We start from the raw sequence: 113,589 nt of genomic DNA on the forward strand, positions 1-113,589 counted from the left end.
GGTGGGCCGGTCGAAGAGGGCGCGGGCGGACAGCTCGATGCCGAAGGTCTTACGGACCCGGGAGATCACCTGGATGCTGAGGATGGAGTTGCCGCCCAGCTCGAAGAAGTTGTCCGTCACGCCGACGCCGTCCAGCTTCAGCACCTGCATCCAGATGCCGGCCAGCGTCTCCTCCAGGGCGGTGCGGGGCGCGACGCGGGCGGCGGCGGAGGCGAAGAGGGCGGGGTCGGGGGCGGGCAGGGCCTTGCGGTCGACCTTGCGGCTGCTGGTCATCGGCAGCGCGTCGAGGGCGACGACGACGGTGGGCACCATGTAGTCGGGCAGGGTGCGGGAGAGCAGCTCGCGCAGCTGCGCCGTGTCCGGGGCCTCGGCGCCCGGCTGCGGTACGACGTACCCGACCAGCTGCTTGCCGCCGGCGCGGCCCTCGCGCGCCACCACCACGGACTGCGCCACGTCCGGGTGCGCGGCCAGCGCCGACTCGATCTCGCCCAGTTCGATGCGGAAGCCGCGCACCTTGACCTGGTCGTCGGCGCGGCCGAGGTATTCGATGACGCCGTCGGCGGTCCAGCGCACCAGGTCGCCGGTGCGGTACATCCGCGCACCGGGCCCGCCGTAGGGATCGGCGACGAACCGCTCGGCGGTCAGCCCCGCGCGGCCCAGATAGCCGCGGGCCAACTGGGGTCCGCAGAGGTGGAGTTCACCGGCGACGCCGACCGGAACCGGGCGCAGCAGCCGGTCCAGGACGCGGATGCCGGTGTTGTGCACGGGGCGGCCCACGACCGGGCGGGGGCTGTCGGCGAGCTTGCACCACAGGGTGTCGACGGTGGCCTCGGTCGGCCCGTAGAAGTTGTAGCCGGTGGTGGTGCCGGTGCCCGCCGTGCCCTCGGCGGACCGCAGCTGCTGCCACAGCGCCTCGCCCACCGCCTCGCCGCCGAGCATCAGCACGGCCGGCCGGTGTTCGTCGCCGGTCAGCAGCCCGGCGGCGAGGACCTGTTCGGCGTAGGTCGGGGTGAGGTCGAGCAGATCGATGCGCTCCTTGCGGACGTATCCGACGATCGCCTCGGGGTCGCGCCGGACCTCGTCGTCGATGACGTGCAGCTGATGGCCCGCGACCATCCACAGCAGGCCCTCCCACGAGGTGTCGAAGGAGAACACGGCGGTCAGCGCGGCCCGGAAGCGACGCCCCCCGGCCGCCTCGACCGCCGGGCGGATGAACTCCGCCTCGTGGTTGCGGTAGAGGTTGAGCAGCCCGGCGTGGTCGGTGAGGACGCCCTTGGGACGGCCGGTGGAGCCGGAGGTGTAGATGAGGTGGGCGGGGTTGGCCGGACGCAGCGGAGCGCGGCGGTCGGCGTCCGTGGGCGCGGTTCCCGGGCAGCGGGCCAGCAGCGCGCGGGCCGCCGCATCCGCCAGGTCCAGGGTGGGCACGGACGAGGGCGCCGCGAGCCGGGCGACGGCGTCCTGCCCGGAGACCAGGACCAGCGCCGGTGCGGCATCGTCCAGCATGAACGCGATGCGGTCGCGCGGCAGGTCGGGGTCGACGGGCACATAGGCCGCGCCCGCCTTGAGCACCGCCAGGATGCCGATGACCATGTCCTCGGTACGGGGCAGCGCCAGGGCCACGAGGTCCTCGGGGCCGACCGACCGGGAGACGAGGTGGTGCGCCAGCCGGTTGGCCCGCTCCTCCAGCTCGCCGAAGGTCAGCGAGACGGCGTTGCAGACCAGGGCCGTCTCGTCGGGCGTAAGGGCGGCCTGCGCCTCGTACACCGCGGGGAGGGTGGTGTCGGGCAGCGGATGCCGGGCGCCGCTCCAGCCCGCCAGCAGCCGGTGCTCCTCCTCGGCGGTGAGCATCGCGATGCGGCCCATGGGACGGCCGGGCTCGGCGGTCAGCCGGTCGGCGAGGATCCGGAGATGCCCGCAGAGCCGTTCCACCGTGCTCGCGTCGAAGAGATCGGGGTTGTACTGCACGGCGCCGAGGAGGCCGCCGTCGCGCTCCCAGAAGTCGAAGTCGATGTCGAAGAGCGACTGTTCGCGGGCGAAGACGTAGTCCTCCAGGGTCAGCCCGCTCAGCCGCAGCGGCTCGGCGGGGGTGTTCTGGAGGGAGACCATGGCCTGGACGAGCGGCGGGCGGCTCAGATCGCGGTCGGTGATCACCGCGTCCACCACCCGTTCGAACGGCACCTCGGCGTGCGCGAACGCCTCCAGCACGGTCTCCCGTACGGAGTCCAGGAAGTCGGCGAACGGCTTGCGCTCATCGACCTCTTCGCGCAGCACCAGGGTGTTGACGAAGAAGCCGACCAGGCCCTCCACCTCGCCCCGGTCGCGGCCGGAGACGGAGGTGCCCACGGCGATGTCGCTCTGCCCCGCGTAACGGGAGAGCACCAGCTGGCTGAGCGCGGTGACGGCCATGAACAGGGTCGCTCCGCGGTCCCTGGCCGCCTTGGTGAGCCGCTCGGTGGTCTCCGGCGGCAGGGAGAACAGGTACTGGGCGCCGGCGGAGGTGCGGACGGCCGGGCGCGGCCGGTCGGTGGGCAGCTCCAGCGGCGTGACGGCGTCCAGCTTGCCGGTCCAGTAGGCGAGCTGGCGGTCGAGCTCCGCGCCGGAGAGCCGGTCGCGCTGCCAGACGGCGAAGTCGGCGTACTGGACGGTCTGCGGGGGCAGCCCCGCGCGCTCCAGCAGCGCCGCCGCGGCGCGCGGCGCGGTACCGGGCCGCAGCGCCGCGTCGTACAGGGCGCTCAGCTCCCGGCCGATGATCCCCATCGACCAGCCGTCCGTGACGATGTGATGAATCGTCAGGGCGAGAATGTGCTCCCGCTCGTCCAGCTTCAGCAGCAGGGCGCGCAGCAGCGGCCCGGTGCGCAGGTCGAAGGGGCGCGCCACCTCCGCCCGCAGCAGACTCCGTACGATCGCGTCCCGGTCGTCCCGCGGCGCCCGGGGCACCTGAGCGACCGGTACCGGCACCGGGAAGGGGTCGCCGACGATCTGCACGCCCCGCCCGTCCACCGCGTCGAACGTCGTCCGCAGCGACTCATGGCGCGCCACCAGCGCCGACAGGGCCAGCGCCAGGGCCGGGACGTTCAGCTCGCCGGTCAGCCGCAGCGAGGTGCAGGAGTTGTACTCCGCGCTGCCCGGCTCGAACTCGTCAAGGAACCACAGCCGTTGCTGGGCGAAGGACAGCGGAAGTTCCCGGTCGCGGCCCACCGGGGTGATCCGGCCCGGCCGCCCTTCCCCGGCGTCGCCGGCCAGGCGGGAGCGCATCCGGTCCCGGAGGTGCTCGGGAAGGGACTGTATCCAGCTCTCGCGTGATGCCGCGGCGTCCATTGTGTCTCCTTCAGGGGTGGTTCACGTGAGGTCGGGGGTGTGGCGCGGCCGGGCCCGGTCCGCCGGGTGGTCCGCCCGGCGGACCACCCGCGCGGACCACCGGACGGGGCCTAGTCCTGGTCCAGTTCCGAGAGCAGGCGCTCCTCGACCGCCGCCGCCAGAGCGGCCACCGTCGGGTTGTCGAAGAGGGCACGGGCCGGCAGATCGATCACGAAGACGTCGCGGATGCGGGAGATGACCTGGATGCTGAGGATGGAGTCGCCGCCCAGGTCGAAGAAGTTGTCCTCGACGCTCACCTGGTCGCGTCCCAGCACATCGCCCCAGATCCCGGCGAGGATCTCCTCGCCCGGGTTGCGCGGCGCGACATGCTGCGTCCGCTCCTCCGCCGCTTCCTCGGGCGAGGGCAGCGCCCGCCGGTCGACCTTGCCGTTCGGGGTGAGCGGGAAGGTGTCCAGGACGACCACCGCCGCCGGAACCATATGGGCGGGCAGCGAGCGGGCCATGAACTCCTTCAGCTCGTCGGGTCCGGGGCCCCGGCCCGGTACGGGCACGGCGTAGGCCACCAGGCGCTTGCTGCCCGGTATGTCCTCGCGGGCCAGCACCAGCGCTTGGGCGACACCCGGGTGGGCGGCGGCCGCGGCCTCGATCTCGCCCAGCTCGATCCGCAGCCCGCGGATCTTGACCTGGAAGTCCGTACGGGAGACGAAGTCGAGGTTGCCGTCGGGCAGCCAGCGCACCAGGTCACCCGAGCGGTACATCCGCGCCCCCGGCGCACCGAAGGGGTCGGCGACGAACCGTTCGGCGGTGATCCCCGGCCGGTTCACATAGCCGCGGCCCATGCCGTCCCCGGTCAGATACAGCTCACCCGGCACACCCGGCGCCACCGGCCGGAGCGCGGGGTCCAGGACGTAGACGCGGGTGCCGGCGATCGGGGTGCCGATGGGCAGCGGACCGGCCTGCGGGGCCGCGCCGTGGCCGTTGACGACGTACAGCGAGGTGAACACGGTGCCTTCGGTGGGCCCGTAACCATTGATCATGCGGACGCCGGGCAGCTGCTCGACGGCCTTGGCGGCGTGCGCCGGCGAGAGCGTGTCACCGCCGGACATGATCAGCCGCAGTCCGGAGAAGACCTGGACGTCGCTGTCCACCATCTCGTGGAAGAGCCCCGCGGTGATCCAGATGGCGCTCACCCCGCGCGAGCGCAGGAATTCCCCGGTCTCGGCCGCCGACATCACCCGGCTCGGACTGACGGCCAGCGCCGCACCGTTGAGCCAGGCGCTCCAGATCTCCAGCGTCCCGGCGTCGAACGACACCGTCGCCAGCTGGCCCACCACATCGCGCTCGCTCATCGCCAGCTTGGGGTCGCGGGCCACCCGCAGCACCCCTCGGTGCGGCAGGACCGCGCCCTTGGGACGACCGGTGGAGCCGGAGGTGTAGATGACATGGGCGAGGTTGTCGGGGTGCAGCGGCACCTCGGGGGCCACGTCCGGGTAGCCGTCGGTCGCGTCCTCGTCCAGCAGGAGGTGGCGGGCGTCGCCGGGCGGCAGCGCTCCCGCCGATTCGGTGTCCGTGACGACCAGCTCCGCACCGGAGTCGGTGACCATGAACGCCAGCCGGTCGGCCGGGTACTCCGGGTCGAGCGGCACGTACGCGCCGCCGGCCTTGAGCACCGCCAGCAGCGCCACGAACAGCTCGGCGCGCCGTCCCAGGCACACGCCGACGCGGGTGTCGGGGGCCACCCCGAGCGCGATCAGCCGATGGGCGAGCCGGTTGGCGCGGGCGTCGACCTCGGCGTAGCTCAGCTCCTCCCCGCCGACGATCAGCGCGGTGCGGCCCGGGGCGCGGGCTACCTGCCGTGCGAACACCTCGGTGAGGGTGGTGCCTTCGTCGCCGGGGGCGCCGCGGCCCCAGTCCTCGAGGATGCGGTGGCGCCGCTCGGCGTCGACCAGGTCGAGGGTGCCCAGCTTGCGGTCCGCCTCGTCGAGACCGGCCACCGTCCGCGCGTACAGGGTGAGGTCGTCGCGCAGCGCCTCGGCGGTGGCCGGGTCGAAGACCTCCGGGTCGTAGAGCAGCGTGAGGGAGAGCGAGTCGCCCGTGTACGCGGCCAGGTTGAGGGGGTAGTTGGTGGCCTCCACGGCGCTGATGTCGCCGACCTTCAGCCCGTGCTCGGCGGCCGCGTCGGTGTCCACCGGGTAGTTGGCGAAGACGACGAGGCTGTCGAACAGCGGCTGGTCGGCCGGAAGCTGGCCGAGTGCCTGGATACGGGTCAGCGGGAGGTGGTCGTAGCGGCGGGCCTCGACCTGTTCGGCCTGGAGGCGCTGCAGCCACTCCACCACGCCCAGCTCCGGATCCAGCCTGGTGCGGACGGGCAGGGAGTTGATGAAGAGCCCCACCATCTCGTCGGCACCGGTGAGTTCGGTGGGCCGGCCGGAGGTCGTCGCGCCGAAGACCACGTCGCGCTGTCCGCTGCGCCCGGCGAGCAGCAGCGCCCACAGGCCCTGCACCACGGCGTTGACGGTCAGCCGGTGGCGCCGCGCGAAGGCGTACAGCCGCTCGGTCAGCTCCGGTGTCAGCTCCACACCGACCCGGGCGGAGGACCGCGACTGCCCGGAACGGACCGCCGGACGGTCGTAGGGCAGCGCCACCGGGGTGTCGAACCCGGCCAGCACCCCGCGCCAGAACTCCTCCGCCTCCGGTATGTCCCGCCCCCGCATCCAGCGGGCCTGGTCGGCCAGCCGCCGGCCGCCGGCGACGGCGGGCAGCGGCCTGCGGTCCCGGCGCGCGGTGTAGTCGTCGAAGACGAGGGACAGGACGCGGGACAGGCTCCAGCCGTCGAGCAGGACGTGGTGGAAGGTGAACAGGGCGCGGATGCTGTCGTCGGTGAGGCGGGCGAGGGCCAGCCGGGCCAGCGGCACCTGCCGCAGGTCCAGCCCCCGCTCGCGGTCGGCGGCGACCCACTCCTCCCAACGGGCCGACTGCTCCTCCTCGGCCACGCCCCGCCAGTCCACGATCTCGACGGGCAGCGCGGCCTCCCGGTGCACGACCTGTACGGGCTCCGCGACGCCCTCCCAGGCCACGCCGATCCGCAACGCCTGGACCTCGTCGACCACGTGCTGCCAGGAGTCGGCGAATTCGGCCGGGTCGGTGACGCCGTCGACCGCGAACATCAGCTGCTCGAAGTAGGCGGGCGAGCCCGACTCCATCAGCGCGTGGAAGAGCATGCCGGACTGCATCGGCATCAGCGGCAGTACGTCCTCCACGCCGCGGCCGTCGCCCACCACCCGGTCCACACCGGCCTGGTCGAGCCCGGAGAGCGGGAAGTCGGAGGGGGTGCAGCCGCCCGCCTCCGGGGTCTCGCAGTGCGCGAGGAATTCCTCGAGGGCGGACATGAACCCGGACGCCAGCCGGTCCACCGTCTCCTCGGCGAAGACGCCGTCGGCCCAGCCCCACTCCATCACCAGCCGGCCGTCGGCCACCCGGCCCACCACGTCCAGCCCATACGCCCGCCCGTCCAGCGGGCTGGTGTCGCCGTCCTGGACGAACCCGGTCTCGCGGAAGAGCGCGCCCTCGGAGTCGGCTGAACCGCCCGCGGTGTCGAACTGGCCGAGGTAGTTGAAGCTGACCTGCGGGGAGCGGGCCGGGAGCGCACCGGTGAGATGCCGCAGGGCACCGTGGCCCAGGCCGCGGTCGGGGACGGAACGCAGGTTCTCCTTCACGGACTTGACCAGCACGTCCCAGCCCGCGGCCGCCTCCCCCGGCAGCTCCACCGGGAAGACGGTGGTGAACCAGCCGACCGTCCGCGACAGATCCACCCCCTCGAAGATCTCCTCCCGGCCGTGCCCCTCCACATCCACCAGCACCCGCTGCTGACCGGTCCACTCCCCCAGCACCCGGCCCAGCACCGCCAGCAGCACCTCGTTCACCCGCGTCCGGTACGCCGCCGGAACCCGCTGAAGGAGCTTGCGCGTCGCCTCCGCCGACAGCTCGGCGGACCGGATCCGCAGTTCGCCCGGCGTCCCCTCCTGGACCGGCAGCGCGGTCGGGACGTCCTCCCCCACCGCCGACCAGTACGCCAGCTCCTCGTCGAAGCCACCGCCCTCGGCGTGCTCCCGCAGCCGCGACGCCCATTCCAGGAACGGCGTCGTCTTCGGGCCGAGGTCCACCGGCGCACCCGACGACACCTGCCCGTACGCCGTCACCAGGTCCTCCAGCAGCACCCGCCACGACACCGCGTCCACCACCAAGTGGTGGGTGACCAGGACCAGTTGGCTGCCGTCGGCGGCGCCGAGCGCGAAGGACAGGGCGCGCAGCAGCGGGCCCTCGGTGAGGTTCAGGCCGCGCTGGGCCTCGGCGACCAGCCGGTCCCGCTCGGCCGGGCGGGCCGTGGAGGGGAGGCCGGTGAGGTCGGTGTGGTGTACGGCTACGGGGGCGGCGTCCTCGGGCACGGACTGGGTCCAGGTGCCGTCCGCGCCGCGTACGAAGCGCAGCCGCAGCGCGTCGTGGTGGGTCACCACGGCGGCCACCGCGTCCGCCAGAACGTCGAGGTCCACGCCGTCGTCCAGGGTCATGGCCATCGACATGCCGAAGTGGTGCGGGGCCTCGGGATGCGAGGCGAAGAACCACTCCTGGATGGGCGTCGGCCCCACCGGGCCGTCGACCGCGAGTCGCTCCTGTGCCGGCCCGGACCCGTCGGCCCGGCCCGCGTGCTCGGCCAGGGCCCGTACCGTCTGCCGGTCGAAGACGTCCTTCGGCGCGAGCGACAGGCCCGCGGCCCGCGCCCGGGAGACGACCTGGATGCTGAGGATGGAGTCGCCGCCCAGGTCGAAGAAGTTGTCCTCGACGCCGACCGCCTCCAGGCCCAGCACCTCCGCCCAGATGGCGGCGAGGGTCTCCTCCACCGGGGTGCGCGGAGCGATCCGCGCAACGTCACCGGCCGCCGCCGCCTCGGGAGCGGGCAGCGCGCGGCGGTCCACCTTGCCGTTCGGCGTGAGCGGCAGCGCCTCCAGCGTGACGAAGACCGAGGGGATCATGTAGTCCGGCAGCCCGTCGGCGAGGAACGCGCGCAGCGCGGCGGCGTCCGCCGCCCGGGCATCGGCCCCCGCCGCGGGCGACACATAGCCGACCAGGCGGGCGCCCGGCCCGTCCGTACGGAACAGCACCGCCACCTGGCCGACGGCCGGGTGCCCGGCCAGCGCGGTCTCCACCTCGCCCAGCTCGACGCGATGGCCGCGCACCTTGACCTGGGCGTCCGTCCGGCCCACGAAGTGCAGCTGGCCGTCCTCGCCCCAGCGCACCACGTCCCCGGACCGGTACATCCGCGCGCCGGGCGCCCCGTAGGGGTCGGCGACGAACCGTTCGGCGGTGATCCCCGGCCGGTTGACATAGCCCAGGGTGACCCCCTCGCCGCCGATGTACAGCTCCCCGGCGACGCCCGGCGCCACCGGCCGCAGCCAGGCGTCGAGGACATAGGTGCGGACGTTGGCGTACGGGCGGCCGATGGGCGGGGCGCCCGCGCTCGCGGGGGACAGCGGGTCGCTGAAGGTGGTGGCGATGGTGGCCTCGGTCGGGCCGTAGCCATTGATCATCCGCCGGCCGTCCGCCCACCGGGCGACGAGATCGGCGCTGACCGCCTCCGCACCGACCAACAGCGTGCGCAGATCCGGGAGTTCGGTACGGGGCAGGGTGGCGAGCATCGCGGGCAGGATCAGCGCATGGCTGACCCGGTGGCGGCGCAGCAGATCCACCAGCTGCTCGGCGGAGAGGGTCTCCGGCGGCGACAGGACGAGCGTGCCGCCCACGCCGAGCGCCATCAGCACCTCGATCAGCGAGGCGTCGAAGCTGGGGGACGCCGATTGCAGCACCCGGCAGCCCTCGGCCGCCTCCAGGTTCTCCACGACGGCGGTGAGCAGGGCGCTGAAGCCGGTGCCCGGGACCTCGACGCCCTTGGGGATGCCGGTCGACCCGGAGGTGTAGATGACGTACGCGGGCGCATGCGGGTCGACGCGGACGTCCGGGAGGGCGGTCGGCAGCTGCGCGAGCTCGGCGCCGAGGGTGTCCACCTCCACCACGGGGACGGCACCGGCGTCCGGCACGCCGGGCGGCCCGTCGCCGAGGCGCTTCTCGGTCAGCAGCAGCGTGGCGCCCGAGTCGGCGGCCATGTGGGCGATCCGCTCGGCCGGGTACTTCGGGTCGACGGGTACGTAGACGGCGCCCGCGTGGAAGACCGCCTGCATGGCGACCAGCCAGTCGATGCCGCGCTCCAGGGCGACGCCGATGCGGTCGCCGGGGCGTACCCCGCGGGAGATCAGGAAGTGCGCCAACTGGGCTGCCCTGCCGTGGAGTTCGGCATAGGTCAGCGTGGTCTCGCCGCAGACGACGGCGGGCAGGCCGGGCGTCCGGTCCAGCTGCGTCCGGAAGATCTCGCCGAGCGGCCGATGCTCCAGCTGCCGGTCGTCGCGGCCCCACTCCTCCAGGATGCGCCGCCGCTGCCCGGCCTCGACGAGGTCGAGCCCGCCGAGCCTGCGGCCGGTGGAGGTGGCCACGGTCCGGGCGTGCCGGGCGAGTTCGTCGCACAGCTCGCCCACCGTCGACCGGTCGAAGACCTCCGGGTCGTAGGCGAGGATGAATTCCAGGCGCTCGCCGCCGTAGGCGAGGAGGTTGAGCGGGTAGTTGGTGGCCTCGACGGCGCTGATCTCGCCGACCTTCAGCCCGTGCTCGGCGGCCGCGTCGGTGTCCACCGGGTAGTTCTCGAAGACGACGAGGCTGTCGAACAGCGGCTGGTCGGCGGAGAGTTCCGCCAGCGCCTGGATACGGGTCAGCGGGAGGTGGTCGTAGCGGCGGGCCTCGACCTGCTCGGCCTGGAGGCGCTGCAGCCACTCCACCACGCCCAGCTCCGGATCCAGCCGTACCCGTACCGGCAGCGAGTTGATGAACAGGCCGACCATTTCGTCGGCGCCGGGCAGATCGGTGGGCCGGCCGGAGGTCGTCGCGCCGAAGACCACGTCGTGCTGTCCGCTGCGCCCGGCGAGCAGCAGCGCCCACAGGCCCTGCACCACGGCGTTGACGGTCAGCCGGTGGCGGCGTGCGAAGGCATAGAGCTGCTCGGTGAGGTCCGGTGTCAGCTGCACGCCGACCCGGGCGGAGGACCGCGACTGTCCGGAACGGACCGCCGCACGGTCGTAGGGCAGCGCCACCGGGGTGTCGAACCCGGCCAGCATTCCGCGCCAGAACTCCTCGGCGGCGGGCAGATCGCGGCCGGCCAGCCACCGCACATGGTCGGCCAGCCGCCGCCCGCCTGCGACGGCGCCGGGCGCCACGCCCGCGTAGCCGTCGAAGACCGCCGACAGCACCCTGGCCAGGCTCCAGCCGTCCAGCAGCATGTGGTGGAAGGTGAACAGGACGCGGACGCTGTCGTCGGTGAGGCGGGCGAGGGTCAGCCGGGCCAGCGGCACCTGCCGCAGGTCCAGCCCCCGCTCGCGGTCGGCGGCGACCCACTCCTCCCAACGGGCCGACTGCTCCTCCTCGGGCACGCCCCGCCAGTCCACGATCTCGACGGGCAGCGTCACCTGCCGGTGCACCACCTGCACCGGCTCCGCGACGCCCTCCCAGACGACGCCGACCCGCAGCGCCTGCACCTCGTCGACCACCCGTTGCCAGGCCGCGCCGAAGGCGGTGGCGTCCGTGACGCCGTCGATCGCGAACATCAGCTGCTCGAAGTAGGCGGGCGAGGCCGTCTCCATCAGGGCGTGGAAGAGCATGCCGGACTGCATCGGCATCAGCGGCAGTACGTCCTCCACGCCGCGGCCGTCGCCCACCACCCGGTCCACACCGGCCTGGTCGAGCCCGGAGAGCGGGAAGTCGGAGGGGGTGCAGCCGCCCGCCTCCGGCGTCTCGCAGTGCGCCACGAACTCCTCCAGCGCCGCGATGAACCGGGACGCCAGCCGGTCCACGGTGTCCTCCGCGAGGACGCCGTCCGACCAGCCCCACTCCATCACCAGCCGGCCCTCGGCCACCCGGCCCACCACGTCCAGGGCATACGCCCGCCCGTCCAGCGGGCTGTGCTCGCCCCGGGGGTTGGGCAGCAGGGTCCGGTAGAGGCCGCTGTCGGCGGTCATGCCGTCGAACTGGCCGAGGTAGTTGAAGCTGACCTGAGGCCGGACCGTACGGCCGAGTTCCCCCGCCGCGGAGTCGGGGTCGCCCAGGTAGCGCAGGGCGCCATGGCCCAGGCCGCGGTGGGGGACGGAACGCAGGTTCTCCTTCACGGACTTGACCAGCACGTCCCAGCCGACGGCCGCATCCCCCGGCAGCTCGACCGGGAAGACGGTGGTGAACCAGCCCACCGTCCGCGACAGATCCACCCCCTCGAAGATCTCCTCCCGGCCGTGCCCCTCCACATCCACCAGCACCCGGTCCCCGCCGGTCCACTCCCCCAGCACCCGGCCCAGCACCGCCAGCAGCACCTCGTTCACCCGCGTCCGGTACGCCGCCGGAACCCGCTGAAGAAGCCTGCGCGTCGCCTCCGCCGACAGCTCCGCGGACCGCACCCGCAGCTCACCGGGCGTCACCTCATGGACCGGCAGCGCCGTCGAGACGCCCTGACCCACCCCCGACCAGTACGCCAGCTCCCCGTCGAAGCCGCCCGCCTCGACATGCGACCGCAGCCGCGACGCCCACTCCTGGAACGACGTCGTCTTCGGGCCGAGGTCCACCGGCGCACCCGACGACACCTGCCCGTACGCCACCTCCAGGTCCTCCAGCAGCACCCGCCACGACACCCCGTCCATCACCAGGTGATGGGCGATCACGACCAACTGGGCTTGTTCCGCGGGCAGTTCAAAGAGCGCGAAGCGGATCAGCGGGCCCGCGGAGAGGTCGAAGCCCGTCTGGAGGGCGTCGGTGACCTCCGCCATGGCGGTCTCGTGGGCCTCGGCGGGGAGGGCGGACAGATCGTGCCGGTCGAGGGTGACCGTCTTGTCCTCGGCGAGGTTGCGCTGCCGCCAGCCCGCGCCGGTGCGCTCGTAGCGCAGCCGCAGCGCGTCGTGGTGCGCGACCACCGCGGCCACCGCGCCGGCCAGGGCCTCGGGGTCGGTGCCGGGCGTCAGTTCGAGGTGGAGCGCCTGGTTGAAGTGGTGCGGCGCCTTGCGGTGGGTGCGGAAGAACCAGCGCTGGATGGGGGTCAGTACCACGGGGCCCTCCACGGGGGGCTCGTCGAAGCCATCGGTGTCGTCGGCCGCGCTCTGCAGTCCGGCGGCGAGTTCCGCGACGGTCTGCCGTACGAAGATGTCCTGCGAGGCGAGCACCAGGCCGGCCCGGCGGGCGCGGGAGACGACCTGGATGCTGAGGATGGAGTCGCCGCCCAGGTCGAAGAAGTTGTCCTCGACGCCGACCGCCTCCAGGCCCAGCACCTCCGCCCAGATGGCGGCGAGGGTCTCCTCCACCGGGGTGCGCGGAGCGATCCGCGCAACGTCACCGGCCGCCGCCGCCTCGGGAGCGGGCAGCGCGCGGCGGTCCACCTTGCCGTTCGGCGTGAGCGGCAGCGCGTCCAGGACCGCGTAGCGGGACGGCACCATGTGGTCGGGCAGGGTGGCGGACAGGTGGGCGCGCAGCCCGGCGGCCTCCACGGTGGCGCCGGGCCGCGGCACGGCGTAGCCGGCCAGCTGCTTGGCGCCGTTGCGGCCCGCGGTCGCCACGACCACGGCGCGTGCCACGTCCGGGTGGGCGGCCAGCGCCGCCTCGATCTCGCCCGGCTCGATACGGAAGCCGCGCACCTTGACCTGGTCGTCGCCGCGGCCGAGGAACTCCAGCATCCCGGCGGCGGTCCAGCGCACCAGGTCTCCGGTGCGGTACATCCGCGTGCCCGGGGCGCCGAAGGGGTCGGCGACGAACCGTTCCGCGCTCAGGCCGGGCCGGCCCGCGTACCCCTGGGCCAGGCCCTCGCCGGCGATGTGGAGTTCGCCGACGATGCCCTGGCCGACGGGGCGCAGCCGGTCGTCGAGCACGTACAGCCGGGTGTCCGCGATCGGGCGGCCGATGGGCACGGCGTCGTGGGTGAGGTGTTCGGGCAGCAGGCGTCCGGCGGCGGCGAAGGTGGTGGTCTCGGTGGGGCCGTAGCCGTTGATGAGGGCGATACCGGGCAGGCGCTCCAGTACGGCCTTGCAGTGGCGGGCGGAGAGGGCGTCGCCGCCGGCCAGCAGATGCCGCAGTCCGGCCAGGACCTCGATGTCCGCGTCGACGACCTCGTGGAACAGGCCGGCGGTCAGCCACAGCGTGGTCACCCCGTACGAGGACAGGAACGCGCCCAGCTCGGGGGCGGCGAGCACGCCGGGCGGGGCGATGGCCAGGGTGGCGCCGTTGAGCAGCGCACCCCAGATCTCGAAGGTGGCGGCGTCGAAGGACACCGAGGCCAGCTGGGCGACGACATCGCCTTCGGTGAGGGTGAGGTAGGGCGTGTGGCGCACCACCCGGTCGATGGCCCGGTGGGGGGTGAGGGTGCCCTTGGGGGTGCCGGTGGAGCCGGAGGTGTAGATGACGTAGGCGCCGCTGTCGGGGGTGATGCGGACGGACAGGGGCCGCTGCGGCTCGGCGTCGATGGCCGCGCGGTCGTCGTCGACGAGGACCTGGGCCGGGCCGCTCGCATCCCGGTGCGCCCGGTCGGTGACCAGCAGCGCCACGCCCGCGTCCTCGGTCATGAACTGCCGTCGCGCGGCCGGGTACTTCGGATCCAACGGCACATACGCCGCGCCGGCCTTGAGGATGCCGAGCACGGCGGTGATCAGTTCGGGGCCGCGCTCCAGGCAGACGGCCACCCGGTCGCCGGGCCGCACGCCGCGGGTGGCGAGGTGGTGGGCGAACCGGTTGGTGCGGGCGTCGAGTTGGCCGTACGTCAGCCGGGTGTCGCCGTGCAGAAGGGCGACGGCGTCCGGTGTGCGGGCGGCCTGGGCGGCGAAGAGCGCGGGGAGGGTGGCGGGGGCGATCCCGCGCTCGGTGGCGTTCCAGTCCTCCAGTACCCGCCGGGTCTCGGCCGCGTCGAGCATCCGCGCCTGCGCCATCGGGCGGTCGGGGGCTTCGGCCAGCTCGCCGAGCAGGGTGCGCAGATGGCCGGCGAACCGTTCGACGGTGGCGGCGTCGAAGAGGTCGGTGCTGTATTCGACGGAGCCGCGCAGGGTGCCGTCCGGGCGCTGCCAGAACTCCATGGTGAGGTCGAAGAGCGCCGCCTCGCGGGGCAGTTCGTGTTCGGCGGCGTCGATGCCGGGCAGTTCCGGGAGCCCCACGGGCGCGTTCTGCAGGACCAGGACGGCCTGGATGAGCGGCGGGCGGCTCGGGTCGCGCTCGGGGAGTACGGCGTCGACGATGCGGTCGAACGGCACGGCGGCGTGGTCGAGCGCCGCCCGCACGGTGTCGCGGGTGCGCGCGACGAACCGCTCGAACGTCAGCGATTCGTCGACGTCGGCGCGGAGCACCAGGGTGTTGACGAAGAAGCCGACGAGATCGGCGAGTTCGGCGCGGTCGCGGCCGGCGTCGACGGTGCCCAGCGCGATGTCCCGCTGCCCGGACCAGCGGGCGAGCAGCAGCTGCGTGGCCGCGGCGAGCGGCGCGAAGAGAGTGCCGCCCTGTTCGTGGCCGAGCGCGGTCAGCGCCTGGACGGTGCCGACGGGGAGGTCGAAGAGGTGGCGGGCGCCGGCGGAGGTACGGACCGCCGGGCGGGGCCGGTCGGTGGGCAGCTCCAGGGGCGCCACGCCCGCCAGCGTCTGCTGCCAGTAGGCGAGTTGGGCCGCCACGTCCGGCGCCTCGAGGCGGTCGTTGTGCCAGGCGGCGAAGTCGGCGTACTGGACCGGCAGCGGGGGCAGGTCCGCCGCGGCGAGGAGGCGCTCGGGGCCGGCGTCCGGGGAGCCCAGGGCGGCGGCGTACAGCGCGCCCAGCTCGCGGGCGATGACGTCCATCGACCAGGCGTCGGCGGCGATGTGGTGCGCGGTGAGCAGCAGCAGGTGCTCGTCCGGGGCCGTGTGCAGCAGCAGGGCGCGCAGGACGGGGCCGGTGCGCAGGTCGAAGGGGGCCGAGACCTCGGCGCGCAGCGCCCCGTCCAGGCGGCGGTCGCGGTCGGCGGCGGGGGCGCCGGTGAGGTCGGTGACGGGCAGCGGGACCTCGGTGGGCTCCCCGATGATCTGCAGGACCCGGCCGTCCGCCTCGGTGAAGGTGGTGCGCAGCGGCTCGTGCCGGGCGACCAGCGCGGTGAGCGCGGCGGCGAGCGCGGGGTGCGCCAGTTCTCCGGTGAGCCGCAGGCCGGTGGCGCAGTTGTAGGCGGCGCCGCCGGGGTCGTAGGTGTCCAGGAACCACAGCCGCCGCTGGGCGGAGGAGGCCGCCAGCGCGGCGTGCCGGTTCACGGGTTCGAGCGGCGCGGCGGTCTCCGGACGGCCGGTGTCGGCGAGGTGGGCGGCGAACCCGGCGATCGTCGGGTGGTCGAAGAGTGCGGTGGTGGCGGGCGTCAGCCCGAGCCTGCGGGTCACCTGGAAGGCCATCCGCAGGACGGAGATGGAGTCGCCGCCGGCCAGGAAGAAGTCGTCCTCGATGCCGATCCGGTCCACGCCCAGCACCTCGGCCCAGATCTCCGCGAGGGCGGTCTCCAGGTCGGTGCGCGGGGCGACGTACGCGGCCCGCTCGCCGGGGGCGGGCGCGGGCAGCGCGGCGCGGTCCACCTTGCCGTTGGGGGTGAGCGGCAGCCGGTCCATGGCGACGAAGGCGACCGGGACCATATGGGCGGGCAGCCGGCCGCAGAGGTGTGCCCGCAGGTCGGCGGCGGCCGGGGAGGCTTCGGGGCGCAGCGGGACGTAGTGCGCGAGCAGCTGCGGGGCGCCACCGGCCGCGGCGGCGAGGGTGACGACGGACTGGAGCACCTGCCCGTGCTCGGTGAGCGCGGCCTCGATCTCGCCGAGCTCCACCCGCAGACCGCGGATCTTCACCTGGTGGTCGGCCCGGCCGAGGAACTCGTAGCTGTCGTCCGGCAGCCGCCGTACCAGGTCGCCGGTGCGGTACATCCGGGATCCGGCGGGTCCGTGCGGGTCGGCGACGAAGCGCTCGGCGGTGAGCCCGGCGCGGCCCTCGTAGCCGCGGGCCAGGCCGTCCCCGGCGATGCACAGTTCGCCGATGCCGCCTTCCGGCACCGGCCGCAGGCGCTCGTCCAGGGCGGTCACCCGTACCCCGTCGACGGCCCGGCCGATGTGCGGCGGTCCGGTCGGATCGGTGGGCAGCGGCCCGTGCAGGGTGACGGTGACGGTGGCCTCGGTCGGTCCGTACGCGTTGAACATCCGCCGGCCACGGGCCCAGCGGGCGACCAGCTCGGGCGGGCAGGGCTCGCCGCCGGTGGCCAGGCCGCGCAGCTGCGGCAGTTCGACCGGGGGGATGGTCGCCAGCACCGACGGCGGAATCATGGCGTGGGTGACGGCCGCGCCGCCGAGCAGATCGGCCATCGCCTCGCCGACGGCCTGCGCGGGGTCGGCGGGCAGCACCAGGGTGGCGCCCGCGTACCACGTCTGCACCATGTCGGCGATGGAGACATCGAAGTTGGGCGAGGCGAACTGGAGCACCCGGCTGCCCTCGTCGATGTCCAGGGCGGCGACGTGCGCGGCGCCCAGCACCTCGATGCCCCGGTGGGTGACGGCCACGCCCTTGGGGGTACCGGTGGAGCCGGAGGTGAACAGGACGTAGGCGGTGGTGTCGAGGTGCCCGGCGGCCCCGTCGGCGGCGGGCAGGGTATCCGGGGTGCGCTCCTGATGGGGGGCGTCGAGAAGCAGGGTGCCGGGCGCGTCGTGCGGGCGGGCGTCGATGTCCGACGTGCTGATCACCAGGGCGATGCCGGCGTCGGCCACCATGAACGCCAGCCGCTCGGCGGGATAGTTGGGGTCCAGCGGTACGTAGGCGCCGCCGGCCTTGAGGACGGCCAGCAGGGCGACGATCAGGTCCGGGCCGCGTCTGAGGCAGACACCCACCCGGGTCTCGGGACCTACGCCCCGCGCGACGAGGCGGTGCGCGAGCCGGTTGGCCCGCCGGTCGACCTCGCCGTAGCCGAGCCGGACCGGCCCGCATTCGACGGCCGGATGGGCGGGCCGCCGGGCGGCCTGGGCCTCGAAGAGTCCGTGCAGGGTCGTGCCGCCCGCCGCGGGGCGGCCGTGGGTGAGGGAGCCGTTGTCAGAGTTCATGCCGAGACCCCATAGAGCGCCGTTGGTGTGGGTGAGGTGAGCTGACCGCCGTCGGGGGTCAGTGCGACCGTGCGCGGCGGGACTCTCCCGCTTCCCGCAGGAGGGTGCGTCCGCTGTACTGGAGGGCGTGGACGGCGTCCGTGCGCGCGTCGGTGACGAAACGCCCGAGAAAGGCGCCGGCCCCCCGCGAGGAGAAGGTCCGCCGGGCGAGCGGGTTCGCCAACTCCTTTGCGCCGCCCGGGAGTTCCAGCACGAGGTGCGGTGCGTCGATGCCGACCGTCACCGCCAGGTCGCCGTTGCGGTAGGTGCCCGTACAGTCCGCGAAGGCCGCCGCGCCGGTGGCGGGCGGGGGTGTGGGCCGGTGTACGCCGATGGCGATGCCGGCGTCCCGCAGGGCGCCGACCACGGAGTCCCACAGGGCCTGTCCGGTCGGGGAGTTGGTGGTCAGCGCGACGACGGTGCCGCGCCCGGGGTGGATGCGCAGATGGCAGGTGGCGCCGTCCAGCGTGCCGTCGTGGCCGAGCCAGCGGTTGTCCGCGGGCCCGAACCGGCCCAGGCCCGGTCCCCAGCCGTCCGCCAGCCCGAAGGGTTCGGCGCCCGCGGTGGGCCGGGCCATCTCGCGCAGGGCGGCCGGATCGACGAGGTCGCCCCGGTCCGGGCCGCCGGGCTCGTCCAGATGCAGCCGGCCCAGCCGCACCAGGTCGGCGGCACTGCCCGCGAGTCCGCCCGCGGGCAGCGAGCCGGGCTCGACGGGCAGCACGGTGATGGCGGTGCCCAGCGGGCGCAGCAGGAAGTCGCGTACCGCCTCGGACCACGTCAGTCCGGTGACGGACTCCACGACGCGGCCCGCGATGCCGTAGCCGACGTTGGAGTAGGAGAAGGTGCCGGGGGCGGGCCAGGGGCCGGCCGGTGCCGCCAGGAATCCGGTCAGCCAGCGGCGCAGCGAGGAGGCGTCCTCGTCGTCGTGGTCGGACGGGAGTCCGGCGGTGTGGCTGAGGAGTTGACGGAGGGTGGCGGCGAGGGCCGGGTGGCCGCCGCCGTCCCGGGCCTCGGTACCGGCCTGGGCCCCGGCCTCCGGAAGCAGTTCCCGTACGGGGCGGTCGAGGTCCAGGTCCCCGTCACCGGCCAGTTGCAGAACGGCGGTGGCGGTGAACACCTTGGTCGCCGACCCGTACGGGAACAACGACCCGGCGTGCACCGGCCGCCCGCCGTCGGGCTGCTCCTCGCCGAACTCCCAGGTGGTCAGCGTGCCTTGGTGGTGGACCGCCAGCTGCCCGCCGACGACCTCGCAGTCACGGGCGAGGCGGTCCAGGTCGAGGCTGATGGGGGTGCCGTCACCGGCGCCGCAACCCGCTGGATCCGCATAGTCCCCGTGCACCGCGTCGACCTTCCTCTCCCCTGACCACGACCGGGCCGCGGGGTGCGGCCGGTGCGGCGGCCGGCCGCATCACCCGCCTGTGGCCGGCCGCTCGAGAAGAAGTCTTCAGCAGGGCGAAAGGTTCGAACAGGGCTTTAAGTGCAGTGGTAAAGATGCAGCTCAGAGGGGCGAAAATGGGGATCGGGCGGGGATCGGGCGGGGCCGCGGAGCGGGGTCAGCGCTCCCTTGCGGGCAGGACCGCGACGGCGATCAACAGAACCAGTACGCCCCCGAAGGCGTTCCGCAGACCGGGCTCGATCGCGGTCCAGTCGAAGGCGATCGGCGCGATGTCCCGTATCTGCTGCACCAGCCAGAGCACACAGGTGGCCAGGCCGACCAGCGCGGCCAGCGCCAGCACCACCTTGGAGCGGGCCGCCAGCGCGATCAGCGCCAGCAGCCCGGCCGCCGCCAGCGGCAGCAGCATCGACGTGGCGGTCATCGCCCCGCCCTCGCCCGTCAGCCCCGTGAACAGCTCCCCCACGGAAACGGACCGGGGATCGCGCCCCTGGTACCAGGGCTGGAAGGCGCTCAGGACGAGCGCCGCCGCCCCGATGAGCGTCAGTAAGATCGCCACCGTCAGTCGGGCCATGGGTTCCGTCTCCTCGTCTCTCGGGTGCGGCGGCCGCGCGGTCAGCCGCGGCCCGGTCCGGCCGGATGCCGCGTGCGCAGCGCCGACCGGGCGGGCAGCAGATACCCGGCCGCGGCCGTCACCACCACTGTCAGGACGATCAATCCTGCCTGGGCGGGCGGGATATAGGGCAGTGAACCGGTCAAGGAGAAGCTGAACGCCGCCAGCGGGATCGCCGCGGCCAGCCCGCCGACCACCACGCCGACCGTGACGACGATGGCCGCTTCGGTGCGCAGCATCCGCCGCAGCTGCCGGCGGCTCGCGCCGACCAGACGCAGCAGGACCAGTTCGTTGCGGCGGCCCACCATGATCAGGGTCAGGGTGCTGAGGACGGCGATGGCCGTGAAGCCGCCGATCACGCTCACCGCGACGTTGGTGATCACCTGGCCGATGCCCCGGTCCTCGGCCTGGAGATGTTCGGTCCTGGGCCGGTCCACCACCTCGGTGTCCAGGGCGGCGGACGCCAGCGGGCCGGCCAGCGCCTTGCGTACGGCGGCGGGGTCGGCGCCCGGCTTCAGGCTCAGCAGGATGCGGGAGTTGAGCGGGGCAGCCAGATGCGGGGCCAGCTCCTGGGAGGCGAAGAGGAAGTCGCCGAGCGCCAGGGAGTTGTCGTAGATCGCGGCCACCTTCAGCGGCACCGCGGCGCCGTCGCCGTAGCGGATGGTCACCCGCGAGCCGATGTCCAGGTCCAGCGAGCGGGCCCGGCTCTCCCCGACCGCGACCGTGCCCTTGCCCAGGTTCTTCAGCGTGCCGGCGGTGACGGAGGGGTCTAGGGTGCCGGGCAGCGCCGCGGGGGTGACGCCCATGACCGGCAGCCGGTCCAGCTTCGGCTCGCCGGTCTCGCGGCGGGCCAGGACGACGGTGGTGTGCAGGACGCCGGTGGCCGCGGCCACACCGTCCACCTTCGCGGCGCGGCGCACCGCCTCTTCCGGGATGCCGGGCCCGTCCGTGGTGACGGCGAGCCGGGCGTGCAGGGACCGGTCCGCCTGGGTGCCGCCCTGCCGGTCGAGGGTGGCGCCGGCCGAGAGCTGCACGCCGATGAAGGCCACCACCAGCACGATGGGGGTGATCGCGGCGCCCAGGCGGCGGGAGTGGGAGCGGGCGGCGGCGGCCGCGAGGTAGCCGCCCGGCCCGCCCAGCCGCCGCGCCGGTACGGACAGCAGCCGCATCGAGCCGCGGGCGATCCAGGGGCCGAGCAGCGCACAGGCGATGACCAGCGCCAGCGCCGCCGTACTGGCGGCCGCCGCGGCCAGTTCCCCGTACTGCAGCGCCGCCGTACCGGCCGAGCTCATCCCGAGGAAGAGCACCACCAGCCCGGTGACGGTGCGCCCGCGCCCCGGCTGCGCCGGCTCGCGCTGCGCCTCGCCCATCGCCTCCGCGGGGCGGACCTTGGCGATCCGGCCGCAGGCGAGCGCGGCGGACATCCGGGCCACCAGCAGGGTCAGCCCGGCGGTGAGCACCGGGACCGCGAACATCCATACCGGCGTGGGCAGTTCGAGCCCCATCGGCACCGCCCCGCGCCGCTGGAGCAGCGCGATCAGCTGGAGGAACACCGGCACCGCGCCGACCGCGCCGAGCAGCGCGGCGGCCACCGCCACCCCGTTGATCTCGCGGCCCACGGTGACCCGCAGCTGCCGTGGCGTGGCGCCGACCGCGCGCAGCAGCGCCATTTCGCGGGAGCGCTGGTGGACGGCCTGGGCCACGGTGCTGGAGACCACCAGGACGGCGATCATGATGACGGTGGCACAGACCGTCGCGAGCAGCATCAGCAGACCCATCCGGCTGGGCGCCGACTCCAGGAACTCCGGCTCGCCGCGGCCGGTGCCGGTCAGCACCCGCAGCGTCGTGGAGTCCTCCTTGTAGCGGGTGCCGGCCGAGGCGTCCCGGGCGGGATGGCGGCCGTCCAGGGCCTGGCGCAGCCGGGGGTAGAGCTGCTGGACGCTCACCCCGGGGTCGGCGAGGACGCCGATGGCGTCGGTGGTGCCGGGGTGCCCGGCCAGCCGCCGGGCGGTTCGGTCGCCGAAGAAGACGGCGCCCTGGTGGCCGAGCCCGGTGGCGTCGCCCTGCGCCTTGGGGGCGGCGATGCCCGAGATTTCGTACGAGGCGGGGGCGCCCAGCGTCTGGAGCGTGATGCGGTCGCCCGCGCGGACCCCGGCGCGGGCGGCCAGGTCGCCGTCCAGGACGACCTGTCGGGGGCCGGTGGGGGCGTGTCCGGAGCGGAGCGTGAAGGGGGCGAGGGCGGCGGCGGACCAGGGATGCCCGAAGACGGGGGCGTTCCCGGAGTCGCTGCTGGGGCCGGGCACCGCCGCGCCGTTCCGGCCGGCGAGGGCGACGGGGACCGCATCGTCGCCGACGGCCGCCTTCACCCCGGGGACCGCCGCGAGCCGCGACAGCACCGCGCGCGGCACCCGTACCCGTTCGGTGAGCGACTGGCTCTCCGTCATGGGCGGGTCGCCCCAGGGCTTGGCGGTGTAGCGGGTGGTCTGGTCGCCGGTGACCACCGCGGTGGTGGCGGCGTAGCGCTCCACCCGGGCGTGGCCGATGAACGCCGACAGGGTCGCCAGCGCAAAGCTGCCCAGCAGCAACGAAGTCAGCACCAGGGCGGCGAACACCGCGGCCCAGGCCTTGCGGTGCCGCCGCAGCGAACGGGTGGCGAGGAAGCGGGCGGTGCGCAGGGTGCGGGCCGGGGAGTCGGCGCGCACGGTTTCGGCGTCGGTACGGCCGGGGCGCGATCCGGTGGCGAGGGACATGGCGTTCACCGCTCCCCGAGCCCGGCCAGCGTCCGTGCCACCGCGTCCGGTTCGGGGCGCTCCATCCGGCTGACGATCCGTCCGGCCTCGATGAACAGCGCCTCGTCGGTCCAGGACGCGGCCACCGGGTCGTGGGTGACCATCACCACGGTGTGCCCCTCGCGGTCCACCGCATCGCGCAGCAGCGTCAGCACATCGCGGGCGGTGACCGGGTCGAGGGCGCCGGTCGGCTCGTCCGCGAAGATCACGGCGGGGTCGGTGACCAGCGCGCGGGCGATCGCCACCCGCTGCTGCTGGCCGCCGGAGAGCGTCAGCGGCGAGTCATCGGCCCGGTCGGCCAGCCCCACCGCGGCCAGGACGCCCAGCGCCCGCTCCCGTACGCCCGGGTCCTCGGGCCGGTCGCCGCCGAGCAGCAGCGGCAGCGCGGTGTTCTCCGCAACGGTCAGCGACGGCACCAGGTTCAGCGCCTGGAAGACGAAGCCGATCCGGTCCCGGCGCAGCCGCGTCAGGCCCGCCTCGCCGAGCTTGGACAGATCGGTCTCGCCGATCCGTACGGTGCCCGAGGTGGGCCGGTCGAGCCCGGCGGCACACTGCAGGAAGGTGGTCTTGCCGGAGCCGGAGCGGCCCATGACCGCCAGGAACCGGCCGCGCCGCAGGGTGAGGCTGACGTCGTCCAGCGCATTGACCGAGCGGCCGCCGCGGCGATAGCGGCGGGTGACCGATTCCAAGGTCAGCGCGGCCGCCGGGCCGGGGGGCGCGGCCGTCTGTCCGCCGGCCGCCGCCGTGGCACGTTTCGCCGTGCGAAGCCTGACCATGTGTGCCCTCCGGGCCTTGTCCGACCGGCTCTTCCCGGTCTCGTCCGCGCCACCCGACCGCTGTCGTCCACGATGGCTTCCTGCCTGTTGTGAACGGTATGGATCACGGCCCGCGGACGCGATGGAGCGCACACCCGTCCCGGGGTTCAGCCAGCTCCACCATCGCCCGGGGTGACCGGGCCACCGCGCGGTCGCTCCTGCGCCGTTAGCGTGATCCGTATCCTCACCATGCGCCGGGACCGGCCGTGCGTCCCGCCCCCCGAGGGAGCCCACGATGGACGACTTCACCACCCAATTACGCAACTCCTGGCACGCCGGTTACTACCTCTACTTCGGTATTCCGGTGGCCTGGCTGTGCTTTCTGACCGCCTTCCTGGTGCCGATCGGCCTGCTGTTCACGCTGTTCCTGATCGGCGCCCCGGCGATGCCGGAGATCGTCCGGCTGCTGCGCAGACTGGCCGGATACGAGCGGGTGCGCGCCGGAAGCTGGCTGGGCACGCCGGTCCCCGAGGAGTACCTCCCGCTCGACGGCGCCACCGTCGACCGGCTGCGTCTGGCGCTGACCGACCCCGGCACCTGGCGCGACACCCTGTGGCTGCCGATGGCAACCTTGACCCACCTCCTCTTCAGCGTGCTGACCCTGCCGTTGTGGCTGACCGGGCTGCTGGTGGACGGCCTGGGGATGGGCCTGGGCGGCGTCCTCGCCCGGCGCCGCGAGGCCGCGTACGGCGTGCCCGCGGCCCCCCGCCGGTCGCTGCTGCTGCGCCACATCGTGAGCCTGGCCGACACCCAGGCCCGGTGGACCGCGGCGCTGCTGCGCCCCTCGGCCTCGGCGCGGCTGGCCGAACGGGTCGCCGAGCTGTCCGAGAGCCGGGCCGGTGCGGTGGAGGCGCACAGCGCCGAACTGCGCCGTATCGAACGGGACTTGCACGACGGCGTACAGGCGCAGCTGGTCGCGCTGTCGGTCCGTATCGGTCTGGCCAAGCAGCAGGTGCGCAGCGACCCGGACGCCACGCTGGCGCGCCTCGACGAGGCCCAGGCGGGCGTCGAGGGTGCCCTGGCGGATCTGCGGCACGTGGTCCGTACGGTCCATCCGCCGGTCCTGACCGACCGCGGGCTGGCCGGTGCGGTGCGGGCCCTGGCGGCCTCCTCCGACATCCCGGTGGAAATGAGCCTGAATCCGGTGGAGAACGGCCGCCGGCTGCCCGCATCGGTCGAGGCCGCGGCGTACTTCGTGGTGGCCGAGGGGCTGACCAATATTCGCAAACACTCCCAGGCCACCCAGGCGTCGGTACGATTCACCCGGGGCAACGGACTGTTGAAGGTGACCGTGACCGACGACGGTCGCGGCGGCGCCGATGAATACGGCGGCAGCGGCCTGGTCGGCATCCGCCGACGGGTCGCCGCACTCGACGGCACGACCAGCCTCACCAGCCCCAAAGGCGGGCCGACCAAGCTGAAAGTGGAGCTGCCGTGCGGATCGTGATCGCGGAGGACAATGCGCTGCTACGGGAGGGCATGGTCCTGCTGCTGACCAGCAACGGCCATGAAGTGGTGGCCACTTGCGCGGCCGGTCCCGAGGTGATGCCGGCGCTGCGCGAACACCGCCCCGACGCCGCGGTCCTGGACGTACGGCTGCCGCCGAGCTTCCGCGACGAGGGCCTGCGCGCCGCCGTACAGGCCCGGCAGGAACTGCCCGACCTGCCGATTCTCGTGCTGTCCCAGTACGTCGAACAGGCCTATGCCGCCGAGCTGCTGGCGCAGGGCGCCCGCGGGATCGGCTATCTGCTCAAGGACCGGGTCGGCCGCGTCGAGCAGTTCCTGGAGGCGCTGGAGCGCATCACCAGCGGCGGCACCGCGCTCGACCCCGAGGTCGTCACCGAGATCGTCAGCCAGAAGGCCGCCGCGCGGCCGCTGCAGGGCCTGACCCCGCGCGAGCACGAAGTGCTGGAAATGATGGCGCAGGGCCTGGCCAATGCCGCCATCGCGGAGAAACTCGTAATTACCGAACGCGCGGTGAGCAAACACATCCGCGGCGTCTTCGACAAACTCGGGCTGCCCCCGGAAGGCGGCAGTGTGCACCGCCGGGTGCTGGCCGTACTGGCGTATCTGGGGAACAACGCGCCGGAAAGCCCGGCGATCTGAGAAAGCCCCGCGTGCCGAGAACACAGAAATCCGAGCCGAAGACGAGGCCGTAAACGAAGCGGCGGACCGGGCAGCAGACCAAGCGGGGCACAGAGCGCGAAAAAACCCGGGTGTCCGGAGACGGGGGGCTCCGAACACCCGGGTGCGGGAATTCCCGCGCGGCCCCAACGGGGGATGGCTGACCGCGCCGGCAATCCCGGTTCGTGGGACGGCTTCCTACAGATAGTCGCCGACGGATGTGCAGGTGCTGCGCAGCTTCTTCAGCCGCTTGTTCTGGTCCGCGACATAGTCCGCGACGGAACCGGGCGTCCGCTCCGCGGGCGTCGTCCGGCGCAGTGCCTTCGCGGTGTCCTGCGCGGCCTGACGGATCTTCTCGTCGTCCGTCTTCTTCGCCAGCGCGTCCAGCTTGTCGGCGCGGTCCTTGACGTCCTTTTCCGCGGCCGCCGCGTCCTTGGGATGCGGATCGAACAGCGCCACGTCCAGGATCTTCAAGCAGGTATCCCCTCGGTCGAGGGCCTTTTGCGGCGAATTCTCGCAGGCGACCATGCCGAATACCGTCGGGACCACGATGAGGGCCGCGACCGCCGCCCTGGTGGCGGTCTCCCACTTTCCGCGCAGAGGGCCCTTGCGGGCCAGGGACGCATTCATGCTGCTGTTCTCCTCGGAAGGTCTGTCCGGAAGTCTGTGGGGTGTGGCCCGGTGCGATGCCGGTGGTGCGGCCTCGGTGCGAGCGGCTCAGTCGTCGGCACTGCCGGCCCGCTGCCAGCGCACCACTCCCCAGAGGAGTGCAAGGGCATCCAGGGTGAAGCCCGCGATCATCACGGCGGTGTGCGTGCCACCGGTGACCGCGTGCGAAATCACCGACGTCAGCATGGCGCCCGCGAAGAAAACGAACAGCGGGGGAACGATCCAGCCGGCGCCGCTCTTGCGGTTCGTACGTGCCATGAGAAGTCTCCAGTCGTACCGTCGTCTCGCACGGCCCGGGGCCGCGCTGTCTGCCATCAATGGTGTCCGAGCGGCCGGCGCCGGTCAGTACACCGCACCCCCGAACCGGGGTGGAGCCTGCACCACCATCACGGGTTCAGCGAGCGGGGCGCTCCCGCGATCACCCTCCCCACCAGGGCAGTTCCGCTCAGGCTTAAACACCTGCCGCGCCCGGAACGCCGATGACAGCATGCGCCCATGACCGTCCCGCTGCGCCGCAATAGCAACTACCACCTGCTGTGGGCCAGCCAGGCGCTCTCCGAACTCGGCGCGCAGATCTCGGTGTTCGCGCTGCCGCTGCTGATCCTGATGCTCACCGACTCGGCCGTCAATGCGGGCGCGGCGGGCGCCGTCAGCGCCCTCACCCGGCTGGTCGTCCTCATTCCGGCCGGTGCGCTGATCGACCGCTGGCGCCGCAAACGCATCATGCTGCTGTGCGAACTGGCCCGGGTCCCGATGATGGCCGGGCTGGCGCTGGCGCTGCTCGGCGACGGGGTCTCCTTCGCGTACATCGTGGCCGTCGCGGTGGTCGACGGTGCGGCCGCCGCGATGTTCGCCCCCGCCGAGGAGGCCGCGCTCCCCCAGGTCGTCACCCGGGACCAGCTGCCGACGGCCGTCTCGGTCAGCGCGGCCCGCAGCTATATCGCCACCCTGGCGGGCCCGGGCATCGGCGGCTTCCTCTTCACCGCCCACAAGGCCCTGCCGTTCCTGGTCAACGCGGTGACCTATGCGGGCTCGTTCGTGATGCTCCTCTTCCTGCGGCTCAAGGAACCGGGACCGACCGCGTCCGGCACCGGCACCGGACGGGGCTCCCTGGGACGGGAGATCCGCGAGGGCATCGGCTGGATCTGGCACCGTCCCGTGATCCGGGCGAGCATGCTGGTCGCGGTCGGCGTGAGCGTCTGCTTCAACGCGCTCTACCTCATCGTTCTGACGGTCGCGGAGCGCGCGGACATCTCCGCCGCCGAGATCGGCGCCATCGGCGTGCTGGTCGGCGCCGGCGGCCTGGCCGGCGCCCTGCTGGCGCCCCGTATGCACCGGCTCCTCACACCCCGCGCCGCGATCATCCTGCTGGGATGGCTGGGCGCCGCCCTCACCCCGCTCCTCCTCGTGCGGACCAACGGCTACCTCTTCGGTGCCGTACTGGCCGCCATCGCCTTCCTGGCGCCCACCGTCCAGACCGCGGTGGTGACCTACCAGATGTCCCGCACGCCCGACCGGCTGCGCGGCCGGGTCAGCGCGGCGCTGGGGCTGGCCGGTGGCGCCGCGGGCGCCGCGGGGCCGCTGCTCGGCGGGCTCCTGGTGGATGCGACCGGCCGCACCACGGCCGTCCTGGCCTGCAGCGGCGTTCTGCTGCTGGCCGCGCTGGCCGCGGGCCTGAGCCCCGCACTGCGCACGTTCACCTCCGTCAGCGGCGAACCGGCCCCGGAGGACGGCGAGTTGATCGCCGTAACTGCCTCGGACACTTCGGAACCCTCGGAACCCTCGGAAAGGTGACCATGCCCGTCAACCCACGCCTCGCCACACCGCGCTGGGCGGTCGCCCGCCCGGCGCGGCCCGCGGCGGCCGTCCGGCTGTTCTGCTTCCCCTACGCCGGCGGCGGCTCCAGCATCTTCACCTCGTGGAGCCGCTTCCTGCCCGAGACCATCGAGGTCTGCCCCGTACTGCTGCCGGGCCGCGAGGAACGCTTCGGCGAACCGCCCCGGACCCGGGTCGAGGAACTCGTACCGCAACTCGCGGAGAACCTGGCGGGCTGGTTCGACAAGCCCTTCGCCTTCTTCGGCCACAGCATGGGCGGCGAGATCGCCTTCTCCCTCGCCCGGCACCTGTGCCGGAGCGGCCCCGCCCGCCCCGCGCATGTCTTCGTCTCCGGCTGCGTCCCGCACCCCAGCCCGGTCCTGCGGCACACCCTGCCCGACGATGAACTGCTGGCGGAGATACGGAAGATGAACGGCGCCCCGCCCGAGTTCCTGGACAACCCCGAGCTGATCGAGTTGCTGCTCCCGATGCTGCGCGCCGACTTCGCCCTCGCGGAGAACTGCGTACCGGCCCCGAACGCCGTGATCCCCGTGGACCTCACCGCCTTGGCCGGATCCACCGACCCGGAGGCCACCCACCAGCAGGTCCAGGACTGGGCCCGGCACACCGGCGGCCGCTTCACCTCGCACGAACTGACCGGCGATCACTTCTTCCTGCGGGAGGCCGCCCCGTTGCTGGAGATCGTCGGCCGGACGCTCGGCCGACAGGCCACCGGCCGCTAGCTCCCCGGCTGCCGGCCCCCAGCGGCCGGCAGCTCAGCGGCCGGCAGCTCAGCGGCCGGCAGCTCAGCGAGCGGCGCCGAAGCCGCCGGCCCGCTCCAGGCACTCCCTGATCTTCTGCGGGCCGGCGTCGGCGACCATGTCGACCACCGCCCCGTCGTTCAGGAACACGACGGCATCGGCCCGCGCCGCCGCGGCCGGTGCCGTCGTCGCCATGACCACCGCAACACCCCGGTCCGCCACGGCACGCCGCAGCGCCGCGCCGCACTCCTCCGACGCCTCATCGGCGAGCAGCAGCGCGGGACGGCGGGCGAGCGCGGCCTCCAGCGACGAGGGGTCCCCCGGCGCCGGACAGGACACCACGACGTCGCCCTCGGACCCGGCGCGGCGGCTCAGGGACCCGGACGTCGGCTGCGTCTCCCCGGAAAGACACTTCAGGAGAGTCGTCTTTCCCGACTTCTCCTTGCCCATTACGGCAAGGAACACCCCGGCCCTTACCGCGAGGTTCACACCGCGCAGCCCGTACACCGGACCGGCGGCCGAGTCATAGATTTTCGTTACGTTATCGAGCGTGACGAGGTCGGGCGCGCGGTCGATAAATTCACTCGACTTCACGTAGCTCATCGATGCCTTCTCCTATACCGCGGCGAAATGTTCCGCCCCCGCGCCCTGCCTGACGTATCAGATGCGCCCAACATACCTATTCCGAGCAACACCGAACAGGGGGTTCACAAGTGGGTCGCTGGTACAGGTAGCTCACCCAAGACCGTAGTGCGAGCACCCTCTCCCGCCCCGGCGCGTCCTTGCTCACCAGCGCCGAAACCGCCGGACCTGGCACCGTATCAAACCCGCGGCCGGGCCTCGCCCCCCTCCGCCGTTACTCCCGTTTACCCGGCACACGGGTCTCTTGTCTCGGCTGCACCCGTTGGCCGGGAGTGTCTGTTTGACGGCACATCACCCCCTTACGGATTCCACCCCAGGAGGCCCGGAAGAACGTCGAAGGCCCCAGGATGCAATTTCGGCCGCACCGTGGCGAGAAAGGAGCCGGAATATACAGACGGCCCGGACGCCACTTCACAAACCCCTCACATATCTCTGCGCGCGTCGCCCGCTATCGCCGCGGGTATCGTGCCCCTATCGACTCGCGTTTCGGCCGTGTTTCGGGTTGCCCGCGGCCGGCGCACCGGTCGATATACGCCGCACCGGTGATATCCGGCCGTAACTCGGCCTTCCGGGACTCCATTGACCACATTGCGAGACGCGGCGCGAATTTCGGCCTCCGGGGCCGGATTCGATCGCGCCCTAAGGGCTGTCCCGTAATGCCTGGTGGATCAGCGCACGGCGTCAGATGCGGTGCATCGCAAGGCGGAGGGACGTCCGGATACTGGGCGTATCCGGATGTTCCGACAACGCGGCGAGGCGCCGTAGCTGTCGTCGTGCGCCCGCCAGGGATTACGGGACAGCCCCTAACGGCCCGCCGCAAAACCGCATCGGGGGAACGCCGCGCGGCGTGTCCTCCGCCACACCACCGGCGCGGTCACCCGGCTCCTTTGAAACGGCGGTATCCCCCGACCGCCCGACCCAACTCCCGTTCCCCCACCGCCTCCTTTCCGCTCTTCTCCTCCGTCGGCCGGAAGCCGAGCCCCAAAGAGAAAGCCTCCGGGCCGTCCCCTGGGTGCCAGGTGACGGTAAAGCGGGTGCCGCCACCACGGCGGACCTCGGCGTCCACGGACTCGACCGCGAAACGGCCGTAGCCGCGGCCCTGTTCATCGGCCGCGATAGCGAGGCGCCACATGCCGGAGCGGATATCGGTACCTTTGCCGTCGCCGGCGACGTCGGGGTGCGCATACGCCTCGGCGAGGGATTTCACGACCGGAGCGACCAGGTGCTCTGAGTCACTCCGCACCCTCAGGCCGAGCGCGGCGGCAACCGCGCGGCCTCCGCCCGTTCGCCACGTCCCCCGCTCGGGACCCGCCGGGCGCCGTCGCCGTGCCCACCCGAGCACGGATGTCCCGACCGCCTAGACTCGGCGGATGGCGAAGTATTTCGACGTGCACCCAGAGAATCCTCAGCGGCGCACCATCAGCGGCGTGGCTGACAGTATCCGCTCCGGCGCGCTCGTCGTGTACCCGACGGACTCCTGTTTCGCACTGGGATGCCAGCTGGGCAGTCGCGACGGCATCGACCGGATCCGATCGATCCGGAACCTCGACGATCGTCACCACTTCACCCTCGTGTGCCAGAACTTCGCGCAGCTGGGCCAGTTCGTGCACATCGACAACGACGTGTTCCGCGCGATCAAGGCAGCGACGCCCGGCAGTTACACCTTCATCCTCCCCGCGACGAAAGAGGTGCCGCGCCAGCTGCTGCACCCGAAGAAGAAGACGGTCGGAGTGCGGATCCCGGACCATGTCGTCGCCCAGGCCCTGCTCGCCGACCTCGGTGAGCCGCTGCTCTCCAGCACGCTGCTCCTGCCCGACGAGGACGAGCCGATGACACAGGGCTGGGAAATCAAGGAACGGCTCGACCACGTGGTGGACGCCGTGATCGACTCGGGCGACTGCGGCACCGAGCCGACCACGGTGATCGACTTCTCCGGTGGCGAACCCGAGATCGTACGCCGGGGAGCAGGCGACACCGCCCGGTTCGAGTAGCCGCGCCGCGGGCCGCGCCGCGTAGCGGGCACGGACGGGTGCCCGGTGCCGATGGCGTCACGGCCCGGGGCCCGCCGGGGTTGTGGTGGGACGGTCCGTGGCCCCCGTGCCGGTGAGCCGGCCCGGTGGGCGCCACAAGATCATTGGGCCGATTCCGGGACGACGGCCGGGCTCGTGACGAGCCAGGACGTCATCGGGGACGGCGGTCAGGAACGCGGGCCGCGCGCCTGTCCGCCGCGCTCCGCCTTCTTCTCCACGTTCTTCTTCTCCGCGCTCTCCCCCGCGGCCTTCTCCTTCTGCTTCTCCTTGATGCGCGCCGTTTCCTTCCGGACCTCGGCCTGGGTGGCGCGTTCCTTCTGCAGCCACTCGGGCTGGTCGTTCTTCAGCGCGTCGATCTGCTCGGTCGTGAGGGCCTCGGTGATACCGCCACGCGCGAGACCCGAGATGGAGATGCCCAGCTTCGCCGCGACCACGGGGCGGGGGTGCGGGCCGTTGCGCCGCAGTTCCACCAGCCACTCGGGCGGATCGGCCTGCAGCGCGTTCAGCTCGCTGCGCGAGATGACACCCTCCTGGAACTCGGCGGGGGTGGCCTCGAGGTACACACCCAGCTTCTTCGCCGCGGTTGCGGGCTTCATTGTCTGGGTGGTCTGGTGCGACGTCATGGTGTCAAGAGTAACGAGCGTGTGCGATGCCCCCGAACACGACCGGTAACCTGGCGGAGTGACAGGCTCCGACACACCTCCTTCGTTCCGGCTCGCATACGTCCCGGGCGTGATGCCGACCAAGTGGGTGCGGATCTGGCACGAGCGGCTGCCCGACGTGCCCCTGACCCTCGTCCCGGTCGCCTCCGGCGAGGCGTCCGACCTGCTGCGGGACGGCGGCGCCGACGCGGGTTTCGTGCGGTTGCCGGTCGACCGGACGTTCTTCAGCGCGATCCCCCTGTACACCGAGACGACGGTGGTCGTGGTCCCGAAGGACCACCTCGTGGCGGCGGTCGACGAGGTGTCCGCCGAGGATCTGGCCGACGACATCGTGCTGCATCCCCTCGACGACACCCTCGAGTGGCAGCACCTGCCGGGACGGCCCGCGTACGAGCGCCCCGCCACGACCGCGGACGCCATCGAACTGGTGGCAGCGGGGGTGGGGCTCCTCGTCGTCCCGCAGTCGCTCGCCCGACTGCACCACCGCAGGGACCTCACCTACCGGCCGGTCACGGACGCCCCCCAGTCGAGCGTCGCGCTGTCGTGGCCGGAGGAGGCGACCACCGACAGGGTCGAGGACCTGATCGGTATCGTCCGGGGGCGGACGGTCAACAGCACCCGGGGACGCGCCGCCGCCCCGGCACAGCCGAAGCAGCGCAAGCGCCCCGACACGGGCGGCGCGCGGCAGAAGCCCGCGGCCGGCAGGTCGACCGGCAAGAGCCCTCGGGGCGGTTCCGGCGGCCCGAAGAGCGGCAAGCGCGGCAAGCCCCGCCGCCGGTCGTAGCCGGTACGGCGTCCCGGCCACGCACGCCGGGTGCCGAGCGGTCCGTCCGGCGCGCTTCGCGCCCACCCGGGCGCCATCCCTGCGGACCCGCTGCCGCACCGGTGTCATTGCACCTGCGCAGCGAACGCCGCATACGCCCGCTCGTCGAAGAGGACGAACCGCACCTCTTCCACGGCCGTCTCCGTGGCCCGCACCGTCTCGACCGCGATCCGGGCGGCGTCCTCCATCGGCCAGCTGTAGACGCCGGTGGAGACGGCCGGGAAGGCGACCGTCCGTGCGCCCAGTTCGTCGGCGACCCGCAGCGCCTCGCGGTAGCAGGAGGCCAGCAGGTCGCTGCGGTCCTCGGAAGCCGAGAACACCGGGCCGACGGTGTGGATCACCCAGCGGGCGGGCAGCCGGCCCGCGGTGGTGGCGACCGCCGCGCCGGTGGGCAGGCCCCGGCCGTACCGAGAGGCGCGCAGGTCGCGGCACTCGGCGAGGATCTCCGGGCCGCCGCGGCGATGGATCGCGCCGTCCACTCCCCCGCCTCCCAGGAGGGAGGAGTTGGCCGCGTTGACGACGGCGTCCACCGGCTGCTCGGTGATGTCACCCCGGACGAGGGTGAGGGAGGTACTCATGGTGCCCGAGCGTAGACAGGGGTGTAGCGGACGGCCAGTCAGTTGAGGGGTCAGCGGCGGCGTTCGCGCAGGCGGCGCCAGACGGTCTTGGCGGCGTAGTGGCCGGACATGCCGTGGACGCCGGGGCCGGGCGGGGTGGACTGGGAGCAGAGGAAGACGGCGGGGTGCGCCGTTTCGTACGGGACCCGGGCGAGCTTGGGGCGGATGAGCAGGCGCAGCCCGGCCGCCGAGCCGCTGGCGGTGTCGCCGCCGACGTAGTTGGCGTTGCGGGCGGCGATCTGGGGCGGGCCGGCGACCGCGCGGGCCAGGACGAGGTCGCGGAAGCCGGGCGCGAAGCGCTCGATCTGCCGCTCGACGACGTCGGTGGCGTCGCCCTCCCAGCCGTTGGGGACATGGCCGTACGCCCAGAAGGTGTGCTTGCCGTCGGGGGCGCGGCTGTCGTCGATCAGGCTGGGCTGGGCGGTGATCAGGAAGGGGACGGAGGGGTCCTGGCCGGTCACGGCGGCGTCCAGGGCGGCGCCGATCTCGCCGCTGGTGGGGCCGATGTGGACGGTCCCGGCCCGCCGGGCCTCCTCGGCGGTCCAGGGCACCGGCTCCGCCATCGCGTAGTCGATCTTGAAGACGCTGGGGCCGTACTGCACATCCCGGTAGGCGTTGCCCAGGCCCGCGATGCGGGCGAGCGCGGTCGGTGAGGTGTCGAAGATGTACGCGCGGGCCGGCGGCAGGTCGTCCAGCCGCTTGACCTCGAAGTCGGTGTGCACCGCGCCGCCGTGGGCGAGCAGCAGTCCGGCGAGGGCGTCGGAGATGGCCTGGGAGCCGCCGCGCGGCACCGGCCAGCCGACCGCGTGCGCGGCGAGCGCGAACATCAGGGCGATGCCGGTGGTCCCGAAGGAGCCGAGCGGCGCGATGGCGTGCGCCGCGAGGCCGGCCATCAGGGCGCGGGCCTTTTCGTCCTCGAAGCGGCGGTTGAAGAGGCTGACCGGCTGCATGGCCGACAACCCGAAGCGGGCGTAGGTCACCGGGTCCATGGGCAGGCCCAGCCACTGGGTGCGCAGGAAGTCATGCGCCATGGATTCCCACTTGCCGATGAACGGCGCCATCAGCCTGCGGTACGTGCCGGCGTCGCGCGGCCCGAAGGACATCGCGGTCTGGCCCACGGAGCGGGCCAGCACACCGGCCGTGCCGTCCGGGAACGGATGGGCCAGCGGCAGGTCCGGGTGCAGCCACTCGAGTCCGTACCGCTCCAGGGGCATCGCGGTGAAGGCGGGCGAGCCGACGGCGAGCGGGTGCACCGCCGAGCAGGGGTCGTGGCGGAAGCCGGGGAGGGTCAGCTCCTCCGTACGCGCTCCCCCACCGATGGTGTCGCGGGCCTCGAAGACCTCGACGGACATTCCGCGGCGGGCCAGTTCGACCGCCGCCGTCAGGCCGTTGGGTCCCGCCCCGATCACGACGGCATCGAGCATCCTCGGCACCTGCGCCACTCCCCTCAAGTCCGACCCTCGTCGGTGAGGATCAGTTGGCGGCTGCCAGCAGTCCGAGGATACGCCGGGCCGTTTCGGCGTCCCGTGCCGCGGTGAACGGCAGCGCATTGCCGCCTTCGATCCTGAACGGCTGCCCGGCGACCGTACCGCTGGCGCCGCCGGCCTCGTGGACCAGCAGCAGCCCGGCGGCGTGGTCCCAGGAGTTTTCCCAGCTGAAGGCCGTGGCGTCGAGGTCGCCGCGGGCTATGTACAGATACTCCAGCCCCGCCGAGCCGCACGGGCGCGGCGCGATACCGCCGGTGTCCAGCGCCGCGAGCACCCGCTTCTGATCGTCGTCGGTGAAGTCGAAGTGGGAGGTGGCGACGTCGAGGACGGCGCCGGGGTCCGGGGATCCGGCCCGCAGCGGTATGCCGTTCAGCTCGGCGCCGGCGCCGCGGCGGGCGATCGCCATCAGGCCGAGGGCGGGCGCGTACGTCCAGGAGGCGAGCACCTCACCGCGGTGGGCGAGCGCGACGAGGGTGCAGAAGCCGGGGTCGCCGTGGACGAACTGGCGGGTGCCGTCGACCGGGTCGACTATCCAGACCGGGGCGTCGCCGCGCAGCGCGTCCAGTACGGAGGGGTCGGCGTGCACCGCCTCCTCACCGACCACCCGGGAGCCGGGCAGCAGGGCCGTGAGCGAGGCGGTGAGGTGTTCCTCGGCGAGCCGGTCGGCGACCGTGACGAGGTCGTGCGGGCCGTTCTTCTCGACGATGTCCTCGGCGGCGAGCTGCCGGAAGCGCGGCATGATCTCGTCGGCCGCGGCCTGGCGGACGGCGGCCTCGACGGCGGCCAGGTCCAGGGCGGAGAGATCGGGCGCGCAGACGTCCGGCGCGGTGCCGGGCGCGGTGGTCAGGGTGGCCGGGACCGTCGCGACGGCATCGGTGATATTCGTGATATCTCCCGAATCGTGGGTACGAAGTGCTTCGATCATGTGTCCATGGAACCACGCGGCACTGACACAACGACTGGACCGCAAGTGAACTCCCGGTGCCGCCGAGGGCACGGGACGGGGTCAGCGGCCGACCGCGTACCCCTGCATCCCCCGCGGGTTCGCCGCCGACGACAGCACACCGGTCTCCGGGTCGCGCGCGACCGCACACAGCCGCCCCTCCGACCAGGCATCGCCCACCGTGACCAGATGGCCACGCCGCCGCAGCCCGTCGATGACCGGGGCATTGATCCGGGACTCCACCGTCACGCTCCCCGGCCGCATCCGACGAGGGAAGAAGGATCCCGGGAAGGAGTCGTGGTGCCAGTTCGGGGCGTCGATGGCGCCCTGCAGGTCGAGGCCGCCGCGGACCGCCGGGCGCAGCGCCACGGCGAGGAAGAAGTGCAGCTGCCACTGGTCCTGCTGGTCGCCACCTGGCGTGCCGAAGGCCATCACCGGGACGCCGTCTTGGAGCGCGAGGGACGGGGTGAGGGTGGTCCGGGGGCGGCGTCCGGGGGTGAGCGTGTTGGGCAGGCCCTCCTCCAGCCAGGCCATCTGCAGCCGGGTGCCGAGCGGGAAGCCGAGGGCCGGGACGACGGGGTTGGACTGCAGCCAGCCGCCCGACGGCGTGGCGGAGACCAGGTTGCCCCAGCGGTCGACGACGTCGATATGGCAGGTGTCGCCCCTGGTGGCGCCGTTGCGGTCGGTCTCGGGCGCGACGGCCGCGGCGCCAGGGGCATCCGCCGCATCCGGGGCCGGCCCGCTCCCGACCGTCGGCTCGCCCGCCCCGGCCCCGGAGACGCCCGCGGCGAAGAGGCCCTCGTCCCCGGAGGCGGCCGCCGCGGCGTGCTTGCTCAGCCGCGGGGTACGGCCGTCCGGGCTGCCGGGCCGCAGCTCGTACGAGGCGCCCTCGCCGATCAGCGTGCGGCGGGCGGCGTTGTAGTCCGCGCCGAGCAGCGTGGCGAGCGGCACCTCACCGGCGCCCCCGTCCCAGGCATCGCCGTACCAGGCCTCGCGGTCGGCCATCGCCAGCTTGCCGCCCTCGATCAGCAGATGGACGTAGTCCGGGCTGCCGTAGTCGGGCAACTCCGGCGGCAGCAGGGCCAGTTGCTGAAGGAACGCCGGGCCCTGGGACCAGCCGCCCGCCTTGGCGACCGTCCAGCCGTGCCAGTCGTAGGTGACCGGGGCCTCGTACGTGGCGGAGAAGGCGGCCAGGTCGTCCCCGGTGAGCGTGCCCGCATGGCGCTCTCCTGAGGTGTCCATGGCCGGACGGGACGCGAAGTCGGCGAGCGCCTCCCCGATGAAGCCCTCGCGCCACACCTTGCGGGCGGCGTCGATGACCGCCTCGCGACCGGCCGCGGCGGCCTCCGCCTCCGCGACCAGACGTCGCCAAGTGGCCGCCAGCGGACGGTTCCTGAGGAGCCCGCCCGGAGCGACGGACCTGCCGCCGGGCAGGTAGATCTCGGCGGACGTGGTCCACTCCGTCTCGAAGAGCTCGCGGACCGTCTCCACCGTCGCGCCGATCCGCTCCACGGCCGGGTGGCCGTGCTCCGCGTACCCGATGGCGTAGCGCAGCACCTCGGCGAGGGGCTTGGTGCCGTGGTCGCGCAGCAGCAGCATCCAGGCGTCGAAGGCACCCGGCACGGCGGCGGCGAGCGGCCCGGTGCCGGGCACCAGGTCGAGGCCGAGCGCGGTGTAGTGCGCCACGCTCGCGCCGCCCGGCGCCGGGCCCTGCCCGCACAGCACCTGCACCGGGCCGCCGGCCGGGGCCAGCAGGATCGGCACCTCGCCCGCCGGGCCGTTCAGATGCGGCTCCACCACATGCAGCACGAAGCCGGCGGCGACGGCGGCGTCATAGGCGTTGCCACCGTCCTCCAGGACGGCCATCGCGGACTGCGACGCCAGCCAATGCGTGGTGGAGGCCATTCCGAAGGTGCCTTGGAGGGTGGGGCGGGTGGTGAACACGGGGTGGCTCCTTCGTTCCGTGACGGCGGGGTCCGGGGCGAGCGATACGCCCGGAGAGGTGCCCTTCGGCGGTCCCCTACCCTTCCCGTATGGCCATGCACCGCACGTCGCTGCCCCGCTCCGCCGAAGGAGTCCCGTGGGAGGGCCTGGCGCTGGCCGTGGACGGCCCGGCCCGCCCGCCGCTGCGCTTCGAGGTCGCGGACGGCCGGCGGATGGTGTTGTTCCAGGGCGAGCAGGTCGTGCTGCTGGCCCGGCAGCGCGTCACGCACTTCGGCGTGCACTACGCCCGCACCGGGCGGTACGCGTCGCCGTTGCCCCCACTGCGCGCCGGCCTCGCCCGCACGTACCGGGAAGCCTGCCCCGACGATGACGGCGCCTGGTTCGCGAGGTGGGCCCACCATTTCGCCGGCGAGCTGCGAGGAAGTCTCAACGGACCGCTGCACGAGGGGAGTTGGAACCTGCGCCCCGGCATGTCCGCGTACGCGATCGACGCCTTCTGGGAATCGCTGTGGCACGACCCGGACCGCGGCCACATCGCCTGGTTCTCCGGAAGCCCCCCGGAGGACAGCCGCGACGTCCTCCCGCTGCGCCCGCTGTCCGACCCGGACGCGGCGCGGGTGAAGGCCTATCGCCGCCAGTACCGCGAGGGCGTACTGCCGCCCGTGCTGCTCTGGGGCAACAGCGCGCTGGACTGCTCCGTGGTGCTGGACGGCCACGACCGGCTCCTGGCCGCGCTCGCCGAGGGCGGACGCCCGCCCGTGCTGCGCCTGAACCGGGAGCATCAGGTCGAGCAGCCCACGGCCTCCGCCCAGCGGCCGATCCGGGCGTACGAGGAACGCATCGCCCACCTCCAGCGGCAGCGGTCCGCCGGCGAGCCGCTCGCATCCTCCAGGATCGCGAACGAGGGCCGGCGCCTGGCGAAGGAGCTGCACGAGCTGTTCTCCGTCGCCCACCTCACCCGCTCCTGGCCCGTGCCCGGCGGAGCGGACGCCTGGGACGCGCTCGTCGCCGAGCACGCCCCCGGCTGGCACCCCGACACCGAAAACTGACGGGACGGCAGCGCGCCGACTGCGTACGCTCGCCCCATGACCGGCACCGACCCCTCGATCCCCGAGCCGCCGCCCCGCCGCCCCCTCGTCGCGATCCTGAGCGGGGCCGGAATCTCCACCGACTCCGGGATTCCCGACTACCGCGGCCCGAACGGGCTGTGGCGGCGCGACCCGGAGGCCGAGAAGCTGGTCACCTACGACACCTACATGGCCGATCCGGAGATCCGGCGGCGGTCGTGGCGGATGCGGCTGGAGAGCCCGGCGTTCCGCGCCCGGCCCAATGCCGCGCACGAGGCGGTGACGCGGCTGGATCGGTCCGGGACGCCGGTGCGGGTGATCACCCAGAACGTCGACGGGCTGCATCAGCTCGCCGGGATGCCCGAACGCAAGGTCCTGGAGCTGCACGGCACGGCGCGCGCCGTCGCCTGCACCCGCTGCCACGCCCGGTCCTCGATGGCGGAGGCGCTGGAACGGGTGACCGCGGGCGATCCGGACCCGGCGTGCCTGGTGTGCGGCGGGATCCTGAAGTCGGCGACGGTGATGTTCGGGGAGCGGCTGGACCCGGAGGTGCTGGGTGCGGCGCTGGCCGTGGCGAAGGCCGCCGAGATCTTCCTCGCCGTCGGTACCACGCTCCAGGTGCAGCCCGCCGCCTCGCTCGCGGGGGTGGCCGCCGACCACGGCGCCCGCCTGATCATCGTCAACGCCGAGCCGACGCCGTACGACGAACTCGCCGACGAGGTGATCCGCGAACCGATCGGCAGCGCGCTGCCCCGGTTGCTGGAGGGCCTGGGCTGACGGCCGCGACCCGGGCCGACGGCCCGTGACACAGCCGGCGAGGCCCCGGTCCGAAGACGCCGCTGCGGGGCCTTCGGACCGGTCCCGCGTCAGGCGTTGACGCAGGTGTTGCCGGAGGCCGCGTTCAACAGGGTGATGATGTCGATGCTGTTGCCGCAGAGGTTGATCGGGACGTGGAGCGGGGCCTGGATCACGTTGCCGGAGACGATGCCGGGCGAGCCCGCCGCTACGCCGGAGGCACCGGCATCGGCGGAGGCGGCTCCCGCGCCTGCGAGGACGGCGGCTGCGGTCAGGGCGGTGGCGGCGAGGACAGTACGGATACGCATGTGCACTCCCATGGGACGTGGATCCGGACCGGCGGTGCTCCTCGGCAGGACGGCCGGGGAGCGCCGGACCAGGGGAGGTTCTCCGGCACGATCCCGCGCAAAACGGCGGATGTCCCGAATTCCATCGAACCGGTGAGGCCTCCAACTCATGCCGAATGAAGGGCAGTTGGATCGCGAAGTCGGGTCACCGGCCAACTCTCCGGGCACTCCATGGGACCGGCGGGCGGGGAGTTACGGATGCTCGCCTCACTCACCGCACCCGACTCTGCTTTCCCGCCCCGCCCGGCGCCTCCTGCACCCCGGAATTCCTGGCATCCAATTACCGTTGGACGGGACAAGGACGTCATTTTGGGCGGGCGCGCCCGGTAGGCACGGAGGGCGCACGATGCACGGCGAGTACAAGGTCCCCGGCGGCAAGCTGGTGGTCGTCGACCTCGATGTGGAGAACGGGCTTCTGAAGAACGTCCGGGTCTCCGGAGACTTCTTTCTGGAGCCCGACGAAGCCCTTGCGCTGATGGACGCGGCCCTGGAGGGCGCCCCCGCCGATACGGACACCGCCTCACTGGCGGGCCGTATCGATGCCGCACTGCCCGAGTCGGCCGTCCTGTTCGGTCTCAGCACCCAGAGCGTGGCCGTCGCGGTCCGCCGCGCGCTGGCCCGGGCCACCGACTGGCGCGACTACGACTGGCAGCTCATCCGCGAACCGCCCCAGCCCCCGGCCCTCCACATGGCGCTCGACGAGGTGATCACCGCGGAGGTGGCGGCCGGTCGGCGCCCGCCGACCCTGCGGGTGTGGGAGTGGGACGCGCCGGCCGTGATCATCGGCAGCTTCCAGTCGCTGCGCAACGAGGTCGACCCCGACGGGGTCGCGCGCCACGGCGTCGCGGTGGTCCGTCGGATCTCCGGTGGCGGCGCGATGTTCGCGGAGCCCCGGAGCACCATCACGTACTCCCTCGCCGTCCCCGAGTCCCTCGTCTCCGGCCTGTCCTTCGCCGACAGTTACGCCTACCTCGACGACTGGGTCCTCGTCGCCCTCGGCGACATGGGCATCAAGGCGTGGTACCAGCCCCTCAACGACATCGCCACGGAATACGGCAAGGTCGCCGGCGCCGCCCAGAAGCGCATGGTCGCGCCGGACGGCGGCCCCGGTGCGGTCCTGCACCACGTGACCATGTCGTACGACATCGACGCCGACAAGATGCTCGATGTCCTGCGCATCGGCAAGGAGAAGCTCTCCGACAAGGGCACCAGGAGCGCCAAGAAACGCGTCGACCCACTGCGGCGCCAGACGGGCCTGCCGCGCGCCACGGTCATCGACCGGATGATCGCCTCGTTCCGCGGCCGCTACGGACTCACCGAAGGCGGCGTCACGGACGAGGAGCTGGCCCGCGCCCGGGACCTGGTGCGGACCAAGTTCGCGACCGACGCGTGGACCGCGCGCATCCCCTGACCGCACGCCGGCAGCCCGCTCGCCCACCGGCCAGGCGTTCACCGCGGGAACGACGTCCCTTCCGTACGCGTCGATCACCGCCTCCTTCGCGTCGTGCATCGCGTACACCGCGAACTGGTCCACTCCCAGGTCCCGTAGCCTCCGCAGCTTTTCGACATGGGCGGACGCCGGGCCGAGCAGGCAGAAGCGGTCGACGACGGCGTCCGGCACGACTGGCAATGAACTCGACGGCTGCGTCGAACAGCTCGGCCGATTGCCAGGGTGAACGCGCTCAGCAGGGCAAACGCCAGGATGAACGCAGTCGGAGCCGCAGCCCGTGGGCCGATGAGGGCGACCGTTGCGGCTTCGGCCATTACCACGGCCCAGGCTGCGGCCTTCGGGGGCAGCCCTGGTGCCAGGTCACCCACGGCTTCAACGAAGTCGGCGTACCGCGCCCGGGTACGAACTTTGCCGATGACCGAGGCGAGGAAGATGATGCCGATGTACACCTGGCACCCGAGGAGAACGTCGGCTGCTGTCATCGGGCCACATCCCGGTGGGCGAAGACGAGGGCCAACAAAGGCGCCGGCAGCACCGACAGCCAGCCCTGATGGATCTCGTCCCACCGAGGGCCGGCGGGGTAGGGCCAGACGTATTCCATGTAGGGGAGCGTGCTCACCGCTACGGCGAGGAGAGCTGCGGCCCCGATCACCGCGGCCATCCGTTCGGGCCGTTGCCGCACGGCGACGGCGGTGCAGGCCAGGCCGACGAGCAGGCTGACGGCCGCCTCGGTCACCAGCCCGGGAGTCTGCATTTCCGTGCCGTCGGCCAGTCGAGCCGTCAGGGCGAGGAAGGTTCCGGCCCAGGCGATGGCAGCCGCACCCACAACAAGCAGCGTGCGGATCCATTGCCGCAGCCACCGGGGCACCGGGGTCACCGCGGTGGTCACCGCCGCGGCGTCCACCAGGGCGAATCCGGCCGCAGCGCCGAGGAGAACGCCGGCCATTCGTAAGGTGATCGTGGCGTTTGCCGGTTCCACGGTGGAGCCGGGCGTTGTCGCCATTGCCAGACCGAGCGACACCACGGCCGCGGCGATGAGGGGTACCCAGTCGATGGCCCGGAGCAGGGGTAGGAGGAGGGCACCGGGAAGGCTGACTACTCGCATGGGGTCCTCTTGGGTGCCTCGGGGGCGACTGCGCGCTCCAGATGCAGGAGCGGCAGGGCCTGATCGATGGTGGTGGCGGGGGCCGTGAGTACAGACCAGTTCGACCAGATGCGCTCGCGGGCTCCAGGTTGCCCCAAAAGCCGGTGTGCATACGCCAGTTCGGCCGACCCGTAGTCCACCGCGCCGAGATCGGAGGCAGGTACCTCACGGTCCGACTGCTCGCCGTTGTCCGTACTGACGGAACTGTGGGTGGCCGTGGCGGGCAGCGGCTCCTCGGTCCGGCCGATCAGCCACAGTGCCACGACAGTCCTGGCCTGCCCGTGGGCATCGCAACCCGACGGCCCTGCGCCGCGTTGGGTTCCCCAGGGGAAGCCGGTTGCCGCCGCGGCCATCTGGCCTGCCAGGGCCCTTCGAGAGTCCCGCTCGGCTCCGTTACGCCCCCAGGACGTCGTGGTGAGGATGTTGTGGCTGGTGACCGTTGGATCGAACATGCCGGTACCGGCTCGCTGAGTGACGCCGGGCAGACGATGGCGGAACGCCGTCGGCACCGCGGCCACCACTGGCTCGACCGCGTCCCGCCAGAGCGGAATCCACCCGGCGTACGAGGGGAACGCGCAGTACCTGGTGCTCTGCAATGTTTCGCAGTGATCGGCACCAGCACTGACGGAGCGCGTCGACTTCCGCAGGTCTTCGGTGCGCGCCGCAGCGGTCGCGGCCGGCGAGTTCAGGGTCAGGGTGATGGCCACCACCACGGCCGCCGCGCTCCCCGCCGAGGGGAGGACAAGCCCAAGATGCCTGCCGTGCCGGAGCAGCGCCGCGGTCCCGATGGCCAGGGTCAGTGCGGCGACGTAGACGAGGTGCCAGGTGGGCGGCCGGACGGGGGCGATGGCGAGCTTCAGGTAGGGCACCATCGGGAGCAGCCAGGACTGGGGGAACTGGACCAGGGTCCAGAAGAACAGCAGGATGCACACGGGGGCCGCAAACAGGTTCGGGATCCATCGTCCGAGGGCTGCTCCCAGCGCCGCCATCAAGGCGACCAGCAGTACGCCGGCGAGCAGTTCACGCACGTCGAAGTGCCCGACCGGGCGGCTGTCGATCAGCAGTCCGGCCATCTGCATCCCCATGGCGATCGCGGCGTACGCCATGGCCACCAGTGGATACGCGACCAGTACGGCGAGAGTGCGGGTCTGTGCCCGAACCGGAAGCGGGTCCGTCAGCTCCAGGGCGTCCGACCGCCGGTCCCGCAGGATCGCCAGGTTGGCCGCCAGCATCGCGCCGGCACCGATCACGAGCGCCGAAGTGGCCGTGTCCACCGTCTCCACAGACCAGTTCGGCATCTCGTGCCAGGTGGAGACCGTCCGTCCGGTCACCGTCAGTAGTGTCAGCAGCCACAGCAGCGGGCTCCGCAAAGCGGTGCGCATCTCAGCCACGACGAGCGCGATGAGCGGCCGGCTCATGCCCCGGCCCTCGCTCCCGAGTCCAGGAACTGCAGGTACCCGTCCTCCACAGTGGGGGCGACCGCAGTGCCGCCCGGCGGGCGCTCGCCGACCACGCGGTACCGCCCGTCGGCCGTACGCCAGAAGACTTGGGCCGCCGCGGGCTTCGTGTCCGAGGCCCAGACCCGGCCGCTCGCCGCGTCGGCGAGCTCCGGCGCAGTGCCGTCGAACACCACCTTGCCCTTGCTGAAGACGATGACCCTGTCGCACAGTGCAGCGATGTCCTCCGTCTGGTGGGTGGAGAGCAGCACCGTACGGTCGTGGCCCAGGCGCGAGGTCAACGTGCGGAAGCGCATTCGCTGTTCGGGGTCGAGGCCCACCGTCGGTTCGTCGAGAATGAGGAATTTCGGGTCGCCGATGAGCGCCTGCGCGATACCCAGTCTCTGCCGCATACCGCCGGAGAGTTTGCGGACCCTGGTGCCGGCGGATTCGGTCAGATCCACCTCTGCCAAGACGCGCCGGACCTCGCCCTTGCGCATGCGCCGATCGGTGATTTCTTTGAGACGCGCGATGTAGTCCACCATCGCCGCCACAGTGAAATGCGGATAGAGTCCCGGGCTCTGCGGCAGGTAGCCGATGAGCTTGCGTAATTCGGTACGCTGCGAACGGTGCAACGGGTCGAGCCCAAGGATTTCCATCCGCCCGGAGTTCGGAGTCAGGGCGGTGGCCAGACAGCGCAGCAGCGTTGTCTTCCCCGCCCCGTTGGGGCCGAGCAGACCGATAACTCCCGCTCCGAGCTCGAGATTCAGCCCCTCGATAACTACCTTGGAGCCATACCTCTTGCCCAATTCACGTACCTTGACATGTGTGTTCATATCGAACTTTTCGGTAGACAGTCATCCCGCTGCAGCGATACCGGCAACGTGGGCACATTCAGGATGAAGAGCATCCCCAACAACGCTGAGCTGCCAGCCCTGTTGGAGGCGAAAAGGCCAGCACCCTGCGGCCCGTACGGCACGGCGCAGGACACTTGGCCGGCAACAGCCTTGCTGCCGTAGCGCTTGACGAGTTCGCGGACTTCGATCACGGTGTCGAGCCTGCCGGGCGTGGCCGTGTGCGGCATCAGCCCGTCGGCGGCAATCCCGGAGGCTCCATTGGTCCGTGGGCGTAATCCCGGGGGCCAATGCCTCCTGGGCGGAGACTGGTTAGTCTCGCGGTATGAATGCCCACTCCGCCCGCACCGCTGTCACTGGGCACTTCGCATGGTAGCTCCGGAATTAGAGGGGGCATCAGCGATGACGGCTGCAAAGGCCCGTTCCTGGTCTGGGTGTGTCCTTTACCCCGTCGCTCTGTTCCTCCTGCTGGGAGGCGCGCCGCATGCCCCTCACACTGTCCATGCCATCGGTGCACTGCTGGCCACGAGCCTGCTCGTCGGCGTACTGCGACACGCACCACTGATCGCCCTGGCCCTGACGCTCGTGGGGTCCACCATGGTGGTGGTGTTCACCTACGGATACCCTCAAAGTGCGTCCGTCTCCTACCAGAGCCGGTTCCTGTCGTATCTGGCGGTGGACCTCGTCCTGGGCGTCATCATCGCCTCCAGGACACGGCGAACCTCACTCATTGCCGCGGCCGTAACGTTCGTCGTGCAGTTCACGGCCATCACCGGTCTCTCGCACGGGCCGTTTGCCCTGATCGGCACCAGCGTGATCGCACTCTTGGCGATGGTCACCTCCTGCACCGTCGGCCTGCTGATCCGCGAGCGCCGGGAGCACGCGGTGGCGTGGCGTTCGCAGGCGCTGGCGGATGCTGTGACCGCCGAACGGCTCCGGATTGCCCGCGAACTGCACGACATGGTCGCGCACAGCATCGGCATCATCGCGATCCAGGCCGGCGTGGGCAAACGAGTCATCGAGACGCAGCCCGCCGAAGCCCGCAACGCGCTGGACGCCATTGAGGCCACCAGCAGAGAAACGTTGTCGGGACTCCGGCGCACGCTGGTAGCGCTACGCCGGACGCACCCTGGCGAAGACGCGGAGGAGACGCCGCTCGCTCCCTCGCCGTGCCTCACGGACATCGACCGACTGGCCGCGACAACCACAGAAGCGGGGGTCCGTGTCGATGTGCACTGGAGCGGAGAACGACGGCAACTGCCACCCGAGCTCGAACTGTCGGCCTATCGCATCGTGCAGGAAGCAGTGACCAACGTGGTCCGTCATGCGAGCGCCGGGCACTGCCAGGTGACCATCGCCTACAAGGAGGACGAACTGTCCATAGAGATCGTCGACAACGGCCGCGGTACGCCGGTCAGTACGACAGGCCGGGGCTTCGGCATCACCGGCATGCGAGAGCGCGTCCGTCTGCTGCACGGCTGCTTCAGCGCCGGGCCACAGCCCGAAGGCGGCTTCCGAGTAGCGGCCGAACTGCCGACGCCCGAGCGCGTCACGGATGTGGCGGCGGCCCGGTGACCATCCGTGTCCTGCTCGCCGACGATCAGCCGCTGGTACGGTCCGGCCTGCGCGTGCTCATCGACGGCACCCCCGACCTGGATGCCGTCGGCGAAGCCGCGACGGGCGCCGAGGCCGTGGCATTGGCCAAGGACGTGCGCCCCGACGTGGTCGTGATGGACATCCGGATGCCCGGCATGGACGGGATCGAAGCCACCCGACTGATCACGGCCGGCGCCGAGGCACCGAGCGTGCTGATTCTCACCACTTTCGACGAGGACGAGTGCATCTACGGCGCGCTCCGCGCCGGCGCGAGCGGATTCGCCGTCAAGGACATGGCGCTGGACGACATCCTCTCGGCGGTCCGTATCGTCGCCGCCGGCGACGCCCTGATTGCGCCCGGCGTCACCCGCCGCCTGATCGCGGATTTCCTTGACCGCCCTGCACCCGAACCGAAACGCGCTCCACGCCCGATAGAAGGCATCACCGAACGGGAACGCGAAGTACTGACGCTGGTCGGCCTCGGCCGCTCCAATGGCGAGATCGCAAATGATCTCTTCATCACAGCGGCCACGGCCAAGTCCCACGTGGCACGACTGCTCAGCAAACTGAACGCGCGGGATCGGGTGCAACTCGTGATTATCGCCTATGAGAGGGGACTGGTCGCGCCGCCCCACTAAGCCGTGTCCTACATGGTCTCAGTGGAAGCCCAGCATTCCGGGCGAATCGATGTCGACGGTGACCACACCGGGCGGGTAGGCGTCCTCGTTGCCGGTCAGCAGGATCGGCATCCCCGTGAACTCGGGGCGCGGCAGTGCGCAGTACAGGGCGTGGCAGGTGTCGGGGCCGCCGTATCCGTCGCGGATCATGGTGCCGACGCTGACGGCGGCCATGGTGTCGAGGCTGTCGACAACAACGGAGGAGAAGGAAAGCACGCGGCGGGAGAGGTTCTCCTCGGCGGCTTCGGCTTGCACCAGGCACAGGGCAGGGATGCCGAGGCGTTCGCCAGGGGTCTTCGCCATGTTGCCTGCCAGCAGGTTCAGCGTCTTGTGACCGCCGGCGAGCGCTTTGACGGCGCTGGTGTCGAGGATGATCACGCGACGGTGCCTCGAGCGGCCCGGACCTTCTCGGCAGCGATCTTGTAGATGTTGCCGAGAACATCGGGCGCCTGCTCGAACTCCTCATCGCCGATGCCCACGCCCATCACGCGGCGCACGACCTCCCGGTCAGCGGCCAGCCGTTCGGCCCGCTGCGCGGCGGTCGGCTGCTCCGCGGCCAGTGCCTCGACCAGCTGGCCGATGCTGATTCCGCGCTCCTTCGCCAGCTCAGCAAGGTGGTCGCGGGTCTCCCGCGGAACCTGAATCGTCGTCGAAGCCATAGCGCCACCATAGACCCTCTGTAGCATCTGGCCCCGATCGCCGCCTCAGGCCCCGCCAGACGAAGTTTCCGCAGTTCATGAGCGTCCCGTGTGCGGCCGGCCCGCCTGGCGCGAAGCCGCGGGCAGCAGCGGCATCTCCCCCTTCCGCCGGGCCGACCAGCGGGAAATCGCCGATCACAGCGGTTCGGCTGTCCGGGGCCTGGTGGACCGTGGGCTAGGTCGCAGAGCTGCGGCGACCTCCTCGGCGATCGGAGCCGCGGCCGCCGGTGCCGGCAGCGCTGCCCGCGGATCCGCCGGCCGCCGTCCGTCGGCCGGATCCGCGGACAACCTTGCCGGTCGCCGCACCGGCCGCGGCCCGGCGGTGGGAACTGCGGCCGCCCGCGCCGTCGGCACCCCCCGTGGCCTGGCCGGCTCCCGCCCGGCGGGCAGAGCCGCGCCCGCCGGTTGCGGACGTGCCACCGGCCGCTGCCGCCCCGGCCGCGGTCCGGCGGTCCGCACCCCGGCCCCCCGCCCCGGTAGCAGCAGCTGTCGCCGCTCCGGCCCCGCCGTCGTTTCGGCGTCGGCGGCCGGACCGCCTACCGGGCTCGGTGCCGGTCTTCCGGTTCGGGCGGGATGCCGATGGTGTCGCCGGCTGGGTGACCTCGACGGTGACGGCCACGCCGGAAGGCTCGCGGGCGCCGGTGACGGTGACCAGTTCCGCGTCGCTCGACTTGACGCGGGCCGTCCGGGGGCGGATGCCCGCGTCCGACACGAGCCGGGTGACGTCCCGTTTCTGGGCGGGCAGGACCAGCGTGACCACGCTGCCGGAGCCGCCGCCGCGGGCCGTGCGGCCGCCCCGGTGGACGTAGTCCTTGTGGTCGGTGGGGGGATCGACGTTCACCACGAGGTCGAGGTCGTCGATATGTATGCCCCGGGCCGCGACGTTCGTCGCCACCAGCGCGGTGACCTGGCCGTTCTTGAACTGTTCCAGGGTGCGGTTCCGCTGCGGCTGGGAGCGGCCTCCGTGCAGTGCCGCCGCACGGACGCCGACGGCCAGGAGCCGCTTGGTGAGCCGGTCGGCAGACCTCTTGGTATCGAGGAAGAGGATGACCCGGCCGTCACGGGCCGCGATGCGCGTGGTGATGGCCTGCTTGTCGGTCTCATCCTGGACATGGAACACGTGGTGCTCCATGGTGGTCACCGCTCCCGCCGACGGGTCCACGGAGTGCACCACGGGATCGTTCAGGAACCGCTGCACCAGACGGTCGATGTTGCGGTCCAAGGTGGCCGAGAAAAGCATGCGCTGTCCGTCGGGCCGTACTTGCTGGATCAGCTTGGTGATCTGCGGCAGGAAGCCCATGTCGGTCATCTGGTCGGCTTCGTCCAGCACCGTGATGCGGACGCCGTCGAGCACGCAGTCCCCGCGTTCCACGAGGTCATTGAGCCTGCCGGGAGTCGCCACGACCACCTCGGCGCCGCGCCGGAGCACACCGGCCTGCTTGGCGATGGACAGCCCGCCGACCACGGTGGCCAGGCGGAGGTTCACCGCCGTCGCGTAGGGGGACAGCGCGTCCGCTACCTGCTGGGCGAGTTCACGGGTGGGCACCAGCACGAGGGCGAGGGGAGCCTTGGACTCCGCGCGCAGTCCGGCCGTGCGGGCCAGGAGCGCCAGACCGAACGCGAGGGTCTTGCCGGAGCCGGTGCGGCCGCGTCCCAGCAGGTCACGGCCGGCGAGCGAATTGGGCAGCGTGGCGGCCTGGATGGGGAAAGGGGTGGTCACGCCCTGGGCGGTGAGGGTCTTCAGCAGCCCCGGAGGCATATCCAGACCGGCGAAGTCCTCGACAGCGGGAAGTGCGGGTGTCGTGCTTTCCGGCAGCCGGAATTCCATCGGCGACGACGCGGACGGCGGGGGTGACGAGACGCGCCGGTTCGACTTCGTGGGCCTACGGGACATGCAGTTTTTTACCTTCCTGGAAACAGCACAAACCGGGGTCCGCACCGTGACGGTGCGGACCCCGGTGAGCAGATACGCGTCCGGCGATCAGGCGGGGACGATGTTCTCCGCCTGCGGGCCCTTCTGGCCCTGCGTGACGTCGAACGAGACCCGCTGACCCTCCTGGAGCTCACGGAAGCCCTGGGTCGCAATGTTCGAGTAGTGGGCGAAGACGTCGGGGCCGCCGCCGTCCTGCTCGATGAAGCCGAAACCCTTTTCGGCGTTGAACCACTTCACGGTTCCCTGTGCCATGACCTTCTCCTTCTGTGGGCAGAGGCCCCATCCGGAGATGCCGGAAAACAAATAATGCGCCTGAAGGAGGAACATTCCCGTCAGGCGCACATACGTTCATGGGTACCACAACTGCAACCTCAAAACCGTAACACGACTCGACGGCCTGTGGTGGATCATCGAGTGGCACGCGGGGATTCCCCCTGCCAGGTCACGTGCCGGCGGCTACCCTCGCCCGCTCTCCGGCCATCAGAGCCCCATAGACGATGAGCGACGCCGCGAGTCCGATGGCCCACCCGTAGTCCGCGAGCGGCTTGAGGAACGGGATCAGTCCGTCGACCGGGAACGGCCCGGCCTTGTCCCCCTTCGCATCGAGCGTCGAGTAGGACCCGCCGACGGCCAGCACGCCCCCGACCACGAACGCGACGAGGGCCCGCCAGTTCCATCCGCCGCCGTACCAGTACCTTCCATCCGCCACGTACAGGTCGGCGAGATGCAGCACGGTCCGCCGGATGATCCAGTAGTCGGCGATCAGGATGCCGGCCACCGTGCCGAGCAGCCCGCCGACGACGCCGAGCCACGTGAAGATGTACAGCTCGGGCGTGGACGTCAGCTTCCACGGCATGACCAGCACACCGACGACGCCCGTGATGATCGCGCCCGTCCGGAAGCTGATGACCTTCGGCGCGAGATTCGCGAGGTCGTAGGCAGGAGAGACGACATTGGCCGCAATGTTCACGGAGATCGTCGCCACGAAGACGGTGACGAGTGCGAAGAGCAGGCCGAACACGTTGTCCGTCTTGCCGGCCAGCTCGACCGGGTCCCAGATCGCGGCCCCGTACACCTTCTCCGAACCGGCCGTCACCAGGGCCGACATCAGAGCGAAAGCAGTCATGGTGGTCGGCAGGCCGAGGGTCTGGCCCCAGAGCTGCGCCCGTTGGCCCTTCCCGAAGCGCGTGAAGTCAGGAATGTTCAACGACAAGGTCGACCAGAAGCCGATCATGCCCATGAGCCCCGGGAAGAACACCTTCCAGAAGTCCGCACCCCAGCCCACCTTCGACGGCTCTTGCAGCAACGGACCGAACCCACCTGCCTTGTCCGCGATCCAGATCAGCAGCACGACGGCACCCACGAGCACGAACGGCGCCGCCCAGTTCTCGAAGCGGCGCAGGGTGTCCATCCCCCGGTAGATGATGGCCAGTTCCAGCGCCCAGAAGATGACGAAGCACAGCCAGAGCGTCCACGGGTAGCCGCCGATCTTCCCCGTGTCGGCCCATCCCCCGAAGATCTTCCCCAGCAGAACGAAGATGCCCTGGCCGCCGATCCACGTCTGAATGCCGAACCAACAGCAGGCCACCGCGGCCCGCACCATGGCGGGCAGGTTCGCACCGCGGATGCCGAACGAAGCCCGGGCCAGGACCGGGAAGGGTATGCCGTACTTCGGTCCGGCATGGCCCGTGAGCAGCATCGGCAGCAGCACGATCACGTTGGCCAGGGCGATCGTAAGGACCGCCTGCTTCCAGTCCATGCCGAGCGCCACCAGGCCGGAGGCCAGGGTCCAGGACGGGATGCAGTGGGCCATGCCGATCCACAGGGCAACGAAGTTGTACGTGGTCCAACGGCGCTCGGCGAGCGGGACGGGCCGCAGGTCCTCATTGGCGTAGCGGCTGCCGGCCGGGTAAGCGTCAGCGGTCAGCTCGATGCCGACGCCCTCGGCCGGCGGTATCGGAGACGAAGGCGGGGACGGGATGGCGTTCGTCATGGGCAGTCCGTTCAATGAGGGGCCGATGAGGAGGCCCTACGGGGGACGCGGGAACTGGGCCATGCGGGGTCCGTGAACTGCTCTGCGGGATGGACCGGATGAAGAGGGTGCCGAGGGGGCCGGTAACTCGCCGGTCATGAGGTCAGTGCGGGGATGATGGTCTGGCCGTACTGGTCGATGACGTTCTCCTTCGCGTCGTGCATCGCGTACAGCGCGAACTGGTCGACGCCCAATGCCTTCAGCGCGCGCAGCTTTTCGACATGGGCGGACGCCGGGCCGAGCAGGCAGAAGCGGTCGACGATGGCGTCCGGCACGAACGCGGTGTCCGGGTTGTCGGCGCGTCCGTGGTGGGAGTAGTCGTAGCCCTCGCGGGCCTTGATGTAGTCGGTGAGTTCGTCGGGGACCAGGCCGGAGTGTTCGCCGTAGCGGGCGACGAGGTCGGCCACGTGGTTGCCGACCATGCCGCCGAACCAGCGGCACTGTGCGCGGGCGTGGTCGAGGTCGTCGCCCACGTACGCGGGCGCGGCGACGCAGATGGTGACGTCGGACGGGTCGCGTCCGGCGGCCACGGCGGCATCGCGTACGGCCTTGATCATCCACTCGGTGAGGAAGGGATCCGCGAGCTGGAGGATGAAGCCGTCGGCCAACCGCCCGGCCATCTCCAGGGCTTTGGGGCCATAGGCGCCCATCCACACGGGCAGCTTGCCGTTCCTGACCCAGGAGATCTTCACCCGGTGTCCGCCGACGTCCGCTTCCCGCCCCTCGGCCAGATCCCGGATGACGCCGATGGCATCGCCGAGCCGGGCCAGGGTGTTGGGCGGCCGGCCGGCCACCCGCATCGCGGAGTCGCCGCGACCGATGCCGCAGACGGTGCGGTTGCCGTACATCTCGTTGAGGGTGGCGAAGGTGGAGGCGGTGACCTCCGGGGTGCGGGTGGAGGGGTTGGTGACCATCGGGCCGACGATCAGGCGGTCGGTGTGTTCCAGGATCCGGCTGTAGATGACGAACGGCTCCTGCCACAGGACGGCCGAATCGAAGGTCCAGCCGTAGCGGAAACCGTTGCGCTCGGCGCGGCGCATCAGGGACACGACGGCGGATGCGGGCGGGTCGGCCTGCAGGACGAGTCCGAAGTCCACGGCTGCGCTCCTTAGACGAGGTACTGGCAGGTGCCGCGCGGGATGTACTGGCCGTGGCCCGCGTGTCCGGTGAACGCGCCCTGGTCGATGACGAGTTCACCCCGCGAGAAGACCGTTTCGACCCGCCCGGTGAGCCGTTTGCCCTCGTACGCCGAGTAGTCGACGTTCATGTGGTGGGTCGCCGCGGAGACGGTCTGTTCGGCGGTGGGGTCGTAGATGACGATGTCGGCGTCGGCGCCGGGGGCGATGGTGCCCTTCTTCGGATACAGGCCGAACATCCGGGCCGGGGTGGCGCAGGCGATCTCGATCCAGCGGCGGCGGCTGATCCGGCCCTCCACCACGCCCTGATGGAGGAGGTCCATCCGGTTCTCCACCCCGGGCATACCGTTGGGGATCTTGGAGAAGTCGCCGCGGCCCAGCTCCTTCTGACCCTGGAAGCAGAACGGACAGTGGTCGGTGGAGACCACCTGGAGGTCGTTGGTTCGCAGTCCGCGCCACAGCGCCGCCTGGTGCTCGCGCGGTCGCAGCGGCGTGGAGCACACGTACTTGGCGCCCTCGAAGTCCGGCTCGGCGAGGTTGTCGGTGGACAGGAACAGATACTGCGGGCAGGTCTCGCCGAAGACGTTCAGTCCCATCCGGCGGGCCCGGGAGATCTCGGCGACGGCCTCCTCGGCGGAGACATGGACGACGTAGAGGGGCGCACCGGCGACCCGCGCCAGCTGGATGGTGCGGTGGGTGGCCTCGGCCTCGAGCAGGACGTGCCGGACCTCGCCGTGGTAGCGGGGGTCGGTCCGGCCCTCGGCCAGCGCCTGCTCGACGAGGACGTCGATGGCGATGCCGTTCTCGGCGTGCATCATGATCAACCCGCCGTTGCCCGCGGCCCGTTGCATCGCCCGCAGGATCTGGCCGTCGTCGCTGTAGAACACGCCCGGGTAGGCGGTGAACAGCTTGAACGAGGTGACGCCCTCGGCCACCAGGAGGTCCATCTCCTTGAGGGTGCCCTCGTTGACGTCCGAGAGGATCATGTGGAACGCGTAGTCGATGGCGCACTGGGCGTCGGACTTGGCGTACCAGGCGTCCAGTCCCTGACGGAGCGCCTGGCCGCGGCTCTGGACGGCGAAGTCGATGATGGTGGTGGTGCCGCCCCAGGCGGCGGCGCGGGTGCCGGTCTCGAAGGTGTCCGACGCGAAGGTGCCGCCGAACGGCAGCTCCATATGGGTGTGCGCGTCGACGCCGCCCGGGATGACGTATTTGCCGGTGGCGTCGACGGTGCGGTCCGCGGACCGGCTCCAGGTCTCGGCGTGCGAACTGCCGTGCGCGGCCAGGGCGGCGACCCGGCCCTCCTCCACCAGGACATCGGTGTGCATCTCGTCGGCGGCGGTGATGACAAGTCCGCCCCGGATGACCGTACGGCTCACAATCCCTGCTCCCTCCACACCAGCAACCTCGGCGGCACCGGAAGGCGGAGCGCGACGTGCGCCGTCTCCTCGGCATGCCTGCTCCGCTGACGCCATGCCACAACCGGTCTACACCCGTAGATTCCGGTCGAGAAGGAGACCGTAGAAGCATGTCACCCACCGTGGCAATACCGTGACCGTTAATCAGCGGGGGCGTTCGTGTTGCGCCGACGATCAGCTGGACGGTTGAACGCCCGACGCGATCGGAGCCCGGCCCACCGGTTGTGGGAGACCGGCCCCGGAGGGATGCGGGGGCGCCGCGGCGGGCAGAACGAGGACGCCGGAAACGGGCGGGGACACGAGCAAGCCGGAACACGAACAGGCAGGAAACCGGACAGGCAGGAAACCGTACGGCAGAAAGGCGACACGTCATGGAGCAGAGCACGCCGTGGGAGTTCTCCGACGACCGCGGGCGCCTGGCGGTGGCCGGGGACCGACCACTGAGGATCGTTTCCTACATACAGGCGGGAGCCACGCTGTGGGACCACGGCATCCGCCCCGTGGGACTCTTCGGGTCCCAGCACGACGGCGCCGCCCCCGACGCGGCCAAGGCCGGCGAGCTGCCGCTGGCGGAGATCCGGTACCTCGGTTCGGGCCGTGCGCTGCACCCGGACGCCCTGCTGGAGGCCGAGCCGGATCTCGTCGTGGCCGTCACTTATGACGGCGAGCAGGTCTACGGGCTCGAGCCGAAGACCGCGCTGGAACTGGAGGCGCATGTCCCGGTGGCGGCCATCGCGGTGGGGCCGGGGCGGGGACTGGCCGAGGTACGGGAGCGGTTCGCGGCGCTCGCCGGATCGCTGGGGAAGGGCGAACCCCTCGGTACGGCGCGGGAGTTGGACGCCGCGGAGGATGTGCTGCGGCAGGCGGCAAGGGGACCGGTGCGGCCCCGGGTGCTCGCGCTGTCGCCCGGCGACCGCGAGCGGGTGCATCTGGCCCGGCCCGGCGCCTGGCCGGATCTGCGGGCGCTGGCCGAGCACGGCGTCGAGCTGCTGGAGCCGGCCGCCGGATCCGGCGCGAACTGGTCCACGGTCGGCTGGGCGGAGGCCGCCGGGATGTACCCCGACATCGTGCTGTCGGACGAACGGGTCAACGCCGCCCGGCCTTCGGAGCTACGGGCCGATGCACACTGGCGCGCGCTGGAGGCCGGGGCGCGGCTGCTGCCGTGGAACCCGGAGGCGCCGTGCAGCCGTCGCGCGCACACCCGCTTCTTCACCCTGGTGGCCGACACCGTACGGAAGGTGGTGACGGGCGGTTAGGGCGCTTCCGACGGATCTCCGCGGCGCCGCGACGCCTGGCTGCGCCGGAAGAACGTCCGAGGCGCAACGGCTCCATTGCCGCTAAGGGTTCGGCAATGGAGCGTTTGTATTGCGCAAAGAGCCGTTCGGAATCCGTCAACGGCTTCCCATTTTCCGCCAACGCCGAGGTCATCGAACGTTTCCGGATCCTTTTCGCCCCAATCGCCGCGCGTAGCTTGGCGTGCGTTCTGCGCCCTCGGGCGCACCGCACATCGGGGATGGGAAGACTCATGCACACGGGGTACGGCGTTCACACGGACGCCTTGCATACGTACGCCTCGAAGATCGATGCGGCGTCGGACCGGGTCACCCAGATCATGAGCGGTCTCGGCTCCCTCCAGGTCCCCGCCGACGCCTTCGGCAAGGTTCCCGGCGCACAGGGGCTGCACAGCTCCTACACGGAACACCACGATGCGGACATCCAGGACTGCCGCGACCTCGCCGACATCCTCAAGGACACCTCGGACGGCCTGGCGGGCACCGCGGACAACTACCGCAACAGCGAGATCATGACCGTCTCCGGCATGGAAGACATCCAGCGGTGACCGCGGCCACGCTCGCATCGGGCGGCGCCGGCAACGCGTACGCCTGGGCCCACAAGCCCGATCACCGGGCCTTTCCCGAGGTCCCCAAGGCCGAGAGCCCGGATCGCAGCGGCATCAGCGGCGCCGTGGACGAGGCCGTGGAGTGGACGCTGGAGAAGACCGGCGCGCTCGAGTGGCTGGAGAAGGTGACCGGCGCGCCGGAGGCGCTGTCCCAGGCCGCCGAGGCGTGGCACTCCCGGGCCAAGGACATGCGGCAGGTCGGCGACGAGCTGCGGTCCGGTGCGGTGACGCTGTCGGAGCACTGGCACGGTCGGGCGTCCGACCATTTCGGCGCGCACATGGGCCATATCGTCGGGGCCATCGACGACACCGCGGTCGACATGGCCGAGACCGCGAAGATCCTCGGCGAGGCGGCGAAGGAATGCGCGCTGGCCGAGGAGACGGTGATCCATCTGATCACCGAGCTGATCGAGATGTTGATCGCGGAGCTGGCCACCAGCTTCATCCTGGACCTGTTCACCGCCGGCCTGGCCACCGTCGTCGACGCGCTGATCAGCGACGCCGAGGTCACCGTCTACATCGAGCGGATCGCCAAGGTCTCCGAAGAACTCGCCGATGTGCTCACCAAGCTGCAGAAGGCGATCAAGGAGATGAAGGAGGCCGTGCGCGCCGGGAAGGGCGTCAAGGAGATCATGAGCAAGGCGCGGCAGGTCCGCCGGCTCTCCAGGACGTTCCGGGAAACCACCGAGGGGCTGAGCGGCGAACGCGGAATCCAGGAGGGCCTGAGCGACGGTCAGCGCAGGGCGATCGGCGCGACGAACAAGCTCACCGAGAAGGCGCTGAAGGAAGGCGAGAAGGCGGTCGGGTTCGAGCACGACTGGAAGGCGCCGCTGAAGGAGTACGCCAAGAGCGAGGGGCGCACCCTCCTGGAGGGCGACGAGCCGCCCAAGCCCTATGAAGTCGACCGCAACAGCATCGAGGGGACCTTCGGATGAGCGGCTACGGCGCGGTGCCGGGCGGCGCCCCGGCAGGGTACGGCACGGGTGTGGTGGGCCCGGCGTGGCTTCACCCCGTGGCGGCCGCCCATCTGCGGCAGGGCGAGCAGCTGAGGGCGGTGTTCCCCACCGAGGTGGACGATCTGCTGCCGCCGCGACTCCCCCGGCGGTACCGCATCAGGACGCCCCGGCAAGGGCGCATCCGGCTCTGGCCGGTGGTGCGGTTCGTGCTGGAGTGGATCGTGCCCGAGTCGTGGGTGTGGGTCATCCAGGGCAACACCAGCGGCAACCCCGTCGAACGCGGAGCGAGCCGGGGGTACCGCGCGATCCGGCGGCGTTTCCACGGCGGTTCGTGGTCGGGCGGCTACCGCAGTGCCGCCGGGGCGCTGCTCATCGCCGTACGCAACTCGCCGGACGCCTTCTTCCGGGGCCAGCACTCGGAATGCGTACTGGCCGTCACCACGCACCGGCTGCTCGTGCTCAGCGAACCGACGTCGGCGGTCCATGAACGGCCCTACCCCGCGCATCTCCTCGCCGAGTACCCGCGGGGCGAGTTCGGCAGACGCCGCGCGGAACACCCCGCGCGGCAGCTCTTCCGCGCCGATGTGGAGTTCCGCGACGCGTCCTGGATCGCGCTGCGCCTGGACGAGCGCGCGCAGGTTGCCGAGCTGACGTCCGTACTGGGCTGACCCACCGGATGCCGACGGCGGGCGGGACAACGGCAGTTGCCCCGCCCGCCGTCGGTGCCCGCGGCTACGTCCCCGCCGGGCCGCCCTGCGCCACCGCCAGCGCCTCCGCGAGCAGTTCCGCCCCCTCCTCCGCCTCGGCGACGGTCAGCGTCATCGGGGGTGCGATGCGCAGCGAGGCGCCGCCCTGACCGCCCTTGCCGACCAGGAGGCCCCGCTCGCGGGCGGCCTCGACCACCAGCGAAGCGGCCTCCGGCGAGCGCTCGTCGGTGCCGGGGCGGACCAGTTCGACGCCGATCATCAGGCCGCGGCCGCGCACCTCCCGTACGACATCGAGCCCGGCCGTGATCGCCCGCAGCCGCTCGATGAGCAGGCCGCCGACCCGCCGGGCGTTGCCCTGGAGGTCGTGTTCGAGGAGGTAGGTGAGGTTGGCGAGGCCGGCGGCCATGGTGACGGGGCTGCCGCCGAAGGTGGAGATGGAGTTGGCGGAGAGGGAGTTCATCACCTCCGCGCGGGCGACGACACCGCCGATGGACATGCCGTTGCCGATGCCCTTGGCGAAGGTGAGCAGGTCCGGCGGGCCGTTCTCCGCATGCGCCTGCCAGCCCCAGAAGTGGTCTCCGGTACGGCCCCAGCCGGTCTGCACCTCGTCGCTGATCCACAGGATGCCGTGCCGGGCGAGCACCTCGCGGAACGCCGCGTACAGGCCGTCCGGGGGCGCGGTGAAGCCGCCGACGCCCTGCACCGGTTCGGCGATCAGCGCGGCGACGCCGCCCGCGGTCTGCTGGAGCATGTCCTCGAGGTCGGCGACGCAGGCCCGGATGTACGCGGCGTCGCTCAGCTTCGCGTACGGGCCACGGCTGCGCACCCCGCCGTGCACGTACAGCGTCTGGAGCGGCGAGAGGCTGGTGGGCGACCAGCTCTGGTTGCCGGTGATGCCGACCGCGGAGAAGGAGCGGCCGTGGTAGCTGTTGCGCATCGCCAGGATCTGGTTGGAGCGGCGGTAGGACGTGGCCAGCAGCAGGGCCGTGTCGTTGGCCTCCGTACCGGAGGTGGTGAAGAAGACCCGGGCGTCGGGGATGCCGGAGAGCGCGGCGATCCGCTCCGCCAGCTCGACCATGGGGCGGGAGAGATAGAGCGTGGAGGTGTGGATGATGCGGCCGGCCTGCTCGCTGACCGCCTTGGTCACCTCGGGCAGGGCGTGCGCCGTCATGGTGGTGAGGATGCCGCCGAAGAAGTCGAGGTAGCGGTTGCCCTCGGCGTCCCAGACGTGGCGGCCCTCGCCGTGGGTGAGTTCGAGCGGCCGCTCGTAGTAGAGGCTCAGCCAGGACGGCAGGACGGCCCGGTGGCGGGCGTGGAGGCCCGAGGAGTCGTGGGTCACGGCTGCACCAGCCCGCCGTACGCGTCGGGGCGGCGATCGCGGTAGAACGCCCATTGCTGCCGGACCTCGTCGATCAGCCCGAAGTCGAGATCGCGGATGAGGAGTTCTTCCTTGGAGTCGCTGGCGACCTCGCCGACGAACTGACCGCGCGGGTCGACGAAGTAGCTGGTGCCGTAGAAGTCGTTGTCGCCGTACTCCTCCACGCCGACCCGGTTGATCGCCGCGATGAAGTACTCGTTGGCGACGGCGGCCGCGGGCTGTTCCAGCTGCCAGAGGTAGGCGGACAGTCCGCGGGAGGTGGCGGAGGGGTTGTAGACCAGCTGGGCGCCGTTGAGCCCCAACTGCCGCCAGCCTTCGGGGAAGTGGCGGTCGTAGCAGATGTAGACGCCGACCTTGCCGACGGCCGTGTCGAAGACCGGCCAGCCCATGTTCCCCGGCTTGAAGTAGTACTTCTCCCAGAAGCCCTTGACCTGCGGGATGTGGTGTTTGCGGTAGATGCCCAGGAGGGTGCCGTCGGCGTCGATGACGGCCGCGGTGTTGTAGTAGAAGCCGGACTGCTCGATCTCGAAGACCGGCACGACGATGACCATGCCGGTCTCGCGGGCCAGCGCCTGCATCCGGCGTACGGTCGGGCCGTCGGGCACGGGCTCGGCCCAGCGGTAGTGCTCCGGCTCCTGGACCTGGCAGAAGTACGGGGCGTTGAAGACCTCTTGGAAGCCGATGACCTTGGCACCCTGCGCGGCCGCCGCTCTGGCGTGCTCCTCGTGCTTCGCGATCATCGATTCGGTGTCGCCGGTCCAGGTCGCCTGGACCAGTGCGGCACGCACAACATCGGCCATGAGCTGCTCCTTTGTCGATGCGTCAGCCTGCAGCCCACGCGGGATCTCCGGCGGGATCTACGCGTGTGGAGGTGACCGTAAGCCCCGTTACGCACCGTGGCAAGACCATCTCTCAGCGCGGCGCGCCCTTGTGGGGGATCGCAGGCGGAGGGATCACGGGTGGGCGGCGCGCAGGGCGTGGGCGATGTCGCTGTGCCGGTGCGGTGAGACGCTCCCGGCCGCCTCCAGCAGCAGCGGCCCGAGCGTGCCCGGCGCCAGGGCGGCCGCCGCGGCCGCCTCCTCCGGCGCGCGGGAGCGTACGAGCGCGGCCAGCAGCTCCAGCGCCTGCGCGGCGCGGTCCCGCCCGAGCAGTTCCAGCGCGGCCTGCGCCACCTCCGCGACGGGGCGGGCCACGGCCTGCCGCAGCAGGCAGGCGCCGTCCGCGGCGCGGCCCGCGGCGGCCAGCGCATCGGCGGCCGCGGCGAGCCCGGCGGGCGGCAGGCAGGCCGCTTCCCAGAGCAGGGTGGGGACGTCGGAGGCGAGTCCGGCGCGCTCCAACTCCTCGATGAGTAAGGGGATTTCCGGTGCCGGGCGGTTTGCGGCGGCGCAGAGTTCGGCGTGCGCGAGGCCGCCGTCGGCGGTGGCGCGGAGGTGGGCCAGGCGGGAGACGGCGGTGGCGGCGGCGCGCCGGGCCTCGGCGGTGGCCGGGGCCGCCGCGGGGCGACCCGTCGGCCGGTCGCCGTCCGTCGGCTCCTGGCCGTACGCCCCGGCGAAGCGGGCGCCGCGCGGGGCGGCTGCCGGGGCGGGGGCGCTCGCGTACTCCTCCGCTTCCGCCAATGCGGCCTCCTCCGGCGTCTCCAGCCCGGCGAAGCGGGCGCCGCGCGGGCGGGCGGGAGGCTTGCCCCTGGCTCCGCCCCCGGCCTTGGCCCTGCCCTTGGCCCGCCGCCCGGCCTCGACCTCGGCCTCCTCCAGCGCCTCCAGCCGTGCGCGGAGCTCGCCGACCCGGGCGCCGGCGCGGGCGTGGTCGTCCCGTGCCCAGGCCAGTTCCTCGGCCGGCCGGTCCGCCTGGCCGGGACCCGCCGCCCGTGCGGCCGCCTCCAGGTCGCGCACGCGCAGCGCCATACGCCGCTCCTCGCGCACCCTCACCGCCAGCCGCTCCCGCAACGCGGGGCGGCCGCCCGGCCGGGCGTCGTGCTCGGCCAGCGCCTGCGCATGCAGCCGTCGGGCCCGCGCGCCGGCGGTGCTCACCGCATGCTCGCCCGGCAGCTGCGAAAGGTCGTACAGCAGCGACTCCACCACGTCCCACGGCGGCAGGTCCCGCCCCTCCAGACAGGCCCGCAGCCCGTCGGGATCGCGCCGGACGAAGACGCCGTACCACCCGGCCGACGGATCGAGCCGCTGCGTGAGACCGGCCAGAAAGCGCGCGAACTGCCCGATGGAATCGTGGAGTTGAGCTTCCGACATGGGCTGAGCAGCTCCCCCCTCGGCCGGACTTCTCCCCTTTGGCCGCATGGCACACCGCAAATGTTTCGACGGTGACGACGACGCGCTACGGGCGGGTTACGGACCGCGCACACGAGCCGTCCGCCATCCCAACAAGACAGGCAAACTTGCAAGTTTTCCTGTCGATTGCCTACGCTCGGCCCATGCCGGACAAGAACCAGGAACGCCTCGCGACGGATCTGGGTGCGGTCATGGGCCTGCTGATGCGCCACCTGCGCGCCGCGTCCCCGCAGGGCGAGCTCAGCCCCACCCAGCGCGCCGTCATCGGCCGGATCGACACCGACGGGCCGGCCACCATCGCGGCGCTGGCCCGCGCCGAGCTGGTCCGCCCGCAGTCCATGCGGATGACGCTGAGCGCGCTGGAAGAGCGCGGCGTCCTCGCCCGCAGCCCGCATCCGACCGACGGGCGGCAGGTCGTCTTCTCCCTCACCGAGGAGGGGCGCCGGACGCTCGGCTCCGTACGGCAGGCCAAGCAGAACTGGCTCGCCGTGGCCATCGCGGAGCGGCTGACCGAGGACGAACAGCGCACCCTCGCGACGGCGACCGAGCTGATGCGTCGGCTGACGCAGGAATGAGCGCGCCGAGGCGTCCGCCCGCGCCCGCCGGTCCCGCCTCCACGCCCCCACCCGACCGACCGCGCCCCGGCACGAAGACGACCGCCAACCGACCACCCGACCACGTCCGTTCCCCCGATCGCCGCCAAGGAGCACCCGTCTCATGCCCGTCACCACACTCGACCCCACCACCGCCCTGGTCCTGATCGATCTGCAGAAGGGGATCGCCGGTCTGCCCACCGCTCCGCACCCTGCCGCGGAGGTCATCGCGCGCGGTGCCCGCCTGGCCGCCGCGTTCCGCGCGCGCGAGCTGCCCGTCGTCCTGGTGAACGTCACCGGCGGCGCCCCGGGCCGTACGGAAACCGCGCCGCACGGCGCCACCCCGCCCGCCGACTGGGCCGAGCTGGTTCCCGAACTCGACCGGCAGCCCGCCGACATCACCGTCACCAAGCAGCAGTGGGGCGCCTTCCACGGCACCGGCCTGGACCTCGAACTCCGCCGCCGCGGCGTCACCCAGATCGTCCTCGCCGGCATCGCCACCAGCATCGGCGTCGAATCCACCGCCCGCGCCGCGCACGAGCACGGCTACCACGTCACCCTCGCCACCGACGCGGTCACCGACCTGGACGAGGCGGCGCACCGCCACAGCCTGGAGAAGATCTTCCCGCGCCTGGGCGAGACCGGCACGACCGAGGCGATCCTCGCGCTGCTGGGCTGAGCGCGGCTGTCACGTCCGTCGCATGTGCCGTGCCGGAATTCCGGCACGGCACACGCGACGGCGTCGACGTACGCCGCTCGGTCAGCGGCGTCAGGCCGTGGTGGCCGGCCGCCTCTCGTGCCACCGCAGGTCGTCCTGGAGCTGGGCCGCCAGCGAGATCAGCCGGGGCTCGCCATGGGCCGGGCCGAGGAGCTGGGCGCCCAGGGGCAGGCCGTCCGCGCTGAAGCCGGCGGGGACGCTGACGCCGGGCCAGCCGAGGACGTTCCAGGGCCAGGCGTAGGGGCAGGCGGCGATCATGGCCTGGTCGGTGCGCCAGCCGTTGAGCCTGGCGAGGGTGCCGATGCGTGGTGGCGGGGTGGCAGTGGTGGGGGTCAGGAGGATGTCGTAGGGGCCGAAGAGGGCGCCGATGCGGCGTTGTTGGCGCTCTTCGGCGGCGCGGGCGCGGCGCAGGACGGGCCCGCCGAGGATGCGTCCCATGCGGACGGATCCGCGGGTGCGGGGGTCGAGGAGGGTGCGGTCGGGGACGCGGGCGGCCCATTCGCCTACGCCGGCGGTGGCGCGGGGGACGAAGGAGAGGCCGACCAGTCCGTAGTCGGGTTCGGCCTCCTCCACGAAGTGGCCGAGGCGGGCGAGGGTGCGGGCCACGCCGGTGACGGCGGCGCGGACTTCGGGGTGCAGGGGCTTGCGGGTGAAGGTGATGGGCGGTTTCCAGGAGAGGGCGATACGGAGGCGTCCGGGATCGCGGCCGGCGGCGTCGCGGGCGGCGATGGTGGGCGGACGGTGCAGATCGCCCTCGTGGTTGCCGCTGGCGATGTCCAGGAGGAGCGCCGCGTCCTCGACGGTGCGGGCCAGCGGGCCGATGCCGGTGATGCCCTGGAAGGACTCGGCGTCCGGCCAGGTGGAGATGCGGCCGCGCTGCGGCTTGATGCCGACGAGGTGGGACCAGGCGGCGGGGATCCGGACCGAGCCGGCGCCGTCGGTGCCGAGGGCGGCGGGGACCAGGCCCGCGGCCACCGCGGCGGCCGAGCCGCCGGAGGAGCCGCCGGGGGTGTGGTCGAGGTTCCAGGGGTTGCGGGTGTCGCCGAAGGCCGGGCCTTCGGTGAACGGCCACTGGCCCAGTTCGCAGGCGTTGGTCTTGCCGACGATGATCGCGCCGGCCGCGCGCAGCCGCCGCACGACCTCGGCGTCGTGTTCCTTGGGCGGGAACTCTCCGGCGCAGCCGAACGCCGTGGGCTCGCCCGCCACGTCGGTGTCGTCCTTGACGGCGACGGGCACGCCGAGCAGCGGCAGCCGCTCGCCGGCGGCCAGTTTGCGGTCGGCTTCGGCGGCCTCGGCCAGGGCCGCCTCGGCCCGTACCCGCCGGAAGGCGTTGACGGTGCCCTGGGTCGCCTCGATGCGTTCCAGGCAGCGCCGTACCAGCGCGGTGGAGGTCACCCGCCCGTCGGCCAGTGCCCGTGCCTGCTCGGCGAGGCCTTCGAGTTCTCCGGCCGTCGGGCGGGCACGGCCCGACGGGCCGGGTCCGCTTCCCCTTCCGGTTCCGGTGTCACGGGTCTCGTCAACGCTCACGGTGCGCGCCCTCCCTGGGACCGTTCTTGCGAACGGACCGCTCCTGCCAGTGAACGGTTCCTGCCGGTGAGTGGTCCTTGCCGGTGAACGGTCCAACGAACGGTGCAAGGAGGCTAGTCGTCACCGCTGTGGCCAGCAATGACGCCACACGTAGGCCACATGGACGTCACACGGACGGCACAGCGGCCCGGGCGGCGCGATCCCGGGGATCACGGCCGGACCACCTTCGGGGCGCACCTTGCGCTCGGCGCCGGGGCGGACCGGCGGCGTGCGGACCGTGCGTACCACGTCCCGGCCCGGGTCGCCGTCGTCGAGCGCGCCGACGCCGTCGGCCGCCAACTCCCCGTACGCGCAGGCCGGATCGGGGTTCTTTTCGGTGAGCCGAGGGCGGCGGCGGTGGCGACCGCGGCGTCGACGGCGTTGCCTGCGTTGCCTGCGTTGCCGCAGTAAGGGGGTATACCGCCCGGCGCGGGCAGAGCCGAGAGCGAGGGTGAGGCAGCCGGGGGGAGGCAGCGGGGGCATAGCGGGGCAAGCCGCCCCAGCCGCCCGCCCCGCCCTCGAACACGCACCCGGGCAGCCGCTACGCTCGCCCGCCATGGATGACACCCTGCTGCTCCTGACCGTGGCGGTCGCGGCCCTCGTTGTGGGTCTGGCTGCCGGCTGGGCCGTGCAATCGGCGGCGGCCCGCCGGAAGCTGGCGCGCGAACAGGCCTTCTTCGGGCTGCCGGAGGGCTCGGAGTGCGTGCTGGTCACTCACCGGGACAGCTCCTCGGCGCACTGGAGCATCCCGCGCCATGACGCGCTGGCGCTGCTCGGGCTGGCCGCGGTGGTCGAGAACTGCGGGGCGCACCCGGAGATCGCCCCGCACGACACCGGGCTCCAGGGCTTCGGGGCACGCACCGAGTTCTGTGTCGGCGATCCGACCGCGCACCGCCGGCTGGCGGCCCATCTGACCAATCTCCTGCCGGGCGTCGCGGTGCACCCGGGCGACGAGTCCGGCGCCGGCCGCGGCACGTTCACCATCGGCGGCACGGCGTACCGGATGGAGCCGGGCGCGGTGGAGTACGTCCTGCTGGCCCGTCTGACGGCCGGCGAGGGCGACCGGCCGGTGTTCCTTGCGGCCGGTCAGCGCCCGGTCACCCATCGGGCCGCGGTGCGCCATCTCGTCCGCAACCGGGCGCGGCTGGCCCGTAAGCACGGTGCCGGGGGCCAGTTCGCGCTGCTGCTGAAGGTGGTGAACTCGCAGGCGTACGGGCCCGATGTCGTCGAGCTGGTCGCGGACGTCACCAAGGCGGCGACCTCGCCCGCCGAGCCGAAGGGGCACCGGGCGGCGGCCTGACGCTCGGCGGGCGGCCGCCCGGGGGATCTGCGAAGCTCGGACGCATGATCGCCAGCCTGCGCGCCGCCGTCCTGCGCTGGACCGGTGTGCTGCCGGTCCTGGCGGTCGTGCTGCTGGCCCTGACCTGGGGGCGGTCGCTGCCGGTCGCCCTGGTCGCGCTGGTCTCGTGCTTTCTGGCCGGGGCGGTGCTGGCCGCGGTGCATCACGCCGAGGTGATCGCGCACCGGGTGGGCGAGCCGTTCGGGTCCCTCGTACTGGCGGTCGCGGTCACGATCATCGAGGTGGCGCTGATCGTCACGCTGATGGCCGACGGCGGCAGCAAGAGCGCCACGCTCGCCCGGGACACCGTCTTCGCGGCGGTGATGATCACCTGCAACGGCATCGTCGGCCTGTGCCTGCTGGTGGGCGCCCTGAAGCGCAAGGTGGCCGTCTTCAACGCCGAGGGCACCGGCGCGGCGCTGGCGACCGTCGCCACGCTGGCCGGTCTGAGCCTGGTCCTGCCGGCGTTCACCACCAGCACGCCGGGGCCCCGGTTCTCCACCCCGCAGCTGGTCTTCGCCTCGCTCGCCGCGCTGGTGCTCTACGGCATGTTCGTCACCACCCAGACGCTCCGGCACCGGGACTACTTCCTGCCGGTGACCGCGGCGGGCGAGGTGATCGACACCGAGGACCACGCCGATCCGCCGTCCCGGAAGGTGGCGCTGGTGAGCCTCGGGCTGCTGGCGCTGGCCCTGATCGCCGTGGTCGGGCTCGCCAAGGGGGTGTCGCCGACGATCGAGACCGGGGTGGCCGCGGCGGGTCTGCCGTCCTCCGTCGTCGGCATCGTGATCGCGCTGCTGGTGCTGCTGCCGGAAACCATCGCCGCCGTACGGGCCGCCCGCCGGGACCGCGTCCAGACCAGCCTCAATCTGGGCCTCGGCTCGGCGATGGCCAGCATCGGCCTCACCATCCCCGCGGTCGCCGTTGCCTCGGTGTGGCTGCCGGGCCCGCTCCACCTGGGCCTCGGCGCGACCCATATGGTGCTGCTCGCCCTCACCGTCATGGTGGGCACCCTGACGGTGGTCCCCGGCCGCGCCACCCCTTTGCAGGGCGGTGTCCATCTCGCCCTGCTGGCCGCGTACATCGTGCTGGCGGTCAGCCCCTGACGCCCTCGGCCACAGCTCGGCCGAACGGGGTGCGGAACCCGTCGCCCCTGGTGTGGCTGCGGCCCGGAGCGGTGGCCGCATGAGAGCACGGAAACGTGCGAGCCGACGAAAACGACCCTCGGACACCTACCCGGCGGCTGTTCCTGCGGGGCGGCCTCGCGGTCGGCCTGCTCGGCGTCGGGCGCCTGCTGACCGCGTCGGATGCGCAGCCACCGCAGGCCGCCCCGTGGGACGCGGCGGAACTGCCGAAGCCGCACCCGACGGCCGGGGCGCCGCCGCCGCGGATCCAGGGCGCGCTCGCCCAGCGCTACCGGCTGCGCCCGATGGCCGGCGAGACCTCGCTCTCCGGGCCCGGCGCCTCGCCCGTGCACCCCGACGTCGCGTTCCGGCTGCCCACGCAGGGCCGCGAGGTCGCCCTGACCTTCGACGACGGGCCCGATCCCCGCTGCACCCCAAAGATCCTGCGGACGCTGCGCCGGCACGACATCCGGGCCACCTTCTTCATCGTCGGCGAGAGCGCCGCCGCCTTCCCCGGCCTGCTGCGCGAGATCGTCGACGACGGCCATGCCGTCGCCAACCACAGCTGGACCCACCCACAGCTCACCGCGCTCCCCCCGGCCAAGGTCTACGACCAGCTCGGCCGCACCAGCAGCATGGTCGCGGACACCCTGGGCACCGCCCCGCGCCTGGCCCGCGCCCCGTACGGCGCCTGGGACGAGCCGTCGCTGAGCATCTGCAGCGACCTGGGCATGTCCCCCGTCGGCTGGTCCATCGACTCCGCCGACTGGACCCGCCCCGGCCCGAAGCGCATCGCCACCACCGTCCTGCGGGGCATGGCGCCCGGTGCGATCGTGCTCAGCCACGACGGCGGCGGCGAGCGCGCGCAGACCGTCGCGGCGCTGGCGTGGTATCTGCCCCGTCTGCTGGACCACGGCTACCGGCCGATCCGTATCGAGGCCTGAGGGCGACCGGCTCGCGCGGCGCACGCCCGGCGCATCCGGGGCCGCCGACGGCCCGCAGACGCGCTCCGGGGCACCCGGCGCGGCGGGTGATGACCGTCACCCGGGGCACCCGCGCAGGAACACCGTCCGATGGTTTATCGTTCAATTGGAGCGCGACGGAAACGGAATTCCGCTCACGTCCGCCCCCCCCAAAGCTGCCCCGGCCGAAATCCCCCGTTCGGCCGGGGCTTCCCCTTTCCTGGGGTGCGACGCTCAACGAAGGTGCGACGCCCCGTTGACGTCGAGCACCGCGCCGGAGGACCAGACCGCGTCGGGCGAGGCGAGGTAGTGCACGGCGGCGGCCACGTCCTGCGGCGTGGCGACCCGGCCGAACGGGCTCTGTTGCTCGACGTCCTCGGTGATCCGGTCCGCGACCCGCTCGGTCCCCACGAAACCGGGCGCGACGGAGGCGACGGCGATTCCGTACGGCGCCAGATGGACCGCCAGCGACTGGCCCATGGCATGCAGCGCCGCCTTCGACGCCCCGTACGCCGGGTGATCCGGCTCGCCCCGGAACGCGCCCCGCGACCCGATGTTGACGATCCGCCCCGCCGCCGCCCGCTCGATCATGTTCCGCGCCGCGCAGTAGCTGATGTGCGCCGCCCCCAGGAGATTCACCTCCATGATCCCCTGCCAGGCGGCCTGCCAGTCCTCGAACGACGTACGGTCCAGCGGGTGCGCCACATTCGCCGCGGCATTGTTGACCAGCACATCGACCCCGCCGAGCCCGTCCACCGCCGCCTCGACGACCGCGGCCGCACCTTCCGGCGTACGCACATCCCCCTGCACCAGGACATGCCCGCTCCCCGCCAGCGCGGCAAAGGCCTCCTCGGCCGCCTCCCGCCGCGACGCGTAGTGCAGCGCGACCCGGTCCCCATCCGCGGCGAACCGCTCCGCCACCGCCCGGCCGATGCCCCTCGACGCTCCCGTCACCAGCACCGCGCGATCCATCCGTGCCCCCTCGCTCGTTTCTGCTCGTCCTCGTCCTTGCTTGATCACGACGATCGTACGCAGGGGGAACCACCGCTCCCGGAGCCGCAGGGGGCCGGTTAGTGTGCACGGATGTCTGCGCATCCGGAATCCGGTGACCTCGGTGGCCTCGGTCAACTCCCTTTCCCCGGCGGTACGGACGGCAGCGCCGGCGTCCCCGGCCTGCGCTGCGTCGCCGGCTGGCTCGCTCCGGACGCCTGCGAGGCACTGCTGGCCCAGATCGACGCCGGAGCGTGGTCGACGGAGCTGAAGCGGCGGGTCCAGCACTACGGGCGGCGCTACGACTACGGGCGGCGCAGCGTGGCGGCGGATGCGCGCGCCGGGGACGCGCCGCCGGTCCCCGAGTGGCTGGCGGTGCTCGCGGGGCGGCTGGCCGACGAGGGAGTGCTGGACCGCCGGGCGGATCAGGTCATCGTCAACGAATACCGGCCGGGGCAGGGCATCAGCGCGCATGTCGACTGCGTGCCGTGCTTCGGGCCGGTCGTGGCGGCGGTGTCGCTGGGCTCGGGATGCGTCATGGACTTCAGCGATCCCGGGACCGGTACGAAGGTGGGCGTGCCGCTCGCGCCGGGCAGTCTGTGCGTGATGACCGGGGCCGCCCGGTTCACCTGGCGGCATGCCATCGCGCCGCGCAAGAGCGACCCCGGGCCGGCGGGTGGCCGGGTGCCGCGGGGGCGGCGGGTGTCGGTGACGTTCCGTACGCTGACCGGGCCCGGCACCACGGGCACCCCGTAACCGGGCCCGGCACCACGGCCGCCCCGTAGGCGACGGGGAACGCCGATCGCCCGCTCTCCGGGTGCTTCCGCCGCTGCCGGGGCCGAAATCCCGGGCACCGGGCCGGCCCGGGCCGTCCTCCGGCGGGCCCGTCTGGCCGCCCGCCCGGTATCCCCCGATCATCGAAATATGGCCCCGACCGATGAGCGTGGCTTTCCGCCGTATCCCGAGATCCGGCCGATGCTGGCGTCCGTCGGCCCGCTGCCCGCCGCGTACGAGGAGGCGGCGTGGGCGTTCGAGGCCAAATGGGACGGTGCGCGCTGCATCGTCAGCACCCCGGGGGACGGTACGGTCCGGCTGGTCACCCGGGCGGGCAACGACGCGACGAGCACATATCCGGAACTGGCGCCGCTGGGCGAGCAGCTGCGCGGCCGGCCCGCGGTGCTCGACGGCGAGGTCGTGGTGCTGGACGCGCGGGGCCGGCCCGATTTCGGGCTGCTGCAGCGGCGGATGGGCGTGGTCAATCCGCGCCGCACGGCCCGGCTGGCCATGGAGTACCCCGTTCATCTCGTCCTCTTCGATGTGATGTACCTGGGGCAGTCGCTGCTCGGCGCGCCGTATTACGAGCGGCGCGGCGTCCTCTCGCAGCTGCGCCTGCGGGGGCCGAACTGGTCGGTGCCCGCGTATGTGGCGGGCCAGGGGCAGCAGGCGTGGGAGGCATCACTGCGGGGCGGCATCGAGGGCGTGGTGGCGAAGAAGCTGACCTCGCCGTACACGCCGGGCGTACGGTCACCCGAGTGGCGCAAGACCAAGCATCTGGTGACGCTCGACGTGGTCATCGGCGGCTGGACGGAAGGGCACGGCGGGCTCACCGGGCTTCCCGGCTCCGTCCTGGCGGGCGTGGAGGAAGCGAGCGGGCTGCGATACGTCGGCTCCGTGGGATCGGGCCTGTCCGACCGGGAGCGGCGGGACCTCGCGCAGTATCTGGGAGTGATCCCCCTCGGCCGCTCCCCGTTCACCAACCCGGTGGACGTCACGGGCGTCCACTGGGCCGAGCCCCGGCTCATCGCCGAGATCACCTTCACCGGCTGGACCTCGGCGGGGCGGCTACGGCACCCGATCTGGCACCGGCTGAGGCCGGATCTGACCCGTCTGGGCTGACGGCGCGTCATGCCGCGCGGGCGACCACCGCGAGGCAGGGACGGCTGCCCCTCGGCCGGTCTTCTCACACCGGTGTTTCAGCGGCCCCTCACCGGCCGCAGAACCCGGCGGCGGCGATCGATCCGCCGTCGTTCTCGTCGTCCGTGCCCACGATGCCCTCGTGCGATCCCGGCAGACAGGCGAGCGCCTCGACCTTGTGCCCGGGGAACGCGGCGATCCGGTGCGGCTTGTCGGACGCGGACACATGGGCGTCGCCGTCATCGCCGACGGAAAGGTGTCCGGCGTCGTAGAGCGCGGAGTCGTACGGCCCGTCGTCCCCCGGGTCCGAGGCGGACGACACCGTCAGCTCGCCGGAGGGCGACACCTTCACATCGGAGACGTGCCGGACGTCTTCGTCGGGATAAGGCGCGCTGAATTTCGCGGAATCGTGCGGGCCGAAGGAGTTGGTGGCCGGATCCCAGAGCGCGGCGGTCAGTTTCGCGGGCCGGTCGTCCTGTCCGCGGTCCGCCCAGACGGCGACGATTCCGTCCTTGGTGGCGTCCAGCGCGAATCCCTCGTAGTTACCGTCCGAGGAAATTCCGGGCAGTTGGAATGCGGCGACGACGCGCGCGGTGCCCTTTTCCGCATGAATGCGGTACGCCGCACCGCTGCTGGCGAGGGCCACGTACTCGTGGTCGCGCCCGGGGACGGCGTCGAGCGCCTCCAGGTCGACGGGTAGCTCCCCGCTCCACTTCAGGGGCCGCACACGCGGTGCGGCGTCCGGGCTGTAGCGCACTGCAACCAGTCGGTTCTCTCCGGGGTTCTTATTGTCACGGACGGCGAGAGTGTCCACCGCATCGCCGTCCCGACCATCGACCACGATTCCACTGATTCCGGAGGTGATGCCGTCACCCACCCGCTGCCAGTCGGCCGGCTGCGCGGCGTCAGCGGTGGCCGAGGCCGCTATGAATGCGGCGCCGGCCATGGCGACGCCGAATAGTTTCTTGATCATCGGCCGATTCTAGATGCGGACATCCGGTTACCGGCGAGTGGTCTTCATATCCTTCGTGAAACTTGGGAAATCCGACGGCCCCGATTACCACGCACCGTCAAATCCACGCCCTGGTAATGCTTTTCCCGGACATGTCTCTCGTGCGGGATTGCGTCACGGCCCGGCGAACGGGGAAGGCTCGCCCAACACACAGGAAACGCACGGGGAATGCACAGCACTGAGCGGATTGCACACGGACGGCAGACGGACAGCACACCGAAAGCACCAGGAGAGGAGCCGGTGATGGCCCGCCCCATCAACAGCGGCAGCGGCAGCGGCAGCGGCAGCGGCAGCGGCAGCGGTGACAACGTCGACGGCGAGCGCCACGGCGGCGCCGGCACGGACGGCACCGATGGCACGGACGGCAACGCCGTATACGGCAGAAAGCCGTTCAAGCGCTCGAGGAGCCACTTCGCGGACCGCATCACCGCCGACGGCAGGGACGGCTGGCCCGTGGAGTCCGGCCGCTACCGCCTCGTCGTCAGCCGCGCCTGCCCCTGGGCGAGCCGGGCCGTGATCTCGCGGCGGCTGCTCGGCCTGGAGGACGCCCTGTCGCTCGCCGTCACCGACCCCCTCCAGGACGACCGCAGCTGGCGCTTCACGCTGGATCCGGACGGTCGCGACCCGGTGCTGGGCATCCGCTACCTCGGCGAGGCCTACGACGCCCGCGAGAAGGACTACCCCGGCGGGATCAGCGTCCCCGCGATCGTGGACGTCCCCAGCGGACAGCTCGTCACCAACGACTACCAGCAGATGACCCTGGACCTGGCCACCGAATGGACGGCGCTGCACCGGCCCGGCGCGCCCGACCTCTATCCGGAGCCGTTGCGCGCGGAGATCGACGAGGTGATGGAGGGCGTCTACCGCGACGTCAACAACGGGGTGTACCGCGCCGGGTTCGCCACCGCGCAGAGCGAGTACGACGAGGCGAGCCGCGATGTCTTCCGGCGCCTGGACCTGCTGTCCGAGCGGCTGGCCGACCGCCGCTACCTGGTGGGCGACACCCTCACCGAGGCCGACATCCGCCTCTTCACCACACTGGTCCGCTTCGACGCCGTCTATCACGGCCACTTCAAGTGCAACCGCTTCAAGCTGGCCGAGGACCCGGTGCTGTGGTCGTACGCCAAGGACCTCTTCCAGACGCCCGGCTTCGGCGACACCGTCGACTTCCACCACATCAAGCAGCACTACTACCGGGTGCACACGGGCATCAACCCGACCGGGATCGTCCCGCTCGGCCCGGATCTGAGCGGCTGGCTGACGCCGCATCACCGGGAGGAGCTGGGCGGCCGGCCGTTCGGGGACGGTACGCCGCCGGGGCCGGTGCCGGCGGGTGAGGAGGTGCCGCCGACGGGCCGCCCCGGCCGCTGAGAGCGCGTCGGTGAACGTGCCGGCCCGACGCGGTCCGCGCAGGCTCGGCCATGGGCGCCCCGTGCTGCGATGAGTTCCGGCCGGGTCGCGAGTCTGCACTGGTGACCGTCGTTGAACGTCGTACGACGCCACCCGGCACGAGACACCACGGAGGACACCATGACGACCACGCCGAGTGACCCGACCACCGCGCGGCCCGGCCGCCCGCCCGTCGTCGACCTGGCCACCTGGCAGACCGCCCGTGACGAGCTTCTGACCCGCGAGAAGGCCCACACCCACGAGGGTGACGCCATCGCCGCGGCCCGCCGCCGACTGCCGATGGTGGAGCTCGACGGGACGGTCGAGGTCGTCGGACCCGACGGCCCGGTGCCGTTCCTGGACCTGTTCCAGGGCCGCGACGAGCTCGTGGTCTACCAGCACATGTGGCACGACGGCGCGCCGCACCAGGGCCAGTGCGAGGGCTGCACCACCACGGCCTGGCATCTGAAGGACGCCGTCTACCTCAACGCCCACGGCGTCTCGTTCGCCATCCTGACCACGGGCCGGTGGGACGAGGTGGCCTCCTACGTCGAGTTCATGGGCTACACCCAGCCCTGGTACTCGGTGCGCGACGTGGACGCACCGATCGGTGGCGCCATGGGGTACCTCACCAGCTTCCTGCGCGACGGCGACCGCGTGTTCCTCACCTACTCCACGACGGGCCGTGGCAACGAGCGGGTCAACGGGTCCCTCGGCCTGCTCGACATGACGCCCTACGGCCGCGGCGAGGCGTGGGAGGACAACCCCGAGGGCTGGCCCGAGGGGCGCGGCCCGTGCTGGTCCTGGCGCTCGGACGCGGACGGAAACGCCACCTGGGGCCCGACCAGCCGCCCCGTACCGCAGTGGACCCGCCCCGGCGCGACCCCCGTGGAGACCCTCGGCCGGCACGGCCACCACCACTGACGCGCCCTCGTCGACGGCGTCGACAAAGGTCTGAGGCGCCGGGCGGAACCTCCGGATGATGCGAGGATCCGCCCGCGCGCTCGGCCGGCCGGTCCCCTCGCGGCGGCGGCTCACCCGCCGGCCCGGTTCACCGACGCCCTCCGGGACCGGTCCGGCAGGGATACCGCCGGGTGCGTCATGGGGATCCGCGCTCGGCCTGTTCCTCGACCCAGCGGCCGTGCGCCTCCCAGGCGGCCTGCTTGCTCATTCCCAGCGCCGCGCCGATCCCCGACCACGAGGCCCCCGCGGCCCGCGCCGACCGCACCGCGAGCTGCCGCCCGGAGGCCGCCTTGCGCGCGATCACCTCGCCGAGCGCCAGCATCTCCAACACCTCGTCCCTGGAGAGCGGCTGGACGTCGGCACCCGGCGCCCGGGAGTCGCGCAGGCGGAGCGCGTCATAGCGGGCGGCGGCGGTGAGCAGGGTGAAGTGCCCCTCAAGGCCTTCGGGAGTCAGCATGCCCCCACCCTTGCGTCAAGACCTCTTGACGTCAAGCGAACATGACGCGCGGCCGCACGGGGCGGGGCGGGGCGGGCCCACGGCCTGCGACACCCTCCCCGGCGGCGATTGCGTCGCCGCACCGCATCAACTCCGCCCCCACATCACGACGTTACCCAGCCGTAACCTACCGACGGGTTACCCCAGGTAAGTGCGGCGCCTTACTCTCCAGTCAACTCGAGCCCCCGTACGCCCCACCTGTCTCCGGACAGCGTGCGCGCGGCTCGCATCGAGATCTGGAGCAGAGAAGATGACGCCCTCCCGCACGACCTTGCGCGCCGCGATCGGCACCGTCTCCACCGCGGTACTCGCCACCACGGTCCTCGCCGCGGCCCCGGCCACCGCCCAGGCGGCAACGGTGACATCGGCACCGGCGTCCGGCGCGCCCTCGGTGAAGTTCGTCGACATCAAGGGCGACGGCGGCATCACTCTCAAGGCGAATGTCTTCACCCCGGCCGGCGCGGACGGGACCCGGCGGTACCCCGTCGTCGTGCTGCCGACCAGCTGGGCCATGCCGCAGGTCGAGTACATGGCGCAGGCCAAGAAGCTGGCCGATGCGGGCTATGTGGTCGTCGGCTACAACTCGCGCGGCTTCTGGCAGTCCGGCGGGAAGATCGAGACGGCCGGTCCGCAGGACATCGCCGATGCCTCCAAGGTCATCGACTGGACGCTGGCCCACACGCCCGCCGATCCGCACAAGGTCGGCATGGCCGGGGTCTCGTACGGGGCCGGGATCAGCCTGCTGGCATCCGCATTCGACAAGCGGATCAAGGCGGTTGCGGCGCTCAGCGGCTGGGGCGATCTGATCGGCTCCATCTACAGCGGCCGCACCCAGCACCTCCAGGCGGCGGCGATGCTCGGCGGCGCGGGCGCGCTGACGGGACGCCCCAGCCCCGAACTCCAGGGCGTCCTCAAGGACTTCCTCACGTCCAACCTCGCCAAGGAGAAGGACATGATCGCGTGGGGGAAGAAGCGCTCCCCCGCCACCTACCTCGACAAGATCAATGCCAATGGCGCGGCGATCATGCTCGGCAACGCATGGGGCGATTCGCTCTTCCCGCCCAACCAGTACGCCGATTTCTACGAGAAGCTGAAGGGGCCGAAGCGGCTGGAGTTCCGGCCCGGCGACCACGCCACGGCCGAGGGGCTCGGGCTGTTCGGGCTGCCCAATGACACCTGGACGAACACCAAGCGGTGGCTCGACCACTACCTCAAGGGCGCGGACAACGGCATCAACCGCGAGTCGCCGGTACTGCTCAAGTCCCGTTCCACCGGGGCGTACGAGGGCTACAAGAGCTGGCAGGACGTCCCGTCCGCGCACCGGAAGATCGAGCTGGGCGGCAGCAAGCAGATCAACACCAACTGGGACTCCGGCGCCAACGGCGGGCTGATCTTCCTCTCCAGCATGCTGGACCAGTTCTTCCGGCTGCCGCCGATGGCGTCCATCCCGCTGCTGCCGCGCTCACTGGCCGCCGTATGGCAGTCCGAGCGCTACGAGAGCGGGCAGCGGGTCCGCGGGACGACCCGGCTGCACACCACCGTGACCAGCACCGCCGAGAGCGGCACCGCGATCGCCTATCTCTACGACGTGGGCCCGCTCGGCCTCGGCAAGCTGGTCACGCACGCCCCCTTCACCTTCCACGGCAAGACTCCCGGGCAGCCCTTCGGCGTGGACCTCGACCTCTTCTCCACCGCATACGACGTGCCGGCCGGACACCGTCTCGCGGTGGTCGTGGACACCGTCGACCCGCTGTACATCGAGCACAATCCGCGCGGCGCCGAGCTGACGTTCTCCTCGCCGGCGAAGGATCCGTCGTATGTGTCCGTGCCGGTGCGCGACTGAGGCACCGTACGCCCGGCGGGGCGGGGCCGTCCGCCGGCGCTCCGCCCCGCCGGGGACGGCGGCAGCCTCACCGCTTCGGCGGCTGAGGCGCCCCGGGCAGCAAGGTCCCCGGCTCCGGCGCGGCCACCTCGGTCGCCTCCACCTTGGGGTTGCGGCGCTGACGCTTGGCGACCCAGTTGGCGAACCAGGAGAGCAGCATGCACATGCCGATGTAGATCGGCGAGATGATCATGACGACGGGGATGAACGGCAGGTCGTAGTCGAGGTTCGAGGCGATGAGCTTGCCGGCGTGCAGGAATTCCTCGTAGGTGATGAGGTAGCCGAGCGAGGTGTCCTTCAGGGCGACGACCAGCTGGCTGATGATCGCCGGGAGCATGGCGCGGACCGCCTGCGGTACCAGTACGTGCGTCATGACCTGGGTCTTGCGCATGCCGAGCGCGTAGGCGGCCTCCCGCTGGCCGCGGTCGACGGTGTTGACGCCGGTGCGGAAGACCTCGGCGAGCACCGAGCCGTTGTAGAGGGTCAGGCCGGCGACGAGGGCGGGCAGGGGGGCCACCTTCAGCGCCACATAGATGAAGAAGATCATCACCAGGACGGGCATCGCACGGAAGAACTCGACCACCACCGTGCTCACCCAGCGGATGACCGCATGCTCGGAGAGCCGGCCGGTCGCCAGCACCGCGCCGAGCGCCAGGGAGAGCACCGCGGCCAGGCCGAAGGCGCGCAGGGTGTTGCCGAGGCCGGTGAGCAGCAGCTCCTGAATTCCCTTGTACGTGAAGGGTGTCCATTTGGCCGCCGTGAACTGGCCGGTGGAGAAGAGGAGGTAGACGATCCAGGCGATCAGGCCGAGGATCGCCGCCGTCGAGGCGAGGCTGTAGAGGCGGTGGCGTTGCCTGGTCCTGGGGCCGGGGACGTCGTAGAGGGCCGTGGTGGTCATCGGGCGGCTCCGAAGCGCTTCTCCAGCAGGTTGAAGATCGCGCTGATGGTCAGGGTCACGAGCAGATAGCCGACGGCGATCCAGATGAACGTCCAGACGATGCTGTAGCCCATCTCGTTGAGCGGTTTGTAGACGCCGAGGAGTTCGACGACGCTGAACGCCCCGGCGATCGCGGAGTTCTTGGCGAGCGCGATGAGGGTGGAGCCGATGGGCGAGATGACCGAACGGAAGGCCTGCGGAAGGACGATGTCCCCGAGGGTCTGCGGGAAGGTCATGCCCAGGCTGCGGGCGGCCTCGCCCTGACCCACCGGCACGGTGTTGATGCCGGAGCGCACCGCCTCGCAGATGAAGGCGGAGGTGTAGCAGCCGAGCGCCAGGACGGCGAACAGCTTGAAGGGCAGGACCAGGCCGAAGCGCGGCAGGCCCAGGACGACGGCGAAGAACAGCAGGGTCAGCGGAGTGTTGCGCAGCACCATCACCCAGGCCGTGCCGAAGGCCCGCAGCGAGCCGACCGGAGCGACGCGGAAGGCCGCCATGAGGAAGCCGAGGACGAGGGCGAGGACCGAGGCGAAGACGGTGAGTTCGACGGTGCCCAGCAGGCCGTCCCCGTAGAGGGAGAGATTGTCGAGGAGAACGTTCACGGGTCGGTCCTAGCTCGCCGGGTAGCGGTCGATCGGGGGCGGCTTCGGTGCGGGCACTCCGGACAGGCCGAGCGTCGCGTCGTACGCCTTCTTCCAGTTGCCGTTCTTCTCGTCGGCGGCGAGCACCTCGTCGAGGGCGAGGCGCAGTGCGTTGTCGCTCCGCGGGACGCCGATTCCGTACGGCTCCTCGGAGAACGGCTTGCCGACCACCTTCAGCTCATCGGGCACCTTGGCCGCGTAGCCCAGCAGAATCGCGTCGTCCGTGGTGACCGCGTCGACCTGATAGGTCAGCAGATTGTCCACGCACACCGAGTAGTTGTCGTAGGTGACCAGATCCGCCCTGGGATAGTCGGCCTGGATGCGCTGCGCGGGGGTCGAGCCGGCCGCGGAGCAGACGCGTTTGCCGGCCAGGTCCTGCGGCCCCTGGATGTCGTTCTCGTCGGCGCGGACCAGCAGCGACTGACCGGCCATGTAGTACGGCCCGGCGAAGCCCACCAGCTTCTTGCGCTTGTCGTTGATGGTGTAGGTGCCGACGTAGAAGTCGATCTGGCCGTTCTGCAGGGCCGTCTCGCGATTGGCCGAGGCGATCGTCTTGAACTGGACGGTGCCGGGCGGAAAGCCGAGGCTCGCGGACATCATCTTGGCGATCTCGATGTCGAAGCCGGTGTAGACCCCGGAAGCCGGGTCCTTCTCGCCGAGGTAGGGCTGGTCCTCTTTGACGCCGACGACGAGGTGTCCGCGGCGCTCGGCCCGTTCCCAGGTCGGCGAGGCGGGCAGGGTGAAGCTCTTGGCGACGGGGTACGTGGGCAGTTCGCTGCCCTTGGGGCCCTTGACCGGTGGACTGCCCTCGCGGCCGCAGCCGGCAACGGCCAGGACGAGCGCGGTGAGAACGAGTGCCACCAGGGCACGGCGTAGGGGCGGGAAGGGGAAGTACGGCATCGCGGCGCCCCCGTTCAGTGCTTGAGGATCTTGGAGAGGAAGTCCTTCGCACGTTCGCTCCGCGGTGCGGTGAAGAACTCCTCGGGGGTGCGGTCCTCGATGATGCGGCCGTCCGCCATGAACACCACGCGGTTGGCGGCGGACCGCGCGAAGCCCATCTCGTGCGTGACCACGACCATCGTCATGCCCTCCCGGGCGAGCTGCCGCATGACCTCCAGCACCTCGTTGATCATCTCCGGGTCGAGGGCCGAGGTCGGCTCGTCGAAGAGCAGCGCCTTGGGCTCCATGGCGAGCGCGCGGGCGATGGCGACGCGCTGCTGCTGGCCGCCGGAGAGCTGCGCCGGGTACTTGTCGGCCTGGGAGGCGAGCCCCACCCGCTCGAGGAGTTCACGGGCCCGCTGCGCCGCCTCCTCCTTCCGCTTCCTACGGACCTTGATCGGCGCCAGCATGATGTTGGCCAGCACGGTCTTGTGGGCGAAGAGGTTGAAGGACTGGAACACCATGCCGACTTCGGCACGCAACTGGGCCAGCGCCCGGCCCTCCGCCGGCAGCGGTCTGCCGTCCAGCTCGATGCTGCCGGACTCGATGGTCTCCAGACGGTTGATGGCCCGGCACAGGGTGGACTTGCCGCCACCGGAGGGCCCGATGACCACGACCACTTCCCCGCGGTCGACGGTGAGGTCGATGTCCTGAAGGACGTGCAGTTTTCCGTAGTACTTGTTGACCCCGCGCATTTCAATCAGCGCATCACCGGCCATATGCAGACCTGCCCACTCTCATCCGTACAGCGGAGAACCCGCAAACTACCGGGACAAAAGGGGTGCTTCCGCACTGACACGCACGGGGGCGGTGATATAGGGGTCTAAACCACGGTTACGGAGGAAATGGGCCGACGGCCGCTTCCCCACGCGTCACCGGGCGGGTCAGCTCTCCGCGGCCTCCGCATAGACCTGGGACAGCTCGGGGGCGCCGACATCCGCCCATTCGCGCCCCGCCTCCACCACATCGATCTCCCGCCCCGACGCCAGCCTGACCACCGGCTGCCCGTCCGGCCACACATGCCACACGGCGCCGCGCACCGTACGCACCAGGACCGTGCCCAGATAGAGCCCCGCGTCATTGCCGAGCCAGGACACCACCTCCGGGTCGTCCCGCCACACCGGCTGCAGCTGGTCCAGCGCCTCCAACGACCCTACGGAATCGTCCAGTTCGAACCCTTCGGCGGCCGCCTGCGCCCGCAGCAGCTCGCATTCGGACAGCAGCTCGATGACGCTTTCGGGGTCGGCGCTCACCGACTCCGAAAGCGGCACCGACCGGCCGGGGTACGAGCGCTTGCGCCACTTGTCCAGGAAAGACAGGTTCATGGGGTGAGGGTCCCACCCGTACCAGGGCCCCGGCCACAGGCGCGCGGCGCGACGGATCCCCGTTCGTCACCTTGACGCGCCCTGTCGGCCTTCCTACTTTCATGGCGCTCGGATCGGATCCGCCGGGTCCGCCGGAGCCTCCCGTCCCTCGAGGGAACGCCCCGATCGGAGCTCGGCACCTGCCCGTTGACCTCGGTCGATGTCATCCGGTACCGCCCGAGGCCACCAGAGGTCACCGCACGTCGCCCGGAGCCCACCACAGGGAAGGCACTCATGCGCGTACGACGACGGGGCACCGCCCTGGCACTCCTGCTCACCGCGATCGCACTCCCCGCCGCCACCGCCACCGCGGCGCCGGCCCGCCCGGCACAACACCCGGACCACCCGTTGCCCTTGGCGAGACTCTTCGACAACAAGGCCATCGGCGACGACGCCGCACCGGGCGCCGCCGACTTCGACGGCGCGGGCCATTCGCTCTCCGCGCAGGACCTGGCGGCGGCCGGCTGGCTGCCCGGAAGCACGCTCGCCCTCGACGGGGCCCGGCTCGGCTGGCCCCGTACGGCGGCCGGCTCGCCGGACAATGTGGTGGCGGACGGGCAGGCGGTGGCGCTGCACGGGCGGGGCGGCACACTCACGTTCCTGGTCGCCGGGACGGGGACCGGCGGCGTACCGGCGACCGGCGTCGGCACGGTGCACTACCGCGACGGCTCCCGGTCCGCCTATGAACTCACCGCGCCCGACTGGCGTTCGGGACCGCTGAGCACCAAAGCGGTGGCGCTGCCGCACATCAACGGCCCGGCCGGGCCGAGCGCAGCGGCGGCGCGGCTCTACACGGTGTCCGTACCCCTGCGGGCCGGGCGCGAGGTGGCGTCGGTGGTGCTGCCGCGGGACCCCGGCCCGGCGGCCGATCTCCATGTCTTCGCGGCGGCGGTGCACGCCAACTCGCCTATGAGGACCGGCAGTTGGTCGGCGAGTACGGCCGGCTACCGGGCCGTCGGCCCCTGGACGGACCGTACGCTGCGGCTGGTCGTGCACGCCGGAGCGGGCGGGCCGCGGGCGCGGATACGGCTGGCGAACACCTTCGCGGCGGCGCCGGTGGACATAGGGGCGGCGAGCGTGGCGGTGCGGGCCGCGGGCGCCGCGGCGGACTCCGCGCCCGTACCGCTGACCTTCGGCCGCGGCCGGACCGGCACCCGCATACCGGCGGGCGCCGAGGCCTTCAGTGACCCGGTCGGCTTCCGGGTCCCGGACGACACCGACCTCCTGGTCAGCATCCACCTCCCCGGGACGGTGACGGCGGCGCCGGTCCACCAGGAGGCCACCCAGGTCTCGTATCTGAGCGCGCCGGGCAGCGGCGACCGCACCGGGGACGAAGGCGGCGCGGCGTTTCCGGAGACCCTGACCATCTGGCCGTTCCTGACCGGCATCGACGTGGACGGCGGCCCCGGCTCGGTCGTGGCGCTGGGCGACTCCATCACCGACGGCGTGAAGTCGACGAGCGGCGCCAACCGCCGCTGGCCCGATGTCCTCGCCCGCCGCTTCCGGTCCCAGAGCGCCCTCCCCCGCTACGGCGTCCTCAACCACGGCATCTCCGCGAACCGCATCGTCACCGACCGCTACCAGGGCGACGGGGTCAGCACCGACACCGGCGGGGTGAGCGCCCAGCACCGCCTGGAGCGGGACGCCCTGGCGCAGCCCGCCGCCCGTACGGTCATCGTCTTCGAGGGCATCAACGACGTGCGCTGGGGCACCTCGGCACACGAGGTCGTCGCCGGCCTGCGGGCCCTCGCGCGGCGCGCGCACGAGCGGGGGCTGCGGGTCGTGGCCGCCACTCTCACCCCCTGCGAGGGCTACGCGGACTGCACTCCTGCCGTCGAGGACCGCCGCCAGGCCGTCAATGCCTTCCTGCGCGACCCCGGCAACACCTTCGACGCGACGCTGGACTTCGACGCCGTGATCCGCGATCCCCTACGCCCCCAGCGGATGCTGCCCGCCTACGACAGCGGCGACCATCTCCATCCCGGCGACGCGGGGCTGAGGGCACTCGGCGAGTCGGTGGATCTGCGGGCGCTCGTGCCGGGGCACCGCTGACGGCACCGCTCAGACGTCGAGGTCCACGACCACCGGCGCATGGTCCGACGCGCCCTTGCCCTTGCGCTCCTCCCGGTCCACATAGGAGTCCGAGACGGCCTTGGCGAACGGTTCGTTGCCGTAGACCAGGTCGATGCGCATGCCCTTGTTCTTGGGGAAGGCGAGCTGGCGGTAGTCCCAGTAGGTGTACGGGTGGTCGTACTTGAGGGGGCGCGGTACGACGTCCGTCAGGCCGGTCTCGCGCAGGGCCGTCAGGGCGGCGCGCTCGGCGGGGGTGACGTGGGTGGCGCCGACGAAAACGGCGGGGTCCCAGACGTCCTCGTCGGTCGGCGCGACGTTGTAGTCGCCGAGGACGGCGAACGGGCGGGGGCCCGCCGCGTCCTCGGCGACCGCCGTCTTCAGGGCCTCGAACCAGCGGAGCTTGTAGGCGTAGTGGGCATGGTCGACCTCGCGGCCGTTGGGGACGTACACCGACCAGATGCGGGCCGGGCCGCAGGTCGCCGAGATGGCGCGGGGCTCCTGCACGCCCTCGTACTCCGGGCCGCCCGGCAGGCCCTTGACGACGTCGTCCAGGCCCACCTTGGACAGCAGCGCCACGCCGTTCCACCGGCCGTCGGCGTTGACGGCCGCTTCGTAGCCGAGCTGGCGCAGCTCGTCGTACGGGAACTGCTCGGCGGAGCACTTGGTCTCCTGGATGCACAGCACGTCCGTGCCGGTGCTCTCCAGCCAGGCCATCAGCCTCGGGAGACGGGCGGTGATCGAGTTGACGTTCCAGGTCGCGATGCGCATGTACGTAAACCTACAGCGAGGGTCCGACAGCCGGCCGGGGCCGTCAGCCGAGCGTGGTGCCGGCGCCGGGGGCCAGCCGGCCGTGCTCGGCGCCGCCGAGCTTTTCGATCATGGAGTCGTAGACCGGGCGGGCGTGGTCCTGGAGCAGGCTGTCGTGGATGTCGATGGCCCGGCGGGGCGCGACCGCGCGGACGTAGTCGATGATCTCGGCGATCTTGTTCCAGGGAGCGTGGACGGGCAGCAGGAGGGTGTCGACGGTGCGGTCCTCGGGGACGGTGAGCGCGTCGCCCGGGTGGAAGACCGCGCCGCCGTCGATCAGATAGCCGACGTTGGTGATCCGGGGGATGTCGGGGTGGATGACGGCGTGCAGCTGGCCGTGCACCTCGACGTCGAACCCGGCGGCGGTGAAGGTGTCACCCTCGCCCACCGTGTGCACCCGTCCCGGGAAGGCGGCCGAGAGCTGGTCGGCGACGCTGGCCAGGGTCCAGATCTCGGCGCCCGGGTTCGCCTCCATGCCCGCGCGCAGCCGGTCCTCGTTGAAGTGGTCCATGTGCTCATGGGTCACCAGGATCGCGTCCGCGCCGATGGCCGCGTCCGCCTCGGTGAAGACTCCGGGATCGATGACGAGCGTCTGTCCGTCCTTCTCGAGCCGGACGCAGGCGTGAGTCTTCTTCGTCAGTTCCATGGGGCCATCTTGCCTCGCGGGACGGCCGCCCACCCCGGAACGGGCGGGCGTGCCCGTCGTCATCCCTCCGGCGTCGTCTCTTCCTTTATCACCCGCTGGGCCACCGCGAAGGCGGAGTTCGCCGCCGGGACGCCGCAGTAGATCGCGGTGTGCATCAGGACCTCCTTGATCTCGGTGGGGGTGAGACCGTTGCGGAGGGCGGCGCGGGTGTGCAGGGCCAGTTCGTCGTGATGGCCGCGGGCCACCAGGGCGGTGAGGGTGATGATGCTGCGGGTGCGGCGGTCGAGGCCGGGGCGGGTCCAGGTCTCGCCCCAGGCGTAGCGGGTGAGGAAGTCCTGGAAGTCGCCGGTGAAGTCGTCGGCGGCGGCCTCGGCGCGGTCGACATGGGCGTCGCCGAGGACCTCGCGGCGGACCTTGATCCCCGCCTCGTACGTGCCGCCGCGGTCCGGCTCCTGCTTGCTCAGGCCGGACTCTATGGCGGCGGGGGGCGCCGCGGGCGGCGGCGGGGGCGCGATCTGCGCCTTGGGGGCGGCGGCTCCGATGGCGGCCTGGCCGGCCGGGCCGGGCTTGTCGTGCCAGGCGGTGGTGAAGTGCCGGATGAGGAGTTCGGTGACGGCCGAGGGCTGCTCGACCGGCGCGAGGTGAGAGGTGCCGGGAACCAGCGCGAGGCTGGCGTCGGGTATTCCGGCGACCAGGGAGCGGGCGTCGGTGGTCGGGGTGACCTGGTCCTCGGAGCCGACGACGACGAGGGTGGGCACGCCGACGCGGCTGAGGGAGGACCGTACGTCGTAGGAGGCGAGCGCCTCGCAGGCGGCGATGTAGCAGCCGGGGTCGGTGGTCCGCACCATCTGGACGGCCCATTCGACGATGGCGGGCTGGGCGCCCGCGAAGCCGGTGGTGAACCAGTGCTCGGGCGCGGTGCGGGCGATCGGGTCGAGTCCGTTGGTACGGATGACCACGCCGCGCTGGCGCCAGGCGTCCGCGGTGCCGTAGCGCGGCGACGAGGACACCAGGGCGAGGGAGGTGACCCGGTGCGGGCGGGTGAGGGCCAGCTGGAGGCCGATCGCCCCGCCGATGTTGCAGCCCGCATAGCCGAACCGCTCGACGCCCAGGAGATCGAGGGTGGCGACCAGGCGGTCGGCCAGTTCGGCGATGGAGGACGCGGCGTGGGCGGGCGAGCCGCCGTGACCGGGCAGATCGAAACGGATGACGCGCCAGTGGCGGGTCAATTCGGGGATCTGCCGGTCCCACATGTGCCAGGTGGTACCGAGCGAGGCGCCCAGTACGAGTACGGGCGCGTCGTCGGGACCGTCGATCCGGTGCTGCAGGGTCTTCTCGCTCACCCGACCACGCTACCGAACTATCTGACGCGGTCCTGACACCCGGGTAAGGAAGAGCCGGCACAAGGACGTCCGGGCGGGGCCGCCGACCGCGCCCGAAGTGGGGGAAATCGCAGGTCAGAGCCTCGCGGTCGAGACGATGAAGACGACCGGGTAGCCCGGCTCGTCGTCGCTCACCATGGTCCGCTGGTACGGATGCGGTGCCTTGCCCGTGATCAGGGCTGGGGCGTCTTCAGACCCATCAAAGCGGTGCTGCAGAGTGTGCGTTGGTATCTCGCTCACCCGCCTGACCCTCTCATCTGTCATCTCCACACCCTCATCCAGGTGTGCCCCTGGCCGAAGCACGCGCCGACGTACGCGCGGATGATCCGCGCCGACCACGCCCGCCGGATGCTGCGTATGCACGCCGAGCGCCTGGCCCAGACCGCGACCGACGCCACCCTGCCGAACCCGGCCGCCACTACGCTGGCCCAGGCCGACACGCTCGGACGGTTCCTGGAGAATCTCTCCGGGCAGTTCGCCCCGCACCCCGGCTCCCTGCCCCGCACCGTGGTGCCCGAGGCGCCACCGCGGGACAGCAGCGAGGAGGCCCTGGACGAGGAACGGCTGCTGCTCGCGACCGCCACCGCACACCCCGCAGAGCTGAAGGACATGCGGTGGCTGATGCCCGAGGACTTCGCGCTGCCCCTGCACGCCTCCCTGTGGCAGTGCCTGACCTCACTGGTCCACCGCGGTGACCCCGTCGATCCGGTCACCGTGCTGTGGGAGGCCCAGCACCGCGGCCTCCTCGCCGACGGCCTCACCCCCAGCGACCTGATGGCGCTCGTCTCCATGCCCGTCGGCTCACCCGAGTACTGGGGCGAGAAGGTCCTGCAACGAGCCCTGCTCGCCCGCGCCCACGCCGTCGCAACCCGGATCACCGCCTACACCGAGGACCCGGCCAACACCCCCCACCAGCTGATCACTGGCAGCCGCCGCGCCCTGGCCGACCTGACCGCCCTGCACACCCGCTGGCAGCGCACCACCGCCACCACTCCCCCCACAGCGGCGCGTACGCCGCGCACCCCGGCAGTCACCCGGGCGGGACCACCACCGCGAACCGCAGCACCCGCAGCCCGAGCAGCAACCCGATGACCGACCCCGCTCCGGCCGGCAACAGACCGGCCGGAGCGGTGAAACGAGAACACATGCCCCACCCCGGCGCCGACACATTCATCCGGCTCGACAAGCACCACGACCACACCAGCGCCGTCACCGCCACCATCGTGGGCGCCGGCATCCACTCCACCCGTGCCCTGCTCAGCCTCCACGGCTTCGAACCCGTAGCCGAGCAGACGATGGTCATGGTGGGCATCGACCGCGAAGAGCACCTCCACCCCCACCACGGAAAGCACGGCCGCCACATGGGCGTCCCGGTGCGTGTCGACACCGAGGACGACCTCGCCCTCAACAACCGGCCACATCGTTGTACTTGGGATAGCCAGGGGGCACCTCCTGCTCTATAGCCTGCCGGTCCGCGCCACCGGACCGGCAGAGCGGTCAGCGGTGAGACAGTGCCCAGTTCGCAGCACGCATACCCTCGAGACACGCCCGGAGCAGTCCGGTGGCAGTGCTCCCACGCTGGAGGTCGGCGAAGGTAGGACAAGACACCCGGTCCGAGATGTCACGAGCCAGAGCCCGGCACGGCAGCACAACACCCCCTATACCCAGGTCCCGACGGCCCGCGATCACTCGCAGCACTGATTCCAGAACGTAGTGATCTTGCGGACCAGCGCGCTGACTGCTCCGCTCCCTCGGCGGTGGCACGCAGCCAGCCTGTCGACGTGGCCAGCCGACAATCACGCCAACTCCGAAGGTCGCATCCGCGCAACCCGGTGTCGCCAACGTGCCGCGTATGGGGCCCAGCGAAGGTATCGGGATGTGGTCGGGTAGCCGGATCACACGTGTGACTGAGCGCGCCACTTGGCGGGACTCGCCAACTCAGGCGCTATCTGTGCCAAAACCGTCTCTGAGAAAGGGCGGCGGTGGGAAGCGTGGCCAGCCTGGGCCATCCGAACGCGTGATGTGCGCATTGGGTGGGGCTGGGCCGGCATGACGGTGCCGGGGGTGAGCATGGCTCCCTGGCGTGGTCGGCAGGGCGAGTCAGAAGCGGCTGAGCTCACCGAGCGAGTGGGCCAGGGATGGAAGGGACAGACGTTGAGTCCAACATTCACGAAGGTTAGCCACCTCGACGCCGGAGGCACGCCAACGCCGGGGGAAACCGAACCGGCATACCGCGCTGTTCAGCTCGCCACCTTCCAATGGCTCTGTGACGGCTACAACCGGCACGCCCTGGATGCCGCTGTGTCCATCTACACCGACGACGCCCGCTACGAAGAGAAGACGCTCCGCTGGAGGGGTGAGGGCGCCCGGCTCGTTGGCCCGCTGCCGATTTCGCGGGAAACCGGCGGGCGGGGACGCCGCGGCGGTACGCTCCGGGCGGCCGCACCGCCATGATCGGAAGCGAGGGCGTACGCATCGGACGTGCGGGATCAGTAGCGAACGCGGCTCAGTGTGCCGACTGCTTCGGCACGCCGACGACCTGACACGGGGGCCAGAGTGGCGACCTCTCCGACCTCGCCGACCCCTCCGACCTCTCCGTCCTCTCCGAACGGGGCCGGGGCCGGGCGTACGCCGATGCCCTCACCTGCACCGGCGCCCGGCGACCCGCCCGCCCCCGGGGAAGCGCCCGCTGCCGCCTTACCCGGATCGCGCGGCCATGCCCCGTACTCGCCGTTCGCGCTGCTCAACGACGAGCCGGTGGCCGAACCGGGCGCGGACCTGCTCGGTGCCGGCCGGGCCGCCGCCCAGCTCGCCGGACTGCTGGTCGCCTCCCGGCAGTCCACCCCCTTCACCCTGGCGGTCGACGCCGGCTGGGGGATGGGCAAGAGCAGCCTGATGCGGCTGGTCGACGCGGAGCTGGCGCAGGCCCCCGAGGTGCACACCGTCTGGTACAACGCCTGGACCTCGACCGGCGCCGATGCGCTGGAAGGGCTGATCAAGTCCGTTTTGATGCGGTTCGACCGGCGGGTGCTGCGTCGCGGCCTCCAACGGGTCTCCGAGCGGCGCGCGCTGCTGCGGTTCGCCCGCGCCCTGACGACGGTCGCCGCCGGACCGCTGGGCGTGGCCGGGCTGGTCGACGAGCTGTGGAAGACCCTGTCCGTCAATTCCCAGGCGCGCAACGAGATGCGCGGCGCCATCGGCCAACTGGTGCAGGAGTGGTCCGAGACCGCCGAATTCCAGCCACGTCGGCTCCTGGTGGTCTTCATCGACGACCTGGACCGCTGCTCGGAGGAGACCGTACTGGCGGTCTGCGAGGCGGTGAAGGTCTATCTGGACGTGCCGGGGCTGGCGTTCGTCGTCGGCTGCGACCGGTCGGCGCTCGGCCCGAACGGCTTGCTGCGCGATCTGTCGCCGGCAGGCTCGGCGTTCATGGAGAAGATCTTCCAGACCAGCTACCGGATTCCGGCCCCCGACAGCCAGGGCGTCAAGGACTACATCCGCTGGTGCGCACGGACCGCGGGGGTGGAGCCGCTACTCGACGAGGCGCTGGTGGACCTGCTGGCCGAGCGCTCGGGCCGCAATCCCCGGCGTATCAAGCGCCTGGTGAACGGTTTCGTCCTGGAGGCCACGCTGAACCCGGTGTGGCGCGACTTCGGACCGGGCGCGGTGATCCGGACGCTGCTGCTCCAGTACTTCTATCCCGACTTCTACCGGATGATGACCGGGCCTTCCGGCACGGTGGACGGCGATGTGGTGGCCGAATTCCGGGCGTACCGCGAGGTGCGCCGGACGCTGCTGTCGGCCGCCGGCGGCACATCCCCCGAGGAACTGGCGAGGGCACGGGACTTCCTCGCGCCGTACGACCTGGTGCCACCGGAGCCGCTCGGCGCGGGCGGCGAGCCGGTGCTCGCCGCGCTGGAGCGCCAACTACCCAATGAATTCCCCGACTTGGCACTCAACCCGGCCTTCACCTCGCTCGTCGACGAGCTGACCGCCCGCCCGGACGCGGTGCAGCTGCTGCTGCGGCTGCGCGAGGGGCCGGTGGGCTCCGGCGCCGAGCCGACCCCGATGTCGACGGAGTGGGCGCCTCTGTGGCGCGGGCTGTCGGTCCCGTTCCCGAACGGTTCCGCGTCGGGGTTCGGCCCGCCGCTGGCCTGGCCGGCGGAGGGGACGCCATGGGGCTTCCCGGTGCAGGGGGCGCCGCCACAGCAGGCGCCGCCGGCGCAGACCGGTCCGCCGCAGCAATCCGCCTACCAGCCACCGGGCTGGGGCCAGCAGGTCGGATACGGGGCGCAGCCTCCCGCCCCGTACCTCCCGCCGCTCGACGTCCTTTGGGTGGACGACCAACCGGACCGCAAGGCCGTGGTGCGGGAGGTGCTGGAGGGGCTCGGCGCGCAGGTACGGCACGAGTCCACCAGCCGGACCGCCGCCCGGGCCGTGCGCGACCGCCGGCCCGACCTGCTGATCTCCGACATCAGCCGGGGCCGGGACCGTACCGCGGGCTTCGACATGGTGGCGCGACTCAAGGAGGACGGAGCCTATGACGGGCCGGTGATCTTCTATACCATCCGGCAGAGCCCTGAACGGGAGGAGAAGGCGGCCGAGTTGGGCGCCCGCCTCACCAACAACGAGCAGAAGCTGCGCGATCTGGTGCAGGCCGCGCTCCAGGAGCCCGTCCCTCCCCCTGCCCCGCAAGCCGCCTCGTCGCCCCCTGCGCTGGCGCCGCCCTTGGGTGACCTGTCCATCCTCTGGGTGGACGACCACCCCGTGGACAGCCTCTTCGGGCTGGTCACGGAGCTGCGCGGGGAAGGCGCGGCCGTCCACCTGGCTAACAACGACCAGGCGGCGCTCGAATGGCTGGCCACGCACACGGTGAATCTGGTGCTTTCCGACGCCGCTCGGTACGCGGACGAGTACGGGGCCGGCGAAGGTGGGTTCGCCTTCGCCGAGCGGCTGCGCAATGAGGCGGGCTATCACGGCCCGCTGGGATTCTTCACCTCCTGGATAGCGCCCGCTCGCGAGGAACGCGCCAGGGAGCTTGGTGCCCTCGGTGTGACCACTGACCCGGCTGTGGTGCGGGAGTGGGCCGACGAGGTCGCGTGGGGGCTCTGGTCGCGGCCCGCCGGCCGCCGGCTAGGGCCCGGCCAGGGCCCATCGGAAGGGCCCTAACGCGTCCACCGAACCGCCCGCCCCGCGCACCCTCCCGTCCGGCGGCCGTCAGCCATCACGAAGCGGCCGTCGATCAGGACGTGCGGGATGCCGGACGGGAGGGTGCGCGGGGCGTCGAAAGTCGACCCGGCGGCGACCGTTGCGGGATCGAAGAGGACCAGGTCGGCGCGGTAGCCCTCGCGGACCAGGCCGCGGTCGGGCAGCCGCAGCCGGGCGGCGGGGCGGGAGGTCAGATGCGCCACGCACTCCTCCAGCGACAGCCCGCCCAGCTCGCGGACGTACCTGCCGAGGTAGTGGGGGAAGGTGCGGTACGCGCGCGGATGGGGCTTGTCGCCCTGGAGGATGCCGTCGCTGCCGCCGGTGTGCACACGGTGCCGCATGATCTGCCGGACGTTCTCCTCGTGGCCGACGTGATGGAGGATCGTCGAGCCCAGCCGGTCGTCGATCAGAAGGCGGCGGGCGATGGTCCACGGCTCCTCGCCGCGTTCGGCCGCGCTGCGGGCGAACGTCTTGCCGACGCGGCCCGCCAGGCCGGGGTCCCAGACCCCGGAGATCTCGATGGTGTCCCAGTCGATGGGCACGCCATGGCAACCGTCCGAGCCGGTGACCTCCAGGTCAGAATCCGCCAACCACAACACTCAGCCCGCCAACTCAAGCGCGCACCCGCCAAGTGACGTGCTCAGTCACAACACGGGATCGGCGACACGAGGGCCTCACTTTGCCCCAGAATTCGAACATAGGATCTAATCTGCTGCATGGACACCTTCCCCCCGGATCTCGTGGAGGCCCAAACGGCCTGGTACGCCACATACGAGCTGCTCGCCACCGCGTCGGCGGACGGCACGGTCGCTCACCGCCGTCAACTGTTGCAGCTCTCCCGTCGCATCGCTGCCCACCCGTATTGGCAGACACCGTCCGGGACACCCGCGGCCCGGACGGCACTCAAGGAGCTCGCTCGGACCGGAGTCGCCGGAGGGCGGCCGTGACACTCACCGACCGGCAGATACGCATCCTTCGCGTCTCCCGCGAATGGGTTGCCGAGCACGGGGAAGCCGAAGCCCCTTCAATGCGCGAACTGGCACAGGCGGCCGGGCTCGCCTCCCCGTCGACGGTCTCCTACCAGTTGCGGCGCATGCGGGAACAGGGAGTGGCTGTGGAGACCCGCGGCCGCCCCAGCGGGCGCTGCCCGCACTGCGGACGCTGACCCGGCGATTCGGCAGCACAGCCGCACTATCTACCGCTGGTCCCGCCTTCAAAGCGTCTCCGCCCCTCAGTAGCCGTGACGCCCCTGCATGGTTCCAAGGGGACCGTTCCGGACTGCGGCAGCTGCCAACCCCGCGCGTAGCGCCCCCGCCGGCGCCTTCCCGGCGGGGGCCTCAGTGACCATCACGTGTCACATTGCTGTCACCAACACCGTCGACGCAACTGGACCACGACAACCCCATCTGCGTGAACGGCAGCGATCTGGACCACGTGGACGCCAAGAGACGGTTCCGCCTACCTGTGGCATGTGGTACCGAGCGAGGCGCCCAGTACGAGTACGGGCGCGTCGTCGGGACCGTCGATCCGGTGCTGCAGGGTCTTCTCGCTCACCCGACCACGCTACCGAACTATCTGACGCGGTCCTGACACCCGGGTAAGGAAGAGCCGTCGGGGTGTGCCCACCGACCACGTCCGGAGCGGAGTTTGCGCAGGTCAGAGCATCATCGTCTAGACGACGTAGACGACCGGATGACCCGGCTCGTCGTAGCGCACCATGAGCCGCTGGTACGGACGCGGGTGCCTTGCACGTGATCAGGACCGGGATGTCTTCCGGCCCGTCAAAGCGGCCTTGCAGGGTGTATCGATATCGCACTCAGCCCCTTCACGCTCTCAATCAGCCACCAGCGCGCCACTCGTCGATTCCGTCGGGGACTGGTGGCGCCGAGGCGAGCAGGCGCCGCTCCGCCCGGTCCAGCAGGGACTGGACCATGGAGTCGATGTCGTCGTTTCCCGAACAGCGAGAGCCGTCCCGAGGAGTCCTCGCGCTCTGCCGGCGCGCCCTGGGAACCGAGTACGAGGCGCTGCCCGTCAAGAGGCTCCTCGACCAAGGCGCAGGGCCACGCCGTCCTGGGCTCCCTCCGGGGCGGCCCGCGCCTGGACGCCGGCCGCAACGCGCTGCCGTCGAGGCACCGGGAAACAGGAAATGCCCTCCGCAGGACGCGCGGGTTGGGATGGGATGGGATGGGATGGGCGAGTATGCCCAACCACTCCTACAGGCAAGGCATGCTGACTTACCGTCATCACCCTCCGCATACCTGGCGGAACCTCACCTCGATCCCTCGCCTTTTCCCTCTCGGCATTGCCTGATCATGATGGGATGGACGGGCACTCCGGGGCGCCCGTGATCAGCCGGGACCGCTGACAGGAAGTGCCGGAGAGGTACCTGAGGGAGAGCACGGGATGTTTGGTGGCAACATCGCGGTCGTCGGTGGCAGCATTGCGGGCTGCGCGACGGCCCTGGCAGCGTTACGGGGCGGCGCCGAGAAGGTCACCATCCTGGAGCGGGCCGCCGGCCGGCTCCAGGAACGAGGGGTGGGCGTGAGCCTGCACCGGGACCGTTACGCCGAGTTGGAAGCCGCCGGGTATGTGGACGCCGACATGCCGTGGAGCCCGATCGACCAGCGTATCTGGACGGTGCGGGACGGCGACGCGGAACTCGGCCGGGCTGTCGGAGTACAGGACGCCCCGTTCCGCGCGTACTCCTGGGGTTCGCTGTGGAGTGAGCTGCGCAGCCGAGTGCCCGCCGAGGTCGAGTACCGCTCCGGCGTGGGCATCGCGGCTGTGGAGGAGGACGCCGAGGGCGTGACGCTCGACTTCACCGCCGGCGGGCGGGAGCGCTTCGACGTCGTCATCGGCGCCGACGGTTACCGCTCCGTCGTCAGGGACACCATGTTCCCCGGCCTCCGGCCCACGTACGCGGGATACCTCGGCTGGCGCGGCGCCTCGCAGGGTGCGCCCGAGTGCGGCTCCTCGGACCTCGTCTGGACGGATCTGCGTACGGTGGTCTTCCCCGGCGGTCACTGCGTGATCTACCGAATACCGGACGGCGCGGGCGGCATGCGGGTCAACTGGGTGCTTTACACCACTCCGCCCGAGCACCTGGCGCTCCCACTGAATCTGCAGACTCCCACCTCGCTGCCGCCGGGGAAGCTCAGCACCGAACTCGACGTGTTCGCACGCGATGTGGTGCGCAAGCACTTCCCGCCCTACTGGGCCGAGTGCGTGCTGCGCACCCCGCGCGAGGAGTCCTTCATCCAGCCCATCTACGACCTCGAGGTGCCGCACTACGCCCGCGGCCGACTCGCCCTCGCTGGGGACGCCGCCACCGTCGCCCGGCCGCACACCGGCGGCGGGGCGGTCAAGGCACTGCAGGACGCCCTGGTCCTCGAACAGGCCTGGCGGGCACACGACGACTGGGCGGCGGCCGCCGCGGCGTACGACGCCGGTCGGACCGCGCTTGGCGCCTCGATGGTCGACCTGGGTCGCAGGTTCGGACAGGCCCAGGTCGTCGGCACTCCGGACTGGGAGACCATGCGCACCTCGGACTTCGAGGCCTGGTGGAAGGGACAGATCGGCGGCCCGGAGCGCAGCAGCGGCTTCGGCGGCCACGCGCTCCAGAAGGACGGCCTGGAGAAGGACGGCCCGAAGAAGGACAGTTGACCGGGCATCGCGGCTGAGCGTATGTGAGGACGAGGGCGCGCCACCAGGTGCCGGGCTCGACGCAGCCGGTGGCGCGGCCCGGTCACTCCGTGGGCGCCAGGGCGAGAGCCCGGTGGAGGGCGGCCGGATCGGCGCGGACCTCGTCGCCGTCGAACCGGGCAGCGACCGCACCCGAGGTGAGGACCGTGACCGTGTCCGCGCAGGCGCGGGCGAGTGCCGCGCTCGGCGACATGAGCAGCGAGGCGACTCCCTCGTCGGCGAGGGCACGGATCAACTCCTGGATCTGCTCGACGATCACTGGTGCGAGGCCCTCCGTCGGCTCGTCGAGCAGCAGGACGCGCGGGCTGCCGAGCAGCGCCCTGGCCAGGGCCAGCATCTGCTGCTCGCCGCCGGAGAGTTGCGAGCCCCGGTTGGCCCGGCGCTCGGCGAGGCGGGGCAGCAGACCGAGGACCTGCTCCGGCGTCCAGGCAGTGCCCTGGTGCCCTGCCTTCGCGCGCGGCCGGTGGGCAAGGCGCAGGTGCTCGGCGACGGTCAGCCCGGCGAAGACCCGGCGGCCCTGCGGGACCAACCCGACGCCTGCCCGGGCCACTTGGTGTGCCCGCCGGCCCGTCAGGTCGACGGCGTCCAGGCTGACGGTCCCCGAGGAGGGGCGCAGCAGCCCTGCGACGGTGTGGACGAGCGTGCTCTTGCCCGCTCCGTTGTGCCCGACGACGGCGTGCACGGTCCCGGGCGGCACCTCGAGGTCGACGCCGTGCAGCACGGTGCCGCCGTGGTAACCCGCGGTCAGCCCGCTGATGTGGAGCATGGGCCGCTCCCCTTTCCCGGGTGGTCCACGCCCCGTCCCGGCTGGTCGGTTCCCGTTCCCAGATAGGCCTCGCGCACGTCCGGGTGGTTGAGGGCCACGTCGGTGGGGGCCGTGAGCAGGGCCTTCCCGTCCTTGAGCACGGTGACGGTGTCGGCCAGGTGCGTGACCACCCCGGTGTGGTGTTCGACGAGGAGCATGGCGACATCCCCGGAGAGCTGCCCGAGTAGGTCGAGCAGCCGCCCGATGTCACGGTCGGTGAGTCCGGCGGTCGGCTCGTCGAGGAGCAGCAGGCGCGGGCGGCAGACCAGGGCCGCCGCGAGATCGAGCAGTCTGCGCCGGCCGTGCGACAGCTCGGAGGCCAGGCGGTGCGCCATGCCGCCCAGACCCACGGCCGCGAGCTGCTCGCGCGCGGCCGGGACACGCTCGCGCCGGGGGTGGTGGCTCCAGGCGGCCAGGACGATGTTGTCGAGCGCCGTCAACTCTCCTATGACGGCCGGTTGTTGGAAACTGCGCGCGATTCCGTACCGCGCACGGCGCGCAGGCGAGGTACGGGTGAGGTCGCGCCCGCCGAGCACAATCGTGCCGCGGTCGGGTCGTTCCGTGCCCGCGATCAGGTGGAGCAGGGTGGTCTTGCCCGCGCCGTTGGGTCCGATGACGGCGTGCCGGGCCCTGGCGGGCAGCCGCAGGCCGACACCGTCCAGTGCCGTCACGCTGCCGTACCGCCGGGTCAGCCCGTCCAGGACGAGAACCGGGGGCAAGGGGTCGCGGTCGGTCATGAGACGGTCTCCCTGGACGGGGCCGGGGGCGGGACGGTCCGAGCAGTCACACCCGGCATCGTGATGCCGGCAAGGCCGCGCGGCAGCACGTAGACGGACAGGACGAAGAGCACGCCGAGGAACAGCGGACCGTGCCCGGGCCAGGCGCCGGCCAGCCAGTCGCGAGTGCCGACGATCAGCGCGACGCCGAGCAGGGTGCCCGCGACGGAGGTGGTGCCGCCGATCACGGCGGCGAGCATCGCCAGGGCGGCGATCTCGAAGCCGACGTCCGCGGGCGACACGTACTGCTGCGCGACCACGAGCAAGGAACCGCCGATGCCCGCGAGGGCGCCGCCGCCGATGTAGGCGAGCAGCAGATAGCGGGAGACCGGGTGGCCGCTCGCGCGCATCCGCGCCTCGGCGCTGCGGGCGCCGGTGAGCAACTGACCTGCCCGGCTTCGGAGTACGAGCACAGTGGTGACGAGGACGACGGCGGCTGCGGTGAGCACGTAGTGGTACGTGCCGACTTCGTCGCTCAGGGCCTCGGCACCCCACAGCGGACGGGTCGCGGGGAAGCCGAAGAAGCCGTCGGTGCCGCCGGTGACGGACGTCATCTGAGCGACGGCGGTGCGCGTCAGGTCGCCGATCGCGAGGGTGATCATCAGGACGGTGACGCCCCTGGCCCGGATCACCGCGGGTCCCGTGATCAGCGCGAACAGGGCCGCGGCGGCGCCGGCCAGGGCGTGTTGTACCGGGCCCACGGTCGTCAAGCCCACGTCGGCGGCGATCGCGGTGACGTACGCGCCGACTGCGAAGGGCGCCGTCTGGCCGAGCACCGGAAGGCCCGCGTAGCCCGTCAGGACGGTGGAGCTGACGGCGACCAGGCCGAGGGCGAGGGCGTAGCCGGCCAACGAGAGGGTGTAGGCGTCCACCATCCAGGGCGCGGCCGCGAGCAGGGCGAGCAGCAGCGCCAGGGGCGTGAGCCGACGCACGGGTGTGGGCGTGCGGTCCAGGATCCGTGACGGGGCGGCCGCGGACCGGGCCTTGATCGCCTTGATCGCCTTGATCGCCTTGGTCGCCTTGGTCGCCTTGGTCGCCTTGGTCGCCTTGGTCGCCGCTGAGGGTGTCCGGCGTACGGGCGTCTGCTCGGGGTGCGGCGGCTCCGGTGCCGCGGCCGCGCGCTGCGGACGCAGGATCAGTGCGCCCGCCATCGCGGCCATGAGGAGGTAGGGCGCCAGGTCGGGGGCGAGCGAGACGCCCAGGGTCTGCACCTCGCCGACCGCGATCGCCGCGAGAAAGGTGCCCCACAGTGAGCGAAGGCCGCCGAGGACGACAACCACCAGAGAGAGCATCAGCACGTTCTCCGCGGTACTGGGGCCCGGGCCGATGATCGGCGCCCCGAGCACGCCGGCCGCACCGGCAAGGGCGCCGGCCGCCATCAGCACACCGGTGTGCACGAGGCGGGGGCTGATGCCGGTCGCCGCGAGCATCTGCGGGTCATCGGCGGCGGCGCGCACCGCCGCGCCCGCGCGGGTGCGGGTGAGCACCCAGGTGCCGAAGGCGGCGAGCAGCACGGCCATCACGATGAACACCAGGCGGTACGCCGGGTACCTGTGTCCGAGGAGGGACACCGAGCGGTCGAGGGCCCCCGGTACCCGTACCGGCAGTTCGTCGGAGCCGAAGACCGCGGTGAGCAGGTTGCCGCCAATCAGGGCGAGCCCGAAGGTCAGCAGCGCCTGGGCGAGATGGCCGCGCCGGGCGAGAGGTTCGGCGGCGACGGCGAGGAGCGCCCCCGCTCCGCCCGCCGCCGCCGTTCCCGCGAGCAGGCCGAGCAGCAGCCCGCCCCAGGTGCCGTCGCTCAGTTCTGCGCCCGTGGCGGCGCCGATCGCGTACAGCGTGCCGTGCGCGAGGTTCAGCACACCCGCGGTGCCGAACGCCAGGCTCAGTCCGGCGGACACCACGAACAGCAGCAGACCGTAGGCGACGCCGTCGACCGCGGGGACCAACTGAGCGTCGAGGACCTCCATCAGCTGCCGAGCGTCGCCAGGTCCTGGACGACGACGTTCGCCAACTGTTTGCCGTCGCGCTTCACTTGGCGCAGGTACCACTTCTGCACGGGCGAGTGGGTGGTCTTGCTGAACTCCCAGGAGCCGCGCGGGCTGTCGATCCGCCCGAGGTCGCCGATGGCCTCGTTGATGCTCTCGGACGTGATCTCCTTGCCGTCCTTGGCAAGGTCCGCGACGGCCTTGTCGAGCACCGCGGCGGCGTCGTACGCGGACATCGCGTAGGTGGTGGGCGGCAGATCGTGTTTGGCGGTCCAGTCGGCGGCGAACGAGCGGTTGGCCTCGTTGTCGAGGTCGGCCGCGTAGTTGAGCACGGAGTAGATGTCCTTGGCCGCCGCGCCCTGGGCGGGCAGAGTGCCGCCCTCGGTGAGGAAGCCGGGCGAGTACAGCGGCAGTTCGGCCACGTCGGACTGCTTGTACTGCTTCACGAAGTCGATCGCGGCCTTGCCGGCGTAGAAGCAGTAGACCGCCTTGGCGTCGCTCTTGGCGATGTCGTTGAAGTACGGGGTGAAGTTGGTGGTCTTGGGGAACGGCGTCCACTTGGTCTTGCCGTCCGGGTTGGCGAGCTTGCCGTCAGCCTTGGCGAAGGCCTCGGTGAAGCCGCGCATCTCGTCGTAGCCGCCCTGGTAGTCGGGGCCTATCGCGTAGACGGGGCCGTCCACCTCGTCCTTGATGTGCTGGGCGATGGCCTCGCCCGGCTCCTCGGAGAGGAAGCTCGTGGTCCAGATCCACTTCACGTCGGTCTTGGTGGGACGGCCGCCGGTGGCGAGCAGGGGCACCTTGTTCTTGGTGACAAGGGGCTGGACGGCGGCGAAGGAGCCACCGCCGCCGACGCCGGCTATCACGTCGACCTTGTCCTTCTTGATGAGCTTGGTGGCGGCGGGCACCGCGGTCGGCGCCCCGTCGCCCTCGTCGGCCTGAGTCAGTTCCACCTTGCGCCCGCCGAGCTTGTTGCCGTGCGTGTCCAGGTAGAGCTGGAAGCCGTCGCGCATGTCCTTGCCGATCGCCTCGTACGTGCCCGACAACGGCACCAGCACGCCGAGCTTGAGGGTCTCGTCGTCACCGCCGGAGGCCGCGCTGCCGCTGCAGCCCGCGACCGTGGTCATCGCGAGGGCCAGCAGCGCGGCACCGCCCGCGCGCTTTCTGGGCCGTCCGGAGCGACGGGCTGTGAGGACGTTGTTCATGACAGGGACTCCAAGGGGTGGTACGAGCGGTATGGAGGGCGTCCTGGACAGGGTCGTGGACGGGCGGGCTCGGTTTCCGGCGGATCAGTGGGCGTGCTCCGGGCTGCCTGCGTCGCGGACCTGCGGGGACAGGGCGTCACCGACCTGGTCGATCAACTCCGCCATGAAATAGCTGACTTCGCCGATGTCGGCCTCGCGGGTGGTGACGACGACGAGGGAGGCGCCGCTCGAGACCGCCATCGCGAAGAGGTAGCCGCCGTCCATCGCGGTGAGGCTGTGCTCCACCGGGTCGGTCCGCAGCAACTGCGCCGCGCCGGACATCAGGTTGACCAGTCCCGCGGAGATGGCGGCGAGACGGTCGGCGTCGTCCTGGTCGAGGCCTGCGAACGCCAGGGCGAGTCCGTCGACGGAGACCGCGAGGGCGTGCGTGACTTCGGGGACTCGGCGGGCGAAGTCGGTGAGCAGCCAGTCAAGGGAACCGGCTGGTTCGGGTTGGGTCATCGCGTGCTCCCTTGTGTGTTGTCGTCGGGCGAGCGGGTGGTTTGCGTGCCTGTGGTCTGCGTGCCGGTGGTACCGCCGGCGTCGGCTCCGCGGTCGGGGGAACTGCGCCGTGTGCTGCGGCTGATGCCTTGGGCGTAGGCCGAGAAGACGTCGGAGACCTGACGGGAGTCCCGGCGGCGCGGCACCTTGCGGGCACGTGTCGCCGCGTCGTGCTCTCCCGCTGCCGGGCGCACTGGTGTGGGCGGCGTCGGACCGCCGGGTGCGGCCCGCTTGCGGATCGGCAGACCGGAGGCGCTCACCCCGGCGATCCTGCTCTCCACGGGGACGGCACTGCCCGGTGCACGCGCGGTCGTACGGACACCGGGTCGAGACGGCGCCGTTGCGCCCTGTTCCGCGGGCTCCGCGCGATCCGCAGGTTCCGCGTGCTCCGCAGGGCGGGGGCGGAGGGCTGTGGCCAGGTGGCCACCGCTGCCCTGCGGCCGCACCGGGATCGCGGGCCGCGGCCTTCCGGCGGGTTCCGGGGCACCGCTCTCCTCGTCGTGCGAGCGGGCAGCCTCGGATCCCTGGCCCGCTTCGCCCCGGTACGGCCCGGTGTGGTCCTGCGCGACTGCCGGACCCACGGCGCCGTGCGGCGGCGGCACGGGCGCCAGGGTCTCCGTGTCGGGTTCGGCGAGCAGTTCCTTCGGGAGCGCCACCTCGACGATGGTTCCGGGGCCGGAGGACTCGCGCAGTTCGACCACGATGCCGTGCCGGGCCGCGAGACGTCCCACGACCTGCAGGCCCATGGTGTGTACGGCGCCGATGTCGGCCTGCGGGGAGGCGAGCTCGCCGTTGAGTGCCGTACGGCGCGCGTCCGGCATGCCGATGCCCTCGTCGACTATCTGGAGCACGGCCCGGTCGCGCAGGCTCCAGGCAGCCACGCCGACTTGGGTGTCGGGCGGCGAGAACCGTGCGGCGTTGTCGAGGAGTTCGGCGAGCATATGCGCGATGTCGTCGACGACACGTGCGGCAATGGTGATCGACGGATCGACGTGACCGAGGCTCACCCTGCCGTAATGCTCGATCTGCTGGGCCGCGGCGTAGATCACAGAGGTGCAGGGCGCATCGGCGGGGCGGACTCTGCCGCCCCCGACACCGCCGAGCACGAGAAGGTTGTTGGCGTTGTGCTCCATACGGATGGCCAGGTGGTCGAGCGCGAACAGGGTCTCCATCCGCTTGGGGTCCAACTCGTCGCGCTGCACCCTGTTCAGCTGCGCGGTCAGAGCCGAGTTGAGGCGTGCGCCCCGGCGGGCCACGGTCACCAGGGTCTCCGCGAACCGGTCGCGGGACCGGGCCTGCTCGCCCGCGAGCCGGACTGCCGCGTAGTGCACGGAGTTGAACGCCTGTCCCACCTCGCCCATCTCATCGTCGGCGAGGTTCACCAAGGGTGTGCCCGCACGCCGGGCGATCTCGTCGGGCATCGCCCGGCCTGCTGAGCCGAGCTGGGCGAGCTTGCGCACCTCCTCGGGCAGGCGCTTGTGCGCCACTTCGTGCGCGGCGTCACGCAGGTCCCGGAGCCTGCGGATCAGGTCGCGGCCGAGTCGTACGGCGATGAGCAGGACGGCCACCAACATAAGGACGGCCAAGGCCAGTTCGGACACCGCCCACCAGATGAGGCGGGTGCGCTCCTCGGTGACGGTGTCGAGCAGGTCGGCATCCGCCCGAAGCACCACCGACTGCAACAGCTCCTGCCGGTCGGCCATGGCGTCGGTCCAGGCAGTGCGGCTGATGGCCAGCCGCTCCCCCGCGGCGCTGCGAGCCGCTTCGGCGGCGAGTTTCTCGGCCGCCGTCGCTTTCGGCCCGGACAGCGTGCGTTCCATCCAGGTACGCCACTGTCCGGGCCCGACTGCGGTGACGGTCTCGTATGCATCCGTGTAACCGAGCCGGGTCGCCTCGAACGTCTGGAGCGAGGCGGGCGTGAAACCGCCGTCGGAGAGCGCCCGTACGACGGCGACCTCCTGCTGGGCGGCGTGCTCGGCCGCCTCCGACAGCGCGGCGGCGGCTCGGATATGGTCGGCCACCTCCGCGTTCACCCCGTCGGCCTGCGCGATGCTGTCGCGGAAGGAAACGAGGTCGGCGATGGCGATGCGGTAACCGAACGCCACGGAGGACAAGGAGCCGGCACCGGAGCGCACCTGGGCGCGCAGGGACGCGATCCTGTCCAGAGACTTGTCGATCCTTTGCAGCGTCGCGTTCGTGGCGGACGGCATGGAAGTGAGCCCCGCGCGCTTCTCCCGGTAGCGCGTGACGCTCTCGTCGGTGGCCCGGGCGAGCCTCCCGAACCGCTCTCCGGACCTCTGCGCAGAGGTGAGCTGCACCGAACCTTCCGCGCGTTCGCGCTGTAATCGGTACGTCAGATCACTGGCTGCTTGCGCTACTTCGATCGCCGCCTCGAGTCGGACGGCCTGGACGGCCTGTCCGGTCGACGGCGCCAGGGCCCGTCCGGCGAAGGCGACAGCTACGGCGAGCGGCACCGCCACCAGCAGGATCAGGCGATGCGAGATCCTGGCGGTGCGGGCACCTCCGCCGAGCCCCTTGCTTGGTCGGAGCAGGGGTAATGACATCAAAGCGACACCTGAACTGCAGTTGGAAGTCCTACGGGTGCGGCAGCGCAGAGAGCCAATGCTCCTATGTTGTACGTGAGTTGGTCGTATCCCCCGTGCGGCGCGTGTCGATGCTAGGTCGCCCGCGGGAGGGGAGGACCGCCCCGTGCAAGAAAAGACCTGATCAGTAGCGTGATCTGCGCCACATTGTGATCGTAATTGATCAACATTTTTCTGGAAAATGATCACTAAACGCCTCCGCGCGAGGCCCCCGTTTCGAGCACGCGGGTTACGGAGCGGCCACCCGCAGGACGACGATCCTGGTCATCCCAGGAAACTCATCCGCCAGATCCAGTACCGCAGCGACGTCATCGACGGATGCCTCACCGCGACCGGCCTCACGGTCGAGAGGGTGTGGACGACCGGGTGGCCCGGCTCGTCGTAGCTCACCATGGCCCTGCGGGTGCGGGGCAGATTGCGATGTTCGGTGCTCCGCCGCAGGGTGGTGCGGCTGTCGGCTCACTCCAGGACGGCGAGGTGGTCGGCGGCGCCCCCGCGCCACTCGATCAGGAAGAGGGTCGCGTCGTCGCTGGTGCTCCCGCCACGCTCCTGTTTCAGGGTGTGGGAGAGCGAACGCACCACCGCCCGCACGCCCTTTTCCGTCTGCTCGATGCGGTTGACCCAGTGGATGAGTTGTTCCTCGCCGAACTGCTCTTCGCCGGCTTCGTGCTCCTCGATCAGGCCGTCGGTGAAGCACAGCACCCGGTCGCCGCGTTGGAGCATCTGGTTGCTGATCTGGGGCTCTTCACCGCCGAAGCCGACCGGCAAGGTGGTCGGGCTCTCCAGCTGCCGGACGACCCGGCCGTTGCGGATCAGCAGCGGTGCGGGGTGGCCCGCGTTGACCCACTGCAGGTGGCCCGTTGTGATGTTGAGGCGCATCATCTGCGCGGTGACGAAGTGGTCGGGCCCGAATTGATCGGAGATGGCCCGGTCCATGAACGCATAGATCTCGGACAGGCCGACTTCGGCGCGTCTGGCGTGCCGGTAGGCGCCGATGGCGACGGTCGCCATGGTGGCGGCGTCCAGGCCGTGACCCATCGCATCGACCATGGCCACATGCAGGATGTCCTCGTTGAGGGCGTAGTCGAAGCTGTCGCCGGCGACGTTGTAGGCGGGCTCCAGGATTCCCGCCACCGCGACCTGCGGGACGGACATCGCCAGCGGCGGTAGCAGGGACCATTGGATCTCCGCGGCCAAGCTCATCGGTTCGCGGCGCCGGGCGAGGAAGAACTGGTCGGTGTAGCTGTGCTTGGTGACCAGCATGTCGGCGACCAGGCCGGCGAGTCTGCGCAACAAGCGCCGGTCGTCGTCATCGGCGGAGTCCAGGGTGAGGGCCAGCACGCCCACCTGGTCGCTGCCGTCCAGCAACGGCAGATACATCCGCACGCCGTCGTCCTGCGGTACCTCGACAGGGGCCCCGGACAGGAAGGCCGTGCCCGCGTGCGAGTCACCGATCAGCTCGGGCCGGGCGACGGTCAGCCGCCTGCCCGGCAGCGGCACCAGCAACAGCTGCGCATAGTCCTGGAGGAGGATCGAGACATGACGGCCGCCGACCCTCGCCACCTCTTCCGCGATCAGCGGGGCGATCAACTGCGGCGGCATCTCGTGCGCCCGATCCAGCAGCACCCCCAGCAGTCGCTCGCCGAACCCTTCCGAGCGGTCCACCGCGCCCGTGTCCGCCGGCCGCTCACCTGCCGCCATGCCCATGCCCTTTCACCAAGCAGCCTCATTGCGACGTCACCCGCCGGGCCGGCCGTCTCCGCCGGGCCGGTCACCGGGCGGCCTGGCGTTCGGCTTCGGTGGCTTGGCGCCGGTGGCACGGTGCGCTGGTCCGGCTGAGCGTGAGGGGACGGGGAACCGGTCCGCGAACGACCGAGCGCAGGTGGGAGGCGGCGAGGCTCTGCCGCACTCCACGGTCGGAGTGTGCGAGTCCGTTGCGGCCCTTCGGCGCCTCCCGCTCGGTGAGGATCTGGAGCACACGTTCACGCCCTGGCCGACGGCCGCCGGTCAGGACCCACCGGCAGACCCCTCATGCGAGCGTGCGCACGGGCTCCGGTGAACCACCGTGATCGACTCGCACCAGCGTGACCCAGCCAACCGGGCCGAAGGGCTCATTGAGCCAGTGGCGGCGTGTCAGACACCATCAGGGCACCTGGCTGAACGGCGTGCGGCGGAAGGTCCGGAACAGGAGGGCAGCCCCAGGCTGCCGGCCCGGGGCTGCCCTCCGGAGCGGGCCGCGGGATCGATGTCGCGCGCTCGACGGCCGACACGATGCTCAGATTCCTTTCTTCACCTCCGGTACCTGAGCGATGAGCGCTTGGACGGGGGAACGTGAGGCCGGAAGGCTTGCGCCATGGCCGCCTTCGGAGTCCCAGACCGATACCAGGGAGAGTTCCATCTCCTCCGCGATCCGGCGTTGCTCCGCTTCGTTCATCAGGGCGCTCGCGGTGAGGGTGCCCAGCGGATCGGCGGCCTCTGTCATGAGCCGGGCGGCGGTGGCCGGGCCGGTCTCCGGAGGGATCACCAGCAGGTCCCAACGGCCGACGGTGTAGGAGAACAGCAGCAGCTTGTGGGGATCTTGCTCGGCCTTGAACCAGCCGACATGCACCACATGCCCGTTCACGGGCACCTTTCGCGGGATGACCGGCCAGAAGGTGGGGTTCACCGTGACGTGGGTGATCCGTCCGAACAGCGGGTCGAGGAACGCCGTCAGTGCGGGCAGTTCCGCCGTGAGGTCACGGGAGCGGGGCCACCACGCACCGTCGAGCAGAGCCGGAGCGCTGCCGGCCGGTGCCAGCACGAGTCGCAGGGGCAGCGAAGAGGTCCGGTCTTCGACCGCCGGCGTATACGGAATGGTCGTGGTCATGACGCGGACCTTGCCCCGGGCAGACCGTAGCCGGCCCGGTGTCGTGAATCGCCGAAAACGACACGAGCGGGGAGGCTGGTGTACGAAGTGCCCTCGGTGTTTCCAGCTTACTCCGCGTAAGGCCCGCCGGGCCGATCCGGAGAGTCGCACGACGGCGTGGGCCGTCCGGTCAGCCGAGGAAGGACAGCCGGACTTGGCATTCGGGGCTGTCCCGTTCGGTGTGCACCAGTACGACGGACTGCGAGGTCCCCAGTTCCAGCTCACCGTCGACTACGGGCAACGTGGCGTGTGGCGGGACCAGAGCCGGGAGCATGTGGGCGCTGCGGTGGCCAGGACTGCCGTGGCGGTCCTGCCAGCGGTCGTCGGCGGGAAGAACGTCGCGGAGGGCCGCCAACAGGTCATCGTCGCTGCCCGCGCCGGTCTCGATGACGGCCAGGCCGGACGTCGCGTGGGGGGTGAAGATGTTCAGCAGCCCGTTTCGCCCGTGAGCGGCCTCTCGGAGGAACGCGGAGCATGCGTTCGTGAGGTCGTGCAGGGTCTCGGTGGAGCCGGTTGTGATGTCGATCGTGCGGGTGGTGAAGGTGCCAGCCATGGGTTCACCGGTACCCGTCGCGGAGCCTGAGCGCTGACGGCCGGATGGGTTGTTCCTCCGGGCCTCCGCCGGCGGTCGCAAGGTTCGGACGCCGCCCGAGCACGGCGTCAACCGTGCTTTTCCTCTTCGGCCTCCATGCGCCGGATGCCTTGGTGGGTCAGCGTGACCATGGCCGGAGTGTTGCCCGCGGCCCAGTCGACCGTGATCAGGTCCTCGCCCGCCAGATACGTGCAGGCGGCAGCCAGATCCTCTGCCGGGATCGCGAGATCTTGCGCCAGCTTGGCCCCGGTGACACCCAGAAGGCGGTTGCCTTCAGTGGCCTCGTACAGACCCTGCATGATCTTCTCGCGGTACGCCTTCCGCTCGGTCAGTGATGCCATGACTGCTACCTCTGGGGAGAACTGTGTCGCGCTCATCGCGGCGGAGGAATGCCGGGATGCCCGGTCGAGGGGCCGACTCTGCCGCAGGCGCGTATCCGAGGCCGGGCTTCCGTCAGACCTCGTCCGCATGCGGGCGGTCACGAGCGGCTGACTCGCTGGTCATGAGCCATCGGTTCCACAGGTCTCATGCCGGCCTCTCTGTCAGGCGTATGAGGTGCCCTGGGGTGAATGCTCACACCTGGCCCGGCCTGTTCACCGTACTCCGGGCGGCGGTCCGCCGACGCCGCCGACGACCGCCGCGTTGGACCGCGCGCCGGCGGCACGGACGACCACGCCTCGCGGTATCCGGCCGCGGTGGCCGGGAACCCCTCGGTGCCGATCACCGGGCACCCCGTACGAGTACGGGGGCGTCGTCGGGACCGTCGATCCGGTGCCGCAGGGTCTTGTCACTCACCCGCTACCGACTCTCTGACACGCTCCTGACACCCGGGGCGGGAAGAAGCCGGACGGAGTAGCGCAACAAAGTCAGAAGGTGATGGTCGAGACCGTGTAGACGACGGGATGACCGGGTTCGTCGTAGCTGACCATGATCCGCTGGGTGGGCTGCGGCGCCTTCTTCGGGTTGACGGTGCCCGCCCAGGGCCAGTCGACTCTGAAGTCCCAGCCGACCTTCGCCCCCTGCTCGGGCGGAATGGTCTTCGCGCCCTTCTTCAGCTCGGCGGTGCTGGTGCCCACGGCCTTCAGGTAGTGCTCCAGACCCCAGTCGTTGGTCCGGAACTGCACGAAGAGGGAGCTGGTCTTCCAGGAGTTGGTCTCGTAGTAGTAGACCGGGGTGGAGCCGACGGGCACCGGGACGTCGTAGGTCCGCTGCTGGACCTTGGACGGGAAGGCGTTGGTGAGTCCGGTGGCCGCGGCCTCCGCGTCCTTGCTCACGCCGCTGTCGCGGCTCTGCTCGGCGGAGATGACGATATAGCCGGCCGGGATCGCGATCAGCAGGAAGATGATCAGCCCCATCAGGACGGGGCGGCGGCGCTTGCCGCTGGGCGGCGGCGTGGGGTGCGATGCGTCGTTCATGGGATCCGGGTCGTGGTCGGTCATCGGCGGCCGGTCCGTTCATAGCGCTCGTAGCGCTCGACGCGGCGGCGGTTGGCGCGCCGGAAGCGGCGGGCCACCAGGCGGGCGAGGTCGGCGGCACCGACCATCCCGGCCTCGGGGCCCAGCTGCGCCTTGGCGATGGTGGCCTCGGGGCGGTAGCCGCGGCCGGTGAGGTTGCGCCGGAAGGCGTCCCGCGCCGGGCCGATCAGCAGGTCGTCGGCGGCGCTGACGCCTCCGCCGATGACGAAGCAGGACGGGTCGAGGGCGGCGGCGAGGTTGGCGATGCCGACGCCGAGCCACTGGCCGATGTCCTGGAGGAGTTCGACGCACATGGCGTCGCCCTCGCGGGCCAACTCGGTGATGAGGGGGCCGGTGATGTCACCGATGCGCCCGCCGACCCGCTCGATGATGTTGTACGCGACCGGGGAGTCGGCGGCGGCCAGCTCGCGGGCCTCGCGGACCAGCGCATTGCCGGAGCTGTACTGCTCCCAGCAGCCGCGGTTGCCGCAGGGGCAGCGGTGGCCGCCGGGCACGACCTGCATATGGCCGAACTCGCCGGCCACGCCGTACTTGCCGCGCTTGACCTGGCCGTCCTCCAGGATCGCGCCGCCGATGCCCGTGCCGAGCGTGATCATGACGAGGTGGTCCTCGCCGCGTCCGGCGCCGAAGCGCCACTCCGCCCAGGCGGCGGTGTTGGCGTCGTTGTCGACCATGACGGGGACCGCGAGGCGGCCGGCGAGGCGGTCGCGCAGCGGTTCGTTGCGCCAGTTCAGATGGGGGGCGAAGAGCACCTTGCTGCGGTCCGCGTCGACCCAGCCGGCCGCGCCGATGCCCACCGCGTGGACGTCGTGCCGGTCGGAGAGGTCCAGGACCAGCTCGGTGATGGTGTCCTCGACGACCTTGGGGCTCTTGGACTTGTCCGGCGTCTCGGTGCGGACCGTCTCCAGGATCGTGCCGTCGGCGTCGACCACACCCGCCATGACCTTGGTGCCGCCGATGTCGATGCCGACGGTGGGCACCCGGGGGGCGGTCAGATGCGAGCGGCGCTCGCGGGTGCCGACCGTGCGCAGGACGGTGGCTCTGGCGGATCCTCGGTGCACCCGATCGCGGTACATGCTCATCGGCCCACCTCTTCGCCGTGACTCCCCCACTGCCACTGCCTGAAGGGTGTGGGAGGGGCCCCCGTGCGGCTGCTGCGTGCTCGCAAGAGTCGTCTCGTCCCTGCGGGTCTCAGGAGGCCGGGGCCTCGGCGTACATGGTTCGTACGGTTCGGATGGCTTGCTCGGTTCGGATGGTTCGGTGCGATTGTGCATCACCGGCGGTGTCCGGCGCACCGTGACGTGGGGCGATGCGCCCCGCGCGGCCGGGGGACGGCGCGGGGCGCGGCGGCGGTCAGTCGGGCCGGTGGCCGCCGGGGAATTCCGGGGTCGCGGTGCGGGCGAGCTCGTGGCTGAGCTGTTCCAGTTCGCTGCCGCCTGCCATCTGGCGGGTCAGCTCCTCCAGGGCGATCTCCGTTTTGGCGTGGCTGCCGGCCATGGTGCCGCGCTTGAGGAGCACGAAACGGTCGCCGACCAGATAGGCGTGGTGCGGGTTGTGGGTGATCAACACCACGCCGAGGCCGGCGTCCCGCGCGGCGGCGACGTACTTGAGGACGACGCCGGACTGCTTGACGCCGAGCGCCGCCGTCGGCTCGTCCAGGACCAGGACCTTGGCGCCGAAGTAGACGGCGCGGGCGATGGCCACGCACTGCCGCTCGCCGCCGGAGAGGGTGCCGATGGGCTGATCGACATCGCGCAGATCGATGCCCATTCGCAGCAGCTCGCTGCGGGTGGTCTCGCGCATCCTGCGGACGTCCAGCCGCTTGAAGGGGGGCACGCCGACGGTGGGCTCGGAGCCCAGGAAGAAGTTTCGCCATACGGGCATGAGCGGGACGACGGCCAGGTCCTGGTAGACGGTGGCGATACCGCGGTCCAGGGCCTCGCGCGGGGAGGCGAGCTTGGTCGGCTCGCCCTCGATGGTGAAGGTGCCGGCGTCGTGCTGGTGCAGCCCCGCGATGATCTTGATGAGGGTGGACTTGCCCGCGCCGTTGTCGCCGAGCACGCAGGTGATCTCGCCCGCGTGCACCTCCAGGGACACGCCCTCCAGCGCCTTGATGTTGCCGTAGAACTTGCTGACCTTGTCGAGCTCGACGAGCGCCGTCATGACTTGTCCTCCGCCCGCTTGCGGACCCATGCGTTCAGGAGTGTGGCGAGCAGCAGCATCGCGCCGAGGAAGAACTTGTACCAGTCCGGGTTCCACTGCGCGTAGACGATGCCCTTGCTGGTCATGCCGAAGATGAAGGCGCCGACCGCGGCCCCGATCGCCGAGCCGAAGCCGCCGGTCATCAGGCAGCCGCCGACCGCCGCGGCGATGATGTAGAGGAATTCGTTGCCGACGCCGTCGCCGGACTGGATCGCGTCGTAGGAGAACAGCAGGTGCTGGCCGGAGACCCAGGCGGCGAAGGCGACGCCCATGTACAGGCCGATCTTGGTCTTGGTGACCGGCACGCCGACCGCCCGCGCGGCATCCGCATTGCCGCCCACCGCGAAGATCCAGTTACCGACCCGGGTGCGCAGCAGGACCCAGGTGGCGACGGCGACCAGCACGATCCACCACAGGATGGTGACCTGGATGTCGACGCTGCCGATCGTCAGGTGGGAGGCGAAGAGCGACCGGGCCGAGTCGAAGCCCTCCATGTCGGAGATGGACTTCGTCGAGACGGTGCCGCTGATCAGCTTGGTGAAGCCGAGGTTGAGGCCCGTCAGCATGAAGAACGTGCCGAGGGTGATGATGAAGCTGGGGAGTTTCGTGCGCGTCAGCAGCACCCCGTTGAAGACCCCGATGGCCAGTGTGACCAGCAAGGACACCCCGACGCCGACCCAGGTGTTGGCCGTCATCTGGTAGCTGAACATCGACGAGATCAGGGCCGAGCTGACGACCATGACACCGGCCGACAGATCGAATTCGCCGCCGATCATCAGCAGCGCCACCGGCACGGCCATGATGCCGATCGTCGACGAGGCGTAGAGGACGGTGGAGAGGCTGGAAGCCCGCAGGAACGGCTCGGCGGTGACGGCGAAGAAGAGGAAGACGGCGATCGCGCCGACGACCGAGCCCAGCTCGGGGCGGCCCATCAGCCGGCGGGCCAGGGAGCGGTGCAGCAGCCGTTCGTCCCGTATCGATGCCTTGACGGCGGTGCTCATCGGGTCCCCCGCTTCGTGAATTCCAGCAGTGCGGAGGCGTCCTTCTTGGTGATCACCTGGGGTCCGGTGAGCACCGGCTCGCCGCCGCCGAGGACGTCGGAGTTGTACTTGTAGAGCCAGAGCAGGTCCACCGCCTGGTAGCCCTGGAGGTAGGGCTGCTGGTCGACGGCGAAGCCGAGCGAGCCGTCCTTGAGGCCGCCGGCGACCTGGGCGTTGAGGTCGAAGGTGTCGACCTCGGCCTTGCTGCCGGCCTGCTCCTTGGCCTTGACGGCCGTGGGGGCGAAGGGCGCGCCGAGCGTGACGACGGCGTCGATGCCCGGGTCCGCCTGGAGCTTGGACTCGATGGACGACTGCACGTCCGGCATGTTCGTCCCCTCCACATAGAGCTTCTGCAGATCGCCCTTGAAGGTCTTCTTCGCGCCGTCGCAGCGCTGCTCGTGCCCGACATTGCCCTGTTCGTGGAGGACGCACAGGGCCTTCTTCCGGCCGCGCTTGTTCAGTTCCTCGCCGACGGCCTCGCCGGCCACCGTCTCGTCCTGCCCGATGTGGGTGAGCGCGCCGAACGCCTTGGACTCCGCGGCCCCGGAATTCACCGTGATCACCGGGATTCCGGCCTTCTCGGCCTTGGCGACGACGTCCTTCATCGCGTTGGGCTTGGCGAGCGAGACGATCAGCCCGTCGACCTTCTGGTCGATGTAGGACTGCACCAGCTGGCTCTGCCGCTGGGCCTCCTCGTCGTGCCCGTAGAGGAAGGTGATGTTGTCCTTGTCGGCGGCCTGCTGGGCGCCCTTCTGGACGATGTCCCAGAAAGTGTCACCGTCTCCCGAGTGGGTGACCATCGCAAAGGTCCACCTCGGGGTGTTCACGGCCGCCTTGCCGCCGGCGGCCTGGGCGGCGCGCGCATCCTCGGCCCGCTTGCCTCCGGTGCTGCTGCATCCCGCCAGGGAGGCGCACAGCAGCGCCGCCAGCGCCGCGCACGCGATGCGTCCCCTTCTTCGAACTCTTGCCACGAGGACTTGCCCTTCCCGCCGATCTCGCTGTGCCGTCCGTCTTGCTGGTATTGGCCCAACCGGCCAAGTATCCGTTACCAGCGATCTGTACCGGTTCGTGGGGTCGGTTCGACCCATGGCTGCCCGCCTTCCGTACGGCTTCATCGGGTACCCCGCCCCGTGTATTCCTCCAGCTTCGGCACGTCCTTGCCGGAGACCAGCTCCGGCCCGGTGAGCACCGGTTTGCCGCCGCCCAGGACATTGGCGTTGGTCCTGTGCAGGGCGAGCAGATCCACCGCCTCGTACCCCTGGAGGTAGGGCTGCTGATCGACGGCGAAGTCGACGTCCTTGGCCTTGAGGAGCTTGACCACGGCGACGTTCAGATCGAAGGTCGCGATCCCGGCCCGGCTGCCGGCCTCCTCCTTCGCCTTGACGGAGATCGCCGCCATCGGCGCACCGAGCGTGACGATCGCGTCGAGGGACGTGTCGGACTGGAGCTTGGCCTCGATGGAGGACTGCGAGGCCGGCGCGTTGGTGCCGTCGACGTTGAGGTTCTCGACCGGCCCGCCGAAGCCCTTGCGGACGCCCGCGCAGCGGTCCTCCAGCGACACATTGCCCTGCTCGTGGAGGACGCACAGGACTTTCTTCCGGCCGCGCTTCGCCAGTTCCGCACCGACCGCCCGGCCCGCCACCGACTCGTCCTGGCCGATGTGCGTCAGCGCCCCGTACGGCTTCGAGAACCGGCCGCCGGAGTTGATCGTGATGACCGGGATGCCCGCGGCGACGGCCTTGCGGACGACCGCCTCGAGGGCTTCCGGCTTGGCGAGCGTGACGATCAGCCCGTCGACCTTCTGGTCGATGTAGGACTGCACCAGCTCGGCCTGCTTGGACCCCTCTTTGTCGTTGGCGTAGAGGAACTTCACCCGGTCCTTGGCGGCGGCCCGTTCCGCGCCGTTCTGGACGATGTCCCAGAAGGTGTCACCTTCGCCGGAGTGGCTGACCATCCCGATGGTCATCCGCGGGGTGCGGGAGTCCTCGTCGGCGTCCTTGCCGCCGGAGGCGCTGCACCCGGCGACCAGCGCGAGGCCCGTCGCCAGGGCGGCGCCGCGGACGGTGACGGATCTGGCCGTACGCACCTTTCGCGCGCTTGGCACGTCGCTCATCGTGGAACCGCCTTTGCTCCAGGCCGCCGGAATGCGGCTGGAGGAGTTCTAACGGCGGGCGCGGAGCCACGTCAATACTTTGTCCGAACATTCTGATGACTGATCTATACCGGCCGCGTGCGGCCGGTGGCCTCAGGGGCGGACCAGCAGCTGGAATTCGAAGGCGTACCGGGACGCGCGGTAGACGTGCGAGCCGAATTCGACCGCGCGGCCGGTGTCGTCGAAGGTGGTGCGCTGCATCGTCAGCAGCGGGGCGCCCTCGGGCTCGTCGAGCCGCTCCCCCTCGTCCGCCGTCGCGGCCCGCGCGCCGACGGACTGCCGGGCGCTGTGCAGGGTGATCCCGGCCGCCCGCATCAGGCGGTACAGACCGGTCTGCTCCAGCTCGGCGGTCTCCAGCTTCAGCAGCCCGGCGGGCAGGTGGTTGCGCAGATGCGCGACGGGCTCGCCATGGGTGAGCCGCAGCCGCTCGACCAGCGCGACCTCCGCGCCCTCGGCGATCCCCAGCGCCGCGGCCACCTCGGCGTCGGCCTCGGTGGTGGTGTTGAGCAGCACCCGGGTGGCGGGCTTCTGCCCGGCCGCCTCCAAGTCGTCGTAGAGGCTGCTCAGCTCCAGCGGACGCTTGACCTGGCTGTGCACGACCTGGGTGCCGATCCCGCGGCGGCGCACCAGCAGACCCTTGTCGACCAGCGACTGGATCGCCTGCCGGACCGTCGGCCGGGACAGCCCCAGCCGCCCGGCCAGCTCGATCTCGTTGCCGAGCAGGCTGCCGGGCGCCAGCCGGCCGTTCTCGATCGCGGCCTCCAGCTGCTGGGAGAGCTGGAAATACAGCGGGACCGGGCTGCTCCGGTCCACGCTGAACTGAACGGGGCTCTCGGCGCCCGCGGCATCTGTATCGCGTTTCCCCACGCTCGCGAGCGTATCCGCCCACGCAGATGACGGGAAGTCCGGAGGTCACATTGTCCGGACAAGTGGCCGAGCACCGCCCCCGCCCTGCGGCCGGGCTTCCACCGCACATCTGACCTGCCCGGACACCCACAGCCCGGCCCGCGGGCTCGCCCCACCACCGCGGCGCCTCGTCCGCCTCGCGGGTGCACTCCGGCTCCGGGTTCCCGCCGCACTCACCGAGCCCGATTCCGCGGCCGCCGAGGCCACGTACTTTTCCGATCGATTCCGCCCGCCTGACGCCCCGTCGCGGCATCATCGAAGACCCCACCGGAGGAGA

General features: G+C 71.6%; 93 protein-coding genes and 4 pseudogenes (1 of these 97 only partly in view). 33 read left to right on the forward strand and 64 right to left on the reverse strand.

All coding sequences use genetic code 11. The features are described 5' to 3' along the window. The 6 genes from ACIGWZ_RS28830 to ACIGWZ_RS28855 all read right to left on the reverse strand — a co-directional run. Window positions 1-3,318: the start of an amino acid adenylation domain-containing protein gene (locus ACIGWZ_RS28830; RefSeq protein WP_400069619.1), read on the reverse strand. 4,647 nt of this gene lie to the left of the window's left edge; 3,318 of the gene's 7,965 nt are visible here — the first part of the coding sequence; its start codon is at window positions 3,316-3,318; its stop codon lies beyond the left edge, outside the window. Window positions 3,319-3,428: 110 nt separating this feature from the next. Next, window positions 3,429-17,510, reverse strand: a complete 14,082-nt coding sequence (locus ACIGWZ_RS28835) for an amino acid adenylation domain-containing protein (RefSeq protein ID WP_400069620.1) — start codon at window positions 17,508-17,510, stop codon at window positions 3,429-3,431. A gap of 58 nt (window positions 17,511-17,568) precedes the next feature. Then, window positions 17,569-18,888 carry a serine hydrolase domain-containing protein gene (locus ACIGWZ_RS28840; protein ID WP_400069621.1) on the reverse strand — a complete coding sequence of 440 codons (1,320 nt, stop codon included), beginning with the start codon at window positions 18,886-18,888 and terminating at the stop codon, window positions 17,569-17,571. 214 nt (window positions 18,889-19,102) lie between these two features. Then, window positions 19,103-19,516: a hypothetical protein gene (locus ACIGWZ_RS28845; protein WP_400069622.1), complete on the reverse strand. Its 414-nt coding sequence runs from the start codon at window positions 19,514-19,516 to the stop codon at window positions 19,103-19,105. Window positions 19,517-19,557: 41 nt separating this feature from the next. Then, window positions 19,558-22,305 (reverse strand): FtsX-like permease family protein, encoded by a 2,748-nt coding sequence (locus ACIGWZ_RS28850; protein WP_400069845.1) that lies wholly within the window; start codon window positions 22,303-22,305, stop codon window positions 19,558-19,560. A gap of 5 nt (window positions 22,306-22,310) precedes the next feature. Beyond that, window positions 22,311-23,120, reverse strand: coding sequence for an ABC transporter ATP-binding protein (locus ACIGWZ_RS28855; protein WP_400069623.1), 810 nt, complete (start codon window positions 23,118-23,120; stop codon window positions 22,311-22,313). A 274-nt stretch (window positions 23,121-23,394) separates the two neighbouring features. On the opposite strand from ACIGWZ_RS28855, the gene ACIGWZ_RS28860 reads away from it, so the two are divergent. Continuing rightward, window positions 23,395-24,606, forward strand: a complete 1,212-nt coding sequence (locus tag ACIGWZ_RS28860) for a sensor histidine kinase (RefSeq protein ID WP_400069624.1) — start codon at window positions 23,395-23,397, stop codon at window positions 24,604-24,606. Next, window positions 24,594-25,265, forward strand: a complete 672-nt coding sequence (locus ACIGWZ_RS28865) for a response regulator (RefSeq protein ID WP_400069625.1) — start codon at window positions 24,594-24,596, stop codon at window positions 25,263-25,265. Before ACIGWZ_RS28860 ends, ACIGWZ_RS28865 begins: the two co-directional genes overlap by 13 nt. Before the next feature lie 216 nt (window positions 25,266-25,481). On the opposite strand, the gene ACIGWZ_RS28870 is transcribed toward ACIGWZ_RS28865, so the two are convergent. Together ACIGWZ_RS28870 and ACIGWZ_RS28875 are read right to left on the reverse strand one after the other, a co-directional pair. Continuing rightward, window positions 25,482-25,913 carry a hypothetical protein gene (locus tag ACIGWZ_RS28870; RefSeq protein WP_400069626.1) on the reverse strand — a complete coding sequence of 144 codons (432 nt, stop codon included), beginning with the start codon at window positions 25,911-25,913 and terminating at the stop codon, window positions 25,482-25,484. An 87-nt stretch (window positions 25,914-26,000) separates the two neighbouring features. Beyond that, the gene (locus ACIGWZ_RS28875) at window positions 26,001-26,210 is read right to left on the reverse strand and encodes a hypothetical protein (RefSeq protein ID WP_400069627.1); all 210 of its coding nucleotides are present in this window, start codon (window positions 26,208-26,210) and stop codon (window positions 26,001-26,003) included. A gap of 237 nt (window positions 26,211-26,447) precedes the next feature. On the opposite strand from ACIGWZ_RS28875, the gene ACIGWZ_RS28880 reads away from it, so the two are divergent. Then, window positions 26,448-27,746: an MFS transporter gene (locus ACIGWZ_RS28880; RefSeq protein WP_400069628.1), complete on the forward strand. Its 1,299-nt coding sequence runs from the start codon at window positions 26,448-26,450 to the stop codon at window positions 27,744-27,746. A 2-nt stretch (window positions 27,747-27,748) separates the two neighbouring features. Continuing rightward, window positions 27,749-28,510, forward strand: coding sequence for a thioesterase II family protein (locus tag ACIGWZ_RS28885; protein WP_400069629.1), 762 nt, complete (start codon window positions 27,749-27,751; stop codon window positions 28,508-28,510). A 63-nt stretch (window positions 28,511-28,573) separates the two neighbouring features. Here ACIGWZ_RS28885 and ACIGWZ_RS28890 read toward each other — a convergent pair whose 3' ends face one another. Together ACIGWZ_RS28890 and ACIGWZ_RS28895 are read right to left on the reverse strand one after the other, a co-directional pair. Continuing rightward, window positions 28,574-29,131 (reverse strand): ATP-binding cassette domain-containing protein, encoded by a 558-nt coding sequence (locus tag ACIGWZ_RS28890; RefSeq protein WP_400069630.1) that lies wholly within the window; start codon window positions 29,129-29,131, stop codon window positions 28,574-28,576. Between the two features lie 913 nt (window positions 29,132-30,044). Next, window positions 30,045-30,419, reverse strand: a complete 375-nt coding sequence (locus tag ACIGWZ_RS28895) for a GNAT family N-acetyltransferase (protein WP_400069846.1) — start codon at window positions 30,417-30,419, stop codon at window positions 30,045-30,047. A 121-nt stretch (window positions 30,420-30,540) separates the two neighbouring features. Here ACIGWZ_RS28895 and ACIGWZ_RS28900 point away from each other — a divergent pair, with 121 nt between their 5' ends. Beyond that, window positions 30,541-31,161, forward strand: a complete 621-nt coding sequence (locus ACIGWZ_RS28900; RefSeq protein ID WP_400069631.1) for an L-threonylcarbamoyladenylate synthase — start codon at window positions 30,541-30,543, stop codon at window positions 31,159-31,161. A 206-nt stretch (window positions 31,162-31,367) separates the two neighbouring features. On the opposite strand, the gene ACIGWZ_RS28905 is transcribed toward ACIGWZ_RS28900, so the two are convergent. Next, entirely contained in the window at window positions 31,368-31,823 is a 456-nt protein-coding gene (locus tag ACIGWZ_RS28905; protein WP_400069632.1) for a DUF5997 family protein, read from the reverse strand. Between the two features lie 58 nt (window positions 31,824-31,881). Here ACIGWZ_RS28905 and ACIGWZ_RS28910 point away from each other — a divergent pair, with 58 nt between their 5' ends. Beyond that, complete coding sequence (locus ACIGWZ_RS28910) at window positions 31,882-32,646, forward strand: LysR family transcriptional regulator substrate-binding protein (protein ID WP_400069633.1); 765 nt, start codon at window positions 31,882-31,884, stop codon at window positions 32,644-32,646. 104 nt (window positions 32,647-32,750) lie between these two features. Here the strand turns inward: ACIGWZ_RS28910 and ACIGWZ_RS28915 are convergent, their stop codons facing one another. The 4 genes from ACIGWZ_RS28915 to ACIGWZ_RS28930 all read right to left on the reverse strand — a co-directional run bounded on the left by ACIGWZ_RS28915 (window position 32,751) and on the right by ACIGWZ_RS28930 (window position 37,676). After that, window positions 32,751-33,263, reverse strand: coding sequence for an O-acetyl-ADP-ribose deacetylase (locus ACIGWZ_RS28915; protein ID WP_400069634.1), 513 nt, complete (start codon window positions 33,261-33,263; stop codon window positions 32,751-32,753). 50 nt (window positions 33,264-33,313) lie between these two features. Continuing rightward, entirely contained in the window at window positions 33,314-34,726 is a 1,413-nt protein-coding gene (locus ACIGWZ_RS28920; protein WP_400069635.1) for a phytoene desaturase family protein, read from the reverse strand. 49 nt (window positions 34,727-34,775) lie between these two features. Further along, entirely contained in the window at window positions 34,776-35,714 is a 939-nt protein-coding gene (locus tag ACIGWZ_RS28925) for an inositol monophosphatase family protein (RefSeq protein WP_400069636.1), read from the reverse strand. Window positions 35,715-35,795: 81 nt separating this feature from the next. Then, window positions 35,796-37,676, reverse strand: coding sequence for a gamma-glutamyltransferase family protein (locus ACIGWZ_RS28930; protein WP_400069637.1), 1,881 nt, complete (start codon window positions 37,674-37,676; stop codon window positions 35,796-35,798). Window positions 37,677-37,765: 89 nt separating this feature from the next. On the opposite strand from ACIGWZ_RS28930, the gene ACIGWZ_RS28935 reads away from it, so the two are divergent. Continuing rightward, window positions 37,766-38,725, forward strand: a complete 960-nt coding sequence (locus ACIGWZ_RS28935; protein ID WP_400069638.1) for a hypothetical protein — start codon at window positions 37,766-37,768, stop codon at window positions 38,723-38,725. 36 nt (window positions 38,726-38,761) lie between these two features. Further along, entirely contained in the window at window positions 38,762-39,520 is a 759-nt protein-coding gene (locus ACIGWZ_RS28940; protein WP_400069639.1) for an SIR2 family NAD-dependent protein deacylase, read from the forward strand. An 89-nt stretch (window positions 39,521-39,609) separates the two neighbouring features. On the opposite strand, the gene ACIGWZ_RS28945 is transcribed toward ACIGWZ_RS28940, so the two are convergent. Further along, window positions 39,610-39,846, reverse strand: a complete 237-nt coding sequence (locus tag ACIGWZ_RS28945) for a chaplin (RefSeq protein ID WP_400069640.1) — start codon at window positions 39,844-39,846, stop codon at window positions 39,610-39,612. A 385-nt stretch (window positions 39,847-40,231) separates the two neighbouring features. Between ACIGWZ_RS28945 and ACIGWZ_RS28950 the strand changes: the two genes are divergently transcribed. Beyond that, window positions 40,232-41,296, forward strand: coding sequence for a lipoyl protein ligase domain-containing protein (locus ACIGWZ_RS28950; protein ID WP_400069641.1), 1,065 nt, complete (start codon window positions 40,232-40,234; stop codon window positions 41,294-41,296). A gap of 36 nt (window positions 41,297-41,332) precedes the next feature. Here the strand turns inward: ACIGWZ_RS28950 and ACIGWZ_RS28955 are convergent. The 6 genes and pseudogenes from ACIGWZ_RS28955 to ACIGWZ_RS28980 all read right to left on the reverse strand — a co-directional run. Further along, a pseudogene (locus ACIGWZ_RS28955) lies at window positions 41,333-41,506 on the reverse strand (TIGR03842 family LLM class F420-dependent oxidoreductase); the annotation flags it as partial. A 56-nt stretch (window positions 41,507-41,562) separates the two neighbouring features. After that, window positions 41,563-41,817: pseudogene (locus tag ACIGWZ_RS28960) on the reverse strand (MauE/DoxX family redox-associated membrane protein); the annotation flags it as partial. Then, a complete protein-coding gene (locus tag ACIGWZ_RS28965; RefSeq protein WP_400069642.1) occupies window positions 41,814-42,440 on the reverse strand; it encodes a hypothetical protein in 627 nt (208 codons plus the stop codon). The pseudogene ACIGWZ_RS28960 and the gene ACIGWZ_RS28965, both read right to left, overlap by 4 nt. Then, window positions 42,431-43,897: a hypothetical protein gene (locus ACIGWZ_RS28970; RefSeq protein WP_400069643.1), complete on the reverse strand. Its 1,467-nt coding sequence runs from the start codon at window positions 43,895-43,897 to the stop codon at window positions 42,431-42,433. Before ACIGWZ_RS28970 ends, ACIGWZ_RS28965 begins: the two co-directional genes overlap by 10 nt. Next, the gene (locus tag ACIGWZ_RS28975; RefSeq protein WP_400069644.1) at window positions 43,894-44,751 is read right to left on the reverse strand and encodes an ABC transporter ATP-binding protein; all 858 of its coding nucleotides are present in this window, start codon (window positions 44,749-44,751) and stop codon (window positions 43,894-43,896) included. The genes ACIGWZ_RS28970 and ACIGWZ_RS28975 overlap by 4 nt, the downstream gene beginning before the upstream one ends. Next, a complete protein-coding gene (locus ACIGWZ_RS28980) occupies window positions 44,748-44,963 on the reverse strand; it encodes a hypothetical protein (RefSeq protein ID WP_400069645.1) in 216 nt (71 codons plus the stop codon). Before ACIGWZ_RS28980 ends, ACIGWZ_RS28975 begins: the two co-directional genes overlap by 4 nt. A gap of 208 nt (window positions 44,964-45,171) precedes the next feature. On the opposite strand from ACIGWZ_RS28980, the gene ACIGWZ_RS28985 reads away from it, so the two are divergent. Both ACIGWZ_RS28985 and ACIGWZ_RS28990 read left to right on the forward strand, forming a co-directional pair. Continuing rightward, the gene (locus ACIGWZ_RS28985; RefSeq protein WP_400069646.1) at window positions 45,172-46,344 is read left to right on the forward strand and encodes a sensor histidine kinase; all 1,173 of its coding nucleotides are present in this window, start codon (window positions 45,172-45,174) and stop codon (window positions 46,342-46,344) included. After that, the gene (locus tag ACIGWZ_RS28990) at window positions 46,341-47,003 is read left to right on the forward strand and encodes a response regulator (RefSeq protein WP_400069647.1); all 663 of its coding nucleotides are present in this window, start codon (window positions 46,341-46,343) and stop codon (window positions 47,001-47,003) included. The genes ACIGWZ_RS28985 and ACIGWZ_RS28990 overlap by 4 nt, the downstream gene beginning before the upstream one ends. A gap of 18 nt (window positions 47,004-47,021) precedes the next feature. Here the strand turns inward: ACIGWZ_RS28990 and ACIGWZ_RS28995 are convergent, their stop codons facing one another. The 7 genes from ACIGWZ_RS28995 to hydA all read right to left on the reverse strand — a co-directional run bounded on the left by ACIGWZ_RS28995 (window position 47,022) and on the right by hydA (window position 54,220). Continuing rightward, window positions 47,022-47,420, reverse strand: a complete 399-nt coding sequence (locus ACIGWZ_RS28995) for a hypothetical protein (protein ID WP_400069648.1) — start codon at window positions 47,418-47,420, stop codon at window positions 47,022-47,024. Next, complete coding sequence (locus tag ACIGWZ_RS29000) at window positions 47,417-47,701, reverse strand: hypothetical protein (protein WP_400069649.1); 285 nt, start codon at window positions 47,699-47,701, stop codon at window positions 47,417-47,419. Before ACIGWZ_RS29000 ends, ACIGWZ_RS28995 begins: the two co-directional genes overlap by 4 nt. 214 nt (window positions 47,702-47,915) lie before the next feature. After that, window positions 47,916-49,634, reverse strand: coding sequence for a DEAD/DEAH box helicase (locus ACIGWZ_RS29005; RefSeq protein WP_400069650.1), 1,719 nt, complete (start codon window positions 49,632-49,634; stop codon window positions 47,916-47,918). 87 nt (window positions 49,635-49,721) lie between these two features. Next, window positions 49,722-49,925, reverse strand: a complete 204-nt coding sequence (locus ACIGWZ_RS29010) for a cold-shock protein (protein WP_030069301.1) — start codon at window positions 49,923-49,925, stop codon at window positions 49,722-49,724. Between the two features lie 190 nt (window positions 49,926-50,115). After that, window positions 50,116-51,666, reverse strand: a complete 1,551-nt coding sequence (locus tag ACIGWZ_RS29015) for an NCS1 family nucleobase:cation symporter-1 (protein WP_400069651.1) — start codon at window positions 51,664-51,666, stop codon at window positions 50,116-50,118. 134 nt (window positions 51,667-51,800) lie between these two features. Next, window positions 51,801-52,802: a TIGR03842 family LLM class F420-dependent oxidoreductase gene (locus ACIGWZ_RS29020; RefSeq protein WP_400069652.1), complete on the reverse strand. Its 1,002-nt coding sequence runs from the start codon at window positions 52,800-52,802 to the stop codon at window positions 51,801-51,803. 11 nt (window positions 52,803-52,813) lie between these two features. Then, window positions 52,814-54,220, reverse strand: a complete 1,407-nt coding sequence (hydA, locus tag ACIGWZ_RS29025; RefSeq protein WP_400069653.1) for a dihydropyrimidinase — start codon at window positions 54,218-54,220, stop codon at window positions 52,814-52,816. A gap of 410 nt (window positions 54,221-54,630) precedes the next feature. On the opposite strand from hydA, the gene ACIGWZ_RS29030 reads away from it, so the two are divergent. From ACIGWZ_RS29030 to ACIGWZ_RS29045, 4 genes are all read left to right on the forward strand, one after another. Next, the gene (locus tag ACIGWZ_RS29030; protein ID WP_400069654.1) at window positions 54,631-55,515 is read left to right on the forward strand and encodes an ABC transporter substrate-binding protein; all 885 of its coding nucleotides are present in this window, start codon (window positions 54,631-54,633) and stop codon (window positions 55,513-55,515) included. Window positions 55,516-55,784: 269 nt separating this feature from the next. Then, on the forward strand, window positions 55,785-56,099 hold the full coding sequence (locus ACIGWZ_RS29035; RefSeq protein WP_400069655.1) for a hypothetical protein: 315 nt from the start codon (window positions 55,785-55,787) through the stop codon (window positions 56,097-56,099). Then, window positions 56,096-57,094 carry a WXG100 family type VII secretion target gene (locus ACIGWZ_RS29040; protein WP_400069656.1) on the forward strand — a complete coding sequence of 333 codons (999 nt, stop codon included), beginning with the start codon at window positions 56,096-56,098 and terminating at the stop codon, window positions 57,092-57,094. Before ACIGWZ_RS29035 ends, ACIGWZ_RS29040 begins: the two co-directional genes overlap by 4 nt. Beyond that, a complete protein-coding gene (locus tag ACIGWZ_RS29045; RefSeq protein WP_400069657.1) occupies window positions 57,091-57,783 on the forward strand; it encodes a hypothetical protein in 693 nt (230 codons plus the stop codon). Before ACIGWZ_RS29040 ends, ACIGWZ_RS29045 begins: the two co-directional genes overlap by 4 nt. A gap of 64 nt (window positions 57,784-57,847) precedes the next feature. On the opposite strand, the gene ACIGWZ_RS29050 is transcribed toward ACIGWZ_RS29045, so the two are convergent. The 3 genes from ACIGWZ_RS29050 to ACIGWZ_RS29060 form a co-directional block, all read right to left on the reverse strand. After that, window positions 57,848-59,161 carry an aspartate aminotransferase family protein gene (locus ACIGWZ_RS29050; protein WP_400069658.1) on the reverse strand — a complete coding sequence of 438 codons (1,314 nt, stop codon included), beginning with the start codon at window positions 59,159-59,161 and terminating at the stop codon, window positions 57,848-57,850. Next, complete coding sequence (locus tag ACIGWZ_RS29055; RefSeq protein WP_400069659.1) at window positions 59,158-60,000, reverse strand: nitrilase-related carbon-nitrogen hydrolase; 843 nt, start codon at window positions 59,998-60,000, stop codon at window positions 59,158-59,160. Before ACIGWZ_RS29055 ends, ACIGWZ_RS29050 begins: the two co-directional genes overlap by 4 nt. Before the next feature lie 153 nt (window positions 60,001-60,153). Continuing rightward, the gene (locus tag ACIGWZ_RS29060) at window positions 60,154-61,443 is read right to left on the reverse strand and encodes a hypothetical protein (RefSeq protein ID WP_400069660.1); all 1,290 of its coding nucleotides are present in this window, start codon (window positions 61,441-61,443) and stop codon (window positions 60,154-60,156) included. Window positions 61,444-61,625: 182 nt separating this feature from the next. Here ACIGWZ_RS29060 and ACIGWZ_RS29065 point away from each other — a divergent pair, with 182 nt between their 5' ends. Together ACIGWZ_RS29065 and ACIGWZ_RS29070 are read left to right on the forward strand one after the other, a co-directional pair. Continuing rightward, complete coding sequence (locus ACIGWZ_RS29065; protein ID WP_400069661.1) at window positions 61,626-62,057, forward strand: MarR family winged helix-turn-helix transcriptional regulator; 432 nt, start codon at window positions 61,626-61,628, stop codon at window positions 62,055-62,057. Window positions 62,058-62,199: 142 nt separating this feature from the next. Then, window positions 62,200-62,754 (forward strand): isochorismatase family protein, encoded by a 555-nt coding sequence (locus ACIGWZ_RS29070; protein ID WP_400069662.1) that lies wholly within the window; start codon window positions 62,200-62,202, stop codon window positions 62,752-62,754. A 90-nt stretch (window positions 62,755-62,844) separates the two neighbouring features. Here ACIGWZ_RS29070 and ACIGWZ_RS29075 read toward each other — a convergent pair whose 3' ends face one another. Beyond that, window positions 62,845-64,320, reverse strand: a complete 1,476-nt coding sequence (locus tag ACIGWZ_RS29075) for an amidase (protein WP_400069663.1) — start codon at window positions 64,318-64,320, stop codon at window positions 62,845-62,847. A gap of 159 nt (window positions 64,321-64,479) precedes the next feature. On the opposite strand from ACIGWZ_RS29075, the gene ACIGWZ_RS29080 reads away from it, so the two are divergent. From ACIGWZ_RS29080 to ACIGWZ_RS29095, 4 genes are all read left to right on the forward strand, one after another. Further along, window positions 64,480-64,770, forward strand: a complete 291-nt coding sequence (locus ACIGWZ_RS29080; protein WP_400069859.1) for a hypothetical protein — start codon at window positions 64,480-64,482, stop codon at window positions 64,768-64,770. A gap of 145 nt (window positions 64,771-64,915) precedes the next feature. Then, window positions 64,916-65,659, forward strand: coding sequence for a hypothetical protein (locus tag ACIGWZ_RS29085; RefSeq protein ID WP_400069664.1), 744 nt, complete (start codon window positions 64,916-64,918; stop codon window positions 65,657-65,659). Between the two features lie 44 nt (window positions 65,660-65,703). Next, window positions 65,704-66,804, forward strand: a complete 1,101-nt coding sequence (locus tag ACIGWZ_RS29090; RefSeq protein WP_400069665.1) for a calcium:proton antiporter — start codon at window positions 65,704-65,706, stop codon at window positions 66,802-66,804. A gap of 95 nt (window positions 66,805-66,899) precedes the next feature. Further along, on the forward strand, window positions 66,900-67,766 hold the full coding sequence (locus tag ACIGWZ_RS29095) for a polysaccharide deacetylase family protein (protein WP_400069666.1): 867 nt from the start codon (window positions 66,900-66,902) through the stop codon (window positions 67,764-67,766). Between the two features lie 252 nt (window positions 67,767-68,018). On the opposite strand, the gene ACIGWZ_RS29100 is transcribed toward ACIGWZ_RS29095, so the two are convergent. Next, a complete protein-coding gene (locus ACIGWZ_RS29100; RefSeq protein WP_400069667.1) occupies window positions 68,019-68,756 on the reverse strand; it encodes an SDR family NAD(P)-dependent oxidoreductase in 738 nt (245 codons plus the stop codon). Window positions 68,757-68,867: 111 nt separating this feature from the next. Between ACIGWZ_RS29100 and ACIGWZ_RS29105 the strand changes: the two genes are divergently transcribed. After that, window positions 68,868-69,530 carry an alpha-ketoglutarate-dependent dioxygenase AlkB gene (locus tag ACIGWZ_RS29105; RefSeq protein ID WP_400069668.1) on the forward strand — a complete coding sequence of 221 codons (663 nt, stop codon included), beginning with the start codon at window positions 68,868-68,870 and terminating at the stop codon, window positions 69,528-69,530. A gap of 168 nt (window positions 69,531-69,698) precedes the next feature. Continuing rightward, the gene (gene ligD, locus ACIGWZ_RS29110; RefSeq protein ID WP_400069669.1) at window positions 69,699-70,670 is read left to right on the forward strand and encodes a non-homologous end-joining DNA ligase; all 972 of its coding nucleotides are present in this window, start codon (window positions 69,699-69,701) and stop codon (window positions 70,668-70,670) included. An 88-nt stretch (window positions 70,671-70,758) separates the two neighbouring features. Here the strand turns inward: ligD and ACIGWZ_RS29115 are convergent, their stop codons facing one another. Continuing rightward, complete coding sequence (locus tag ACIGWZ_RS29115; protein WP_400069670.1) at window positions 70,759-71,661, reverse strand: hypothetical protein; 903 nt, start codon at window positions 71,659-71,661, stop codon at window positions 70,759-70,761. 282 nt (window positions 71,662-71,943) lie between these two features. Between ACIGWZ_RS29115 and ACIGWZ_RS29120 the strand changes: the two genes are divergently transcribed. Continuing rightward, a complete protein-coding gene (locus ACIGWZ_RS29120; protein ID WP_400069671.1) occupies window positions 71,944-73,071 on the forward strand; it encodes a glutathione S-transferase family protein in 1,128 nt (375 codons plus the stop codon). Between the two features lie 159 nt (window positions 73,072-73,230). Beyond that, window positions 73,231-74,013 carry a DUF899 family protein gene (locus tag ACIGWZ_RS29125; protein ID WP_400069672.1) on the forward strand — a complete coding sequence of 261 codons (783 nt, stop codon included), beginning with the start codon at window positions 73,231-73,233 and terminating at the stop codon, window positions 74,011-74,013. A gap of 175 nt (window positions 74,014-74,188) precedes the next feature. Here the strand turns inward: ACIGWZ_RS29125 and ACIGWZ_RS29130 are convergent, their stop codons facing one another. After that, window positions 74,189-74,509, reverse strand: coding sequence for a hypothetical protein (locus ACIGWZ_RS29130; RefSeq protein WP_400069673.1), 321 nt, complete (start codon window positions 74,507-74,509; stop codon window positions 74,189-74,191). Between the two features lie 289 nt (window positions 74,510-74,798). Between ACIGWZ_RS29130 and ACIGWZ_RS29135 the strand changes: the two genes are divergently transcribed. Further along, window positions 74,799-76,391 (forward strand): CocE/NonD family hydrolase, encoded by a 1,593-nt coding sequence (locus tag ACIGWZ_RS29135; protein ID WP_400069674.1) that lies wholly within the window; start codon window positions 74,799-74,801, stop codon window positions 76,389-76,391. A 67-nt stretch (window positions 76,392-76,458) separates the two neighbouring features. On the opposite strand, the gene ACIGWZ_RS29140 is transcribed toward ACIGWZ_RS29135, so the two are convergent. The 5 genes from ACIGWZ_RS29140 to ACIGWZ_RS29160 all read right to left on the reverse strand — a co-directional run bounded on the left by ACIGWZ_RS29140 (window position 76,459) and on the right by ACIGWZ_RS29160 (window position 80,272). Continuing rightward, window positions 76,459-77,328, reverse strand: a complete 870-nt coding sequence (locus ACIGWZ_RS29140; RefSeq protein ID WP_400069675.1) for an amino acid ABC transporter permease — start codon at window positions 77,326-77,328, stop codon at window positions 76,459-76,461. Further along, on the reverse strand, window positions 77,325-77,969 hold the full coding sequence (locus tag ACIGWZ_RS29145; RefSeq protein ID WP_400069676.1) for an amino acid ABC transporter permease: 645 nt from the start codon (window positions 77,967-77,969) through the stop codon (window positions 77,325-77,327). The genes ACIGWZ_RS29140 and ACIGWZ_RS29145 overlap by 4 nt, the downstream gene beginning before the upstream one ends. 9 nt (window positions 77,970-77,978) lie before the next feature. After that, the gene (locus ACIGWZ_RS29150) at window positions 77,979-78,908 is read right to left on the reverse strand and encodes a glutamate ABC transporter substrate-binding protein (RefSeq protein WP_400069677.1); all 930 of its coding nucleotides are present in this window, start codon (window positions 78,906-78,908) and stop codon (window positions 77,979-77,981) included. 14 nt (window positions 78,909-78,922) lie between these two features. Next, on the reverse strand, window positions 78,923-79,666 hold the full coding sequence (locus tag ACIGWZ_RS29155) for an amino acid ABC transporter ATP-binding protein (protein WP_400069678.1): 744 nt from the start codon (window positions 79,664-79,666) through the stop codon (window positions 78,923-78,925). 165 nt (window positions 79,667-79,831) lie between these two features. Next, window positions 79,832-80,272 carry a DUF6278 family protein gene (locus tag ACIGWZ_RS29160; RefSeq protein WP_400069679.1) on the reverse strand — a complete coding sequence of 147 codons (441 nt, stop codon included), beginning with the start codon at window positions 80,270-80,272 and terminating at the stop codon, window positions 79,832-79,834. Window positions 80,273-80,545: 273 nt separating this feature from the next. Between ACIGWZ_RS29160 and ACIGWZ_RS29165 the strand changes: the two genes are divergently transcribed. Further along, window positions 80,546-82,363, forward strand: a complete 1,818-nt coding sequence (locus ACIGWZ_RS29165) for an SGNH/GDSL hydrolase family protein (protein WP_400069680.1) — start codon at window positions 80,546-80,548, stop codon at window positions 82,361-82,363. A gap of 9 nt (window positions 82,364-82,372) precedes the next feature. Here ACIGWZ_RS29165 and ACIGWZ_RS29170 read toward each other — a convergent pair whose 3' ends face one another. From ACIGWZ_RS29170 to ACIGWZ_RS29185, 4 genes are all read right to left on the reverse strand, one after another. Then, complete coding sequence (locus ACIGWZ_RS29170) at window positions 82,373-83,152, reverse strand: exodeoxyribonuclease III (RefSeq protein WP_400069681.1); 780 nt, start codon at window positions 83,150-83,152, stop codon at window positions 82,373-82,375. 43 nt (window positions 83,153-83,195) lie between these two features. After that, the gene (locus ACIGWZ_RS29175) at window positions 83,196-83,837 is read right to left on the reverse strand and encodes an MBL fold metallo-hydrolase (protein ID WP_400069682.1); all 642 of its coding nucleotides are present in this window, start codon (window positions 83,835-83,837) and stop codon (window positions 83,196-83,198) included. Window positions 83,838-83,896: 59 nt separating this feature from the next. Continuing rightward, complete coding sequence (pcaC, locus tag ACIGWZ_RS29180; protein ID WP_400069683.1) at window positions 83,897-85,180, reverse strand: 4-carboxymuconolactone decarboxylase; 1,284 nt, start codon at window positions 85,178-85,180, stop codon at window positions 83,897-83,899. A gap of 114 nt (window positions 85,181-85,294) precedes the next feature. Further along, the gene (locus ACIGWZ_RS29185; RefSeq protein WP_400069684.1) at window positions 85,295-85,459 is read right to left on the reverse strand and encodes a hypothetical protein; all 165 of its coding nucleotides are present in this window, start codon (window positions 85,457-85,459) and stop codon (window positions 85,295-85,297) included. Between the two features lie 42 nt (window positions 85,460-85,501). Here ACIGWZ_RS29185 and ACIGWZ_RS29190 point away from each other — a divergent pair, with 42 nt between their 5' ends. From ACIGWZ_RS29190 to ACIGWZ_RS29200, 3 genes are all read left to right on the forward strand, one after another. Further along, window positions 85,502-86,311, forward strand: a complete 810-nt coding sequence (locus ACIGWZ_RS29190; RefSeq protein ID WP_400069685.1) for a DnaB-like helicase N-terminal domain-containing protein — start codon at window positions 85,502-85,504, stop codon at window positions 86,309-86,311. 53 nt (window positions 86,312-86,364) lie between these two features. Then, window positions 86,365-86,682: a hypothetical protein gene (locus ACIGWZ_RS29195; protein WP_400069686.1), complete on the forward strand. Its 318-nt coding sequence runs from the start codon at window positions 86,365-86,367 to the stop codon at window positions 86,680-86,682. A gap of 1,171 nt (window positions 86,683-87,853) precedes the next feature. Continuing rightward, window positions 87,854-90,388 carry a P-loop NTPase fold protein gene (locus ACIGWZ_RS29200; RefSeq protein WP_400069687.1) on the forward strand — a complete coding sequence of 845 codons (2,535 nt, stop codon included), beginning with the start codon at window positions 87,854-87,856 and terminating at the stop codon, window positions 90,386-90,388. Here ACIGWZ_RS29200 and ACIGWZ_RS29205 read toward each other — a convergent pair. After that, window positions 90,385-91,002: pseudogene (locus ACIGWZ_RS29205) on the reverse strand (amidohydrolase family protein); the annotation flags it as partial. The gene ACIGWZ_RS29200 and the pseudogene ACIGWZ_RS29205 sit on opposite strands and share 4 nt — an antisense overlap. Before the next feature lie 141 nt (window positions 91,003-91,143). Between ACIGWZ_RS29205 and ACIGWZ_RS29210 the strand changes: the two are divergent. Beyond that, window positions 91,144-91,374, forward strand: a complete 231-nt coding sequence (locus tag ACIGWZ_RS29210; RefSeq protein WP_400069688.1) for a hypothetical protein — start codon at window positions 91,144-91,146, stop codon at window positions 91,372-91,374. Beyond that, complete coding sequence (locus ACIGWZ_RS29215; protein WP_400069689.1) at window positions 91,371-91,592, forward strand: hypothetical protein; 222 nt, start codon at window positions 91,371-91,373, stop codon at window positions 91,590-91,592. Before ACIGWZ_RS29210 ends, ACIGWZ_RS29215 begins: the two co-directional genes overlap by 4 nt. A 299-nt stretch (window positions 91,593-91,891) precedes the next feature. Here the strand turns inward: ACIGWZ_RS29215 and ACIGWZ_RS29220 are convergent. Then, window positions 91,892-91,981 (reverse strand): annotated as a pseudogene (locus ACIGWZ_RS29220) (3-oxoadipate enol-lactone hydrolase); the annotation flags it as partial. 849 nt (window positions 91,982-92,830) lie between these two features. Between ACIGWZ_RS29220 and ACIGWZ_RS29225 the strand changes: the two are divergent. Next, entirely contained in the window at window positions 92,831-94,090 is a 1,260-nt protein-coding gene (locus ACIGWZ_RS29225; RefSeq protein ID WP_400069690.1) for a monooxygenase, read from the forward strand. An 82-nt stretch (window positions 94,091-94,172) separates the two neighbouring features. Here ACIGWZ_RS29225 and ACIGWZ_RS29230 read toward each other — a convergent pair whose 3' ends face one another. The 17 genes from ACIGWZ_RS29230 to ACIGWZ_RS29310 all read right to left on the reverse strand — a co-directional run bounded on the left by ACIGWZ_RS29230 (window position 94,173) and on the right by ACIGWZ_RS29310 (window position 113,219). Then, window positions 94,173-94,895, reverse strand: a complete 723-nt coding sequence (locus ACIGWZ_RS29230; protein ID WP_400069691.1) for an ABC transporter ATP-binding protein — start codon at window positions 94,893-94,895, stop codon at window positions 94,173-94,175. Next, the gene (locus ACIGWZ_RS29235) at window positions 94,874-95,671 is read right to left on the reverse strand and encodes an ABC transporter ATP-binding protein (RefSeq protein WP_400069692.1); all 798 of its coding nucleotides are present in this window, start codon (window positions 95,669-95,671) and stop codon (window positions 94,874-94,876) included. Before ACIGWZ_RS29235 ends, ACIGWZ_RS29230 begins: the two co-directional genes overlap by 22 nt. Beyond that, window positions 95,668-97,677, reverse strand: a complete 2,010-nt coding sequence (locus ACIGWZ_RS29240) for a branched-chain amino acid ABC transporter permease (protein WP_400069693.1) — start codon at window positions 97,675-97,677, stop codon at window positions 95,668-95,670. The genes ACIGWZ_RS29235 and ACIGWZ_RS29240 overlap by 4 nt, the downstream gene beginning before the upstream one ends. Beyond that, on the reverse strand, window positions 97,677-98,897 hold the full coding sequence (locus ACIGWZ_RS29245) for an ABC transporter substrate-binding protein (RefSeq protein WP_400069694.1): 1,221 nt from the start codon (window positions 98,895-98,897) through the stop codon (window positions 97,677-97,679). Before ACIGWZ_RS29245 ends, ACIGWZ_RS29240 begins: the two co-directional genes overlap by 1 nt. Before the next feature lie 84 nt (window positions 98,898-98,981). Beyond that, window positions 98,982-99,398: a roadblock/LC7 domain-containing protein gene (locus ACIGWZ_RS29250; RefSeq protein ID WP_400069695.1), complete on the reverse strand. Its 417-nt coding sequence runs from the start codon at window positions 99,396-99,398 to the stop codon at window positions 98,982-98,984. Further along, window positions 99,395-102,001: a nitrate- and nitrite sensing domain-containing protein gene (locus ACIGWZ_RS29255; RefSeq protein ID WP_400069696.1), complete on the reverse strand. Its 2,607-nt coding sequence runs from the start codon at window positions 101,999-102,001 to the stop codon at window positions 99,395-99,397. The genes ACIGWZ_RS29250 and ACIGWZ_RS29255 overlap by 4 nt, the downstream gene beginning before the upstream one ends. A gap of 498 nt (window positions 102,002-102,499) precedes the next feature. Continuing rightward, window positions 102,500-103,741, reverse strand: coding sequence for a PP2C family protein-serine/threonine phosphatase (locus ACIGWZ_RS29260; protein ID WP_400069697.1), 1,242 nt, complete (start codon window positions 103,739-103,741; stop codon window positions 102,500-102,502). Window positions 103,742-104,315: 574 nt separating this feature from the next. Continuing rightward, the gene (locus ACIGWZ_RS29265) at window positions 104,316-104,906 is read right to left on the reverse strand and encodes a DUF5994 family protein (RefSeq protein WP_400069698.1); all 591 of its coding nucleotides are present in this window, start codon (window positions 104,904-104,906) and stop codon (window positions 104,316-104,318) included. 169 nt (window positions 104,907-105,075) lie between these two features. Next, window positions 105,076-105,498 carry a YjbQ family protein gene (locus tag ACIGWZ_RS29270; protein WP_400069699.1) on the reverse strand — a complete coding sequence of 141 codons (423 nt, stop codon included), beginning with the start codon at window positions 105,496-105,498 and terminating at the stop codon, window positions 105,076-105,078. Between the two features lie 107 nt (window positions 105,499-105,605). Then, window positions 105,606-105,878, reverse strand: a complete 273-nt coding sequence (locus tag ACIGWZ_RS29275) for a hypothetical protein (RefSeq protein ID WP_400069700.1) — start codon at window positions 105,876-105,878, stop codon at window positions 105,606-105,608. Between the two features lie 525 nt (window positions 105,879-106,403). Beyond that, entirely contained in the window at window positions 106,404-106,952 is a 549-nt protein-coding gene (locus tag ACIGWZ_RS29280) for a hypothetical protein (protein WP_400069701.1), read from the reverse strand. Between the two features lie 20 nt (window positions 106,953-106,972). After that, window positions 106,973-108,094 carry an ROK family glucokinase gene (locus ACIGWZ_RS29285; protein WP_400069702.1) on the reverse strand — a complete coding sequence of 374 codons (1,122 nt, stop codon included), beginning with the start codon at window positions 108,092-108,094 and terminating at the stop codon, window positions 106,973-106,975. Window positions 108,095-108,365: 271 nt separating this feature from the next. Beyond that, window positions 108,366-109,175: an ATP-binding cassette domain-containing protein gene (locus ACIGWZ_RS29290; protein ID WP_400069703.1), complete on the reverse strand. Its 810-nt coding sequence runs from the start codon at window positions 109,173-109,175 to the stop codon at window positions 108,366-108,368. Beyond that, window positions 109,172-110,215: an ABC transporter permease gene (locus tag ACIGWZ_RS29295; protein ID WP_400069704.1), complete on the reverse strand. Its 1,044-nt coding sequence runs from the start codon at window positions 110,213-110,215 to the stop codon at window positions 109,172-109,174. The genes ACIGWZ_RS29290 and ACIGWZ_RS29295 overlap by 4 nt, the downstream gene beginning before the upstream one ends. Further along, window positions 110,212-111,198: a sugar ABC transporter substrate-binding protein gene (locus ACIGWZ_RS29300; protein ID WP_400069847.1), complete on the reverse strand. Its 987-nt coding sequence runs from the start codon at window positions 111,196-111,198 to the stop codon at window positions 110,212-110,214. Before ACIGWZ_RS29300 ends, ACIGWZ_RS29295 begins: the two co-directional genes overlap by 4 nt. 167 nt (window positions 111,199-111,365) lie before the next feature. Beyond that, window positions 111,366-112,367 (reverse strand): sugar ABC transporter substrate-binding protein, encoded by a 1,002-nt coding sequence (locus tag ACIGWZ_RS29305; protein ID WP_400069705.1) that lies wholly within the window; start codon window positions 112,365-112,367, stop codon window positions 111,366-111,368. A 132-nt stretch (window positions 112,368-112,499) separates the two neighbouring features. Then, entirely contained in the window at window positions 112,500-113,219 is a 720-nt protein-coding gene (locus ACIGWZ_RS29310; protein ID WP_400069848.1) for a GntR family transcriptional regulator, read from the reverse strand. Window positions 113,220-113,589 lie beyond the last annotated feature (370 nt).

The organism is Streptomyces sp. NPDC053427, from assembly GCF_044544985.1.
Lineage (GTDB): Bacteria > Actinomycetota > Actinomycetes > Streptomycetales > Streptomycetaceae > Streptomyces.

Excerpts from the sequence above, each read along its gene's own strand:
- ACIGWZ_RS28835 (WP_400069620.1), bottom strand. The coding sequence starts at position 17,510 with ATGAACTCTGACAACGGCTCCCTCACCCACGGCCGCCCCGCGGCGGGC.
- ACIGWZ_RS28845 (WP_400069622.1), bottom strand. The coding sequence starts at position 19,516 with ATGGCCCGACTGACGGTGGCGATCTTACTGACGCTCATCGGGGCGGCG.
- ACIGWZ_RS28850 (WP_400069845.1), bottom strand. The coding sequence starts at position 22,305 with ATGTCCCTCGCCACCGGATCGCGCCCCGGCCGTACCGACGCCGAAACC.
- ACIGWZ_RS28855 (WP_400069623.1), bottom strand. The coding sequence starts at position 23,120 with ATGGTCAGGCTTCGCACGGCGAAACGTGCCACGGCGGCGGCCGGCGGA.
- ACIGWZ_RS28860 (WP_400069624.1), top strand. The coding sequence starts at position 23,395 with ATGGACGACTTCACCACCCAATTACGCAACTCCTGGCACGCCGGTTAC.
- ACIGWZ_RS28870 (WP_400069626.1), bottom strand. The coding sequence starts at position 25,913 with ATGAATGCGTCCCTGGCCCGCAAGGGCCCTCTGCGCGGAAAGTGGGAG.
- ACIGWZ_RS28875 (WP_400069627.1), bottom strand. The coding sequence starts at position 26,210 with ATGGCACGTACGAACCGCAAGAGCGGCGCCGGCTGGATCGTTCCCCCG.
- ACIGWZ_RS28880 (WP_400069628.1), top strand. The coding sequence starts at position 26,448 with ATGACCGTCCCGCTGCGCCGCAATAGCAACTACCACCTGCTGTGGGCC.
- ACIGWZ_RS28885 (WP_400069629.1), top strand. The coding sequence starts at position 27,749 with ATGCCCGTCAACCCACGCCTCGCCACACCGCGCTGGGCGGTCGCCCGC.
- ACIGWZ_RS28890 (WP_400069630.1), bottom strand. The coding sequence starts at position 29,131 with ATGAGCTACGTGAAGTCGAGTGAATTTATCGACCGCGCGCCCGACCTC.
- ACIGWZ_RS28900 (WP_400069631.1), top strand. The coding sequence starts at position 30,541 with ATGGCGAAGTATTTCGACGTGCACCCAGAGAATCCTCAGCGGCGCACC.
- ACIGWZ_RS28905 (WP_400069632.1), bottom strand. The coding sequence starts at position 31,823 with ATGACGTCGCACCAGACCACCCAGACAATGAAGCCCGCAACCGCGGCG.
- ACIGWZ_RS28915 (WP_400069634.1), bottom strand. The coding sequence starts at position 33,263 with ATGAGTACCTCCCTCACCCTCGTCCGGGGTGACATCACCGAGCAGCCG.
- ACIGWZ_RS28920 (WP_400069635.1), bottom strand. The coding sequence starts at position 34,726 with ATGCTCGATGCCGTCGTGATCGGGGCGGGACCCAACGGCCTGACGGCG.
- ACIGWZ_RS28925 (WP_400069636.1), bottom strand. The coding sequence starts at position 35,714 with ATGATCGAAGCACTTCGTACCCACGATTCGGGAGATATCACGAATATC.
- ACIGWZ_RS28935 (WP_400069638.1), top strand. The coding sequence starts at position 37,766 with ATGGCCATGCACCGCACGTCGCTGCCCCGCTCCGCCGAAGGAGTCCCG.
- ACIGWZ_RS28940 (WP_400069639.1), top strand. The coding sequence starts at position 38,762 with ATGACCGGCACCGACCCCTCGATCCCCGAGCCGCCGCCCCGCCGCCCC.
- ACIGWZ_RS28945 (WP_400069640.1), bottom strand. The coding sequence starts at position 39,846 with ATGCGTATCCGTACTGTCCTCGCCGCCACCGCCCTGACCGCAGCCGCC.
- ACIGWZ_RS28950 (WP_400069641.1), top strand. The coding sequence starts at position 40,232 with ATGCACGGCGAGTACAAGGTCCCCGGCGGCAAGCTGGTGGTCGTCGAC.
- ACIGWZ_RS28965 (WP_400069642.1), bottom strand. The coding sequence starts at position 42,440 with ATGCGAGTAGTCAGCCTTCCCGGTGCCCTCCTCCTACCCCTGCTCCGG.
- ACIGWZ_RS28970 (WP_400069643.1), bottom strand. The coding sequence starts at position 43,897 with ATGAGCCGGCCGCTCATCGCGCTCGTCGTGGCTGAGATGCGCACCGCT.
- ACIGWZ_RS28975 (WP_400069644.1), bottom strand. The coding sequence starts at position 44,751 with ATGAACACACATGTCAAGGTACGTGAATTGGGCAAGAGGTATGGCTCC.
- ACIGWZ_RS28985 (WP_400069646.1), top strand. The coding sequence starts at position 45,172 with ATGACGGCTGCAAAGGCCCGTTCCTGGTCTGGGTGTGTCCTTTACCCC.
- ACIGWZ_RS29000 (WP_400069649.1), bottom strand. The coding sequence starts at position 47,701 with ATGGCTTCGACGACGATTCAGGTTCCGCGGGAGACCCGCGACCACCTT.
- ACIGWZ_RS29005 (WP_400069650.1), bottom strand. The coding sequence starts at position 49,634 with ATGTCCCGTAGGCCCACGAAGTCGAACCGGCGCGTCTCGTCACCCCCG.
- ACIGWZ_RS29010 (WP_030069301.1), bottom strand. The coding sequence starts at position 49,925 with ATGGCACAGGGAACCGTGAAGTGGTTCAACGCCGAAAAGGGTTTCGGC.
- ACIGWZ_RS29015 (WP_400069651.1), bottom strand. The coding sequence starts at position 51,666 with ATGACGAACGCCATCCCGTCCCCGCCTTCGTCTCCGATACCGCCGGCC.
- ACIGWZ_RS29030 (WP_400069654.1), top strand. The coding sequence starts at position 54,631 with ATGGAGCAGAGCACGCCGTGGGAGTTCTCCGACGACCGCGGGCGCCTG.
- ACIGWZ_RS29035 (WP_400069655.1), top strand. The coding sequence starts at position 55,785 with ATGCACACGGGGTACGGCGTTCACACGGACGCCTTGCATACGTACGCC.
- ACIGWZ_RS29045 (WP_400069657.1), top strand. The coding sequence starts at position 57,091 with ATGAGCGGCTACGGCGCGGTGCCGGGCGGCGCCCCGGCAGGGTACGGC.
- ACIGWZ_RS29055 (WP_400069659.1), bottom strand. The coding sequence starts at position 60,000 with ATGGCCGATGTTGTGCGTGCCGCACTGGTCCAGGCGACCTGGACCGGC.
- ACIGWZ_RS29060 (WP_400069660.1), bottom strand. The coding sequence starts at position 61,443 with ATGTCGGAAGCTCAACTCCACGATTCCATCGGGCAGTTCGCGCGCTTT.
- ACIGWZ_RS29065 (WP_400069661.1), top strand. The coding sequence starts at position 61,626 with ATGCCGGACAAGAACCAGGAACGCCTCGCGACGGATCTGGGTGCGGTC.
- ACIGWZ_RS29070 (WP_400069662.1), top strand. The coding sequence starts at position 62,200 with ATGCCCGTCACCACACTCGACCCCACCACCGCCCTGGTCCTGATCGAT.
- ACIGWZ_RS29080 (WP_400069859.1), top strand. The coding sequence starts at position 64,480 with ATGGACGTCACACGGACGGCACAGCGGCCCGGGCGGCGCGATCCCGGG.
- ACIGWZ_RS29085 (WP_400069664.1), top strand. The coding sequence starts at position 64,916 with ATGGATGACACCCTGCTGCTCCTGACCGTGGCGGTCGCGGCCCTCGTT.
- ACIGWZ_RS29090 (WP_400069665.1), top strand. The coding sequence starts at position 65,704 with ATGATCGCCAGCCTGCGCGCCGCCGTCCTGCGCTGGACCGGTGTGCTG.
- ACIGWZ_RS29100 (WP_400069667.1), bottom strand. The coding sequence starts at position 68,756 with ATGGATCGCGCGGTGCTGGTGACGGGAGCGTCGAGGGGCATCGGCCGG.
- ACIGWZ_RS29105 (WP_400069668.1), top strand. The coding sequence starts at position 68,868 with ATGTCTGCGCATCCGGAATCCGGTGACCTCGGTGGCCTCGGTCAACTC.
- ligD (WP_400069669.1), top strand. The coding sequence starts at position 69,699 with ATGGCCCCGACCGATGAGCGTGGCTTTCCGCCGTATCCCGAGATCCGG.
- ACIGWZ_RS29115 (WP_400069670.1), bottom strand. The coding sequence starts at position 71,661 with ATGATCAAGAAACTATTCGGCGTCGCCATGGCCGGCGCCGCATTCATA.
- ACIGWZ_RS29120 (WP_400069671.1), top strand. The coding sequence starts at position 71,944 with ATGGCCCGCCCCATCAACAGCGGCAGCGGCAGCGGCAGCGGCAGCGGC.
- ACIGWZ_RS29125 (WP_400069672.1), top strand. The coding sequence starts at position 73,231 with ATGACGACCACGCCGAGTGACCCGACCACCGCGCGGCCCGGCCGCCCG.
- ACIGWZ_RS29130 (WP_400069673.1), bottom strand. The coding sequence starts at position 74,509 with ATGCTGACTCCCGAAGGCCTTGAGGGGCACTTCACCCTGCTCACCGCC.
- ACIGWZ_RS29135 (WP_400069674.1), top strand. The coding sequence starts at position 74,799 with ATGACGCCCTCCCGCACGACCTTGCGCGCCGCGATCGGCACCGTCTCC.
- ACIGWZ_RS29140 (WP_400069675.1), bottom strand. The coding sequence starts at position 77,328 with ATGACCACCACGGCCCTCTACGACGTCCCCGGCCCCAGGACCAGGCAA.
- ACIGWZ_RS29150 (WP_400069677.1), bottom strand. The coding sequence starts at position 78,908 with ATGCCGTACTTCCCCTTCCCGCCCCTACGCCGTGCCCTGGTGGCACTC.
- ACIGWZ_RS29155 (WP_400069678.1), bottom strand. The coding sequence starts at position 79,666 with ATGGCCGGTGATGCGCTGATTGAAATGCGCGGGGTCAACAAGTACTAC.
- ACIGWZ_RS29160 (WP_400069679.1), bottom strand. The coding sequence starts at position 80,272 with ATGAACCTGTCTTTCCTGGACAAGTGGCGCAAGCGCTCGTACCCCGGC.
- ACIGWZ_RS29165 (WP_400069680.1), top strand. The coding sequence starts at position 80,546 with ATGCGCGTACGACGACGGGGCACCGCCCTGGCACTCCTGCTCACCGCG.
- ACIGWZ_RS29170 (WP_400069681.1), bottom strand. The coding sequence starts at position 83,152 with ATGCGCATCGCGACCTGGAACGTCAACTCGATCACCGCCCGTCTCCCG.
- ACIGWZ_RS29175 (WP_400069682.1), bottom strand. The coding sequence starts at position 83,837 with ATGGAACTGACGAAGAAGACTCACGCCTGCGTCCGGCTCGAGAAGGAC.
- ACIGWZ_RS29195 (WP_400069686.1), top strand. The coding sequence starts at position 86,365 with ATGCCCCACCCCGGCGCCGACACATTCATCCGGCTCGACAAGCACCAC.
- ACIGWZ_RS29200 (WP_400069687.1), top strand. The coding sequence starts at position 87,854 with ATGCCCTCACCTGCACCGGCGCCCGGCGACCCGCCCGCCCCCGGGGAA.
- ACIGWZ_RS29210 (WP_400069688.1), top strand. The coding sequence starts at position 91,144 with ATGGACACCTTCCCCCCGGATCTCGTGGAGGCCCAAACGGCCTGGTAC.
- ACIGWZ_RS29225 (WP_400069690.1), top strand. The coding sequence starts at position 92,831 with ATGTTTGGTGGCAACATCGCGGTCGTCGGTGGCAGCATTGCGGGCTGC.
- ACIGWZ_RS29230 (WP_400069691.1), bottom strand. The coding sequence starts at position 94,895 with ATGCTCCACATCAGCGGGCTGACCGCGGGTTACCACGGCGGCACCGTG.
- ACIGWZ_RS29235 (WP_400069692.1), bottom strand. The coding sequence starts at position 95,671 with ATGACCGACCGCGACCCCTTGCCCCCGGTTCTCGTCCTGGACGGGCTG.
- ACIGWZ_RS29240 (WP_400069693.1), bottom strand. The coding sequence starts at position 97,677 with ATGGAGGTCCTCGACGCTCAGTTGGTCCCCGCGGTCGACGGCGTCGCC.
- ACIGWZ_RS29245 (WP_400069694.1), bottom strand. The coding sequence starts at position 98,897 with ATGAACAACGTCCTCACAGCCCGTCGCTCCGGACGGCCCAGAAAGCGC.
- ACIGWZ_RS29250 (WP_400069695.1), bottom strand. The coding sequence starts at position 99,398 with ATGACCCAACCCGAACCAGCCGGTTCCCTTGACTGGCTGCTCACCGAC.
- ACIGWZ_RS29255 (WP_400069696.1), bottom strand. The coding sequence starts at position 102,001 with ATGTCATTACCCCTGCTCCGACCAAGCAAGGGGCTCGGCGGAGGTGCC.
- ACIGWZ_RS29260 (WP_400069697.1), bottom strand. The coding sequence starts at position 103,741 with ATGGCGGCAGGTGAGCGGCCGGCGGACACGGGCGCGGTGGACCGCTCG.
- ACIGWZ_RS29265 (WP_400069698.1), bottom strand. The coding sequence starts at position 104,906 with ATGACCACGACCATTCCGTATACGCCGGCGGTCGAAGACCGGACCTCT.
- ACIGWZ_RS29270 (WP_400069699.1), bottom strand. The coding sequence starts at position 105,498 with ATGGCTGGCACCTTCACCACCCGCACGATCGACATCACAACCGGCTCC.
- ACIGWZ_RS29275 (WP_400069700.1), bottom strand. The coding sequence starts at position 105,878 with ATGGCATCACTGACCGAGCGGAAGGCGTACCGCGAGAAGATCATGCAG.
- ACIGWZ_RS29280 (WP_400069701.1), bottom strand. The coding sequence starts at position 106,952 with ATGAACGACGCATCGCACCCCACGCCGCCGCCCAGCGGCAAGCGCCGC.
- ACIGWZ_RS29285 (WP_400069702.1), bottom strand. The coding sequence starts at position 108,094 with ATGAGCATGTACCGCGATCGGGTGCACCGAGGATCCGCCAGAGCCACC.
- ACIGWZ_RS29290 (WP_400069703.1), bottom strand. The coding sequence starts at position 109,175 with ATGACGGCGCTCGTCGAGCTCGACAAGGTCAGCAAGTTCTACGGCAAC.
- ACIGWZ_RS29295 (WP_400069704.1), bottom strand. The coding sequence starts at position 110,215 with ATGAGCACCGCCGTCAAGGCATCGATACGGGACGAACGGCTGCTGCAC.
- ACIGWZ_RS29305 (WP_400069705.1), bottom strand. The coding sequence starts at position 112,367 with ATGAGCGACGTGCCAAGCGCGCGAAAGGTGCGTACGGCCAGATCCGTC.